Origin of the sequence: Streptomyces sp. WMMC500, from assembly GCF_027497195.1 — a bacterium.
In the GTDB taxonomy this organism is placed as follows: Bacteria; Actinomycetota; Actinomycetes; order Streptomycetales; family Streptomycetaceae; genus Streptomyces.
The window spans coordinates 1958833-2071914 of sequence record NZ_CP114905.1; the positions used below are offsets into that span (position 1 = coordinate 1958833).

103 protein-coding genes and 1 pseudogene (2 of these 104 cut by a window edge) are annotated in these 113082 nt (G+C 73.8%); 39 read left to right on the forward strand and 65 right to left on the reverse strand.

Features of this window, described 5'->3' with window-relative positions; all coding sequences use genetic code 11:
- The 3 genes from O7599_RS07970 to O7599_RS07980 form a co-directional block, all read right to left on the reverse strand.
- Positions 1 to 786, reverse strand: partial view of an ATP-binding cassette domain-containing protein gene (locus O7599_RS07970; protein WP_281621414.1) — the 5' portion only. 222 nt of this gene lie to the left of the window's left edge; 786 of the gene's 1008 nt are visible here — the first part of the coding sequence; its start codon is at positions 784 to 786; its stop codon lies beyond the left edge, outside the window.
- A 200-nt stretch (positions 787 to 986) separates the two neighbouring features.
- Positions 987 to 1640 carry a response regulator transcription factor gene (locus tag O7599_RS07975; protein WP_281621415.1) on the reverse strand — a complete coding sequence of 218 codons (654 nt, stop codon included), beginning with the start codon at positions 1638 to 1640 and terminating at the stop codon, positions 987 to 989.
- Positions 1637 to 2758: a histidine kinase gene (locus tag O7599_RS07980; protein ID WP_281621416.1), complete on the reverse strand. Its 1122-nt coding sequence runs from the start codon at positions 2756 to 2758 to the stop codon at positions 1637 to 1639. Before O7599_RS07980 ends, O7599_RS07975 begins: the two co-directional genes overlap by 4 nt.
- Before the next feature lie 297 nt (positions 2759 to 3055).
- Between O7599_RS07980 and O7599_RS07985 the strand changes: the two genes are divergently transcribed.
- Positions 3056 to 4429, forward strand: coding sequence for a sulfatase-like hydrolase/transferase (locus O7599_RS07985; RefSeq protein WP_281621417.1), 1374 nt, complete (start codon positions 3056 to 3058; stop codon positions 4427 to 4429).
- Positions 4430 to 4519: 90 nt separating this feature from the next.
- Here the strand turns inward: O7599_RS07985 and O7599_RS07990 are convergent, their stop codons facing one another.
- The 5 genes from O7599_RS07990 to O7599_RS08010 all read right to left on the reverse strand — a co-directional run bounded on the left by O7599_RS07990 (position 4520) and on the right by O7599_RS08010 (position 7376).
- A complete protein-coding gene (locus O7599_RS07990; protein ID WP_281621418.1) occupies positions 4520 to 4996 on the reverse strand; it encodes a VOC family protein in 477 nt (158 codons plus the stop codon).
- Between the two features lie 14 nt (positions 4997 to 5010).
- On the reverse strand, positions 5011 to 5943 hold the full coding sequence (locus O7599_RS07995) for a DUF5996 family protein (RefSeq protein WP_281621419.1): 933 nt from the start codon (positions 5941 to 5943) through the stop codon (positions 5011 to 5013).
- A gap of 18 nt (positions 5944 to 5961) precedes the next feature.
- Positions 5962 to 6321, reverse strand: coding sequence for a UBP-type zinc finger domain-containing protein (locus O7599_RS08000; protein WP_281621420.1), 360 nt, complete (start codon positions 6319 to 6321; stop codon positions 5962 to 5964).
- A gap of 152 nt (positions 6322 to 6473) precedes the next feature.
- A complete protein-coding gene (locus O7599_RS08005; RefSeq protein WP_281621421.1) occupies positions 6474 to 6893 on the reverse strand; it encodes an SsgA family sporulation/cell division regulator in 420 nt (139 codons plus the stop codon).
- A gap of 27 nt (positions 6894 to 6920) precedes the next feature.
- The gene (locus O7599_RS08010) at positions 6921 to 7376 is read right to left on the reverse strand and encodes a cupin domain-containing protein (RefSeq protein WP_281621422.1); all 456 of its coding nucleotides are present in this window, start codon (positions 7374 to 7376) and stop codon (positions 6921 to 6923) included.
- Between the two features lie 291 nt (positions 7377 to 7667).
- On the opposite strand from O7599_RS08010, the gene O7599_RS08015 reads away from it, so the two are divergent.
- Both O7599_RS08015 and O7599_RS08020 read left to right on the forward strand, forming a co-directional pair.
- Entirely contained in the window at positions 7668 to 9368 is a 1701-nt protein-coding gene (locus O7599_RS08015; RefSeq protein WP_281623311.1) for an FAD-dependent oxidoreductase, read from the forward strand.
- Between the two features lie 146 nt (positions 9369 to 9514).
- Positions 9515 to 10264: an SDR family oxidoreductase gene (locus tag O7599_RS08020; RefSeq protein WP_281621423.1), complete on the forward strand. Its 750-nt coding sequence runs from the start codon at positions 9515 to 9517 to the stop codon at positions 10262 to 10264.
- A gap of 169 nt (positions 10265 to 10433) precedes the next feature.
- Here the strand turns inward: O7599_RS08020 and O7599_RS08025 are convergent, their stop codons facing one another.
- Complete coding sequence (locus O7599_RS08025) at positions 10434 to 13205, reverse strand: AAA family ATPase (protein ID WP_281621424.1); 2772 nt, start codon at positions 13203 to 13205, stop codon at positions 10434 to 10436.
- Between the two features lie 203 nt (positions 13206 to 13408).
- On the opposite strand from O7599_RS08025, the gene O7599_RS08030 reads away from it, so the two are divergent.
- A complete protein-coding gene (locus tag O7599_RS08030) occupies positions 13409 to 14077 on the forward strand; it encodes a sigma factor (RefSeq protein WP_281621425.1) in 669 nt (222 codons plus the stop codon).
- A 54-nt stretch (positions 14078 to 14131) separates the two neighbouring features.
- On the opposite strand, the gene O7599_RS08035 is transcribed toward O7599_RS08030, so the two are convergent.
- Both O7599_RS08035 and O7599_RS08040 read right to left on the reverse strand, forming a co-directional pair.
- Positions 14132 to 14836, reverse strand: a complete 705-nt coding sequence (locus tag O7599_RS08035; RefSeq protein ID WP_281621426.1) for an RraA family protein — start codon at positions 14834 to 14836, stop codon at positions 14132 to 14134.
- A gap of 3 nt (positions 14837 to 14839) precedes the next feature.
- The gene (locus O7599_RS08040) at positions 14840 to 15142 is read right to left on the reverse strand and encodes a WhiB family transcriptional regulator (RefSeq protein WP_281621427.1); all 303 of its coding nucleotides are present in this window, start codon (positions 15140 to 15142) and stop codon (positions 14840 to 14842) included.
- Between the two features lie 285 nt (positions 15143 to 15427).
- On the opposite strand from O7599_RS08040, the gene O7599_RS08045 reads away from it, so the two are divergent.
- A complete protein-coding gene (locus O7599_RS08045) occupies positions 15428 to 15913 on the forward strand; it encodes a hypothetical protein (protein ID WP_281621428.1) in 486 nt (161 codons plus the stop codon).
- 33 nt (positions 15914 to 15946) lie between these two features.
- On the opposite strand, the gene O7599_RS08050 is transcribed toward O7599_RS08045, so the two are convergent.
- The 8 genes from O7599_RS08050 to O7599_RS08085 all read right to left on the reverse strand — a co-directional run bounded on the left by O7599_RS08050 (position 15947) and on the right by O7599_RS08085 (position 25325).
- Entirely contained in the window at positions 15947 to 17290 is a 1344-nt protein-coding gene (locus tag O7599_RS08050; protein WP_281621429.1) for an NAD(P)/FAD-dependent oxidoreductase, read from the reverse strand.
- 120 nt (positions 17291 to 17410) lie between these two features.
- Positions 17411 to 18373, reverse strand: a complete 963-nt coding sequence (locus tag O7599_RS08055) for a hypothetical protein (protein WP_281621430.1) — start codon at positions 18371 to 18373, stop codon at positions 17411 to 17413.
- Positions 18370 to 18855, reverse strand: coding sequence for a hypothetical protein (locus O7599_RS08060; RefSeq protein WP_281621431.1), 486 nt, complete (start codon positions 18853 to 18855; stop codon positions 18370 to 18372). The genes O7599_RS08055 and O7599_RS08060 overlap by 4 nt, the downstream gene beginning before the upstream one ends.
- Before the next feature lie 3 nt (positions 18856 to 18858).
- Positions 18859 to 20079, reverse strand: coding sequence for a macrolide family glycosyltransferase (locus tag O7599_RS08065; RefSeq protein ID WP_281621432.1), 1221 nt, complete (start codon positions 20077 to 20079; stop codon positions 18859 to 18861).
- Positions 20076 to 21002, reverse strand: coding sequence for a patatin-like phospholipase family protein (locus O7599_RS08070; protein WP_281621433.1), 927 nt, complete (start codon positions 21000 to 21002; stop codon positions 20076 to 20078). Before O7599_RS08070 ends, O7599_RS08065 begins: the two co-directional genes overlap by 4 nt.
- Before the next feature lie 317 nt (positions 21003 to 21319).
- Entirely contained in the window at positions 21320 to 24004 is a 2685-nt protein-coding gene (gene aceE, locus O7599_RS08075) for a pyruvate dehydrogenase (acetyl-transferring), homodimeric type (RefSeq protein WP_281621434.1), read from the reverse strand.
- A 35-nt stretch (positions 24005 to 24039) separates the two neighbouring features.
- On the reverse strand, positions 24040 to 24795 hold the full coding sequence (locus tag O7599_RS08080; protein ID WP_281621435.1) for an NAD-dependent epimerase/dehydratase family protein: 756 nt from the start codon (positions 24793 to 24795) through the stop codon (positions 24040 to 24042).
- 344 nt (positions 24796 to 25139) lie between these two features.
- The gene (locus O7599_RS08085; protein ID WP_281621436.1) at positions 25140 to 25325 is read right to left on the reverse strand and encodes a hypothetical protein; all 186 of its coding nucleotides are present in this window, start codon (positions 25323 to 25325) and stop codon (positions 25140 to 25142) included.
- A 456-nt stretch (positions 25326 to 25781) separates the two neighbouring features.
- Here O7599_RS08085 and O7599_RS08090 point away from each other — a divergent pair, with 456 nt between their 5' ends.
- The 3 genes from O7599_RS08090 (at position 25782) to O7599_RS08100 (ending at position 29494) form a co-directional block, all read left to right on the forward strand.
- Positions 25782 to 26075, forward strand: coding sequence for a WhiB family transcriptional regulator (locus O7599_RS08090; RefSeq protein WP_281621437.1), 294 nt, complete (start codon positions 25782 to 25784; stop codon positions 26073 to 26075).
- Positions 26076 to 26236: 161 nt separating this feature from the next.
- On the forward strand, positions 26237 to 26650 hold the full coding sequence (locus O7599_RS08095; protein ID WP_281621438.1) for a cupin domain-containing protein: 414 nt from the start codon (positions 26237 to 26239) through the stop codon (positions 26648 to 26650).
- Between the two features lie 69 nt (positions 26651 to 26719).
- Positions 26720 to 29494, forward strand: a complete 2775-nt coding sequence (locus O7599_RS08100) for a LuxR family transcriptional regulator (RefSeq protein ID WP_281621439.1) — start codon at positions 26720 to 26722, stop codon at positions 29492 to 29494.
- A gap of 114 nt (positions 29495 to 29608) precedes the next feature.
- Here the strand turns inward: O7599_RS08100 and O7599_RS08105 are convergent.
- A pseudogene (locus O7599_RS08105) lies at positions 29609 to 29971 on the reverse strand (transposase); the annotation flags it as partial.
- A gap of 199 nt (positions 29972 to 30170) precedes the next feature.
- Positions 30171 to 31145 (reverse strand): alpha/beta hydrolase, encoded by a 975-nt coding sequence (locus tag O7599_RS08110; protein WP_281621440.1) that lies wholly within the window; start codon positions 31143 to 31145, stop codon positions 30171 to 30173.
- Positions 31146 to 31398: 253 nt separating this feature from the next.
- Between O7599_RS08110 and O7599_RS08115 the strand changes: the two genes are divergently transcribed.
- The 3 genes from O7599_RS08115 to O7599_RS08125 all read left to right on the forward strand — a co-directional run bounded on the left by O7599_RS08115 (position 31399) and on the right by O7599_RS08125 (position 36773).
- On the forward strand, positions 31399 to 32226 hold the full coding sequence (locus O7599_RS08115) for an alpha/beta hydrolase (RefSeq protein WP_281621441.1): 828 nt from the start codon (positions 31399 to 31401) through the stop codon (positions 32224 to 32226).
- Positions 32227 to 32514: 288 nt separating this feature from the next.
- Positions 32515 to 33384 (forward strand): DUF4394 domain-containing protein, encoded by an 870-nt coding sequence (locus O7599_RS08120; RefSeq protein WP_281621442.1) that lies wholly within the window; start codon positions 32515 to 32517, stop codon positions 33382 to 33384.
- 194 nt (positions 33385 to 33578) lie between these two features.
- Positions 33579 to 36773, forward strand: coding sequence for a tetratricopeptide repeat protein (locus tag O7599_RS08125; RefSeq protein ID WP_281621443.1), 3195 nt, complete (start codon positions 33579 to 33581; stop codon positions 36771 to 36773).
- A gap of 42 nt (positions 36774 to 36815) precedes the next feature.
- Here O7599_RS08125 and O7599_RS08130 read toward each other — a convergent pair whose 3' ends face one another.
- Complete coding sequence (locus O7599_RS08130) at positions 36816 to 39272, reverse strand: SpoIIE family protein phosphatase (RefSeq protein WP_281621444.1); 2457 nt, start codon at positions 39270 to 39272, stop codon at positions 36816 to 36818.
- Between the two features lie 134 nt (positions 39273 to 39406).
- Here O7599_RS08130 and O7599_RS08135 point away from each other — a divergent pair, with 134 nt between their 5' ends.
- Positions 39407 to 39985, forward strand: a complete 579-nt coding sequence (locus O7599_RS08135; RefSeq protein ID WP_281621445.1) for a M23 family metallopeptidase — start codon at positions 39407 to 39409, stop codon at positions 39983 to 39985.
- Between the two features lie 19 nt (positions 39986 to 40004).
- On the opposite strand, the gene O7599_RS08140 is transcribed toward O7599_RS08135, so the two are convergent.
- Positions 40005 to 42953 carry a BTAD domain-containing putative transcriptional regulator gene (locus O7599_RS08140; protein WP_281621446.1) on the reverse strand — a complete coding sequence of 983 codons (2949 nt, stop codon included), beginning with the start codon at positions 42951 to 42953 and terminating at the stop codon, positions 40005 to 40007.
- Between the two features lie 148 nt (positions 42954 to 43101).
- Positions 43102 to 43512, reverse strand: a complete 411-nt coding sequence (locus tag O7599_RS08145) for a VOC family protein (protein WP_281621447.1) — start codon at positions 43510 to 43512, stop codon at positions 43102 to 43104.
- 174 nt (positions 43513 to 43686) lie between these two features.
- Here O7599_RS08145 and O7599_RS08150 point away from each other — a divergent pair, with 174 nt between their 5' ends.
- Positions 43687 to 44529: an alpha/beta hydrolase gene (locus tag O7599_RS08150; protein ID WP_281621448.1), complete on the forward strand. Its 843-nt coding sequence runs from the start codon at positions 43687 to 43689 to the stop codon at positions 44527 to 44529.
- Between the two features lie 38 nt (positions 44530 to 44567).
- Here the strand turns inward: O7599_RS08150 and O7599_RS08155 are convergent, their stop codons facing one another.
- Entirely contained in the window at positions 44568 to 45851 is a 1284-nt protein-coding gene (locus O7599_RS08155; RefSeq protein WP_281621449.1) for an MFS transporter, read from the reverse strand.
- 211 nt (positions 45852 to 46062) lie between these two features.
- On the opposite strand from O7599_RS08155, the gene O7599_RS08160 reads away from it, so the two are divergent.
- The 4 genes from O7599_RS08160 to O7599_RS08175 all read left to right on the forward strand — a co-directional run bounded on the left by O7599_RS08160 (position 46063) and on the right by O7599_RS08175 (position 50066).
- Positions 46063 to 47076, forward strand: a complete 1014-nt coding sequence (locus O7599_RS08160) for an ABC transporter substrate-binding protein (protein WP_281621450.1) — start codon at positions 46063 to 46065, stop codon at positions 47074 to 47076.
- The gene (locus tag O7599_RS08165) at positions 47066 to 48205 is read left to right on the forward strand and encodes an iron chelate uptake ABC transporter family permease subunit (RefSeq protein ID WP_281621451.1); all 1140 of its coding nucleotides are present in this window, start codon (positions 47066 to 47068) and stop codon (positions 48203 to 48205) included. Before O7599_RS08160 ends, O7599_RS08165 begins: the two co-directional genes overlap by 11 nt.
- On the forward strand, positions 48202 to 49077 hold the full coding sequence (locus O7599_RS08170) for an ABC transporter ATP-binding protein (RefSeq protein ID WP_281621452.1): 876 nt from the start codon (positions 48202 to 48204) through the stop codon (positions 49075 to 49077). The genes O7599_RS08165 and O7599_RS08170 overlap by 4 nt, the downstream gene beginning before the upstream one ends.
- 113 nt (positions 49078 to 49190) lie before the next feature.
- Positions 49191 to 50066: a class I SAM-dependent methyltransferase gene (locus O7599_RS08175; protein ID WP_281621453.1), complete on the forward strand. Its 876-nt coding sequence runs from the start codon at positions 49191 to 49193 to the stop codon at positions 50064 to 50066.
- 93 nt (positions 50067 to 50159) lie between these two features.
- Here the strand turns inward: O7599_RS08175 and O7599_RS08180 are convergent, their stop codons facing one another.
- Positions 50160 to 50861: a hypothetical protein gene (locus tag O7599_RS08180; protein WP_281621454.1), complete on the reverse strand. Its 702-nt coding sequence runs from the start codon at positions 50859 to 50861 to the stop codon at positions 50160 to 50162.
- Positions 50862 to 51433: 572 nt separating this feature from the next.
- Here O7599_RS08180 and O7599_RS08185 point away from each other — a divergent pair.
- Entirely contained in the window at positions 51434 to 51715 is a 282-nt protein-coding gene (locus O7599_RS08185) for a hypothetical protein (protein WP_281623312.1), read from the forward strand.
- Positions 51716 to 51763: 48 nt separating this feature from the next.
- Positions 51764 to 52324, forward strand: coding sequence for a GNAT family N-acetyltransferase (locus O7599_RS08190; RefSeq protein ID WP_281621455.1), 561 nt, complete (start codon positions 51764 to 51766; stop codon positions 52322 to 52324).
- Positions 52325 to 52334: 10 nt separating this feature from the next.
- Here O7599_RS08190 and O7599_RS08195 read toward each other — a convergent pair whose 3' ends face one another.
- The 8 genes from O7599_RS08195 to aztB form a co-directional block, all read right to left on the reverse strand.
- The gene (locus O7599_RS08195; protein ID WP_281621456.1) at positions 52335 to 53135 is read right to left on the reverse strand and encodes a class I SAM-dependent methyltransferase; all 801 of its coding nucleotides are present in this window, start codon (positions 53133 to 53135) and stop codon (positions 52335 to 52337) included.
- 77 nt (positions 53136 to 53212) lie between these two features.
- Entirely contained in the window at positions 53213 to 54448 is a 1236-nt protein-coding gene (locus O7599_RS08200) for an aminotransferase class V-fold PLP-dependent enzyme (protein WP_281621457.1), read from the reverse strand.
- Positions 54445 to 55782 (reverse strand): pyridoxal-phosphate dependent enzyme, encoded by a 1338-nt coding sequence (locus O7599_RS08205; protein WP_281621458.1) that lies wholly within the window; start codon positions 55780 to 55782, stop codon positions 54445 to 54447. Before O7599_RS08205 ends, O7599_RS08200 begins: the two co-directional genes overlap by 4 nt.
- Before the next feature lie 13 nt (positions 55783 to 55795).
- Positions 55796 to 57274 carry a Y4yA family PLP-dependent enzyme gene (locus O7599_RS08210; protein ID WP_281621459.1) on the reverse strand — a complete coding sequence of 493 codons (1479 nt, stop codon included), beginning with the start codon at positions 57272 to 57274 and terminating at the stop codon, positions 55796 to 55798.
- Positions 57275 to 57451: 177 nt separating this feature from the next.
- Positions 57452 to 58651, reverse strand: coding sequence for a zinc metallochaperone AztD (gene aztD, locus O7599_RS08215; protein ID WP_281621460.1), 1200 nt, complete (start codon positions 58649 to 58651; stop codon positions 57452 to 57454).
- A 90-nt stretch (positions 58652 to 58741) separates the two neighbouring features.
- Positions 58742 to 59722 carry a zinc ABC transporter substrate-binding protein AztC gene (gene aztC / locus O7599_RS08220; protein ID WP_281621461.1) on the reverse strand — a complete coding sequence of 327 codons (981 nt, stop codon included), beginning with the start codon at positions 59720 to 59722 and terminating at the stop codon, positions 58742 to 58744.
- Positions 59719 to 60960 carry a hypothetical protein gene (locus tag O7599_RS08225; RefSeq protein ID WP_281621462.1) on the reverse strand — a complete coding sequence of 414 codons (1242 nt, stop codon included), beginning with the start codon at positions 60958 to 60960 and terminating at the stop codon, positions 59719 to 59721. Before O7599_RS08225 ends, aztC begins: the two co-directional genes overlap by 4 nt.
- A gap of 21 nt (positions 60961 to 60981) precedes the next feature.
- Positions 60982 to 61836 (reverse strand): zinc ABC transporter permease AztB, encoded by an 855-nt coding sequence (aztB, locus tag O7599_RS08230; protein ID WP_281621463.1) that lies wholly within the window; start codon positions 61834 to 61836, stop codon positions 60982 to 60984.
- 14 nt (positions 61837 to 61850) lie between these two features.
- Here aztB and aztA point away from each other — a divergent pair, with 14 nt between their 5' ends.
- Entirely contained in the window at positions 61851 to 62594 is a 744-nt protein-coding gene (aztA, locus tag O7599_RS08235; protein ID WP_281621464.1) for a zinc ABC transporter ATP-binding protein AztA, read from the forward strand.
- Between the two features lie 36 nt (positions 62595 to 62630).
- Here aztA and O7599_RS08240 read toward each other — a convergent pair whose 3' ends face one another.
- Positions 62631 to 64031, reverse strand: a complete 1401-nt coding sequence (locus tag O7599_RS08240; protein ID WP_281621465.1) for an FAD-binding oxidoreductase — start codon at positions 64029 to 64031, stop codon at positions 62631 to 62633.
- Positions 64032 to 64086: 55 nt separating this feature from the next.
- Between O7599_RS08240 and O7599_RS08245 the strand changes: the two genes are divergently transcribed.
- Both O7599_RS08245 and O7599_RS08250 read left to right on the forward strand, forming a co-directional pair.
- Complete coding sequence (locus O7599_RS08245) at positions 64087 to 65517, forward strand: PLP-dependent aminotransferase family protein (RefSeq protein WP_281621466.1); 1431 nt, start codon at positions 64087 to 64089, stop codon at positions 65515 to 65517.
- Positions 65518 to 65591: 74 nt separating this feature from the next.
- Entirely contained in the window at positions 65592 to 66503 is a 912-nt protein-coding gene (locus O7599_RS08250; protein ID WP_281621467.1) for a ThuA domain-containing protein, read from the forward strand.
- A 127-nt stretch (positions 66504 to 66630) separates the two neighbouring features.
- Here the strand turns inward: O7599_RS08250 and O7599_RS08255 are convergent, their stop codons facing one another.
- Positions 66631 to 66846 (reverse strand): hypothetical protein, encoded by a 216-nt coding sequence (locus O7599_RS08255; RefSeq protein WP_281621468.1) that lies wholly within the window; start codon positions 66844 to 66846, stop codon positions 66631 to 66633.
- 161 nt (positions 66847 to 67007) lie between these two features.
- Between O7599_RS08255 and gvpO the strand changes: the two genes are divergently transcribed.
- From gvpO to O7599_RS08310, 11 genes are all read left to right on the forward strand, one after another.
- Positions 67008 to 67343, forward strand: coding sequence for a gas vesicle protein GvpO (gene gvpO / locus O7599_RS08260; RefSeq protein ID WP_281621469.1), 336 nt, complete (start codon positions 67008 to 67010; stop codon positions 67341 to 67343).
- Between the two features lie 39 nt (positions 67344 to 67382).
- Entirely contained in the window at positions 67383 to 67877 is a 495-nt protein-coding gene (gene gvpJ, locus O7599_RS08265) for a gas vesicle protein GvpJ (RefSeq protein WP_281621470.1), read from the forward strand.
- Between the two features lie 3 nt (positions 67878 to 67880).
- Positions 67881 to 68654, forward strand: a complete 774-nt coding sequence (locus O7599_RS08270; RefSeq protein ID WP_281621471.1) for a GvpL/GvpF family gas vesicle protein — start codon at positions 67881 to 67883, stop codon at positions 68652 to 68654.
- A gap of 1 nt (position 68655) precedes the next feature.
- Positions 68656 to 68979: a gas vesicle protein GvpG gene (locus O7599_RS08275; protein ID WP_281621472.1), complete on the forward strand. Its 324-nt coding sequence runs from the start codon at positions 68656 to 68658 to the stop codon at positions 68977 to 68979.
- On the forward strand, positions 68976 to 69554 hold the full coding sequence (locus tag O7599_RS08280; RefSeq protein WP_281621473.1) for a hypothetical protein: 579 nt from the start codon (positions 68976 to 68978) through the stop codon (positions 69552 to 69554). Before O7599_RS08275 ends, O7599_RS08280 begins: the two co-directional genes overlap by 4 nt.
- Positions 69551 to 70531 carry an SRPBCC family protein gene (locus tag O7599_RS08285; protein ID WP_281621474.1) on the forward strand — a complete coding sequence of 327 codons (981 nt, stop codon included), beginning with the start codon at positions 69551 to 69553 and terminating at the stop codon, positions 70529 to 70531. Before O7599_RS08280 ends, O7599_RS08285 begins: the two co-directional genes overlap by 4 nt.
- Positions 70528 to 70911, forward strand: coding sequence for a gas vesicle protein (locus O7599_RS08290; protein WP_281621475.1), 384 nt, complete (start codon positions 70528 to 70530; stop codon positions 70909 to 70911). Before O7599_RS08285 ends, O7599_RS08290 begins: the two co-directional genes overlap by 4 nt.
- On the forward strand, positions 70908 to 71765 hold the full coding sequence (locus O7599_RS08295; RefSeq protein ID WP_281621476.1) for a GvpL/GvpF family gas vesicle protein: 858 nt from the start codon (positions 70908 to 70910) through the stop codon (positions 71763 to 71765). Before O7599_RS08290 ends, O7599_RS08295 begins: the two co-directional genes overlap by 4 nt.
- Complete coding sequence (locus O7599_RS08300; protein WP_281621477.1) at positions 71752 to 71991, forward strand: gas vesicle protein; 240 nt, start codon at positions 71752 to 71754, stop codon at positions 71989 to 71991. Before O7599_RS08295 ends, O7599_RS08300 begins: the two co-directional genes overlap by 14 nt.
- Positions 71988 to 72296 carry a gas vesicle protein K gene (locus O7599_RS08305; protein WP_281621478.1) on the forward strand — a complete coding sequence of 103 codons (309 nt, stop codon included), beginning with the start codon at positions 71988 to 71990 and terminating at the stop codon, positions 72294 to 72296. The genes O7599_RS08300 and O7599_RS08305 overlap by 4 nt, the downstream gene beginning before the upstream one ends.
- A gap of 116 nt (positions 72297 to 72412) precedes the next feature.
- The gene (locus O7599_RS08310) at positions 72413 to 72970 is read left to right on the forward strand and encodes a hemerythrin domain-containing protein (protein ID WP_281621479.1); all 558 of its coding nucleotides are present in this window, start codon (positions 72413 to 72415) and stop codon (positions 72968 to 72970) included.
- Here O7599_RS08310 and O7599_RS08315 read toward each other — a convergent pair.
- Positions 72951 to 73631, reverse strand: coding sequence for a DNA polymerase ligase N-terminal domain-containing protein (locus O7599_RS08315; RefSeq protein ID WP_281621480.1), 681 nt, complete (start codon positions 73629 to 73631; stop codon positions 72951 to 72953). The genes O7599_RS08310 and O7599_RS08315 overlap by 20 nt on opposite strands.
- A gap of 263 nt (positions 73632 to 73894) precedes the next feature.
- Here O7599_RS08315 and O7599_RS08320 point away from each other — a divergent pair, with 263 nt between their 5' ends.
- A complete protein-coding gene (locus O7599_RS08320) occupies positions 73895 to 75094 on the forward strand; it encodes a PP2C family protein-serine/threonine phosphatase (protein WP_281621481.1) in 1200 nt (399 codons plus the stop codon).
- A 696-nt stretch (positions 75095 to 75790) separates the two neighbouring features.
- Positions 75791 to 76138: a MerR family transcriptional regulator gene (locus O7599_RS08325; RefSeq protein WP_281621482.1), complete on the forward strand. Its 348-nt coding sequence runs from the start codon at positions 75791 to 75793 to the stop codon at positions 76136 to 76138.
- A gap of 538 nt (positions 76139 to 76676) precedes the next feature.
- Here O7599_RS08325 and O7599_RS08330 read toward each other — a convergent pair.
- The 25 genes from O7599_RS08330 to O7599_RS08450 all read right to left on the reverse strand — a co-directional run bounded on the left by O7599_RS08330 (position 76677) and on the right by O7599_RS08450 (position 104673).
- Positions 76677 to 77516, reverse strand: coding sequence for a DUF899 family protein (locus O7599_RS08330; RefSeq protein WP_281621483.1), 840 nt, complete (start codon positions 77514 to 77516; stop codon positions 76677 to 76679).
- Between the two features lie 171 nt (positions 77517 to 77687).
- The gene (locus O7599_RS08335) at positions 77688 to 78860 is read right to left on the reverse strand and encodes an FAD-dependent monooxygenase (RefSeq protein ID WP_281621484.1); all 1173 of its coding nucleotides are present in this window, start codon (positions 78858 to 78860) and stop codon (positions 77688 to 77690) included.
- Positions 78857 to 80254, reverse strand: a complete 1398-nt coding sequence (locus O7599_RS08340; protein ID WP_281621485.1) for an MFS transporter — start codon at positions 80252 to 80254, stop codon at positions 78857 to 78859. The genes O7599_RS08335 and O7599_RS08340 overlap by 4 nt, the downstream gene beginning before the upstream one ends.
- 31 nt (positions 80255 to 80285) lie before the next feature.
- Positions 80286 to 81023, reverse strand: a complete 738-nt coding sequence (locus O7599_RS08345; RefSeq protein ID WP_281621486.1) for a YoaK family protein — start codon at positions 81021 to 81023, stop codon at positions 80286 to 80288.
- Positions 81020 to 82831, reverse strand: a complete 1812-nt coding sequence (locus O7599_RS08350; protein WP_281621487.1) for a gamma-glutamyltransferase — start codon at positions 82829 to 82831, stop codon at positions 81020 to 81022. Before O7599_RS08350 ends, O7599_RS08345 begins: the two co-directional genes overlap by 4 nt.
- A 50-nt stretch (positions 82832 to 82881) precedes the next feature.
- On the reverse strand, positions 82882 to 83994 hold the full coding sequence (locus O7599_RS08355; RefSeq protein ID WP_281621488.1) for a DUF3500 domain-containing protein: 1113 nt from the start codon (positions 83992 to 83994) through the stop codon (positions 82882 to 82884).
- A complete protein-coding gene (locus O7599_RS08360; RefSeq protein ID WP_281621489.1) occupies positions 83987 to 84811 on the reverse strand; it encodes an alpha/beta hydrolase in 825 nt (274 codons plus the stop codon). The genes O7599_RS08355 and O7599_RS08360 overlap by 8 nt, the downstream gene beginning before the upstream one ends.
- 186 nt (positions 84812 to 84997) lie before the next feature.
- Positions 84998 to 85615: a TetR family transcriptional regulator gene (locus tag O7599_RS08365; RefSeq protein ID WP_281621490.1), complete on the reverse strand. Its 618-nt coding sequence runs from the start codon at positions 85613 to 85615 to the stop codon at positions 84998 to 85000.
- Positions 85616 to 85739: 124 nt separating this feature from the next.
- The gene (locus O7599_RS08370; RefSeq protein WP_281621491.1) at positions 85740 to 86924 is read right to left on the reverse strand and encodes an aminotransferase class I/II-fold pyridoxal phosphate-dependent enzyme; all 1185 of its coding nucleotides are present in this window, start codon (positions 86922 to 86924) and stop codon (positions 85740 to 85742) included.
- On the reverse strand, positions 86921 to 87580 hold the full coding sequence (locus O7599_RS08375) for an RraA family protein (protein ID WP_281621492.1): 660 nt from the start codon (positions 87578 to 87580) through the stop codon (positions 86921 to 86923). The genes O7599_RS08370 and O7599_RS08375 overlap by 4 nt, the downstream gene beginning before the upstream one ends.
- Before the next feature lie 146 nt (positions 87581 to 87726).
- Positions 87727 to 90225: an ABC transporter permease gene (locus tag O7599_RS08380; RefSeq protein WP_281621493.1), complete on the reverse strand. Its 2499-nt coding sequence runs from the start codon at positions 90223 to 90225 to the stop codon at positions 87727 to 87729.
- The gene (locus tag O7599_RS08385) at positions 90222 to 91145 is read right to left on the reverse strand and encodes an ABC transporter ATP-binding protein (RefSeq protein ID WP_281621494.1); all 924 of its coding nucleotides are present in this window, start codon (positions 91143 to 91145) and stop codon (positions 90222 to 90224) included. The genes O7599_RS08380 and O7599_RS08385 overlap by 4 nt, the downstream gene beginning before the upstream one ends.
- Positions 91146 to 91309: 164 nt before the next feature.
- Positions 91310 to 92017, reverse strand: a complete 708-nt coding sequence (locus tag O7599_RS08390) for a response regulator transcription factor (protein ID WP_281621495.1) — start codon at positions 92015 to 92017, stop codon at positions 91310 to 91312.
- Entirely contained in the window at positions 92014 to 93234 is a 1221-nt protein-coding gene (locus tag O7599_RS08395) for a sensor histidine kinase (protein WP_281621496.1), read from the reverse strand. The genes O7599_RS08390 and O7599_RS08395 overlap by 4 nt, the downstream gene beginning before the upstream one ends.
- Positions 93235 to 93473: 239 nt before the next feature.
- Positions 93474 to 94250: an enoyl-CoA hydratase-related protein gene (locus O7599_RS08400; protein WP_281621497.1), complete on the reverse strand. Its 777-nt coding sequence runs from the start codon at positions 94248 to 94250 to the stop codon at positions 93474 to 93476.
- A 26-nt stretch (positions 94251 to 94276) separates the two neighbouring features.
- A complete protein-coding gene (locus tag O7599_RS08405; protein WP_281621498.1) occupies positions 94277 to 95578 on the reverse strand; it encodes a hypothetical protein in 1302 nt (433 codons plus the stop codon).
- Positions 95575 to 97191: an amino acid adenylation domain-containing protein gene (locus O7599_RS08410; RefSeq protein WP_281623313.1), complete on the reverse strand. Its 1617-nt coding sequence runs from the start codon at positions 97189 to 97191 to the stop codon at positions 95575 to 95577. Before O7599_RS08410 ends, O7599_RS08405 begins: the two co-directional genes overlap by 4 nt.
- A 192-nt stretch (positions 97192 to 97383) precedes the next feature.
- Positions 97384 to 98610: an ABC transporter permease gene (locus O7599_RS08415; RefSeq protein ID WP_281621499.1), complete on the reverse strand. Its 1227-nt coding sequence runs from the start codon at positions 98608 to 98610 to the stop codon at positions 97384 to 97386.
- A complete protein-coding gene (locus O7599_RS08420) occupies positions 98607 to 99395 on the reverse strand; it encodes an ABC transporter ATP-binding protein (RefSeq protein WP_281621500.1) in 789 nt (262 codons plus the stop codon). The genes O7599_RS08415 and O7599_RS08420 overlap by 4 nt, the downstream gene beginning before the upstream one ends.
- Positions 99392 to 100663 (reverse strand): peptidoglycan-binding domain-containing protein, encoded by a 1272-nt coding sequence (locus tag O7599_RS08425; RefSeq protein WP_281621501.1) that lies wholly within the window; start codon positions 100661 to 100663, stop codon positions 99392 to 99394. The genes O7599_RS08420 and O7599_RS08425 overlap by 4 nt, the downstream gene beginning before the upstream one ends.
- Positions 100660 to 101220 carry a hypothetical protein gene (locus O7599_RS08430; protein ID WP_281621502.1) on the reverse strand — a complete coding sequence of 187 codons (561 nt, stop codon included), beginning with the start codon at positions 101218 to 101220 and terminating at the stop codon, positions 100660 to 100662. The genes O7599_RS08425 and O7599_RS08430 overlap by 4 nt, the downstream gene beginning before the upstream one ends.
- Before the next feature lie 139 nt (positions 101221 to 101359).
- Complete coding sequence (locus tag O7599_RS08435; RefSeq protein WP_281621503.1) at positions 101360 to 102973, reverse strand: HAMP domain-containing sensor histidine kinase; 1614 nt, start codon at positions 102971 to 102973, stop codon at positions 101360 to 101362.
- A complete protein-coding gene (locus tag O7599_RS08440) occupies positions 102970 to 103707 on the reverse strand; it encodes a response regulator transcription factor (RefSeq protein ID WP_281621504.1) in 738 nt (245 codons plus the stop codon). Before O7599_RS08440 ends, O7599_RS08435 begins: the two co-directional genes overlap by 4 nt.
- Before the next feature lie 129 nt (positions 103708 to 103836).
- Positions 103837 to 104097: a hypothetical protein gene (locus O7599_RS08445; protein ID WP_281621505.1), complete on the reverse strand. Its 261-nt coding sequence runs from the start codon at positions 104095 to 104097 to the stop codon at positions 103837 to 103839.
- A gap of 138 nt (positions 104098 to 104235) precedes the next feature.
- A complete protein-coding gene (locus O7599_RS08450; RefSeq protein ID WP_281621506.1) occupies positions 104236 to 104673 on the reverse strand; it encodes a glutaredoxin domain-containing protein in 438 nt (145 codons plus the stop codon).
- Positions 104674 to 104866: 193 nt separating this feature from the next.
- Between O7599_RS08450 and O7599_RS08455 the strand changes: the two genes are divergently transcribed.
- The 4 genes from O7599_RS08455 to O7599_RS08470 all read left to right on the forward strand — a co-directional run bounded on the left by O7599_RS08455 (position 104867) and on the right by O7599_RS08470 (position 109937).
- A complete protein-coding gene (locus tag O7599_RS08455) occupies positions 104867 to 106873 on the forward strand; it encodes a glycoside hydrolase family 9 protein (RefSeq protein WP_281621507.1) in 2007 nt (668 codons plus the stop codon).
- Positions 106874 to 107143: 270 nt separating this feature from the next.
- On the forward strand, positions 107144 to 107317 hold the full coding sequence (locus tag O7599_RS08460) for a hypothetical protein (protein WP_281621508.1): 174 nt from the start codon (positions 107144 to 107146) through the stop codon (positions 107315 to 107317).
- Positions 107318 to 107606: 289 nt separating this feature from the next.
- Positions 107607 to 109007, forward strand: a complete 1401-nt coding sequence (locus tag O7599_RS08465; protein ID WP_281621509.1) for a sulfatase — start codon at positions 107607 to 107609, stop codon at positions 109005 to 109007.
- Positions 109008 to 109463: 456 nt separating this feature from the next.
- The gene (locus tag O7599_RS08470) at positions 109464 to 109937 is read left to right on the forward strand and encodes a carbonic anhydrase family protein (RefSeq protein WP_281623314.1); all 474 of its coding nucleotides are present in this window, start codon (positions 109464 to 109466) and stop codon (positions 109935 to 109937) included.
- Positions 109938 to 110197: 260 nt separating this feature from the next.
- Here the strand turns inward: O7599_RS08470 and O7599_RS08475 are convergent, their stop codons facing one another.
- The 3 genes from O7599_RS08475 to O7599_RS08485 form a co-directional block, all read right to left on the reverse strand.
- On the reverse strand, positions 110198 to 111205 hold the full coding sequence (locus O7599_RS08475; RefSeq protein WP_281621510.1) for an ADP-ribosylglycohydrolase family protein: 1008 nt from the start codon (positions 111203 to 111205) through the stop codon (positions 110198 to 110200).
- 777 nt (positions 111206 to 111982) lie between these two features.
- A complete protein-coding gene (locus O7599_RS08480; RefSeq protein WP_281621511.1) occupies positions 111983 to 112870 on the reverse strand; it encodes an MIP/aquaporin family protein in 888 nt (295 codons plus the stop codon).
- Positions 112863 to 113082, reverse strand: the 3' portion of a protein-coding gene (locus O7599_RS08485; protein WP_281621512.1) for a hypothetical protein. Its footprint extends 53 nt past the window's final position; 220 of the gene's 273 nt are visible here — the last part of the coding sequence; the start codon falls outside the window, past its right edge — the gene reads right to left on this strand; its stop codon occupies positions 112863 to 112865. Before O7599_RS08485 ends, O7599_RS08480 begins: the two co-directional genes overlap by 8 nt.

The window sequence follows — 113082 nt, forward strand, 5'->3', positions numbered from 1 at the left end:
GCCGCCGTCGGCGGCGGCGCTGTGGTCGATGCCCGCCGCGGTCAGCGCGGCGGCCAGCGCGCGGTCGTCGGAGGCGCGTACGAAGGTGCCGGCGGAGGCCAGCAGGTCCTTCTTGGCGCCCTGCGCGACGATCTTCCCCAGTCCGATCACGACGAGTTCGTCGGCGATCACCTCGACCTCGCGCAGCAGGTGCGAGGAGAGCAGGATGCTGCCGCCGTGGTCGGCGAAGTCGCGCAGCAGGCCGCGCATCCAGTGGATGCCCGCCGGGTCGAGCCCGTTGGCCGGCTCGTCGAGGATGAGCACCTGTGGCTCGCCGAGCAGCGCGTGGCCGACGCCGAGGCGCTGGCGCATGCCCAGCGAGTAGTCGCCGGTGCGCCGGCGGGCCTCGGCGGGGGTCAGCCCGACGAGGTCGAGGACCTCGTCCACGCGCCGGGTGTCGAGGCCCATCATCATCGTGCCCAGCGTGAGGATCTCGCGTCCGGTACGCCCCGGGTGCTGGGCGGAGGCGTCCAGCAGGACGCCGACGCGCCGGCCGGGATCCGGCAGGTGCCGGTACGGGCGGCCGAGGACCGTGCAGCGGCCCGCCGTCGGCGGGGTCAGGCCGACCATCATGCGCATGGTGGTCGACTTGCCGGCGCCGTTGGGGCCGAGGAAGCCGGTGACGGTGCCGGGGCCGACGCCGAAGCTGATGTGGTCGACGGCCGTGTGGTCGCCGTAGCTCTTCGTCAGCCCGTCGACGTCGATCGCGTACGCGCCGGGGTGTTCGCCGGTGCCGCCGGTGCTCATGCCCGCCCCGCCTTCCGTACGGGGGCCGCGGCCGTCCCGGCGACGGCCGCCGTCGGCGCCGTTCCCGGCCCGTGCGGCGCTGGCTGGTTGTGTGGAGTGACCATGCGCTCATCGTCGGCGCGGACGGGCCGCCGGGCGTCGGCCGCGGAGCGGCAGCGGCCGTACGCAGTTCCGCGTACGGGACCACGCCGCCCGCGCGGTCAGTCCGTCAGCCCGGAGCGGAAGGCGAAGACGACGAGCTGCGCCCGGTCCCGGGCACCGAGCTTGACCATCGTCCGGCTCACGTGCGTACGGGCCGTGGCCGGGCTGATGACCAGCCGGCCGGCGATCTCGTCGTTGCTCAGGCCCTCCCCCACCAGCGAGAGGATCTGCCGCTCCCGCCCGGTGAGGGCCCCCAGCCGCGGATGCGGCTTCAGCGTCCGCGGCCCCTTCGCCACGAACTCGCGGACGACCTTGCGGGTCACCGACGGCGACATCAGGGCGCCGCCGTCGACGGCGGCGCGGATCGCCCGCAGCAGGTCGGCGGGGGCGGTGTCCTTCAGCAGGAAGCCGCTGGCGCCGCGGTGCAGGGCGTCGAAGACGTACTCGTCATGCTCGAAGGTGGTGAGCATCACGACCCTGGTGCCGGCCAGGGCCGGGTCCTCGGTGATCCGCCGCAGCGCCGTGATGCCGTCGATCCCCGGCATGCGGATGTCCAGGAGGACGACGTCCGGCACGAGCCGCCGCGCCAGGTCGACGCCGGCGAGCCCGTCGGCGGCCTCGCCGGCCAGGGTCATGCCGTCCTCGTTCTCGATGAGGGCGCGGAGCCCGAGGCGTACCAGGTCCTGGTCGTCGACGATCAGCACGGTGATCACGGGGAACCTCCGGTCGGGAGACGGGCGCGCACTTCGAACGTGTCCGGGGCGACGGGGCCCGCGGTGAACTCGCCGCCCAGGGCGCGGACCCGGGCGCGCATCCCGGCGATCCCGGATCCGCCCTCCCCGGCGGGCTCCCCGGCGAACGGGTTGGAGACGGCGATCAGGACGCTCCCGCGCTCGTGGCGGATGCGCACCGCGGCCTGCCGGGCGCCGCTGTGCCGCAGCACGTTGGTGAGCGACTCCTGCACGATCCGGTAGCCGGTCAGCTCGATCGCGGCGGGCAGCGGGACCCGGGCGCGGCCGGAGACGTCGAGGCGTACGTACACGCCCGCCTCGGCCATCCGCTGCCGCAGCTCGTCCAGCCGGGTCAGGCCGGGCCCGGGGGTGCGCCCGGCGGCGTCGCCGGTGCGGCGGACCACCGCCAGCGTGGCCCGCAGTTCCTCCAGCGCCGCGCTGCTGGTGCGGCTGATCGCCTCCAGCGCCACCTCTGCCTGGGCGGGCTTCTTCGCGAGCACGTGCAGGGCGACGTCGGCCTGCATCTTGATGGCGGCCAGCCCGTGGCCCACGATGTCGTGCACCTCCTGCGCCACGCGGAGCCGCTCGTCGTCCACGCTCCGCCGGACCACCTCGGCCCGCGCCCTGACCGCCGCCTCCCACCGCAGCCGCAGCGCGTACCCGAGGGCGAACGGCACGACGACCCACGCGGAGACGGGCACCGCCCCGGACCACCCGAGCCCGTGGTCGCGGACGAGCAGGTGGGGCAGCAGCGCGAGCAGCGCGGCCAGCGCGCCCGGCGCGGCCACCGGCAGGGGGGTGTGCCGGGCGAGGGTGTAGACGGCGATCATGCAGACCGCGAGGATCGGCCCGTAGGCGTAGCCGAGCAGCAGGTACGCCGCCGTGCAGCCGGCCGCCACCGCGAACACGGCCGCCGGCCACCTGCGGCGCACCGCCAGCGCCAGCGCCGGGGCCGCGAACAGCACCAGCCCGCCGGCGTCGACGGCACCCGCCTGGCCGGCGCGCTCCGCGCTGCCGGCCAGCCGGGTGCCGGCGGCCCCGGCCGCCGTGGCCGCGGCCGCCAGGGCGGCGTCGCCGAGCCGCGCCCCGCTGATCCTCACAGGTCTGCGCTCACGAGCCACCCGCCCCGCTCTCCGCCGGTCCCGACCGGCCCAGCCTGGCGGCACGGGCGGCGCTCGCGCGTCGTACGCGGGGAGACAGCTCCCCTACTCGGATCCGCGTACGCGAGCGCGGCCCGCGGCCATTGCGCGGCCGCCGGTGACGACGAAGGCGTACGCCGCCCCGCGCGGGTACGCCGCGGGGCGTAGCCGCGGCGCCGCTCACGGGGTGACGATCACGGCAGGGGCGCCGCCGTAGCTTTCCGGAGATCCGTCGCCTATCCGTAAGGATCCGAACTCGTGACTGGAACGCACCGGCCGAGCCGACGCGCAGTCCTCGGTGCCGGCACCGGGCTGGCCGTGGCCGCCGCAGCCGGGAGCCGGGCCGGCGCCACGGCCCGCCCGCGGGATGCCGGCGGGGGCAGACCCCCCAACATCGTGCTGATCATGCTCGACGACGTGGGCTACGGCGACGTGAGCCGGCTGGGCTCACGGAGGATCCGGACGCCGCACATCGACGGCGTGGGCGCCGGAGGCGTCACGTTCTCGCAGATGTACTCCCCCGGGCCGGTCTGCACTCCGGCGCGCGCCGGACTGCTCACCGGCCGGTACGCGCAACGCGTCGGCCTGCCCTGGGTTCCCGGGCCCGGCGCCCCCGACGGCATGCCCGCGTACGAACGCACCCTGGGCGAGATCCTCCGGGAGCGGGGATACCGCACCGGCATCTTCGGCAAATGGCACCTGGGCGACCCGGCGGAACGTCCGGAACTCAACCCGCTGCACCACGGCTTCGACTCCTTCTACGGCATACCGGGCTTCAACACGGACGTACCGTTCCCGGTCTACGACGGCACGGAGATCGTCGACCGGCTCGAAGGGGCCGAGCAGACCGGCCTGCCCCGGCGGCACACCGACCGCGCCCTCGGCTTCGTCCGCCGGAACCGGCACCGCCCCTTCTTCCTCTACCTGCCGTACACCCTGGCGCACAAGCCGTACTACGCGGAGCGGCGGTTTCAGGGATCGTCGCAGGCCGGCCCCTATGGCGACCTGGTCCAGCAAGCCGACTTCCACATCGGCCGGGTACTGCGAGAACTCCGGGCCTGCGGGCTCGAAGAGAACACCCTCGTCCTGATCACCAGCGACAACGGGCCGGACGAACACGGCACCGGCGGCCTCCGGGCGGGCAAGGGGTACACCTTCGAGGGCGGCATCCGCATGCCGTTCCTCGCCCGGTGGCCGCAGCGCATCGCGCCGGGGACGACCTACGACGACCCCGCCTGCCTCACCGACGTCCTGCCGACCGTCGCGGCGGTCACGGGGTGCGAACTCCCCGACGACCGGCCGATGGACGGTGTCGACCTGTCGGCCGCCCTCCGGGGAGGACGGCCGGCCGCGGAGCGGGTGCTGTACCACTACCACGACTGGACCCTCAACGCCGTCCGCCGCGGCCGGTGGAAGCTCCACCTGCCCGGCCGCCGGAACGGCCTGCCGCCCGGGCCGGGCGGGCCGCGGCCACCGCTGCTGTACGACATCGACGGGGACCCCGGCGAGCGGCACGACCTCGCGGCGGCCCACGGCCGCACCGTCCGTGAACTCACGGAACTCGGCGCCCGCTTCGACGAGGAGATCCAGGCGGGGAAGGACCGGGCACTCGCCCGCGCCCGGCACGGCTAGCGCGCACCGGCACACCTGACGGCCGGGGGCGGCCGGGCTGCCCCGCCGCGCCCGGCCGCCCCGGCACGGGCCGCGGCTTCGCCGCGGCGCTCAGCCGGGCAGGTCCTCCGGGCGTTTCTCGGCGAGCTTGCCTTCGAGCATGCCGGTGGCCTGGCCCACCTCGATCAGATAGCCGTCGGGGTCGCGCACGTAGCAGCGCTTCTCCGCCCCGCGGTCGAGGGGCGGGGTGAGGAACTCGGCGCCCTTGGCGCTCCACTCCCGGTAGAGGGCGTCGATGTCGGCCACGCGGAGGTTCATGAAGCTGGAGACGGTGTCGCCGGGCTCGTAGTCCACCACCGAGACATCCGGCTTGTCGGGGGTCGGGCCGCCCCCCGGATTCATGATCACCCATGAGTTGGCGAGCTTGACGATGCACGGGTTCTCTTCGAGGACGACCTGTCCGCCCAGGACCTCGCTGTAGAAGGCCCGGGAGCGGGCGACCTTCCTGACGGTCAGGAAGAGCGTCACGAGTATCCCGCTGTCGGGGGCGGGGAGGTTCGGCAGGTCGATGGCCGGCTGTTCTGGCACGGGGTTCTCCTGTTTCAGCGTGGTGCGGCTCGGCGGTCGGGGTCGTCTTCCAGGGCGGCGCGGTCCCAGTCGCCGTGGACCGCGGCCGCCTCGTAGGTGGACTGCAGGAAATCAAGCAGCAGGGCGTCGGGGTCCGGGGCGGTGCGGACCGTCTCGTACGGCAGGAGGAACTGGCTCCACTCCCGCGAGTAGGCACCCACCGGCACCGGGTGCTCCCGGAAGCCCGGCGGCTCCGGGTAGGCGTAGGCGTAGAACATGCCCTCGCCGTCGCCGCCCGGCCAGAAGCCGGCGCTGCTCAGCTCGTGGGAGTAGCCCTCGGTCATCACCCAGTCCGCGCAGTTGGGCGCGCCGCCGGCGTGGGTGGGCGCGGTGCGTCCGGAGAACCGGGTGACGGCCAGATCCATGCCGCCCCAGAAGAAGTGCACCGGGCTGACCTTGCCGATGAAGTGGGACCGGAACTCGCTCAGCACCCGGTCGGCCTGCACCAACTGGCCCCAGAAGGCGCGGGCCTGAGCGGGGTCGTACGAGGCGTGGGTGCGGTCCTCGGCGAACGGGATCGCCTCCTCCACCTCGACCGGGCGGCCGAGAATGGTGACGTCGATCCCGGCCCGCTCAAGGGCGGCCATCGTCTCGCGGTAGAAGTCGGCCACCGGCTTCGCCTCCAGCGCGACCGTCTCCACGGCACCGGCCGTGGTCCGCAGCCGCAGTTGGTGGTCGACGAAGTCGAACTCCATGTCGAAGGTGCGCCGGCCCGGGATCGCCGAAGTCGTCAGGCCGCGGGCGGAGACGTAGAGCGGCACCTGCCACCAGTGGTTGACCATGGGCGCCAGCGCGAGGCGGACCTTGCCGACGATCTGGGTCCACATGTGCAGGGTCGCGCGGGTGTCGGGCCAGTCCGGGACACGCAGGGCCGGCCACGGGTCGGCGGTGGGAAGCGTACTCGTCATCGACAGCTCCCAGGGGCTTCAGTGGAGGCGCTGCTGCCAGTCCGGCGGGACCTTCCCCGCGGGACCCGGCACCGGCTGGGCGGCGGGACGCTCCGTCGGCGCACTCATCGCCGGGCCTTCCATGAACTCGTTCGTCTCGGCGTTCCAGAACCAGTCCTCCCCCGGCTCGAAGCTGGTCAGCACCGGATGCCCGCTCTCGCGCGCATGCCGGGTCGCATGCTGCGACGGCGAGGAGTCACAGCACCCGATGTGCCCGCAGGTGGCACAGCGCCGCAGATGAAACCACCAGCCGGGCGCCGCACCGGCCAGACACTCGGCGCAGCCCTCCCCACTGGGGGCGGAGGCGGGGTCGATACCGGGTATTCCGTCGGTTTCCATGCCTCCATGCTCGGCGGAACCGGCCTGACGGGCCTGCCGGCGCGGCCGTTCGGGTGCTGTCCGCCGGTCGGGTTCGCGAGGGTGTGGTGGCAGGGGCATGAAGTCTCCGTGGTCGGTCGGGGGAAGGGGGCGGTGCGGGGTGCTCTTCCGGGTCAACTGTTCATGAGGGCGGCGAGCGCACGGTCGATGTCGAGGTAGCGGCTCTCCGTCCCGGCGGGCACCAGCGCGTGCGACCGCCGCAGGAACTCCCTGACGTCCACGGCCGGCACGGTGATCTGCGGCGCGGTGGAGGCGGACTTCACCGTGATCGCCACGGCGTGGGGGTGGCACTGGTGCGGCGGAATCACCTGCACGTTTCCCACCCCCGCCGGCCGGTGCATACCCTGATCCAGCAGCGAGCGGGCGAACACCCAGTCGATGGGCCGGTCCAGCGGCGCCCCGAGGGACAGCCGCACGGCATACGGGTCCGCCGCGTCGTAGCAGAGTTCCGCGGACAGCGCCCCTGCCGGTTCTCCGGGAACGCGCACGATCACGGTCACGACGCGCACCACGGTGGCGGTGGGCTCACTCATGTCTCCCCCTGTCCTCTGTTCTCTTCCTCAGCGACCGGCGGCCGGCCGCGGGGCGCGCCGGTGCGCGCGCTGCGCGAGTTCCTCCTCGTCGACCAGTTCGAGCATGGGCTTGCCGGGGGCGCACATCATGACCACGACGAACCGGGTCCGCTGGTCCGCCAGCGCGTTGCCGTCCTGGTAGTGGATGACGTCCCCGCCCGGCTCCCAGAAGGTCCCGCCGGCCTCGACGACACGCTCGGGCTCGCCCTCCAGCTCGAACCGGACCGCGCCCTCCAGGACGTATCCGAAGGCCGGACCGGAGTGGCGGTGCGGCGGTGTGCCCGGGTCGCCGGGCTCCCACTCGATGAGAACGGTCATGGCCGAGGCGCCCTCGGGGACGGCGACCGGGTCGGAGTGTGCCAGCAGCTTCGCGGCCTCCATCCAGCTCGCCGCCGCCGCGTGCCCGTCGGTCCCGTGGTCGTGCGCTGAGTCGTTGTGCGCCATGGTGTTACGTCCTCCCGTAGGTTCACGTCGTCACGGGACGTGCGCTCCGACGAGGGGATCGGGGCGCGTCCCACGGCCTTCGCCAGGGAAGACCGGACACACCCTGATTGTGTGACAGCGTGCCGACCGCCGCCGCCGGGACGGATCCCACCCCGCGCGTGTCGGCCGGCGTGTCCGCCCGCACATCGGATACCAACGGTGTCACATACCGGTCGGCGACTCGGTCCTACTGGATGACGACCCAGGCAAACGGAGCGGACTGTGACCCCCACCGAACGACGTCTTTCCACCATGGTGCTGGTGATCGGCACCGGCGGAGCCGGGCTGCGGGCGGCGATCGAGCTGGCTGAAGCCGGTGTCGACGTCCTCGCGGTCGGCAAGCGCGCCAGGGACGACGCGCACACCGTCCTCGCCGCCGGCGGCATCAACGCCGCCCTGGGCACCATGGATCCCGAGGACTCCTGGCAGCAGCACGCGGCCGACACGCTCAAGGAGAGCTATCTGCTCGCCGATCCGCGCACCGTCGAGATCGTCACCCGGGGCGCCGCCCGCGGCATCGACGACCTGGAGCGCTACGGGATGGGCTTCGCCAAGGAGCCGGACGGCCGCATCTCCCAGCGCTACTTCGGGGCCCACACGTTCCGGCGGACCGCCTTCGCCGGCGACTACACCGGCCTGGAGATCCAGCGGACCCTCGTCCGGCGCGCGGAGCAGATCGGCGTCCCGATCCTGGACGGCGTCTACATCACCCGGCTGCTCGTGCACGACGGCGCGGTCTTCGGCGCGTACGGCTTCGACCTCACGGACGGCACCCGCCACCTGATCCACGCCGACGCCGTCATCCTGGCCGCGGGCGGCCACACCCGGATCTGGCGCCGCACCTCCTCCCGGCGCGACGAGAACACCGGGGACTCCTTCCGCCTCGCCGTGGAGGCCGGCGCGCGGCTGCGCGACCCGGAGCTGGTGCAGTTCCACCCGTCCGGCCTCATCGCGCCGGAGAACGCCGCCGGCACGCTGGTCAGCGAGGCGGCGCGCGGCGAGGGCGGCATCCTCCGCAACGCGTTCGGGGAGCGGTTCATGACCCGCTACGACCCCGACCGCATGGAGCTGTCCACCCGTGACCGCGTCGCCCTGGCCTCCTACACGGAGATCAAGGAGGGGCGGGGGACGCCCATAGGGGGCGTGCTGCTCGACGTCACCCATCTGCCGCGGCAGACCATCATGACGCGGCTGCCCCGGGTGTACCAGCTCCTCATGGAGCTGCAGATGCTGGACATCACCCGGGAGCCGATCGAGATCGCGCCCACCGCGCACTACTCGATGGGCGGGGTCCTGGTGCACCCGGAGGACCACGGCACCGACGTACGGGGCCTGTACGCCATCGGCGAGGCCTCAAGCGGGCTGCACGGCGCCAACCGGCTCGGCGGGAACAGCCTCATCGAGCTGCTGGTACTCGGGCGGATCACCGGCCAGGCCGCCGCCGAGTACTCGCTGTCGCTGACCGCCCAGACCCGTTCCCCCGACGCCGTCGCCGGGGCCCGCCAGGAGATCGACGGCCTCCTGACGGCGGACGGACCGGAGAACGTACGAGCCCTCCAGCGCGCCGTCCGCGACACCATGACCGAGCACGCCGGAGTCGTACGGGACGAAGAGGGGCTGCGCACGGGACTCGCCGAGCTCGACGGGATCGAGGAGAGGATGCGGTCCGTCGGCGTCCACCCCGACATCGCCGGCTACCAGGACCTCGCGCACGCCTTCGACCTCAAGTCCGCCGCTCTCGCGGCCCGGGCCACGCTCGAAGCGGCCCTGGAGCGACGCGAGACCCGCGGCTGCCACAACCGCAGCGACTACCCCGACCTCGATCCGTCCCTCGAGGTGAGCCTCGTGTGGTCCCCGGCGGACGGCATCACCCGGGAGAGCATCCCGGACATTCCCGAGGAGGTCTCGTCCCTCATGCGAGAGGTCTCCACCAAGGGAAAACTCGTCGAGTAGACATCCGCACCGGTCTCCGCGGCCACCTGTCACGAAACAGACCCGCTGCCCGGTCACCCGTACCGCAGACCACATCTGCCGCCTACCGCGAGCACGCCCTCACCGGCACCCCGCGGCATCGACAACACATCCGAGAGGAACAGCACATGAAGGTCGTAGTGATCGGTGGAACCGGGCTCATCGGCTCGAAGCTCGTCGCCAAGCTCCGTGAGCACGGGCACGAGGCGGTCCCCGCCTCCCCGGACACCGGTGTCAACACCCTCACGGGTGAAGGACTGGCCGAGGTCCTCCAGGGCGCGTCGGTCGTGGTCGACGTGTCCAACTCCCCCTCGTTCGCGGACGACGCCGTCATGGACTTCTTCCGTACGTCGACGACGAACCTGCTGAAGGCGGAGGCCGAGGCCGGCGTCACGCACCATGTCGCGCTGTCCGTGGTCGGCACCGACCGGCTCCAGCAGAGCGGCTACTTCCGCGCCAAGAAGGTCCAGGAAGACCTGATCAGGGCGTCCGGCATCCCCTTCTCCCTGGTCCACGCCACGCAGTTCTTCGAGTTCATGAAGGGCATCGCCGACGGCTCGACGGACGGCGACACCGTGCGCCTGGCCCCCGTCAAGATCCAGCCGATGGCCTCCGACGACGTCGCGGCCGCGGTCGGCCGCGCCGCCGCCGGCGCGCCGACGGGCGGTGTGGTGGAGGTCGCGGGCCCGGAGGAGTTCCGGCTGGACGAGATCATCGGCAAGGGGCTCGCCGCCAAGAACGACCCCCGCACCGTCGTTGCGGACAAGGACGCCCGCTACTTCGACGCCGAGCTGGAGACGACCACCCTGCTGCCCGGTCCCGGCGCGCAGCTCGGCGAGATCCGGTTCGGCGACTGGCTGGCCGCGCAGGCCAAGTGAACGCCGCCGGTGGCCCCCCCTCGGCCAGGCAGGGGCCACCGGCGGTTCCCGGCTTCCCCGGCGGCGCAGCCGGCTCCGCGCCGCCGCCGTCTGCGCGTCGGCTTCCCGTCCCCGCGGGATGAACTGCCCGCCGGCCCACGAGGGCGCCGGCGGGCAGTGCCGTGTTCGCTCAGGCCGTGATCGCCGTGTGCTCCAGCAGCGAAGCGCTGATCTGCCTGCGGGAGGTGATGCCGAGTTTGGTGAAGACCTTGCGCAGGTGCCATTCGACGGTGTGCGCGCTGATGAAGAGCTGCGCGCCGATCTCGGGGTTCGTCATCCCCTCGCCGGCGAGGCGGGCGATGTGCATCTCCTGGGCCGTCAGCGTGACCGCCGCCGCGGCGGGGGTGCGCTTGCGCACCGTCTCGCCGGTGGCCTGCAGCTCGCGCCGGGCTCGTTCGGCGAACGCCCGGGCCCCCATCTGACCGAACATCTCGTACGCGGCGCCCAACTGCTCGCGCGCGTCGACCCGCCGGTTCCTGCGGCGCAGCCACTCGCCGTAGAGCAGCCGGCTGCGGGCGAGCGCCGTGCGCACCTCGGTACGGTCCAGCCGCTCGACGGCCTCGCGGTACAGGTTCTCGGCCTCGTCCGCGCCGGCGACCTGGGCACCGGCCATGGCCGCGGTGCCCAGCGCCCAGTCCGAGCCGGCGGCGTCCGCCATCTCGCGCAGCGTCCGGGCGGCCTCGGCGGCGCGGGCGGGTCTGTCGCTCCGGACGGCGGCCTCGACGAGCTCGACCGTCGACTGGAGGGCGAGTCCCATCTCCTGCGGGTGCTCACACCCCCGCCTGGCCGCCGCGTACGCCTCCTCGTAGCGGCCGTGTCCGTTGCCGAGCACCGCCTTCGCCCAGTGCGTCGCGGTGGCGACCTTTCCCTCCCCGTCCAGGGACGCGTCCCGCACGACCGCCTCGACGGCCTGCCGCGTCGTGGCCTCCCCGCCCTTCCAGGGCGCCGGCACGAGGGCGGCGTACCGGGCGATGAAGTGGCTGCCCGTCACGTCCGCGATCGTCCGCGCCTCGGTGACGAGCCCCTCGGCGACGGCGAGGTCACCGGCGTAGACGCGGTTCGACAGCAGGAGCAGCAGAGCCGACGGCATCACCGACAGCACGCCCGTCTCGCGGGCCAGTCCGACCAGCCGCGCCGCGAGCACGGACCAGCTCTCGAAGTCCCAGACGTCATGCGCCGCGCGGCACGCGAACGGCAACCAGCCGAGCGCCTCCGCGGGCGGCAGGTCGTCTGCGCGGAAGGAGCGCAGTGCCTGCAGCACCATGGGCAGACCCGCGGCGTAGCCTTCGGTCGTCATCGCGGCCAGCCCGCCCAGCAGCAGGTCGTTGCGTCCCGGGTGCGGCCCAGGGGGCGCGGACAGGGTCGCCTCGGCGACATCGCGCAGATGGGCCCCACGCGTCACCTGCCCCGTGGTGAGCGCCGCGTAGAGCGCGTCGCGGTAGGTCTCGCGGGCGAGCCGGGGATCCAGCGGCTCCAGGCGCTTGGCGGCCTTCATCAGCAGCGGCAGTGCGGCGTGGGCGCTGGTGGACGCGAAGGCGATCCGGCCGCGCAGCAGGTCGGCCTGGGCGATCTGGTACGGGTCCAGGGGACCGAGGTCGGCGGCCTGGAGGAGTTCGCGGGCGTCGTCGTAGCCCCCGGCCTGGTATCTGGCCTGCGCGGACGCCAGTGTCCTGGCGCCCCTGCGCGCCGGGTCCGGCGTCAGCTCCGCGGCCCGTTCGAGGAAAGCGGCCTCGGCCGCCACGCCACCCCGCGCCTGCGCCCGGCCGGCCGAACGCTCCAGCTCCGCGGCCACGGCCTCGTCCGGGCCCGCCGCCGCGTTGGCCAGATGCCAGACACGGCGGTCCGGGTCGGTGGCCGGATCGGTCGCCTCCGCCAGCGCGGCATGGACCTTCTGGCGATCCCCGGTGGTGGCGACGCGGTAGGCGGCGGAGCGTACGAGCGGATGGCGGAACCGCACCCGGGTGCCGAGGCTGACCAGACCCGCGGCCTCGGCCGGCGCCGCCGCGGACGCCTCGATGCCCAGCGACTCCGCCGCCCGCGCCAGCAGCGCCACGTCCCCCACCGGGTCCGCCGCCGCGATCAGCAGCAACCGCCGCGTCTCGGCCGGCAACTCCGCCACCCGCCGCAGAAAGCTCTCCTCGATCCGGTCCACCAGCCGCCGCGCGTCCGGCCGCCCGAACCCGCCCGCCAGCTCCGCCGGCGTCAAGCCGCGCGGCAGCTCCGACAGCGCCAGCGGATTGCCCTGCGTCTCCGCCACGAAGCGGTCCCTGACCGCCCTGTCCAGCCGCCCCGGAACCACCGAAGCCAGCAACGCCCGCGCGTCGGCGTCACCCAGCCCGCGCACCACCGCTTCGGGCAGCCCCGCCAGCTCCCGCACCAGGAACGGCTCACGCACCGCCAGCACCAGGCCGACGCGCTCGGCCAGCAGCCGCCGCGCCACGAACGCCAGCGTCTGCACCGACACCCGGTCCAGCCACTGCGCGTCATCGATCACACAGATCAGCGGCTCCCCCTCGGCGACGTCCGCGAGCAGGCTGAGCACCGCGAGCCCGACCAGGAACCGTTCCGGCACCTCGCCCGCGCTCAGACCGAAGGCCGTGCCGAGCGCCGCACGCTGCGGCTCCGGCAGGTGGTCCAGATGATCCAGAAACGGCGCGCAGAGCTGATGCAGCCCTCCGAACGCCAGCTCCATCTCCGACTCGACACCCGCCACCCGCACCAGCCGGCAGTCCGCCGCGGCACCGGCCACATGGTCCAGCAGCACCGTCTTGCCGATACCCGGGTCACCCCGCAGCACCAGTACCGAGCTGTGACCGCCCCGCACCGCCGCCACCAGCCGGTCCAACGCCTCGCACTCCGCGCCCCGCCCGAAAAGCCGGGGCCCCGGTCTCCGCTTCGTCATCAGCACCCCCGTCGTGCACTCTCAGGGACGTCGACCGCCATCCGCCCAGGCCGAAGGCTACCCGCGCGCGGCGCGACCAGGGACCCGAGTGTCCGGGCCGGGAGGTCCGCCACGCACTCACCGGGGCGCGAAGACACGGTCCCCGGGGCGACCGTGGGCACGGCGGCACCGCCCGGGTGCCGTCGCGCGAAGGGAGCGGGATCGTGACCGTCAATCTGCCGGTGCGGCGTGCCCGGCACCCTCGGCGTACCGGGGACCGGCCCGCGGTCCACGGCGGGGACGCGGCGGCGGAGACCTTCGCCGGCTCCGCCCCCAGGCTCTACGCGATCGGGCTGCGCGTCCTGCGCGACGCCGGCGAGGCCGAGGACGTCGTTCAGGAGACGTGGCTGAGGTGGGCCGGCACCGACCGGTCCGCCGTCCGCAACCCACCCGCGTTCCTCGCGCTCACCACCACGAGGCTCGCTCTCAACGTCGTGCAGTCCGCGCGCAGGCGGCACGAGACGCCCGCCGGGCCCTGGCTGCCCGATCCCGCGGACGACTCCGCGGATCCCGCGGCCGCGGCCGAGGGGCAGGAGGCGGTCGAGGCCGGAATCCGGATGCTGCTGGAGCGGCTGACGCCCGCCGAGCTGGCGGTCTACGTGCTGCGTACGGCCTTCGACTACCCGTACCCACAGGTCTCCCGGCTCCTCGTGACGAGTCAGGACAACGCCCGGCAGATCTTCAGCCGCGCCCGCAAGCACCTGGCCGGCGGTCCCCGCCACCCGGTGAGCGCCGCCACCCACCGGCGCCTGGTGAGGACCTTTCTCGCCGCCGCGCGCACGGGCGACCTCACCGAGCTCGAAGCGCTGCTCGCCGGTGCTCTCGGCCGGTGAGGAGCCGCAAAGAGCAGGGTGGGGCGGGCCCTCGCACCGCCCCACCCCGTGGGATCAGCGCGCCGCCCCCGGGGGTCCGGACCGGCGTCGCCGGGCTCCGGTGCCTCCCCGCTCCGGCGGGGCCTCCGTGGCGCGGATCTCCCGCAGGAATCCGGCGTCCTCCTCGTTGACCTGCCGGGCCGTCTCCAGAACCCGGTGCAGGCTCGCGGCGGGAATGACGACCCCGCCCGAGGCGTCGGCGAAGACGAAGTCCCCGGGGGTGATGCAGACACCGGCGAACTCGACCGCGACGCCGGCCGCGTAGGGCATGACGGTGTCACCGCCCGCGCGGGTGGCCTCGCCCCGGCACCAGGTCGCGAAGTCGTACGTCCGCAGTTCGCCGAAGTCCCGCAGCCGGCCGTCGGCCAGGACGCCGGACAGGCCGTGCAGGGCGACGCGCGACAGCTTGGTCCCCCCGCCGTGGGATGCCTCGGGGTAGCCGCCGCTGGAGAGCACGAGGACACGCCGGCCGGGGAACTGCCCCACCGCGCGGTGGAAGAAGTCCCCGAAGCTCTGCGAGGACTGCGGCACGTCGTCGCGACGGGGCATGTAGGAGAGGGTGACCGCGGGTCCGAACAGGGGACGGTCCGGGTCCGGGCTCACCAGGGGCAGGAAGTTCGCGCGGTGCTCGTGCAGCCTTCCCATGGCGTCCACGAGGGCGGCGCAGCCCAGTTCGGAGACCCGCGCGCGCAGCGCCGGGGTGTCGATCGGCTCGGCCATCGTCTACACCGCCTCTGCGGTGCGCTTCAGGGACCGGAGGGCGGCGCGCCTTCTGAGTGCGCGGCGTTCGTCCTCGGTCAGCCCGCCCCAGATCCCTTCCACCTGACCCACCCGCAGCGCCCAGCCGAGGCACGGCTCCTGGACCGGGCACCGGCCGCACACCGCCTTCGCGACGTCGGTCTGGTTCAGCATCGGGCCCTTGTGCCCGATCGGGAAGAACAGCTCGGGGTCGACGTCCAGGCACGCCGCCTGCTCCCGCCAGTACGCGAACTGCTCTCTGTGTTCCGCAGCGTTGTCTGCAGCCATGGGCGTACAACCTCCACAGTGTCGGCCGGTGGCCTCATCGGGCGGAAAAGCCCGGATTCCGCTGTCCTTGCTCGCGGCCGTGCGATGAACTGCCGGACTCGTTCCCTAAGACCGGGCGGCCGGCTCCGGTGTGACACGTTACCGTGGCGTAGCACCTGACACGTTGTGTGTCCGTGTCAGCGGTCGGTTGGTCCCCACGAAGAGTGCGGCACCGTCCGATACGGCGGCGGGCCCCACGGACTCGTGCCTATGATGTCGTCCCCGGGGTGGAGTGGGAGGGTACACATGGTCTCGACATCCCAGCCGGCGCACAACGTCGAGGGCACTGCCGAGAGCCTGCAGGAGCAACTGGCCCGGCTGCAGATCCAGAAGCAGGCGCTGGAGCGGGAGCTGGCCGCGGTCGTCGCACATCTCGACTCGGTGCAGCGCGCCCTCGGCGCCCTGCAGACCCTGCTGCCCGCGCCCACCGCCCCGGCCGACCCGGAGGGCCCCGGGCCCGCCGGCCGGCGCCGGACCCACCCGCAACGTCGCGACCGCGGCGATGCCGAGGCGGCGGAAGCGACGAAGTACGGCAGGCTCACCGAACAGATCATGGAGTTCTTCGCCACCGCCGGCGACGTCGACGTGCGCGCCCGGGACGTGGCCGCCGCCCTCGGCCGGGACTCCGACAGCGGCAGCATCAACGCGGTGCGCAGCACCCTCGACCGCCTCGTCGGCATGTCCCGCATCCAGCGGGCGGGGCGCGGCCTGTACCGGGCCCCGCGCGCCTGAGCAGCTCCGCACGCCCGGCGAGCGGACCCGGGCTCAGGGAGACGTGCGGTTCCCCGGGGAGCGCTGGGCCCTGCTCTCCTCGACGAACGCCTCCCGCGGACGCTGCACCGAGGCGAGCGAGACGAGGTCCCTGCCGAACAGCGCGGCGGTGAGCCAGACCGCGAGCACGCGGACCTTCCGCTCCCAGGTGGGCACGGCCAGCACGTGGTACCCGCGGTGCATGAGCCAGGCCGGGGGCCCCTTGATGACGATCCGCCGGTACTGGAAGATGCCCCGCCAGAGCCCCAGCGTCGCCACCACTCCCAGGCTGCTGTGGCGGTAGTCCCGCGGCGTCTTCCCGTGCAGGACGGCGGCGATGTTCTTCGCCAGGCGCTTGCCCTGCCGCACGGCGTGCTGGGCGTTCGGCGTCGTCAGGGCCCCCGGGGTGGGCGACGCCAGGTCCGGCACCGCCGCGTCGTCTCCCGCCGCCCACACGTCCGGCACCGGCTCGTCGTCCGTGCCCGCGCGGAGGTCCGGGCGTACCAGGATCAGGCCGCGTTCGTCCACGGGCAGGTCCGTGTGACGGCGCACGACCGGGTTCGAGGCGTTGCCGGCCGTCCACACGATCAGCGCCGAGTCGAACTCCTCGCCGTTGGTCAGGACGACGTGGCCGTCCACCGCGGATGCGAGCTGGGTGTCGAGGTGGACGCGGGCACCGCGGCGTTCGAGTGAGCGCACCACCCATCTGCCGGGCTCGTCGCTCACCTCGGGGAGGATGCGACCGGTGGCTTCGACGAGGTGGAAGGAGAGGTCGTCGGGGCTCAGCTCGCGATACGGCTTCAGCATCGCGGTGGCCAGCGACAGCAGCTCGCCGAAGCCTTCGACACCGGAGAAGCCGCCGCCCACGAACGTCACGGTCAGCAGCCGGCGGCGTTCCGGTCCCGGCGGCAGCGAGGCGGCCTCGTCGAACGCCGTCATGAGCCGGTCGCGGATGGCCACCGCCTCCTCCACGTGCTTGAGGCCGATCGCCTGCTGCGCCAGCCCCGGCACGGGGAAGGTACGGGTCACGGCGCCCGCCGTGACCACGAGCACGTCGTAGGCGAGGTCGTACTCGGCGCCGTGCGCGGGCCTGACCCTGATCTTCCGGTCGGCGCTGACGACCTCCGTGACCGTCCCGGCGATCAGCCTGGTGCGGTGCAGGTGCCGCCGCAGCGACACGGCGGCGTGCCGCGCCTCGATCGATCCGGCCGTCACCTCGGGCAGGAACGGCTGATAGGTCATGTACGGGCGCGGGTCGACCACGGTGACCCGCGCCTCGCCCTTGCGCAGCTTCTTCTCCAGACCCCATGCGGTATAGAAGCCCGCGTAGCCGCCGCCGACGATCACGATCTCGCGCATTCCACATCCCTTCGTAGCCGGGCACCGGTCGGACGGGGAGACACGGGACGGTGTGACGGGGCGCCGCACGCATGGCGGGCCGCACAGGGGGTTCGGCAGGTACGTGCGGGCACTGCACGGCTACACGACGCCGTCAAGGTCTTCCCGGGGGGTCGGGTCGTCCATCGACGCGGTCGCGCCGTGGCGGGTGCGGATGAGTGTAATGACGGTATCGGTCGTGCGGTCGAGGTACGTGCGGCCATCCGGCAGATGTTCCTCCGGGCTGATGTAACTGCGCGGCCCCAGGTGGGTGGCCGGGTCGAGCCGGTGGACGGTGATCTTGCCGGCCCGGCGCGCGCGGTTCCATCCGCTGCGCCGGAAAAGCCGCCAGCGCTGCGGGAAGATCCACGTGCCGACCCGCTCGATCCGGTCACCCGCACTGGTGAGCCGGTGCACGTGCTCCGCGTGGGTGAGGTCGTTGGCGCCGTTGTGGAACCCGCCGAGCATGATCAGCACGACGGGGGCGCGCAACCGGGCGTGCAGCTCTCCGACGGCGCCGGTGGCTAGCTGGGCGCCGCCGCTGTAGCTGAGCAGCACCACGGGGATGCCGCTGCCGGGGCGGTAGCCGGCGAGCCGGAGCTGCGTGGCGATCTGCGAGCCGACGGCCCGGTTGTACAGCGGCCGGTACCGGTGGTCGGCGGCCACGAAGACCTGCATGGCGTTGTGCAGGAACAGCACCAGCCCGACGTGCCGGCGCAGCCACGCCCACAGCGGCCGGTCGGCGAGGGGGTCGGCCAGGGGCGAGTAGGGCTGCACCTGGCCGAGCACCCGCAGCTCCGGCGCCCCCGCCGTCACGGCCTGGACGAGCCGGCCGCCGTCGCGGGTGTCCCGTACGCGGCGCTTCCCGATGCCGTCCAGGTAGACCAGGTAGGCGGCCGGAGGTGCGTCGGCCGCCGCACCGCGGGCGTAGGGCGTGCCCTCCGGCAGCGCGGTGACGGGGGCCCGCCAGCCGGCGCCGTAGGTGAGCACCTCGTGGCGGGCCAACAGCCCTTCGGCGAGCAGCGCGGGACCGAGCAGGAGGGCCCAGAGGAGGACATCGTTCATACCGGCGACTCCGCCACCCGGGGTGCGGTGAGCCGCACGACCAGTCGCCGTACGGCCTCCACGGCGACCCCGAGACCGAGGCCGGCGACGGCCACGTAGCCGGCGGCGCCCCACCAGCCCAGCCCGGTCGCCGCCGCGAGCGGGCCGGCCAGACCGGCCCCGACCCCCACGAAGAGCAGCAGGTGCAGCAGGGGGCCCAGCAGCGGGAACGCGAGGACGGCGGCGAGCAGCAGCGGGGCGACGCGGCCCGGCGTCCACTCCAGGCCGGTGCCGGGCAGGGGTGCCGTCAGCACCGTCTCGGCCAGGGTCCACGCGGTCAGCGGCCACAGCGCGAACACCGCACCCTCGACGATGCCGAGGGGCAGCAGCAGGCCGAGGACGACGGTCCGCGGCATGCCGGGGCGGCGCACGAGGAGCGGCAGGATGCGTCCGACGGCCTCCGAGAGCCCGGCGATCAGCAGCAGGACGAGCACGAGTGACATCGCTCAGCCTCCCTGTGGCGGATCGGCGGGAGCCGGCGTACGGGCCGGGCCGGCCTCGTGCACGTACCCCTCCAGTTCGTCGGCGGCCCGCCGGAATCCCCCCGCGTCCTGCTGGGCGGACTTCAGGTCGGCGGCGGCCTTCCGGAATCCGGGCTCGCCGAGCACGTGCCGGGCGAGGGCCCGCACGGAGTCCTCGGCGACCTGGTCGGGCCGGATCGTCACACCGGCACCGAGTTCGGCGACGCGGCCGGCGACCATCGGCTGGTCGGCTCCCTGCGGGACCAGCAGCATCGGGACGCCCGCGTACAGGGCCTCGTTGACACTGTTCATGCCACCGTGGGTGACGAACAGCGCCGCGCGGGCGAGCACTTCCGGTTGCGGGACGGAACGGTGGACCTGCACGTTGGCCGGCAGGGCGCCCAGGTCGTCGGGGTCGGCCTGCCCGCTGGAGACGACGACCGTGCCGCCCAGCGGGGCGAGCGCGGTGGCCAGGGTGCGCAGCACTCCCCCGGCGCCGAACACCGTGCCCAGCGAGACGTAGAGCACCGGGTCCTGGAGCCGGTCGGCGCGGAACGACGGGTCGGGAGAGCGGGCGCCGATGCTCGGGCCGACGAAGCGGTAGGACCGGTCGAAGTCGTCGGCGCCCGGCTGGAACGCGCGCGAGGTGAAGACCAGATTGAGCGGCTGGCGGATGTTCAGCAGGTCGACCGGCGGCAGCCCGCGCGTGTCGTAACGCCGCCGCAGTTCCCGGCGCGCCCGCACGTACCCCCGGGCGCTGCGGGGCTGTGCCCGGGCCGTGGCCAGCAGGTCCCACGAGCCGCTGGTGGGGCTGCGGACGCGCCGGCTGAACGCGAAAGTGGTGAACGACGACGCCGCCGGCACCACCAGCTCGCGGGCGGCGACCGCGCCCCAGAGGCAGGAGGTGTCGTGGACGATCAGGTCGGGCCGGACGCCGCGCAGGTCGGCGAGCACGCCCGGCAGCACGTCGACCGCGGTACGGGCGAGCCCCTCCAGCAGCGTCACCGTCGTCGGCGGGTCCGGGAGCGGCTGGTCGCCGCCGGGGTAGAGGTACGTCGCCGCCCCGGCCGCCGCGATCTCCTGCCGGTACGCGGGGGTGGTGTGGTACGTGACCTCGTGCCCGCGCCGGACCAGCTCGGCCACGATCGGCAGCGTCGGGTTGATATGCCCGTGCATGGCGATGTTGAGGAACGCGATGGTGCTCACAGACCGGCCCCCCTCGGGGAAGTGGTGGACACCGGGTCCGGGCCGGCCGGGCCCGCCGGCGGGTCGTCCCCCCGGTACAGACCCGGCCCGCTGATCCGCAGCCCGTCGAGAAAGCGCCCCGCCGTGCGGGTCGCGGTGGTGATCAGCCGCGGGGACTTGCCGAAGTCCCAGGGGGCGGGCCAGGTCTCGATGCCGGTCGGCAGCACGACGGTCGGGACCTGCCGGGCCACGTCCTGGAGATCGCGCTCGATCTGGTGGCGCAGCAGCAGCAGGCCGGCCCTGGTGGCGACCGCCCCGGCGCGCCGGGGCGGCTCGACGGGGCGCAGCGGCGAGCTCTCCGGTCCGGCGGCCACCACCACGATGCTCGCCGCCCCCGCCTTCAGAGCCGCAAGCACCGGGACGTAGGCGACCACGCCGCCGTCGACGAACCTCCTGCCGCCGCGCTCCACCGGTGGCAGCATCCCGGGTATCGCGGCGCTGGCCAGCAGCGCCGACTCGAGGTCCCCGTGGTCGAGCGGCACCGGAGCGCCGGTGGCGAGGTCCGTGGCCACCGCCGTGAACGGGATCGCCAGCTCCTCGATCCGCGACGGCAGCCCGGCCTGCGCGATCAGCCGGCGCAGACCGCGATCGGCGAACACGGCGGCCCGGGCGGACCTGGAGCGGAGCGGGAACACCTCGCGGCGGTTCAGCCGGGTCCACACCTGGTCCAGCCACGGCGCGGCCGTGCCGGGGTGGGCGGCCACGATGGATCCGTTGAGGGCGCCCACCGAGGTGCCGACGACCATGTCCGGCAGGAAGCCGCGCTGCTCCAGGGCGTGTCCCAGACCGACGTGCGCCGCCCCGAGCGCGCCGCCCGCGCTCATCACGGCGGCGACGGGCCGCGGGAGTGCACCAAGGCCCGCCGACGGACCAGTGACCATCATCAACCACCTCGTTCCTCGCGAATCGGGCGGCACTCGACCAGACCCGGCAACGGACCGGTGGATGACGCGGTCTGCCGGTGTGCTGGTGGACGACCGGTCACCCCTGCCCGGGGCTCACGGCCACCGGCACGGGGAGTGGGCTGGGCTCGTGCGGCTGGGCACTAGGTAGGACCGGGTAGCCCCGCGGTCTGTGACACCCGGGGACGCACCGAGGGCATGCCTCGCGTCACCGGGTGCCCGGCGCACCCGGTGCGCCCGCTGTGCCCGGTATCCGGGCGCGCCCGCCGGCGCCGTGTTCCCGTGCCGTGCGGCCGGGGCTAGGACCATCCGAGGTGGTCCCGCGCCTCGGCGACCGTGTCCGGATCGACGACGCCGGCCTGCGCCAGCCGGTCCAGGGCGGCGACGGTGATCGACTCGGCGTCCACCCGGAAGTAGCGCCGTACGGCGTCGCGGGTGTCCGACAGGCCGAAGCCGTCGGTGCCCAGGGACGAGTAGTCCCGTCCGACCCACTGGCTGATCTGGTCGGGCACCTGCCGCATCCAGTCGCTGACCGCGAGGACGGGACCCGTCGCGTCCCGCAGGGCGGCCGTCACGTACGGGGTCCGCGGCTCACCCCGCAGCCTGGCCCGGTCGGCGTCCAGCGCGTCGCGGCGCAGTTCGGTCCAGGAGGTCACCGACCAGACGTCCGCCAGGACGCCCCACCGCGCGGCCAGGAGTTCCTGGGCCTCCAGCGCCCAGTGGACGGCCGTGCCCGACGCCAGCAACTGGATCCGCGGGCCCCCGTCGTGCGGCCGGGCCCGCCGGAACCGGTACATGCCCCGCACGACGCCCTCCTCGACGCCGGGTTCCGCGGGGACGGCCGGCTGCCGCTTGGGCTCGTTGTAGACGGTGAGGTAGTAGAAGACGTCCTCGGGCCGGTCGCCGTACATGCGGCGCAGTCCCTCGCGGACGATCACCGCGATCTCGAAGGCGAAGGCCGGGTCGTAGCACACCGCCGCCGGGTTCGTGGACGCCAGCAGATGGGAGTGCCCGTCGGCGTGCTGCAGTCCCTCCCCGGTCATGGTGGTGCGGCCGGCCGTCGCCCCGATGACGAACCCGCGGCCCAGTTGGTCGGCCAGGGCCCAGAACTGGTCGCCGGTGCGCTGGAAGCCGAACATGGAGTAGAAGACGTACAGAGGGATCATCGGCTCGCCGTGGGTGGCGTACGAGGTCGCCGCGGCGGTGAACTCGGCCACCGAGCCCGCTTCCGTGATGCCCTCGTCGATCAACTGGCCGTCCGTGGCCTCCCGGTAGCTCAGGAGCTGGTCCGCGTCCACCGGCTCGTAGGTCTGCCCGTACGGCGAGTAGATCCCGGCCGTCGGGAAGAGCGACTCCATGCCGAAGGTGCGCGCCTCGTCGGGGATGATGGGCACCCAGCGCCGCCCCGTCTCCTCGACCCGCATCAGGTCCTTCACCAGCCGGACGAGCGCCATGGTGGTGGCGACCTCCTGCCGGCCGAAGCCCTTGCGGAGCGCGTCGAACGGCCCCTCCGGCGGCTCCTTCAGCGGCCTGGCCACCACCCTGCGGACGGGGACGACACCCTCCAGGGCGGCGCGCCGGTCGCGGAGGTAGCGCACCTCCTCGGAGTCCTCACCCGGGTGCCAGTACGGCACCGAGTCCCCGCTCAGCGCGCTGTCGGGGATGGGCAGGTCCAGCACGTCGCGCATCTCGCGGAACTGCGCCATGGTGAGCTTCTTCATCTGGTGGTTGGCGTTGCGCGACGCGAAGTCCCGGCCCAGGGTGTGCCCCTTGACCGTCTGGGCCAGGACGACCGTCGGCGCCCCCCGGTGCTCGACCGCCGCCCGGTAGGCGGCGTACACCTTCAGCGGCTCGTGCCCGCCGCGCGAGTCGCGGAACAGGTCGGTGATCTGCGCGTCGCCCAGCCCGGCGGCCACGCGCGCGAGCGCGTCGCCGGCGAAGAAGTGCGCGCGGACGTAGTCGGCGTCGCGCGCGGCGTACGTCTGGAACTGGGCGTCGGGCACCGTGCCGAGCCGCCGGACGAGGGATCCGTCGGCGTCCTGCCGTGGCAGGGGGTCCCAGGACTCGCCCCAGAGGGTCTTCACCACGTGCCAGCCGGCGCCGCGGAAGCGGGCCTCCAGTTCCTGCACGATCTTGGAGTTCGACCGGACCGGGCCGTCCAGCCGCTGCAGGTTGCAGTTGACGACGAAGGTGAGGTTGTCCAGGCCCTCACGGCCGGCGAGTTCCAGCGCCGCCGTCGACTCGGGCTCGTCCACCTCGCCGTCGCCGAGGAACGCCCACACGTGCGACCCCGACGTGTCCTTGATCCCCCGATGGTGCAGGTACCGGTTGAACCTCGCCTGGTAGATGGCGTCCAGCGGGCCCAGCCCCATGGACACCGTCGGGAACTCCCACAGCCACGGCAGCCGCCGGGGGTGCGGATAGGAGGGCAGCCCGTGGCCGTCGGTCTCGCGCCTGAAGCTGTCCAGTTGGTCCTCGTGCAGCCGGCCCTCCAGGAACACCCGGGCGTAGATGCCGGGCGAGGCGTGGCCCTGGAGGTAGAGCTGGTCGCCGGAGCCGTCCCGGTCCTTGCCCCGGAAGAAGTGGTGGAACCCGGTCTCGTACAGCCACGCGGCGGACGCGTAGGTGGCGATGTGGCCGCCGAGGCCGAGGCGGGAGCCCCGGGTCACCATCGCGGCGGCGTTCCACCGGTTGAGCGCGGTGATGCGCGTCTCCAGTGCGAGGTCGCCGGGGTAGGCGGGCTGGGAGGTCGCCGGGACGGTGTTGATGTAGTCCGTGGAGAGCAGCCCGGGCAGCGTCACACCGGCGCGGGCCGCGTACTCGTGCACCCGGCGCAGCAGGTACGCGGCCCGTTCGGGCCCCGCGTGCCGGATGACGGCGTCGAGCGACGCCTGCCATTCGCGCGTCTCCTCGGCGTCGGCGTCGGGTAGCTGGTCGAGTTCACTGGCCGTCGCGGACGTCGTGGGCCGGTTCGGGTCGCTCATGGCTGCCTTTCTGCGGGGTGCCGGGGCGAGGCGGGTCAGATCCGGGCGAGCCATTCGCCGAACGTCGTCCGGCCGACGTGGGCCGCGGCCTCCGGAAGCAGCGAGCTCTCCTTCAGCCGCGCGCCAAGGAGCGCGGCCTTCTCGTCGGCCACGACGTCGCGGGTGTCCCCCCGCGCGGCCAGGAGCTTGGCGACGAACTCGTCGAGGCGGTACTCCTCGGGCCCGGCCACCTCCCGGATGCCGAACAGCGGCGGGCCGACGGCGACATGGGCGACCGCGGCGGCGATGTCGTCGGCGGCCACGGGCCGTGTCGGCACGGGCGGGACGCGTACCTCGTCCCGGTGGGGGCCGTCCATGCGAGGGTCGGCGAGCACCATGGCCTCGATCGATTCGAAGGACAGCGTGGCGCGCACGATCGAGTGCGGGATCACCGAGCGCCGGGCCTGGTCCTCCTGCGACTCCTTCACGCCGAAGTAGCCCGCGTGCAGCGGGCCGGCTCCCACCATGGACAGCACGACGTGGTGCTCGACGCCCGCCGCGGCGGCTGCCGCCAGGAGATGGGCGGTGGCGACACGGAAGAAGCGCACCCCCGCCACCATGGACCTGACCGGCGCGTCGGTGACGTCGACCACCACGTCGGCGCCCCGCAGCGCGGCGTCGAGTCCGCGCCCGGTGCGGACGTTCACACCGTGACCGCGTGACAGGGGCCTGACCTCCACACCCCGCTCACGCAGTCTCGACTCGGTCCTGGCACCGATCAGCCCGGTGGCCCCTGCGACGACGACCCGCATACCGGTCCCTTTCCTGACACCGAAATCAGCCCTGTGCACCGACTAGGACAAGACACCGGTGAATGTTGTGACACATAGGGCCCGACATCCGCGGAGCGGTTCCGGAATGCGGGACGCCGCACGGTCGGCGTCGTGGGCGTTTTCGCAGTTCGGGTCGATTTCCGGGGCGACTTGAGCCCGGATTCCCCGGTGGGTACTCTGCACACAGTGTTTCCGGCACCGGTTGACACTGTCCTGCTGCAGGTGTCCCGAACGCTCCGCCCGTGCAGTCCCGCGGGTTGCGGTTCCGGGCGCCGCGCCATGCGCGGCGCGGCGCCCGGGGCCGACGGCGGGGCCCGCGGCCCCTACTCGGTCGCGGACGTACGGCGCAGCCTGCTCAACGCGAGGGAGAGTGCCTCGATGCGGGCGTCGACGGCGTCGATCGCCTCCGCGAGCAGACCGGCGCGGGCCTCCAGCAGGGCCGCTTCGGCGGCGAGGCGGACACCCGTGGCGGCGTGGTCGAAGGGCTCGTCAGTGTCTCGCGGCATCATGCGACCTTCTGCGCTGGAGCGGACAGTCATGCGAGCCCGGCCGAGCGGGGACGGGCCGCCGGACGAGCGGTACGCCCGCGCGACCGCACCGGCCGCGGCGACGGCGGCCGGTCGTCGCGCGGAGGCATCTGCGGTTCCAGCCTCGTGGGCGCATGGCTGCTCCTCTCCCCGGTCCGGCCCGCACGAGCGGAGTGCGGGCCGTCCCGCAGGGGAGACCGGGCAGCCCATCGGGGTGTGACATCCGCGGGTCCGTGGAGCCGGTGCCGCTCGGGGAGACCGCCGCTCGGACGACGCGGACTCGCCCCGCCCCCGGTCGCGTGTCACACGGACGCGGGGTGTCCGGTCTTACGTGAGAGCCCGAAAGCCCGTCGTCCGGCCGGAGATGACCGCGATCGGGTGCAGAGGGGCTCTCCCTCGATTCAGGCCAGCGGTCGGGACCCTGGAGGCTGATCTGCCATGCCCGCTTACCGGAGAGATTATCTCGCCTACTGGCGGGAACGGGCCGCGTGCCTGCACGCCGATCCCGAACTGTTCTTCCCCGCCGGGAACTCCACGCCGACGCTGAACCAGATCGCCGAGGCGAAGACGGTGTGCCGCACCTGCCCCGTCGCGGCGCCGTGTCTCGAATGGGCCCTGCGCCTCGGGCAGGTGCACGGCATCTGGGGCGGGACGACCGAGCGCGAACGGCGCGAGATGAGGAGGGCCGAGGCGCCGGAGCAGGAAACTCCCACGCCCAGCGAGGCGGCGTAGCGGACGGCCTGACAGCGCGAACGTCCCTTTGCCTACCGCCGGCTCCGCCACGCCGGACTGACGCACGGGTCCGTCCGGGACGTACGGCGACGGGGTGCCGTCACAAACGGGACGGCTGTCCGGTCTCCTCCGTGACGATCACACCGTGTGGAAGGAAAGACATGACTGCCGAGCACGCACACCTGCCCCCGGGCGTCGAGATCATCGCCACCCTGGCTGAGGCGACGGACGGGATCCCGGCCGGCGCCGAGGCGAGGACGGTGCGGGTCACCCTGGCGCCCGGCGACACCGGCGCCCCGCCCCACCGGCACCCGGGACCGCTCTTCGGCTACGTGACCCAGGGAGAGATCCTCTTCGAACTGGAGGGGGAGGCACCCCGGGTGCTCAAGGCCGGGGACGCCGTCTTCGAACCCGGCGGCGACGTGATCCACTACCAGGGCGCCAACAACCTCCAGGACGCGCAGTCGCAGTTGGTGGTGACCATGTTCGCGCCCCCGGGCACTCCCGTGCTGACTGTGGTGGGCGCGGAGGAACTGGCCGAACGACGGCACCTGCGCGTCCCCCCGCCCGCCTGACCGGCGGGGCACGGCCGTCCGCCAACCGGCCCCCACCACGTAGGACACGCAGTTCGCTAGCATCTTCGCGTGGTCATCTCCAGCGAAGACGGCAGAGTGCCCGAAAGCGCGCCCCTGCGGGGACGCGTCCGCGAGTCGGCCGAGCTGCACGCGATGGTCGAGCGCGCCCGCGCCGGAAAGAGCGGTGCGCTGGTCGTCTCCGGTGAGGCGGGTATCGGCAAGAGCGCGCTCCTGGAGCGGATGGCGGAGGGTGCCGCGGGCCATGCCCGGATCGAGCGCATGATCGCGCCGGAGTCCGAGATGGAGCTGGCCTACGCGGGGCTGCATCAGTTGTGCGGACCCCTGATGGGCTCGGCCGGACGCCTGCCGGGCCCGCAGCGCGAGGCGATCGAGACGGCGCTCGGGCTGCGCCAGGGCTCCGCACCCAGCCCCTTCCTCGTCGGGATCGCCCTGCTCGGGCTGCTCACCGAGGCCGCGGACGAACGGGCGCTCCTCTGCCTCGTCGACGACGCCCAGTGGCTCGACGAGGCGTCGGCACGCGCGGTCGCGTTCGCCGCCCGGCGCCTCGACGCCGAGGGAGTCGCCCTCGTCCTGGCCATGCGCACGGTGGACGACGCGTTCGCCGGGCTGCCCCGGATGGAGATCACCGGGGTGGGCCACGAGGACGCGCGCGAGCTCCTGCGGCTCGCCGCCCCGGGCGGCCTGGACCGGCGCATCCGCGACCAGTTGCTCGCGGAGGCACGCGGCAACCCGCTCGCGCTGCGGGAGCTGCCGCGGGCGCTGAGCCCGGCCGAGATCGCCGGCGGGTTCGCTCTCGCCGGCTCGGTGGCGCTGGAAGGCCGTATCGAGCAGAGCCTGGTCGCCCAGTTCGAGCCGCTGCCCGCGTCGACGCGCCTGCTGATGCTGCTGGCAGCCGCCGAGCCGACGGGCGACCCCGGGCTGCTGTGGCGCGCGAGCGCGATACTCGGGCTGGGACCGACGGACTTCGACGCCGCCGCGCAGGCCGACGCGCTGGTCGTCGGCACCCGCGCCGGGTTCCGCCATCCGCTCGTACGGTCGGCGGTCTACCGCTCGGCGGCGCCGGAGGACCGCCGCCGCGTCCACGCCGCGCTGGCCGACGTCACCAGCGCCGAGCACGACCCCGACCGCCGGGCCTGGCACCGGGCCAGCGCGACCCTGCACCCGGACGAAGAGGTCGCCGCCGAGCTGGAGCGGTCCGCGGTACGGGCACGGACCCGGGGCGGCGCCGCCGCCGCGGCCGCCTTCCTGGAACGGGCGACGGAACTGACTCCCCAGCCGTTCCCCCGCGCGCAGCGGTTGATCGCCGCGGCCGAGGCCAAGCACGAGGCGGGCGCGCCGACGGCCGCGCTGCACCTGCTCGAATCCGCCGGCGACCTCCCCCTCAGCGAGTTGCAGGAAGCGCTCGTCGCCCGGCTGCGGGCCCGCGCCGGGTACGCGCTACGGCGTGATCGCAGCGGCACGCAGCGCCTGCTCGCCGCCGCGCAGGGCCTGGAGGGACTCGACCCCGTCCTGGCCCGCGACACCTACATCGAGGCGCTGGCAGCCGCGATCTACGGCGGCCGGCTCGGCGACGCCGAGCAGGCCGCCGCCGTGGCGAACGCGATCCTGGAGGCGACCCCCGCCGCGGAGGAGTCCGACCGGGCACGGGACCTGATCCTGCGCGGCCAGGCACTGCTCGCCGCCAGGGGGCAGCAGGCGGCCCTGCAGACCCTGCGCCGCGCCCAGCGCGCCTTCATGGAGCAGGCCCCGGCGCTGGAGCTGCACTGGATGTGGTTCGCCTCGCGCTCCGCGCAGGACCTCTGGGACGCCCCCGCCCTCCGCGCGCTCGCGAACCGCGCGGTCGAACTCGCCCGCGCCGAAGGAGTCCTGACGGTGCTGCCGATCGCCCTGAGCCTGCTGATGCTGGCGCAGACGGTCGACGGCGACCTGGACGCCGCGGAAGCGTCCTGCGACGAGATAGAAGCCATCAAGGAGGTCACCGGCAACCCGCTGCCGCAGTACGGCCGGCTCTTCCTCGCCGCGTACCGGGGGGAGGCCGAGGAGACGAAGCGGTGGACGGAGCGGATCCGCGCCGACGCGCAGGCACGCGGCGAGGGCTACGGCGTGAGCGCGGTCAACTTCTCCGAGGCCATCCTCTACAACGGCCTCGGCCGCTTCGCCGAGGCGGTGGCCTCAGGACGCCGCGAGCTGCCGTACACACACGAGCTGAACCACGCGATGCGCACCCTGCTGGAGCTCGTCGAGGCGGCCACGCACACGGGCGAACGGGCCCTCGCCGAGCAGGCGTTCGAGCAGTTGGCCGCCGTCACGCGACCGGTCGGGACGACCTGGGCGCGCGCCGTCCTGGCGATGTCCGAGGCGCAGTTGCGGGAGGGCGACGAGGCGGAGAGCCGGTACGTGGAAGCGCTCGCGCGCTTCGAGCGGGAGCGCATCCCGATCATGATCGGCCGCTGCAAGCTGCTGTACGGGGAGGAACTCGTGCGCCAGGGCCGGCACGCGGACGCCCGCGAGCAGCTCACGTCCGCGTACGACGTCCTGTCGCGCTGCGGCATGAAGGGCTTCGCCGACCGCGCCGCACGCGAACTGGGCACGATCGGCGAGGCACCGCACGCGCGCGCGCAGCGGCCGACGGCGCAGCTCACCGAGCAGGAGCTGAACGTGGCGCGCCTCGCCCGCGAAGGGCTCACGAACCGGGACATCGGGGCGCGGTTGTTCATCAGCGCGCGCACCGCCGAGTACCACCTGCACAAGGTCTTCCTGAAACTCGGCATCAAGGGGCGGGCCGAGCTGAAGACCGCGCTCGGCGACTCGACCGCGCACTGATCCGGACTCCGGCTAGCGCGAGGGGCACGCGGGGCGGTTCTGCCCTGCCCGGCAGGCGGCGCACCGCATGACCGGGTCAGCGCCCTCCCACGGAACCCGTGCCCGCAGGTTCGCCCCTTCCTCCGCCCGCTCCCGGGCGGAGACCAGGACCGTACGGGACAGGTCGGCCATCCCCGCCGCGGCCGGGGTGTCGAGCACCGCCCGGTGCAACCGGTCCCACACCCCGGCACGGGACCAGAGCAGGAAGCGGCGGTGGGCGGTGGACTTCGACAGGGCGAAGCAGGGCGGCAGGGCACGCCAGGCGCAGCCGGACACCAGGACGTAGACGACGGCGGCGAACACCGTCTGATCGGGCGTGTTCCGTGTTCCGCCGCCCTGCGGCCGGGCATGCTCCGGTGGCAGCAGGGGGCGGGCGATCTCCCACAGACCGCCGGGGACGATCCACCGCCACTCCTGCTTCTCGTCGCTCGTCGGCACCTGCTGCAGCACGTGGGTCACTCCCCTGGGACGTTCGGCTGGTCGCCATCTGGAACCGGGCGGGCGGCCTGCCTGTGACACCGCGGACGGTCACGAAGGGTGCACGGCTTCCCTCGTGTCCGGCGGAGTGGTCACCCCTCTGACCGGACAGCCGCGCACCCTGTGACATTCCCACCGTGGGCACACCGTGGCGGGCCGCTCAGGAGGAGCCCGCACCACTGCCCAGGGCGTCGCGCAGCGCCGTGACGGACTGGGCGACGGCCGCCCGGGCGGCCCGGGTGTCGCTGAGCGGGTTGAGCATCATGAAGTCGTGGATCACGCCGTCGTAACGGACGGTGGTGACGTCGACGCCGGCCGAGCGGAGCTTGGCCGCGTAGGCCTCGCCCTCGTCGCGGAGCACGTCCGCCTCGTCGACGAGGAGGAGGGCCGGCGGGAGACCGGAGAGCTGGTCGAGTCCGGCCCGCAGGGGGGACGCGGTGATCTCGCCGCGCTGCGAGCGGTCGGGCGCGTAGGCGTTCCAGAACCACTCCATGGCCTTGGCGGTGAGGTAGTAGCCGGAGGCGAGGTCGGCGTAGGACTCGGTGTCCATGCCGGCGTCGGTGACCGGGTAGTACATCGACTGGTGCACGAAGCGGACGTCGCCGCGCTCCTTGGCCATGAGCGTGAGGGCGGCCGTCATGTTCCCGCCGACCGAGTCGCCCGCAACCGCCATGCGGTCCGGATCGAGGCCGTGGGCGGCGCCTTCCCTGACGATCCACTGCGCGGTGGCGTAGCCCTGCTCGATCGCGACCGGGTAGTGGGCTTCGGGAGAGCGGGCGTACTCGACGAACACGACCGCGGCCCGCGCCCCGTCCGCGAGTTCGCGCACCAGCCGGTCGTGGGTGCCGGCGTTGCCCAGAATCCATCCGCCGCCGTGCATGTAGAGCACCACGGGGAGAGGCCCGGCGACCCCGCGCGGCCGGACGATGCGGACCTGGACGTCGCCGACGTCGGCGGGAACGGTGATCCACTCCGAGTCGGCGTCGGGCTTCCCGATCGGTTCGGCCTGAATGTCGTCCAGGAGCTTGCGGGCCTTCTCGGGCCCCATCTCGTACAGGAACGGCGGCTGGGACGTGTCCTGGGCGAACTGCTGGGCGGCGGGCTCCAGAACGATGGAGCCGGAGGGAGCGGTCATGACGTACTCCGTGAGGTGGGGGGTGGGGAGGTACCGAGGACCGCTGCACGGCGGCACGGCGGGGCGTCGTCACGCCAGGCCGGCGGGCAGGCTGCGCAGCATGGCCACGCACACCAGCGTCGCCCCTGCGCGTCATGATCGCATCCGTGCACCGGCACACTCCGGCCCGTCCCGCCACTTCGTCGCTGCGTTTGTGGGACCCGTCCTCGGGGCCGACGATGGTGAGAGCCCCGAGCGAGAGGAGCTGCGGCACATGAGCGAGCCGACGACCGATGCCCCGCCGATCGTGCTGATCCACGGGCTCTGGATGACCGCGAGAAGCTGGGACCGCTGGGCGCAGCACTACCGGGCGAAGGGGTACGAGGTGGTCGTGCCGTCGTACCCGGGGTTCGAGATCGAGGTGGAGGCGCTGCGCGCGAAGCCCGAGATCATCGCCGCGGCGTCCGTCTCCGAAACCCTCGACCATCTCGGCAACGTGATCGAGAGCCTGGACCGTCCGCCGATCATCATGGGCCATTCCTTCGGCGGGACCTTCACCCAGCTCCTGGTCAACCGGGGCCTGGGCGTGGCCGCCGTGACCATCGACTCGGCGCCGCCCGAGGGTGTGCGGGTGAACCCGCCGTCCCAGATCAAGTCCCTGTTCCCGGTGCTCTCCAACCCGGCCAACCGGCACCGCGCGGTGGGCTTCACCAAGGAGCAGTTCCACTACGCGTTCGCCAACACCTGCACCCGGGAGGAGTCCGACGCGGCGTACGACCGCCTCCACATCCCGGCGCCCGGCAGTTGGGTGTGGAACTACGGCCTGCTCGCCAACTGGAAGCCGGGACACCAGGAGACCTGGGTCGACTACGACCGGGACGAGCGGGCGCCGCTGCTGTTCATCATCGGCGGCAAGGATCACCTGATGCCGCCCGCGGTGATCCGCTCGAACGCGAAGAAGTACCGCAACTCCGCGGCCCTGACCGAGACGTACGAGTTCCCGGACCGCTCGCACTTCACGGGCGTGGAGCCCGGCTGGGAGCAGGTGGCCGACTACGCGCTCGCATGGGCGACCAGCAACGCCCGTACCCCGCAGACCTGACGGCGAGCCTGCCGCCCGGGAGTCCGGCCTCGAATCCGGCCCCGACGAGCCGTCCTGACGCCTGCATCACACGGTTGGTGACGCGCTCCTTCACCGCTGTCGGCGACAGGCCGGACGGCCACGGCGGCTGAGCCGCCGCGGTGGGCGAGGTGCGCGGGGCCGTACGTCCGGCCCCGTGCCCCGTACCGCCGGTACGGCCAGCCGTCGTCCAATCGGCGTCCAGTCCCCCCGCATAGCTTGTGGCCCGCTCGCCACACAGTGGCTCGCCACACAGGAGGGGGAAGACCAGTGACAGGATTCAGGAAGAGAGCCGTCGCGGCGGTCGCCGCGCTGTCCGCCGTCGCGGCGCTCGCCGTGGCCGCACCGGCGTCCGGCAGCTCCAACTCGCAGAGCGCCGCGAGCCTGCGCGCCTACGGCATCTCCAGCGACGGCACGCTCATGTCCACCTTCACCACCGACCGGCCCACCGTGCTGGACTGGGTCCGGGTCGTCACCGGGCTGAAGGGCGACACGGCCCTTCGCGGCATCGACTTCCGCCCCCAGGACGGCAAGTTGTACGGCCTCGGCGACCAGGGTGGGATCTACACGATCACCATGCCGCCGCAGACCCCGGACGTGGTCGTCACCAAGGTCTCGCAGCTCCAGGTCCCGCTGTACGGGACCAACTTCGGCTTCGACCACAACCCCGCCGCCGACCGGCTGCGGGTGGTCAGCGACAACGGCCAGAACCTGCGGCACAACCTGAACGACCACACCACCGTCGAGGACCTCGTCCTCACCACGCCGCCGGGCGGCACGACGCGGGGCGTGACCGCGTCCGGCTACACGAACAACGATCTCAACAACCAGACCGCCACCACCCTGTTCGGCATCAACACCACCACCGACCAGGTGGTCATCCAGTCCCCGGCCAACAACGGCACGCTCGCCCCGACCGGCTCGCTCGGCTTCGACGCCGGCCCGAACGCGGGCCTGGACGTCTACGCCGACCTCGTCAACGGCAAGACGAAGACGAACACCGCGTTCGCCAGCCTGCAGCCGGCCGCCGGCGGCGCGTACGCGCTGTACGACGTGAACCTGCTGACCGGCGAGACGACCGGCCTGGGTCAGTTCCCGCTGCCCATCAGCGACATCGCCGTCCAGCTCGACTCCAACTGAGCGACGCCCGCGGCCACCGCGCCGGCCGCGTTCGCCCCCCGAGCCCGCCCCGGTCCTCATCCGGGGCGGGCTCCGCGCCGTGCCCCGGCGGCCGTCCCGCGCGTCCCGGGCCTCGAACTGCTGGACGGCTCGCGGTGTCTGCAGAATCCTGTGCCGCGGGGAGCCGCGCAGTGGGGCGAGCGAGGGGGAACGACATGCGGGTGCAGGTGTTGGGTCCGCTGGAGGTGTGGCGGGACGCGGTGCGCGTCCCCCTCGGCACCCCGCAGCAGCGGGCGCTGCTCGGGCTGCTGGTGCTGGCGGACGGCCGGCCGCTCACGCGCGGCGAGCTGGCCGAGGCGCTGTGGGGCGAGGCGCAGCCGCGCAGCGCCGCGAACCTGATCCAGACGTACGTGAAGCGATTACGCCGACTGCTGGAGCCGGACCGGCCGGCGCGCACCGCGAGCGCGCTGCTGCCGCGGGTGGGCGAGGGGTACGCGCTGCACGTGCCGGAGGCCGACGCGGACGGCGCAGGCGAGGCGGACGGCGGGGGCGACGCGGCCGGCGCGGTCGACGGTGTCGACCTCACGCGCTTCCGGCGGCTCGCCGCGCGGGCCGAGACGGCGCGGCGCGAGCACGGGCCGCGGCGCTCGGCCGCGCTGCTCGGCCAGGCGCTCGCGCTCTGGCACGGGCCCCCGCTCGCGGACCTCCCGCTGCTCGCGGGGCATCCGGCGCTGGTCGCGCTGGCGGGCGAGCGGCGGGCGGCGGTCGCCCGGTACGGGGCGGCGATGGTCGCGTCGGGCGGGGCGGCGGAGGCGCTGCCGCTGCTGGTGGAGTACGCGGGCCGGCATCCGCTGGACGAGGGCGCGCAGGCGTGCCTGGTGCGCGCGTACGAGGCGGTGGGGCAGCGCGATCTGGCGTTCGCCGCGTACCTCGACACCCGCCGCCGGCTCGCCGACGAGCTGGGCGTCGACCCCGGGCCGGAGCTGACCGCCGCGTACGCGGGGCTGCTGCGGGAGCCGGACGGCCCGGGCGGCGGGGGCCGGCGGGGGCGGCCGCGGGCGACGCCGCACGGCGCAGGCGAAGGCCCGCAGGGCGGGGCGCCGCCCTCGGCGCCCCTGCCGCCGCGGACGCGGAACCCGCAGCCCCCGGCGCCGCGGCCGGCGGAGCGGCCGGCAGCCGTGGCGCAGCCCGTGCCCCTCTGGCCGGCGCCGCCGGCCCCCCGCCCCGTACCGTCCCAACTCCCCGCCGACGTCTACGGCTTCTCCGGCCGCGGCGGCGAACTGCGCGCGCTCGACGAGCCGCTGTCCGCCGGCCCCGGCCCGCTGCCGGTCCTGGTGGTCTCCGGCACCGCCGGCGCCGGCAAGACGGCGCTCGCCGTGCACTGGGCGCACCGCGTGCGCGGCCGCTTCCCGGACGGCCAGCTCTACGTCGACCTCCGCGGCTACGACCCGCGGAGCCCGCTGCCCTGGGCCGACGCCCTCACCGGCTTCCTGCGCGCCCTCGGCCTCGGCGGGGCGCACATCCCGCTCGACCCGGAGGAGCGCGCCGCCCGCTTCCGCACCGAGGTCACCGGCCGGCGGCTGCTCCTCGTGCTGGACAACGCGCTGTCGGTGGAGCAGGTACGCCCTCTGCTGCCCGGCTCACCGTCGTGCGCCGTGCTCGTCACGAGCCGGGACAGCATGGCGGGACTGGTGGCGCTGCACGGCGCCCGCCGCCTCTCCCTGGGGCCGCTGCCGCGGCACGAGGCGGTCGCGCTGCTCCGGCTGCTCGTCGGCCGGCGGGCGCCGGCGGACCCCGCTTCGTACGCCGCGCTCGCCGAACAGTGCGCGCGGCTGCCGCTGGCGCTGCGGGTGGCGGCCGAGCTGGCGGCCACGCGCCCGGGGGTGCCGCTGGCGGAGCTGGTGACGGAGCTGGCCGACCACCGGCGGCGGCTGGACCTGCTGGACGCGGGCGGCGACCCGCGGGCGGCCGTGCGGTCGGTGCTCTCCTGGTCGTACCGGCACCTGCCGCCCGCCGCCGCGCGCGCGTTCCGGCTGGTGCACCTGCACCCCGGCCCCGACTTCGGCGTACGGGCCACCGCGGCGCTGCTCGACGTGCCGGAGGACGACGCCGCGCGGCTGCTCGACGCGCTGCGTGGCGCGCACCTCGTGCAGTCCCCGCGGCCCGGCCGCTTCGCGATGCACGACCTGCTGCGCGCGTACGCGGCGGACCTGGCGCGCCGGCACGACGCCGAGGAGAGCGGCGGTGCGGCGCGCGTCCGCCTGTACGACCACTACCTGGCCGGCGCGACGGCCGCGATGGACCAGCTCTACCCGGCCGAGCGGCACCACCGCCCGCCCGCCGGCCGCCCGCTGCCGCCCGCGCCCGTGCACGGGCCCGCCGAGGCCCGCGACTGGCTCGACGCGGAGCTGCCGGTGCTGGGCGCGGTGTGCGCCGCGGCTGCGGCCGGGCCCGGGCCGGAGTACGCCGTCGGCCTCGCGGCCGTGCTCTTCCGCCACCTCGACGGCGGCCATCACGCGGAGGGGCTCTCCTTCCACACCCACGCGCTGCACGCCGCGGAGCGCACCGGCGACGTCTCCGGCGAGGCGCACGCCCTGACCAGCCTGGGCGCCGTCCACTGGCGGCTCGGCGAGCACCTGCCCGCCGAGGAGTTCCTGGAACGGGCCCTCGTGCTGCACGAGCGCTCCGGCGACCTCGCCGGCCTGGCCCGCGCCCTGTCGAACCTCGGGAACGTCCACTGGCGGCTCGGCCGGCTCGACCGCGCCGCCGACTGCCACGGGCGCGCGCTCGCGCTCTACGCGGAGGTCGGCGACCGGGTCGGCCGGGCCCGTACGCTGACGAACCTCGGCAACGTCTGCCTCCGCCGCGGCGACCTGGCAGGGGCCGCCGCGCACCAGCGCCGGGCGCTGGCGCTGCACGCCGTCACCGGCGACCGGCCCGGCCGCGCCCGCACGCTGATGTTCCTCGGCCGCGTCCAACTGCGGCAGGGGCACGTCACGGCCGCCGCCGGGCACCTGCGCCAGGCGCTCGACCTCTACCGCGCGCTGGGACACGAGGGCCGCGAGGCGTACGCGCTGACGGCGCTGGGCGACGTGTACCTGGCGCAGGAGCGGTACGAGGACGCGGCCGACCACCACCGGCGGGCGCTGCGGCTGTTCGCCACCACCGGCGAGCGCTACGGCGAGGCGGCGGCGCTCAACGGCCTCGGCGAGGCGCTGCTCGGCGCCGGCCGCCCGGCGGAGGCGCTGATCCACCACGTACGCGCCGGGGAGGTCGCCGCCGCCACCGGCGAGCGCCCCGAGCAGGTCCGCGCCCACAGCGGCGCGGTCCGCGCCCGCCACCGCGCCGAGGGCACCCCGCACACCCCCGCCTCCGCCCCCGCCGCGGAGGCCGCCTCCGACCGGTCCTGACCGCTCTCCGCCCCCGCCGGCGGACTGCGGTCCGCAGCTTCTCTACGCTCCCGCCCGCACCCCCGGAGGGAGATGCTGTTCGGCCCAGATGGTCTTGCCGTCCGTCGTGTAGCGGGTTCCCCAGGACTGGGCGAACTGGGCCACCAGGAAGAGCCCGCGCCCGCCCTCGTCGTCGATGGCCGCCTGGCGCAGGTGGGGGGAGGTGTGGCTGCCGTCGGAGACTTCGAGGATCAGGTTCACGTCGCGGATGAGGCGCAGGTCGACGGGGCCGGAGGCGTGGCGGATGGCGTTGGTCACCAGCTCGCTGACGATCAGTTCGGCGGTGGAGGCGAGATCGTCCAGGTGCCAGGCGTCGAGTTGCTCGGTGGTCAGGGACCGGGCCTGGCCGACCGCGGTGAGTTCGCGGGGCAGGTGCCAGGTCGCGACGTTCTCCTCGTCGATGGAGCGCGGGCGTGCGACGAGGAAGGCGACGTCGTCACGGGGATGGTCCGGGAGCAGGAGGCGCTCCATGACGTCGCAGATCTCCTCCAGCGGGCGGTCGGGGTAGGCCAGCGCGAAGGCCAGCCGGGTGAAGCCGAGATCGATGTCGCGGTCGGGGGAGGCGGTGATGAGGCCGTCGGTGTAGAAGGCGAGGACGCTTCCGTCCGGGATCGTGAGGTGCGTGGATTCGAAGGGCAGGCCGCCGAGTCCGAGCGGGGGTCCCGCCGGGATGTCCAGGAATTCGACGGCTTTGTCGGGATGGGCGATGGCGGGCGGGGGATGGCCCGCTCGGGTGATGTCCGCGGTGCGGGAGATGGGGTCGTACACGCAGTACACGCAGGTGGCCCCGATCACGCCGGGGATGCGGCGGTCTCCTGCCTCCGCTTCGTCGAGATGGGAGACCAGGTCGTCGAGGTGGGCGACGAGCTCGTCGGGCGGCAGGTCGAGGTCGGCGAGGGTCTGGACGGCGGTGCGCAGGCGTCCCATGGTGGCCGCCGCCTTCATGCCGTGGCCGACGACGTCGCCGACGACCAGTCCGATGCGCCCACCGGAGAGGGGCAGCACGTCGAACCAGTCTCCGCCGACGCCGGCGTGGGTGTCGGCCGGCAGATAGCGGTAGGCGACTTCCACGCCGGTGGGGGTCGGCAGGTCCTTGGGGAGGAGGTGGCGCTGGAGGGACAGGGCGGCGCGGTGTTCGCGGCCGAAGCGCCGGGCGTTGTCGACGCAGACGGCCGCGTGGGCGGCGAGTTCCTCGACGAGGAGGAGATCGTCGGCGTCGAAGGCTTCGGGGTTCTTCCAGCGCACCAGGGTGGCCACCCCCATGGTGATGCCGCGGGCGCGCAGGGGGACCACCAGGAGGGAGTGGATGCCGACTTCCTTCAGCTTGTCCGAGTGCACCGCGTCCTGGGACAGCCAGGAGGTCGACAGATCCACGGTGGGCTCCAGCACGGAACGGCCCGAGGTGACGCAACGCTGCTGAGGCGACGATCTGGAATAGGTGACCGGTGTCCCCGCCGGCGTCACGGATTCCGGGATGTCCTCCCGGATGGACTGCTGAGCGCGCCGGATCAGCTCGGCGGAGTCGGCGATCAGGACCGGATCGGGCTCGTGGCCGTGGACGACGGCGGCGGAGAGGTCGACGGCGACGAAGTCCGCGACCTGCGGCACCAGCACCTCGGCGAACTCCTGGGCGGTACGGTCGAGATCCAGCGTGCTGCCGATGCGGATACCGGCCTCGCTGATCAGGGTGAGGTGTCGTCGCGCCTGGTAGTAGCCGGTGACGTCGAGAACCGCCTGGCCCATCCCCAGGGTGCGGCCGGCCGGGTCCTGAAGCCTGAAGGAGGAGCGGGAGCGGACGTGCGGCAGATGGGAGGAGGAAGCGACCGGGGGATCGACATGGGAGACGGCGACCCGTGGCTCACCCGTCTCCAGTACCTCCCGGGCGTGGGCCTCGGCTATCGGACCGACCTCCTCGGGAACGGTGTCGCCCAGCGCGCGGCCCAGACGCAGCCGCGCGGGGACGCCCTCCATGCGTTCCAGGGCCGGGTTGACCATGACGACCCTCAGTTGCGGATCCACGACGGTCAGCCCGAACGGTGACTGGGAGAACAGTCCGCGCAGAATCGCCTGCTCGCGCTCCCGCTCGTGTGCGGTGGCGAGGCTGGTGGCCACGATGAGCCAGCTCGCCCGGTGATCGCCCCCCAGCGGACAGACCTGCGCCCTGACCCGAAGGCGGCTCCCGTCGCGGTGCCGCGCCGTGAAGGAGCCCGTCCATCCTCTTCCGGCCGGGTTCCGTTCGGCTGTCTCCCAGCGCTTCTCCCACGGAATCGACAGAATATCCGTCACAGGGTGTGCAACCGCGTCCGCCGCAGCGTAACCGAACAGCGCTTCGGCGCCCTCGTTCCAGTGCTGGACCAGACCCTGCGAGTCCACCACGACGGCGGCATCGGTGATGTCGAACCGATAGCCCTCTGCCTCGCCGCCAGACGCTTCCGGCCTGCGGTCTTTCCGTGATCCCACACCTCAATGGTGCATCCCATCGGCGGAGCACACCACCGCCGGCGGTCGGGCGCGCGGACCGTCCCCGCCTTGTGTATCCGCTTTGTATCGACGCCCCCTTCAATCGCCGGGTCACCGACGACAAGGGGAGAACCATGCGCAGACGTTTCCGCCGCCTGCTCGCCGCGGTGAGCGTGGCCGCCGCCGCGGCCGTCGCGACGCCGGTCGCCGCCGCGGCCCCCGCGGCCGGCGCGTCGTCAGAGACGGCGACGCCGCTGGCCCGGCCCGGCTTCAGGATGCCGTTCCTCTGCGGCCAGGTCTGGCGCGGCAACAACTGGGCCGGGCACAGCCCGGCGCACTCCATCGACTGGAACCACTACAACGCCCAGGGCACCCCCGACGACCTCGGCCGCCGCGTGCTCGCCAGCGCGGGCGGCACCGTCGTCGCGTCGTACTACTCCACCGGCGACGGCTACGGCAACACCGTCGTCATCGCCCACGGAGACGGCTGGCGGACCCGCTACGCGCATCTGAAGGAGCGCACCGTCGCGCGCGGCGCGCAGGTCACGCGCGGCCAGGTGATCGGGAAGGTCGGCGCCACGTCCGCGATCCACGAGTTCACACCGCACCTGCACTACGAGCAGATCCACAACGGCTCGGTCGTCGTCGCGGTCGTCCAGGGCGTCAGGTGGTACGACCACCTCGACCGCCGGCTGACGAGCACGAACTGCTGACGCACGCGCTCCACGCGCGTCAACCCGGGCCGGAGTGGAGCGCCCGCAGCTTCGCGTGCACCGACGCGGCCCGGTCGTGCGCCTCCAGCCGCCGCCAGGTGGACAGGGACCGGTGGAAGTAGTGCCGCGCGGTCTGTACCCGGCCCGTCGCGCGGTGCAGCTCACCGAGCAGGCAGGCGAGACTCGCCTCCGCGCGCCGGTCGCCCAACTGCCGCTGCACGGCGAGCGCGTCGGCGAGCAGCGCCGACGCCTCGCCCGCGTTGCCCCGGCGCAGACACAGTTCGCCGATGCTCTCCTGCACGTAGGCGGCGCAGTGCGTGTCGGCGAGGTCGCCGAAGATGTCCAGGGCCCGCTCCAGCTCCGCCCGCGCCAGGTCCGCATCGCCGCGCAGGTCGTGCAGCACGGCGACGCGGCGGCGCACCTGCGCCTCGCGGTGCCGGTCGCCGAGGTCCCGGGCCAGCTCCAGCGCGCCGTCGAGCCAGGACGCCGCCGCCCGCGGGTCCTTGCGCTCCAGCCAGACGGAGGCGATGGCGTTGCGGGCGACCGCCTCACCGTGCCGGTCGCCGGCCTGCCGGAACCCGCCGAGCGCGTCGGTGAACGTCGCCAGCGCGGCGTCGAGGTCGCCGAGGATCCGGTGGACGGACCCTTCCCCGGCCGCCGCCACCGCCTCGCCCGACGGGTGGCCGACGGCACCGAAGAGCGCGCGGGCCCAGGCGAAGGAGTCGAGTGCGTCGGCGTACCGGTCGCGGTAGAGGTGCAGTTGCCCGATGTTGCGGAGCAGCGCGGCGGCCCGCGCGTCCGCGGGGGCCGGGATCGCGTCGAGCACCAGTTGGTGCGTGCGCAGCCAGTCGCCGTAGTAGCCGCGGAGGTCGAAGAAGCTCGCCAGCTCCAGCGCGAGGTCGGCGGCCTGCGCGACGCGGCCGAGCCGCAGCGCGGACTCCACCGTGGCGACGAGGATCCGGCGCTCGGTCTCGAACCACGCGACGGGCCGGGCCCGCACGGCCCGGGTGATCTCCGCGTCCGGCCCGTCCGGCCCGTCCGGTCCGGCGGGATGCGCCGCCGCGCCGAACACGCCGAGGAATCGCGTGGGCATCGCCGCGTTCGCGGTGCGCGCGAGTGCGGTCAGGGCGTCGACGATACGGAGCTGCTGCCGCCGGCGCACCGTGAAGGTGTCCGCGTCGGCCAGCTCGCGCGCGTAGCAGCGCAGGAGGTCGTGCATGCGGTAGCGCGGCAGCCCGAGCGCGTCGGTCCCCACGGCCTCGATCAGGTGCCTGTCGGCGAGAGTGGCCAGCGCTTCGGCGGCGCCACCGGCGGAAACGCCGTCGGAAGCGCCGTCGGAAGCGCAGCCCATGGCGACCGCGACGAGCCAGCCGCCGACCGGCTCGGCCGGCAGCCGGCCGAAGGCGCGGAAGGCCGTGGCCGCCGCCTCCGGCAGGTGCCGGTAGCTCAGCTCCGCGCTCGCCCGCACCTCCAGCTCGCCCGCCTGCAACTGGTCGAGCCGGCCGCGCTCGTCCTGCAACAGGTCGGCCAGCGTGGCCGCGGTCCAGGACCGCCGGTTCGCCAGCCGCGACCCCGCGATCCGTACCGCCAGCGGCAGCGATCCGCAGCCGGCGAGCACCCGGTCCGCGCCGGCCGCGTCGGTGTCCGGCCGGCCGGGTCCGGCGACCGCGGCGAGCAGGGCGCGGGCCTCGTCCCGCGTCAGCTCGCCGAGCGAGAAGTGGTGCGCCGGCAGGTCGGGCATGCGGTGGCGGGAGCTGACGAGCACGGCGGAGCCCCCGGTGCCGGGCAGCAGGGGGCGCACCTGCGCGCCGTCGGCCGCGTCGTCGAGCACGATGAGGAAGCGCCGCTGCGCCAGGCGCGAGCGGAGCAGCGCGGCCCGTTCGCTCCGCTCGGCGGGGACGGTGCTGTCCACGACGCCGAGCCCGCGCAGCATCTCGGCCAGGACGTCGGCGGGGTCGCGCGGCCGGTCGCTCAGCCCGCCGAGGTCGACGAAGAGCTGGCCGTCGGGGAACGCCGCCCGGGCCCGGTGCGCCACGTGCACCGTCAGCGCGGACTTCCCCGACCCCGGCGGGCCCGACATCGCCACGACGACCGGCCGCCGGTCGGCCGCCGCCAGCAGCTTCTCCAGCGCGGCGATCTCCGCCGTCCGGCCGGTGAAGTCCGGTACGTCCATGGGTAACTGGCACACGGGCGTGACTGCCGCCGCGCGGCGCCGCGCGGCGTACCCGTTGACCTCCTCGCCGACGGCCCGCAGCGGCCTGCTCGGCTCCGTGCCGAGTTCGGCGGCCAGGATGCGCTCGGCCTCGGCGTAGGCGGAACGTGCCTCGGTCGTACGGCCGGAGTCGTGCAGCGCGCGTACGAGCATCCGCCACAGGTCCTCCCGCAGCGGATCCTCGGTGAGCCGGGCGCGCAGCTCGGCGAGGAGGAGCGCGTAGTCCCGCAGCCGGAGCCGGACACCGAGGCACTCGTCGACCGCGGTCGCGCGCAGCTCCTCCAGCCTGGTGACGCCGGGGTCCCAGACCACGCTGGCCGGTACGTCCTGGAGGACGCCGCCGCGCCAGAGGCCGAGCGCCGCCTCGTAGCCGTGCAGCGCGGCGACGTCGTCGCCCCGGTCGCGGGCGGCGCGAGCCCGGTCCAGGCGCCGCTCGAAGAGCAGCATGTCGACGTCGTCCGGCGCGACGTCGAACGCGTAGCCGGACGGCTCCGTCCGCAGCCCGGCGGCGGAGATCCCCGCGGACGCCAGCGCCCGGCGCAGGTTGCGGACGTACGTGCGGACGTTGGCGACGGCCGACGGGGGTGCGCCGCCCGGCCACAGCACCTCCGTCAGCACGTCCACGGAGACGAAGCGACCGGGTTGCAGCAGCAGTGTGGCGAGCGCCGCCCGCGGCTTTGGCCCGCCGATCCGGACCGGGACGCCTCCCGCCCACACGCGCAGCGGCCCCAGGAGTCCGAACGTCGGCTCCCCCATCCACGTACCTCCGTGTCGGCGGCGTGTCGGCGGCGACGCTCCCCGGGATCGGAGACGCGTCGCCGACGGCCTCGACAGTCATGGACATGACCCCCGGTGTCAACCCCGCCCCCGGCCCGCCGGACGTGGCCGGGGAGCGGGGCGGGGGCTACGAGTTGCTCCAGGTCCGGGTGGACAGCACGAGCAGATAGCCGTCCGGGTCCTGGAAGGTGACGCCCCAGGTGTCCCAGTACGGGTTGTGAGCCGGTACGCGCTTCCCCCCGTGCCGTGCGAGCCGTTCCTTCAGGGAGTCGGGCACCGGTTCGCCGAGGTAGATCACCAGGAGGTCCTCGGGGGTCGGCCGCGGATCCACGGGGGCGGCCGGATCGCGGACGAGTTCGAGGTGCCAGGGCGCGTCGGGCCAGCCGACCATGAGAAGGGCGTGCCCGCCGGGAGCGTCGCCCGCCTCATGCCGGTACAGGACATCGAGCCCGACGCCCGAGACCCAGAACTCCTCGGCGGCCCGGAGGTCACGGGACGGGCGGGCGATGCGCACATGGGCCGCGGCGTCAGCCGGCAACGTACTGCCTCCCGGTCGGTGCGGGCCCCTGGCGACCCGGCGGATGACCCGGAGCCTAGTCAGCGCGTGATCGCGTGCCCATCGGGCGCTGGTCCTAGGCCCGGCAACCTCCCCCTCCCGGGCGACGCTGCTTCCACGGGCTCCCCGCGTACCTCTCACGCCTACAGTGAACGGATGGCTGACTGGCACCTGTCCCACACCTTCGCAAGCGCCTCCGGCGCCGTCCGGTGGGACCGCCTCGGCGACCCGGACGCCGAGCCGCTCGTCCTGCTGCACGGCACACCCTTCTCGTCGTACGTCTGGCGGCCGGTCGCCCGGGCGCTGGCCGACCGCTACCGGGTCCACGTCTGGGACATGCCCGGCTACGGCGCCTCGGAGGCGGCCGCGGGCCAGGACCTCTCCCTGGATGCGATGAGCGGCGTCTTCACCGCCCTCCTCGACCTCTGGGGGCTGGATCGGCCCCTGGTGGCCGCACACGACTCGGGCGGAGCCGTCGCCCTCGGGGCCCATCTGCTGCGCGGCGCCTCCTACCGCGCCCTGGCTCTGGTCGACGCCGTCTGCCTGCCGCCCTGGGGCAGCCCGTTCTCCGCCCTGGTCGGGGAACACGCCGAGGTCTTCGCCCGCCTCCCGCTCCCGGTGCACGAAGCCCTCGTGCGCGAGTACGTCCAGTCCGCCAGCAGCCCCGGCCTCCACCCCGCCGAGCTCGACCGGCTGGTCGCCCCCTGGCTCGGCGAAGCCGGCCGCGCGGCCTTCTTCCGCCAGCTCACCCAGCGCCTGGACGACCAGCGCTACACGGACGCCATGCAACCCCGCTACTCCGCGATCGACCTGCCCGTGCTCATCTGCTGGGGCGAGGACGACACGAGCTGGGTCCCGCTCCCCCGCGGCCGTGAACTCGCCGCACTCATCCCGGACGCCCGTCTGCACACCCTCCCCGACGCCGGCCACCTGGCCCCGCTCGACGCCCCGGCCGAACTCGCCACCACCCTCCTCACCTTCCTCACGTCCCTACCCTGACGAACACCCGCAGCCGCGCACGCGGCGGCAGCGACGGGTCAGGAGGCGGGCTTGGGTTCGGGGACCGGTTCTGCGGCCGGGTGTGACCGGCGGGTGAAGTTCCGCGCGGTGGGGGTCAGGGCCGCGGCGGCGGGGGCCAGGAAGCAGATCAGCGCGCAGGCGCCGAGGACCGGTCGCAGCCCGAAGGCGTCGATGGCCGGCGCGATGAGCGCCAGGCCGACGGGTGCCAGGCCGTAGGAGACGAGGAAGTCCAGCGACGAGACGCGGGCCAGCTTGTCCGGGGCGACCTCGCGCTGGGTGGCGGTGAACCAGGGCACGTTGAACAGCTCGATGCCCAGCCCCGCGATCACGTAGGCGGCGATCACGACGACGACGTGGACCGGGAACATCAGACTCAGCGGGGCGAATCCGTACGCGGCGAGCGCGGCCAGAGCCGTCCAGCCCTGCGCGCGCGGGCGCCAGCGCGCGATGACCACCGCACCGGCGAGCGCCCCGGCGGTGTACGCGGTCATGGCGGCGGCGAGCACCGCCCCGGTGTCGTAGCGGTCCCGGCTGACCAGCGGCAGGGCGACGCCGGTGGCGGAGTAACCGGTGAAGATCACGGCGGTCAGCGCGCCGAGGCCGGCGACGAACCAGGGATGGCGGCGGGCCTCCCGTATCCCCTCGGCGAACTCGGCGAAGAAGGAACCGCCCGAAGCCCCCGTGGCCGCTGCCCCGCCCGCCGCCCGCCCGGGCACCAGCGCGGCGACCAGCCACAGCAGGCCTATGCCCAGCAGCAGCGCCCAGGTGTCGAGGAACACCGCCAGCAGCGCGGCAAGTGTCGGACCGACCAGCGTCGTGACGCGAACCGCCAACGTCATCGCGGCATTTGCCTGCTGCCTCCGCCCCGCGTCGACGACCTCCGCGGTCAGCGCCTGAAACGCCGGCCGGCACGCGCCCTGCCCGGCACCCGCCACCGCGGCCGCCACGGCCATCAACGCCACGGAGCGGTCCAGACCCGCGGCGAGCAACGGCGCGGACGCCGCGGCGGCCAGGCCGGACCACAACACCACGCCCCGGCGGGAATGCCTGTCGGCGAGCACGCCGGCCACCGGCACCGCCGCGAGGAAGCCGACGGTACGGGCGGCGAGCAGCAACCCCAACTCCGCCGCCGTCAGCACCCGTTCCAGCACCGCCAGCCCCAGCACGAACGGCAACGCCCACGTGGCCAGGCCGGAGGCGGTCGTCCCGCACCACAGCCGCAGGAACCCCACGTCGAGCAGCACGGAACGCTTGTCCGGCGCGTTGGCCGGAGCGGGAGAGGGCGTCGGCGAGGTCGGCACGGCGTGATGCTCCTGTCGTTCGGTCGTGGCAGTCGTCACCCGTCGTGCGGGAGGACCCTCCGGCAGCTTACTGAAAATTGTTATCGTTATACTTCCGGCTCGTCACTCTCTTGCACGCCATTCCCTGTTGCCACATCATGGCAACGCTCCAGCGTGTCCGCGTCAACCCGCGGCCCGCGCGAGAACCGCGAGAACCCTGACCGGAGGATTGATGCGCCACGCAGTTCGCCTCGGCAGCGCCCTGACCCTGGCCCTCACTGTCGCGGCGGCGGGGTGTTCCTCACCGGACGCCTCCGGCGACTCCGACGCGGCGGGCGCGGAAGCGACCACGGTGACCAGTTGCGGTCGGAAGCTGGCCTTCGGCGGGGCGCCGGAGCGGGCGGTCACCCTGGACCAGTCCTCCACCGAGACGCTGCTGGAGCTCGGGCTGGCCGATCGCATCGCGGGCACGTCCAACCTCAAGACGAAGGTCGCCGACGAGTACGCCGACGCCTACGAGGACGTACCGGTCATCAGCCCGAAGATCCTCACCGGCGAGCGGCTGCGGGAGGCCACCCCGGACGTGGTGGTGTCCTCCTTCACCGACTTGTTCACCAAGGACCAGGTCGGCACCCGCCGGGAGTTGGCGGACCTGGACCTGCCCTCGTACGTGAGCGCGGTGGACTGCCCGCAGCACAACGATCCCGGCAAGACGCCCTTCGACCTCCTCTTCGACGACTACGCGAACCTCGGCAGGATCTTCGGCGTCGAGGACCGGGCCGGCAAGCTCGTCGCCGAACAGCGCGACGCGGTGAAGACGGCCGCCCGTACCGGCGAGAACGTCGCGGGGAAGCCGACCGTCGTCTGGCTCTACTCCGTCTACAAAGGGCTCCCCTACGTGGCGGGCGGGACCGGGATGCCCAGCGAGATGAGCCGGCTGCTGGGAGCCGGGAACGCCTTCGACGACGTCAACGAGGACTGGCCGGAGGTCTCGTGGGAGGCCATCGCCGAGAGGGATCCCGACGTCATCGTCGTCGGCGACCTGTCGGAGCGCGGCGCACCGGGCGACAGCGCCGACGAGAAGCTGGACATGATGCGCAAGGACCCGCTGGTGTCCGAGCTGACCGCCGTCACCGAGAACCGCATCATCGAGGTACCCGGCATCGAGATGGACCCGTCGGTGCGTACGGTGAACACCCTTCGCCTGGTGGCCGACGGCTTGCAGAAGCTGGGATATGTCCGCTGATCCGGCCGCCACGGCGGGCGGGGCGGATCTGCTCCATCCCTCGGCCCGCAGATCCCCGCACCCCGTCAAGGCGACCGCGGCCGGTGCGCCCGTTCCGGCACCACCGGCCTTCGGCCGGTCGGCCCTGTCCTTCACCTCGCTGCTCCTGCTCGGCGTGGCGGTCCTGGTCGCCTCCCTGGCGGCGTCGGTACGCATCGGGGTGGCCGACGTGGGCTACACCGATCTGTGGCGGGTGGTGGCCCCCCGGCTGGGGCTGGACGTCGAGCCGCTGCCGCGCCTGACCGACTCGCTGATCTGGGACCTGCGCGTACCCCGGGTGCTGCTGGCGGCCCTGGTCGGCGCGGGGCTGGCGGCGTGCGGTGCCGCGCTGCAGGCCATCACGCGCAACCCGCTGGCCGACCCCTATCTGCTCGGCATCTCCTCCGGGGCGTCGACGGGGGCGGTCGTGGTGGTCGTCCTCGGCTTCGGCGCGGGGTCGCTCGGCGTGACCGGCGGCGCCTTCGCCGGCGCCACGTTGTCGTTCGCCCTGCTGATGCTGCTGCTGCGGCGCAGCGGGCTCGACTCCATGCGGGTCGTGCTCACCGGCGTGGTGGTGGCGAAGCTGTTCGAGGCGCTGACCTACCTCATCATGATGGCCGCGGGCGAGGCCGACGCCATCCGGGCGATTCTCCAGTGGCTGCTGGGGTCGATGGCCTCTGCCCGCTGGGATTCGGTGGGGATCTGCGCGGCCGTCACCCTGGTCGGCCTCGTGGTGGTCTGGTCGTACGCCACCGCGCTCGACGGGCTCGCCTTCGGCGCCGACACCGCCGCTTCCCTGGGTATCGCCGTTCGCAGAGCCCGCCTCGTCCTGCTGGTGGTGACCTCGCTGATGACGGCGGTGGCCGTCGCCGCGGTCGGCGCGATCGGGTTCGTCGGGCTGATCGTGCCGCACGGCGTCCGGTTCCTGGCCGGCCCGCTGCACCGCAGGCTGCTGCCGCTCTCGGCGCTCGTCGGCGCGGTCTTCCTGGTCTGGACCGACGCGCTCGCCCGGGTCGCCTTCGACCCCCGGGAGGTCCCCGTCGGCGTCTTCACGGCCGTGCTCGGCGTCCCGCTGTTCCTCCTCATCATGCGCAAGCGGGGCGAGCTGTGAGAATCACCGCCGAGAAGCTGAGCTGGTCCGCCGCCGGCAAGACGATCGTCGACGGGGTCAGCCTGGACGTCGCTCCGCAGGAGACGGTCGGCCTGATCGGCCCCAACGGCTCCGGCAAGTCGTCCCTCCTGCGCTGCCTGGCCGGCCTGCGCCCGCCGAGCGCGGGCACCGTCCGCTACGACGGCGAGAGCATCGCCGGCTGGGACGCACGGAAGACGGCCCGGCACCTCGCCTTCGTCGAGCAGACCGCGGGCACCGACAGCGACCTGCGCGTCGCAGACGTCGTCGGCCTCGGCCGCACCCCGTTCCGCGACCGGTGGCGCGGCCCGGACGCCGTCGACCGCGCCGTCGTCGCCGCCGCCCTGGACCGTCTCGACCTGACCGACCTCGCCGACCGGGCCTGGAAGACCCTCTCGGGCGGCGAACAGCAGCGCACCCACCTCGCCCGGGCCCTCGCCCAGCAGCCGTACGCCCTGCTCCTCGACGAGCCCACCAACCACCTGGACGTCAAACACCAACTCCAGCTCATGGAGCTGATCGAGGGCACCGATCAGACGGTGCTCGTCGCCCTGCACGACCTCTCCCTGGCCGCCCGCTCCTGCGACCGGCTGCTGCTCATGAACCACGGCCGCCTGGTCGCCGACGGCCCGCCCGAGGCCGTCCTCACGCCGGACCGGCTCAGGGAGGTCTTCGGGGTCGAGGCCGAGATCGGCCGCGACAGCCTCGGCAACCTCGCGGTCGCCTACCGCGGCCCCGCCCCGCATCCGGCCGGGCCCGGCCGGACCCGGCACCCGCGCATCCCCGTCGTCGACGACGGGCCCGCCGACCGGAACCCGGTCCGCGTACGGGCAGAGGCCGACGGCCCCGGCTGAGCGCGGCCGGGCGCGCGATGGCCGGTGGCGAGCACATCCTCGTGATCGACGAGGCGGTGCACCGGCCTCGACCGGGAAAGATGGAAACGATTGTCAGCTTGTACAGTGACCGGATGGCTGGTGACAGTGCGGGTGCGACGGGGACGTCGGCCCCGAAGTGGAGCGACGAGCTCAGCGAGTTGGAGCGTGCGGGAGAGATCTCCGTACCGTGGGTCCGGCAAGCCGCCGAGTGGCTCGCCGGGCGCGGGAGGGCCGCGCGGATCCTGGACGTCGGGTCGGGGCCGGGCTGGGCGGCATCGGTCCTGGCCGCGTCCTTCCCGGCCGGCGAGGTGGTCGCGGTCGACGCCACACCGGAGTTCGTCGCCCGGGCCGCCGAGCGCTTCGCCGGCCTCGGCCTCGGCGGCCGGGCCCGGGCCGAGCGGGGCGAGCTGGACTCGGCCGCACTGGACCGGCTCGGGCCGGCGGATCTGGTGTGGAGTTCGCACGTCGTCCACCATCTTCCCGATCCGGTCGACGGGCTGCGCCGTCTCGGGCGGCTGCTCGCCCCGGGCGGCGTCCTGGCGCTGGCCGAGGGCGGACTGCCGGCGCGTTACCTGCCCGGCGGGTACGGCGTGGCGGCGCCGGGCTTCGTCTCCCGTCTGGAGGCGGCCTTGAGCGACTACTTCGTCCACCACTGGTCGCTCACCGCACCGGCGGTCGGCGGTGGGCGCGACTGGCCCCTGCTCCTGGCCGACGCGGGACTGCACCACCTCGACTCGCGCACCTTCCTGCTCGACGTCCCGGCACCGGTCGACGACCAGGTGCGGGCGTACGTGGTCGACCGGTTCACGCAGATCGCCGACCGTGTCGGGGACCGCCTGGACGCTCAGGACGCGGCCGCGCTCGGCCGCCTGCTCGACCCGGACGACGAGGCCGCGCTGGTGAACCGGCCGGATCTGTTCCTCCTGAGCGCGTTCACGGTCCACCTGGCCGGTCCCGGCGCGGCGTAGGCGACCACGAGCCGGCCGCTCCGCGCGCCGACGTCGGCGCTCACCGTGCCCCCGGGTGGACCGGGTGCCGCAAGGCGCTGCGCACCGGGGACGTCACAGCCGGATGCCGTCGGGCAGCCGGAGCGCGGCGATGCGCCCGTCGCGGGTGGCGGCGACCAGCAGCCCGGGGCCACACCAGGCCAACGCGGTGACGCGGGCGCCGAGTTCGTACCGGCGCACCGGTCCCAGGCGTTCCCCGGGGCGGCCGGCCGCCGCGTGCCAGAGGGCGAGCGTGCCGTCGTCGCCCCCGGTGGCCAGATGGGCGCGGGTGCCGGGACGCCAGGCCAGCGCGGTGACGGCCTCGTGGGCCCGGAGCGTGCGCGGGCCGGTGCCGGCCGGGCCCGTGCCGGAGAGGTCCCGGACGGTGACGTCCGAGGCGCCGTCGGCGGCGAGCCACCGGCCGGTGTCGTCGAAGGCCGGCCGGGAGACCTTCGCCGGGTCGCCGGGCATGGTGACCTCGTCGCCGTCGTGGGTGCGCCAGACATGAAGGGCGGCGTCGTGGCCGCCGCAGCAGATCCAGCGGCCGGTCGGGGCGATGGCCAGCGCCGGGTGGGAGCCGGCGTGGGGGTAGGTGGACACGGGTGCGGGCCGGTGGTGTTCGTGGCAACGCACCGCCCCGTACGCGGCGACGGCCAGTCGTCGTCCGCCACGCAACCAGCCGATGCCGGTGACGGTGCCGGGCGCGGGCTCGGTGGCCCACACCTCGGTGCCGTCCGGGCGGAGGACGACGGCCCGCCGGCCCGTCGCGACAGCCACCCGGTCGGCTCCGGACCAGGCGGCGTACCGGAAGCGGTGCTCATACGCCGGTCACCTCCGCGGCCGGGTCGGGGGCGGCCGGAGCCGGGGTCCCGTGAGGGGGCGGTCGAACCTGTCGCGGCGGCGCGGCGGAGCGCAGAGGCCGCGGATCCGGTCACGGACGGGCCGCCTCCACTCGACGACGTGCGTGATCCCGCGCGGCTGGAGTGCGCCGGGCAGCACGGGAGCGTGCTCACGCGGGGCCCGCAGGCAGCGTGCGCAGACGCCGCTGAGTTCGCCGGTGTCAGGCCGACGGCGACGCCGGCCGCGGCCAGCCCGGCGTGCAGTTGCCGGGCAGAGACGAAACCGCTCCGCGGCCGCGTTCGGCGAAATCCACGAAATGCATTCCTGGATTCACGGTGAAAATCGTTATCGAGTTCACTCGTAAAATTACCCGTTTGTCAATGTGTGTCCTATGTGACAGTTTTACCTGCAAGGATAGAAATAAGGTGACAGATCACACTTTGCCGCCTCTCGCAGGCGGTGTTCCGAAACCGTGGAGATGAAAGAGCGTGGCAACATCTGTGCAGCACATGCCGCATCCCGGACACGATCACGTGCACGGCGAAGGCTGCGGACACGTAGCGGTCCCTCACGACGGTCACATCGATTACGTGCACGACGGTCATCTGCACCGCGTGCACGAGGGTCACGCGGACGAGTGCGAGGTGGGCGAGCACCGGGAGCACGCCGGTCACACCCACGTACACGGCGAAGACTGCGGGCACGTGGCGGTCCCTCACGGCGACCACATGGACTATGTGCACGACGGCCACCGCCACGCGGCCCACCAGGGGCACTGGGACGAACACTGACGGCTCTTCCCGCGGTGCCCGAACCACGCGGGCTGGCAGGCTACGGGGGTGACAGCGAACGAGACCGTGCCCACTGCCGTGACCGCACAGATCAGCCGGGCCGAGGACGTGACGGCGGCCCTCCGCCGGGAACTCACCGCCTGCTGGGCGGCGGTCGTCAACGCCGGCGGAGCCGTCGTACCCATGGACTGCGGACTCCCGCCGGTGACCGAGGCCGCGCTGCGGCCGGCGGCCGAGAGGATCACGCGCGGCCTCTCCCCGGACCGGAGCAGACTGCTCCTGGCGACCGTGGACGACGCGCTCGCGGGCTGGTTGCTGCTGCGCCGCCAGCGGCACCCCATGGTGGCGCACTGCGGCGTGGTGAACCACGTCCAGACGCACGTCCGCTTCCGGGGCCTGGGCGTGGGCGCCGCCCTCATGCGGCGCGCGCGGGTCGTCGCGCGCGACGACATGGGTCTGGAACGGCTCCAGCTCACCGTACGGTCCGGTCTGGGGCTGGAGGAGTTCTACCGCAAGGCGGGCTGGACCGAGGTCGGCAGGTGGCCGGGCGCCCTGCGGGTGGCGCCCGGTGACGACCGGGACGAGATCCTGATGAGCCTGGCGTTGTGAACCTGCGGGCTCAGGTCCCCGCGGGAGCGGGGACTCCGCGCGCGTCGTCCCTGACCGCCACCAGCACGGCGCTGTCGCCGAACTGCCAGACCGGCACGGTGTGGGCGAAGCCCGCCCGGCGCAGGAGTTCGGCGTGGCGCCGTACCGTGACCCGCTCGTCGCCCCCGCCGCCGGCGTGGGCCGCCCGGCGCCGCCCGCGCTCGTCGAGGAGGTCGGCCAGTTCGGGGTCCCGGGCCGCGGCGTCCCACCAGGACCGCCAGTCCTCGGGTGCGTGGCCGCCGGTGCGCTCGGACCGGCGACGGCCCACGTGGGCGGTGAGGCGGGAGCAGGGTGCGGCGTCCGGCGGGAAGTGGTCGCCGTTGACGAGGACGCCGCCGGGGCGCAGGAGGGACGCGAGGGAGCGGTACGTGCGCAGCAGCGCCCGCTCGGGCAGGTAGTGCAGCGCGGTGGTCGACAGGGCGGCGTCCAAGGGGCGTTCGAGCCGGAGGGCGTCGGTCCAGCCCTCCTCGCCGATGACGGTGTCGACGTAGCGGGCGGCGTCGCCGTGGTGGGTGCGCCCCAGTTCCAGCAGCAGGGGGTCCATGTCGGCGGCGACGATCTCGGCGTGCGGGAAGCGGGCGGCGAGCCTGGCGGCCAGGGAGCCGGGACCGCAGCCGAGGTCGAGCAGGAGGGGGCGGGGGCGGCCGGCCGTGACGTGCTCGACGACGTCGGCCATCACGGTGAACCGCTCCTCGCGGTCCACCGCGTACCTCTCCTGCTGCCGTTCCCAGCGCTCCACCCACGTCTTGGCCGTCGCCATGCTCACGCCCACGTCCGCCCCGCCTCTTCTGTCTCTTCCGTCGCGGCCACGGGACAACCCTACAGATGGAAACGGTTATCAGTAGCGTTTTACGTCAGCGACACGAGGACGGCCAGCAGACGGTCGATCTCCGCCACCGTGTTGTAGACGTGCAGACTCACCCGTACCGCACCGTCCCGCTCGTCGGCGCCGGCCTGGCAGAGACTGTCGGCGCGCACCATGAAGCCGTGGCTGTAGAGGATGAACCCGAGGTCGTCGGAGGGGATCTCGCGGTGCCGGAAGGTGACGATGCCGTGGCGGCGCTGCGCCGCGGGGAGCGCGGAGTCGGCGGCGAGGCTCGCCGGGCAGCCGAGGACCTCGTACGGGCCGAGGCGCCCGAGCCGGTCCGTCAGCCGGCCGGCGAGCGCGGTCGTCCAGCGGGCGACCCGCTCGACCCCGGCGGCGTCGAGCCAGTCGAGCGCGGCCCGCAGGGAGACGACGCCCGCCGTGTTGGGCGTGCCCTGCCAGCCGCCCGGCCGGAACGCGGGTCCCCGCGCGTTGCGCGCCCACACCGCCCCCGAGCCCGGCAGGGCCATCGCCTTGTGCCCGGAGAAGACCACGAAGTCCACGTCGAGCGCCGGATCGTCGAGGCGGACGGGCAGATGGCCCACGCTCTGCGCCGCGTCCAGGCAGATCGGCACGTCCGGGCCGACGGCCGCGCGGATGCGGTGCACGTTCATGTCGCCGCCGTAGACGTGGTGGACGTGGGTGGCGGCCACGAACCGGGTCCGCGGGCCGACGGCCTCGCCCAGGGCCCGGTGGTCGTAGTCGCCGGAGACCGCCTGGCTCGGCAGACCCCGTACGCGGACCTCCGCACCCCGCGCGGCGAGCAGCTCCCGGGCCTCCAGCCAGGGATCCAGGTTGGCCCGGTGGTCGGCGAACGGCACGAGGATCTCGTCGCCGTCGGCGAGGTACGGGACGAGCCAGTCACGGGCGACGGTGCGCAGGCCGTCGGTGGTGCCGGCGGTGAAGTGGACGGCCGAGCGGGCCGGTTCGGGGTCGTGGAGGAACTCCTTGACCCGCTCCCGGGTCGACTCCACCAGTTCCGTGGTCCGGTTGGCCCAGGGGTAGGTGCCGCGGCCGGCGTTGGCGTTGGACGTCGTGAGGTAGGTCTGGACGGCGTCGAGTACCGCGCGCGGCTTCTGCGACGTCGCCGCGCTGTCGAGATACGCCAGCTCCGGGTGGGCCCCGATGATCGGGAACTGCTCCCGTAACTCCCACTGCCAGACCGCGTCCTCCCCGTCTGCCTCACCGTGCGCGCCGGGCGGCGGCAGGGCCGTGCTCATTCGCGCACCAGAGGGGCGCCCGCGTCCCGCCAGGCGACGATCCCGCCGGCCAGACTGCGGACGTCCGGATGGCCCATCCGGGTCAGCGCGGCGGCGTAGCGGAGCGACTTCTCCCCGACGGGGCAGGCGAGCAGCACGGGGGTGCGTTTACTGAAGGGGAGCCCGCCGCGGAGCAGGTCGTCGAAGAGTTCGTCGACGATGTTCATCGAGCCGGCGATGTGCAGGGCGGCGTACGCGTGCGGGCTGCGCAGATCGACGACGAGCGGCCGGGGGTCGCCCGCGGTGGACCAGCGCAGGGCGTCGTCCACGCCGATGGCGCGGGCCTCCGCCCGGGCTTCGGCGTCGGTGACGGCCGTCGCGGAGCGCCCGCGGTCCGTCCGGCCCAGCAGCTCCGGGCGTCGCTGACGCACGTAGCTCAGGTAGCTCTCGGCCCGGTCGCACACGATGAAGACCGCAGTCCGGCGCTGCCCGGTCCCGTCCAGCTCGGCGTCGGCGAGCCGCAGATGCCGCACCGCTCCCTGGTAGGCGGCGCCTCCGGTCGGGCCGGACAGCAGCCCGCAGCGGCGGATGAGGGTGAGCATCCCGTCGATGGCCTCGTCGGAGGTGACGGACTCGATGGTGTCGTAGGTGGCGGGGTCGAAGAGACCGACCTGGTGGACCTCGTCGATGGTGCGGATGCCGGGGATGAAGTCCGACTTGTGGGCGACGAGGCCGAGGACCCGCACCCGCGGGTCGTGCTCGCGCAGGACTCCGGCGACACCGGTCGACGAACCGGCCGTGCCGACGCAGGCGACGAACCAGTCCGGCACCCGGCCGTCGAGGTCCTTCACGATCTCCGGTCCGGTGCCCGCGGCGTGGGCCTCGACGTTGCGCGGGTTGAAGTACTGGTCGGTGTGCAGATAGGTGCTCTCGGGGTCGGAGAGCGCACGGTGGAAGTGCGTCAGCGGGTCGTCCGTGTCGGCCGGGTCGAGGCACTCGCTGCGGCCGGGAAGTTCCTCGATCTCGGCGCCGAGGAGCAGGAGGAGGTCCTTGATCTCGGGAACGCGCATGCGGTTGGTGACGCTCCTGAGCTTCAGCCCGTGCATGCCGGCCAGCAGGGCCAGGGCCTTGGCGGTGTTGCCGCTGGACAACTCCACCACCGTCCCGCCGCCTTCGGCGGCGGCCTCCAGGTGGGGCCGGACCATGTGCCAGGCGGGCCGGTCCTTCACGGAGCCGAACGGGTTGAGCATCTCCAGCTTGGCGTAGAGGTCGATGTTGCGCAGCGCGTGCACGGCGGGGTCGATCCGTACCAGAGGTGTGTTGCCGATCGCCTCCGTGATGCTGTCGTACCTCATCCGGGTGTCCCCCCTAGGGTGTGATCGGCCAGTAGTCCTCGTCCGGGCACCAGCGCCACGAGTCGCCCCGCGGCTCGACCGCGACGGTCCGTGCGAGGGGCTGCCGCTGCGCGTGGTGGGCGTGGAAGTCCATGGCGTATCCCGCGGTGTTGGCGAAGGCCAGCAGGTCGCCCGCGCGCGGCAGCCGGGGCAGGAAGACCAGACGGCGGGTGATGAGGTCCCCCTCCAGGCACAGGTTGCCGGTGAGGTAGACACCGGCCGGTTCCCCGCCGGCCGCCTCCGCGTCCCCGCGCGGGAGCAGGACGGGGTCCATGAGGACGCCGTGTTCCTCCAGGCTCACGTCTCCGGCGTTCATGCCGAGGCGCACGATCGGGTGGCCGGAGTCCGGGCCCGCGGGCCGCACCTCCCGTACGCGCGCGAGCGAAAGACCGCACTGGTCGACCAGGGAACGGCCGGGTTCGATGTACAGGTCGTGGAGGTGTTCCAGGAGGAGGGTGGCCGGCGGGCGGCCCAGCGCAGGGGCGGGCAGCGAGAGCAGTTCGTCGAGGTAACCGGGGCCGACGGCGGCACGGTGCGCCGGGTACAGCGCGGCCGTCCCGCGTACCGTGCCGCCCTCGTTGCGCAGCCCGTAACCGTGGCCGCGCCAGGTCAGCGGCGGGCGGACACCGAGGACCGCCTCGCTCAGCGCCGTGGTCCACCGCTCCCACTCCCCCGCCTCCGCGACGTACCCGACGCCGAAGCCGCCGCCGATGTCGAGGACGCGCGGCGCGAGTCCGCGGGCCCGGCACTCGTCCAGGAAGAGCACGCACCGCTCCAGCGCGCGTGCCTTCTCCTCCACGCCGGTGGTGTCCAGGTGGAAGGCGGCGCCGGCGAACTCCACCGCGTCCCCGTGGCGTTCGAGGGCCGACAGCAGCGCCTCCGTGTCCCGTACGGGGGTTCCGAAGCGGCTGGGCCGGGAGAGCAACCGGGTGCCCGCGCCCCCGCTCCCGGCCGCGGACTCGAATCCGGACAGGCGCACCAGTACGGTGACGCGGCCGAGGCCGTGGGTGCGCACCAGGCCGGCGAGCCGTTCCAGCTCCTCCGTCGAGTCGAGGTTCACCGTCGCTCCGACGCGCGCCGCCAGCCACAGGAACCCGGTGTCCTTGGGGCCCGTGGCCATGATGCGGTCTCCGGTGAACCCGCAGCCCAGTGCGTGCCTCAGCTCCTCCAGGGACGCGACGTCGAGGCCGACGGCCGCCGGGTCCTCGGCCGCGAGTCTGCGTACCAGGGCGCTGGAGCGGTTCGCCTTGTGCGCGAAGTACACCCGTCCGGTCAGGTGGTGGCGGCGGTAGACGGCACGGAAGCCGGCGGCGTTCTCGGCGACGGCCCCGGGGAGCAGCACGTTGAGGGGCGACCCCAGCGCGTCGACGAGCGAGTGCAGGAAGGGCCCGTCGGCCAGCAGCGCGGCGAGCGGCGGATCCACCCTGGGCCTCAGGTACAAGGGCGCATCCACGTGAGACACCTCCCGGTGTCGGCCGACCGTCCTTGCGACGTTCGTTCGGAAGTAGTCGTTTCCAGGCGCATGCTCCCTTAAGCCTCCTCGCCCGGGGCCGGGCCGCCCCGGCCCCGGGCGAACCGCAGGACATGGCCCCGTGCCCTCGCCTCGGGGGCGAGGACACGGGGTGCGGCGTCAGTGTCCGGCGACGACGCCCGACAGCTCGTTGGTGCTCTTCGGCAGGGTGACGGAGGTCTTCTCGCCCGTCTCCAGGTCGACGGCGTGCAGGGCCTTCTTGCCGGGCTCGGTGACGTACGCGGTGTGGTCGCGGACGAACAGGGTGGGCCGCGCCTCCTGCCAGTCCAGCGGCTCCTGCCACGCGCCCACGACGGGGATCTTCTTCTCGATCTCGCCGGTGCCCGGGTCGATGACGTGGAGGGCGCCGTCCGTGCCGAGGACCAGGGCCTCGTCGTGCGGACCGCGGGCCAGGGAGCGGAAGGAGTAGCTGGTGCCCAGGTCGACCAGGCGCATCTTCTTCTTCTCGGTGTCGATGAGGGAGATGCGGGTGGGACGCTCCAACTCGGCCTCGGGGTCGGTCTTGTAGTCGCCCAGGAGGACCGGCGAGGTGTCGCTGCCGACCTGGGTGCCGATGCGGCCGTGCGCGTCGGGGGAGTCGATCTTGCTGAACTCGCCGTCCCGGTAGAGCAGGACGCCGTCCTCGCAGCCGACGGCGACGGCCTCGTTCTTCGCCGCCGCCTCGCCGTGGACGCCGGGGCACTCCTCGCTGCGCGCGATCTCCTTGTTCTTCTCGTCCAGCACCAGCGCGCCCGTGCGCTTCTCCTCGGTGCCCAGAGTGCTCAGGAGTTGCCCGTCGGCAAGTTCGATGGCCACGCCGTGGTGCGGCTCGGCGGATGTGTACGTGCGGCCCTCGGGCTTCGTGCCACCGGCCAGGTCGGCGGGGTCGAAGACGTTGACCTCTCCGGTGCCGTCCGTGAACAGCACGGTCCTGCCGGCGTGGCGGACGACGTGGCCGGGCTCGGCGCCCTTGTACTCGATGCCGGTGAACGACTGGTCGGTGGCGTTCAGGACCCGGAAGCCGCTGTCGGTGGAGACGACGACGTGGTCCTCGTCCCCCGCCGGGTTGACCCGGTTGAAGCCGGGCAGCTCGATGGTCTTCGCCGGTTCGAGGGTCTTGCTGTCCAGGATGTACAGACCGCCGTCGAAGGTGGCGACCAGCGGGTCCGCCACCGCCGCGGCGGGCTTGGCGTCCGCGGCGGCGTCGGTCTCGGCGTCCGCGGCGGGGGAATCCTCCCCGCCGCAGGCCGTCAGGACCGTGGAGACCGCCAGGGCGAGTGCCGTACCGGCGAGGATCTTGTTGCGTATCGACGTGTGCACCGGAGTGTTCCTTTCCACGCCGCTCGGTGGCGGCGGTGAGGGGGTGGGATCGAGGGCGCCTCAGCCGGCCGTGCCGGGAGGCCGGGGAGGTCACCCGCCGGTCAGGCCGTCGGCCATCGCGGTGGTGTTGGCGCGCATCATGCGCAGGTACGTGTCGGCGCCCTCGCCCTCGGCGGTGAGCGACTCCGAGTAGAGCTCGACGACCCGGACCCCGCCGCCCATCTCCGTGCGCAGCACCTCGGCGAGCCGTCGGGGCTGGGAGGAGTCGGCGAAGACGGTGCCGACGTCCGCGCTCCGCATCGCCTCGGTGAGTGAGCGGAGGTCGGAGGAGCTGGGTGAGGCGAGCGTGGTGCCGCTGGGGATGACCGCGCCGATCACGCGGAAGCCGAAGCGGTCGGCGAGGTAGCCGAAGACGTGGTGGTTGGTGACCAGAGCCCGCTTGTCCTCGGGGATGCGGTCGAAGGACTTCTCCATCCAGGCGGTGAGGTCCGTGAGTTCTCCCGCGTAGCGGTCGGCGTTGGCGCGTATCGTGCGGGCGTCCACGCCGTCGACGTGCTCGATGACCTGGTCGGCTATCAGGTCCGTGACCTTGCGCACCCGGTCGGGGTCGGTCCAGAAGTGCGGGTCGGGCTGCCCCGCCTCGTCCTCCGGACCGCCGTCGTCCGCGGTGTGGAAGGTGAGCGGGTCGGCCGCCTCGCCGGCCGCGAAGGTGGCGACGCCGGACTCGCGGGCGGCGTCCACGTGTCGCAGGACGTTCTCCTCAAGCCCCAGGCCGTTGTAGACGACCAGGTCGGCCTGTTCCAGCTCGGCGGCCTGCACCGCCGAGAGACCGAAGGAGTGCGGGTCGGCGTTCGGCTTCATCAGGACGGTGACGTCGGCTTCGGCGCCGACGATCTCCCGGGTGACGTCGCCGAGGATGTTGGTCGTGACGACGATGCCGGGCCGGTCGTCGCCGGTGGCGCCGCAGGCGGTGGCGGTGGCGGCCGTGACGAGGGCGAGCAGGCCCAGGACGAGGTTGCGCAGGCGTGCGGCGCCGATCCTCGCGCGCCGCTTCGCGCCGGTCCGGCTCATCGGCCGGTCTCCGCCATGAGGACCGGCTCGATGTCCAGGTCGAACGAGCGCGCCAGGCGCAGGTTGTCGTTGTAGTCGATCTCGTGCACTCTCCTGCCTTCCGGGTCGTTGACGTACGCGCGGCTGCGGTCGACCTCGATGACGGGGGCGGCGCCGTCGGTGCCGGCCCGCTCGCCCCCGGTCAGGAGCGGCTCGGTGCGCGCGGTCTGCTTCCCGGTCGCGATGTCGTAGCCGTGCAGTGAGCCGTCGGTCTCCAGGACGAGCAGCGGGGAACCCTCTCCGGCCGTGTTGGCCGCGACGACCGGTCCGGTGTCCACCCGGGTCCAGGACCGCTCGGCGGCGTCGAGGACCCACACGGCGCCCTCTCCGGCCGCGGCGGTGAGGGTGTCGCTGCCGGGCCGGTGGCGGAAGGCGGTGGCCCGTTCCCCCGCCGGGACGTGCTTTCCGTACGGGATCTCCTCGACGGTGAAGTCGCCGCCCTCGGCGTCGACGAGCAGGGCCCCGCCGGCGCACCCGAGGATCACGCCGCGCCGGGTGACGGCGTCTTCGCGCGGCTCCTCGCACGTCACGTCCGGGGCGGCGACGCGCTCGCCCTCGCGGTCGAGGACGACGAGCCCGGTCGTACCGCCCTCGTTCGCGAACGCGAGCAGGTGCTCCTCGTACGGCACGACTGCGCCGGTGTAGGTGCCGGGCAGCGTCCGCGGGGACGCGAGCCTGCCCTTCTCCAGCTCGTTCCGGTCGTAGAGCGCGGTGCGGCCGCCCTCGTCGGTCACCGCGGTCACGGCGGCATCGCTGCGCACCTGCGCCCGGCCGCCCGCGGGAAGCTCGCCCACGTCCCGTATCGCCGCGCGGTAGTAGTGGACGTGGTCCCCGTGGTCCACCATCCAGGCGCCGCCGTCGAGCACATGGGTGCCTCCGGGCGCGTGGAGGAAGCCGAACCTGCCGTCCGTCCCCAGCCGTACGGCGCCCTTCACCGGGTCCGTCTCGTGCACCTTGCCGCTGAGGAGGTCGAGGACCCTGCTGCTGCCGCCGGCGGGGTCGTTCAGCAGGAGCCGGGACTGCTGTTCGGCGGTCTCCCGGGCGCCCTCGACGTAACCGTGCGGGGTGGCGGAGGAGGTGCTCGCCGCGGGCCGGCCGTCGTTGTTCTCGTCTCCCGCCCCCGCGCAGCCGGCGGCGAGGAGCGTGGTGAGGGCCAGTGCGGCCGAGGCCCACGGGGTGACGTTTCTGTGGACGAGCATGGCGATCGCCTCGAACCTCTTTCAGTCGGCTTCGGGTACGGGGGCGGGGGCGCGGCGCGTACGGCGGTGGCGCAGCCCGGAGAGCACGTGGGAGAGGAAGAACAGGGCCACCGCGAGGGCCGCCACGGTCGCGCCGGCGGCGGTGCTCAGATGCCACGACAGCAGCAGCCCGCCGAACGTGGCCGCGGCGCCGAGCAGGGCGGCCAGCGCCATGACCCCGCGCACGCCGCGGGCCCAGGGCAGCGCGGCAGCCGGCGGTGCGATGAGCAGTCCGAGGACGAGCAGCGTCCCCACGATGTGGAACGAGGCGACGATCGCCAGCCCGAGCAGCCCCAGCAGCACCGCGTGCGCCAGGCGCGGCCGCAGCCCCAGGGTCTCGGCCTTGCGCGGGTCGAACGTCAGGGCCAGGAAGGCGCGGTGGCCGAGAACCGACACGGTCAGCGCCGCGAGCAGCGCCGTGGCGAGCACGAGGAGGTCCTGCTGCCTGACGGCGAGGACGTCACCGAAGAGGATTCCGGTCAGGTCGACCGCGAAGGACTGCGAGCGCGACACGATGATCACTCCGAGCGAGAGCATGCCGACGAACAGCAGCCCTATGCCGGTGTCCTGGGACAGCCGCGGGGTACGGCCGAGGGCGGTGACGCCGGCCGTCATGACGGCGGCGCTGATCACCGCGCCCGCCATCAGGTTCACGCCGAGGAGCGCGGCCAGCGCGACGCCCGGGAGCAGTCCGTGGGACATGGCGTCGCCGAGGAACGCCATGCCCCGCAGCACCACCCAGGTGCCCGCCAGCGCGCAGATCGCGGACACGAGGATCCCGCCCCACAGAGCCCGCTGCACGAAGGTCACCTCGAACGGGGCCGTCAGCCATTCCATACGAGGAAACTACAATGAAAACCATGTTCAGCAAACCGTCCCCCTCGCCCGCTGCCCCGCCCGCCCGGACAGCCCGCCTCCAGGTGTCCGGGCTGTGCGCCGGCTATCCGGGGCGTACCGTGCTGCACGAAATCAGCACAGACATACCCGAGTTGGCCACGACGGCCCTCGTCGGGCCGAACGGCAGCGGCAAGTCGACCCTGCTCGGCGTCCTCGCCGGTGTGATCCATCCGACATCCGGCGAGCTCCGCCGCGCCGGGGACCGGCCGCCCGCGTTCGTACCGCAGCGCGGAGCCGTCGGGGACACGCTGCCGCTCACCGTCCGGCAGACCGTGGAGATGGGGCGCTGGGGCGAGCGCGGGCCGTGGCGCCGGCTGACCCGCCGGGACCACGCGGCCGTGGACACGGCGCTCGATCGCCTCGGGATCCGGGACCTCGCCTCACGCCAACTGGGCGAGCTGTCGGGTGGACAGCGGCAGCGCACCCTCATCGCGCAAGGGCTGTCGCAGGAGTCGGACCTGCTGCTCCTCGACGAGCCCACCACCGGACTCGACCCGGAGGCGAGGGAGCGGATCGGGGCGCTGCTGGCGGCGCTCGTCGCCGACGGGGTGACGGTCGTCCAGGCCACGCACGACCTGGAGTCCGCCCGCGCGGCGGACGCCTGCCTCCTCCTCCGGGACGGCCGCCTCGTCGGTCAGGGCCCTCCGGACGAGGTCCTCACCACGTCGGCGCTGGCCCGCATCTGGCAGTCGCTCTAGGAGCGGCGGCCCGTTTCGCCGCCTGGCCCGGGCCGCTCAGGAGGCGGCCGGGGGGATGTTCTGGTTGAGGTGGAAGACGTTGTGCGGATCCCAGACGCCCTTCAGCGCGGTCAGCCGGGCGAGCTTGGCCGCCGGGTAGGCGCGGCGGATGCCCCGGTGGCCGTCGTGGGCCGTGAGCGAGTTGACGTAGACGCCGTTCGCGTACGGGGCGAGCGCCGAGCCCGCGGCGCGGGCGGCGGTCATCCGGGCGTCGTCCTCGGCCGGGTCGGTCCAGCGCGACCCGGCGCCGAACTCGAACGTCGTACCGCGGTGGGCGAACGCCGCGTCGGCGTCGGGGACGTCGGCGATGGCGCCGCCGTGGGCCTGCAGCCCGACCCCGGGCAGACCGGCGCCGTTGCCCGCGCCCCGCAGGTCCGTCGCGCCACGCAGCAGGAACTGCTCGACGGCCGCGGCCGGGAAGCCGCGCAGATAGTGGCCGGCGGAGTAGCGGCGGTAGGCGTGGCCGCCGCTGGAGTCCTCGCTGCACTGCAGTTCCAGGTACGACGGCGTGGTGATCCGCGTGGCGACCGGCCGGCCGAGCGCGCGCAGCGCGGGCAGCAGCCGCCGCCCCCGCTCCGGGTCGCCGACCCACACGAACCCGACGGTGGCCACCGGACCGCCGCCCGCGGGACCGTCGGCGACGGCGGCCGTGAACGTCGCCTCCCGCGGCGCGACGGCGTTCAGGTCCCGCCAGCCCTCCAGCACCGGCACGGCGTCCTCGGCGCGGAAGTCGAACTCGGCGACGAGCGTCCGCGTGCCCGTCCGGTGCAGCCGGAACGCGAACTCGGTGACGACGCCGAAGTTGCCGCCGCCCCCGCGCAGCCCCCAGAACAGCTCCGGGTGCTCGGTCCTGCTCGCCGTCACGATCTCGCCGTCCGCGGTGACCATCGTGTACGACTCGACGTTGTCGCACGCGAGCCCGTACTGCCGGGCCAGCCACCCCATGCCGCCGCCGAGGGTGAGCCCGCCGACGCCGGTGTGCGAGACGTTCCCCGCGGTGGTGGCCAGGCCGTACGGCTGCGTCGCGCGGTCCAGCGCGCCGAGCAGCGCGCCGCCCTGGACGCGGGCCAGCCGCCGCACCGGGTCGACGCGCACGCCGCCCATGGGGGTCAGGTCGATCATCAGGCCGCCGTCGGGGACGGCGAAGCCGGCCACGTTGTGCCCGCCGCAGCGGACGCCCGTCTCCAGGTCGTGCTCGCGGGCGAAGCGCACCGCGGCCTGCACGTCGGCGGCGCTCGCGGCCCGGACGATCATCCGGGGGCGGCGGTCGACCATGGCGTTCCAGACGGTACGGGCGGAGTCGTACCCGGCGTCGCCGGGGAGGAGGAGCCGGCCGTCGAGGCGGGCGGCGAGGCGGGCTGCGGGCGTGCCGGTGCGGGTGTGCGTCGCTGTCGTCATGCTCCGAGACTGCCGCGGATCGGTACCCGCGATAAGGTCCGATTCCATGCCCCGTATGCGGACCAATTCCAGCACCGCCGAGGACCTGCTCATCGAGCTGGACCGGAACCGCACCCGCGCGGAACCGCTGCACCGGCAGGTCGCGGCGTCGATCCGGGAGAGCGTACGGGCCGGCCGGCTGCGGCACGGCGCGTCGCTGCCGCCCACCCGCACGCTGGCCGCCGGCCTGGGGGTGTCGCGCGGGGTGGTGGTCGAGGCGTACCAGCAACTCGTCGCCGAGGGCTACCTGACCAGCCGCGCCGGCGGCTACACCCAGGTCGCGCTGGAGCCGGGCGGCGCTCGCGTCGCTGCCGCCGCCCCGGCCGCCGGCCCGGGGACGCAAGGGGTGGCGCCCGCGGTCGACTTCGGCTACGGCCACACCGACGTCTCCACGTTCCCCCGCGCCGCGTGGCTGCGTTCGGTGCGTACCGTCTTCGCCGCCACCCCCGACGACCGGTTCGCCTACCTCGACGGCCGGGGCGTCCCCGAGCTGCACCAGGCCCTCGCCGACTACCTCAACCGCGTCCGCGGCACCTCGGCCGACCCCCGGCACACCGTGATCTGCAGCGGGTTCGGCCAGGGCGTCTCGCTGCTCATCCAGGTCCTCGCCGCGCGGGGCGCCCGCCGGCTGGCCGTCGAGGACCCGTCGCCCGACGACGACGCCCGCCCGCTGGCCGCCGCGGCCGGGATGGACGTCGTCGGTATCCCGGTCGGTCCCGACGGCATCCTCGTCGGGGAGCTGGAGAAGGCCGACGCCGACGCCGTCGTGCTGACGCCCTCGCACCAGTGGCCCACCGGCGGGGTGCTGTCCGCCGCGGCCCGGGCCCGAGTGATCCGCTGGGCGAAGCGGCGCGGGGCGCTGGTGATCGAGGACGACTACGACGCGGAGTACCGCTACGACCGCGCCCCCGTCGGCGCGATCCAGGGCCTGGCGCCCGGGCACGTCGTCTACTGCGGTACGGCCAGCAAGACCCTCGTACCCGGGCTGCGCCTCGGCTGGATGCTGGTGCCGCCGCACCTCGTGGACGACGTCGCGCAGGCCAAGCTGCTCGCCGACCGCGGCTCGGCGGTCATCGACCAGTTGACGTTCGCCGACTTCCTCGCACGCGGCGAGTTCGACCGCCATCTGCGCCGCATGCGGCCCGTCTACCGCCGCCGCCGCGACGCCCTGCTGGCGGCGCTCGACGCCCGTCTGCCGGAGCTGACCCCCACCGGGGTCGCGGCCGGCCAGCACGTCGTCGCCTGGCTGCCGCCGGACCTCGACGAGGCGGCGGTCGTCGCCGCGGCCGCCCGCCGCGGCGTCGCGCTGCGCGGCGTCGCCCGCTACCGCCTCGACCCGGCCGGCCCCGGCGGCCTGATCTTCGGGTACGCGACCCTGTCCGAACGCGCCATCACCGGCGGAATCGCCAGGCTGTCCCGCGCGATCGGGGACGTACGGGCCTCGTAGGCCGGCCTGGGCCGTCTTGACATGCCCGCGAAAAGAGGCGGTAGTGGTGGGGACACAGAGGCGAGGGGAGTGTTATGGGTGACCCACGACCGACCGTTCACCGCCGCACGCTGTTGGGGGTGGCGGCGCTCGGGCTCGTCGCGGCATCGGGCGCACCCGCCGAGGCCAGGGGCAAGCCGAAGGTCCTGATCTACACCGGGACGACCGGATACCGCCACGCCGACGCGATCGACGGCGGCGTCGGCCCGATCCAGAACGCGCTGGACGAGGCCGGCATCTCATGGGTGCGGGAGGACTGCGACGGGCTCGGCGGGGCCGTCGGCAACTGCGACCACCCGGACCAGAACCCGCGCATCTTCACCCCGGAGAACCTGGCCCAGTATGACGCGATCTTCCTCTTCAACGCCTCGTCGCAGTGGCTCGGCGGCGGCCGCCCGGGCCCCCTGTGGGACGAGGAGCAGCGCGCCGCGATCCGCGGATTCGTCAACGCCGGGGGCGGCATCGCCGCCAACCACAACGCCGTCGACATGGGCGCCGGCGTCACCACCTGGGACTGGTGGGACGGCGGGGCCGACAGCGCGGTCGGCACGCTGATGACCGGCCACGCCGCCACCGACCTGAACAACGTCGCCACGGTGCGGGTCGAAGACCGCCGCCACCCCTCGACGCGCGATCTTCCCAAGGAGTTCGGATTCGGCGACGAGCACTACAACTTCGCCCGCAGCGTCCGCGGCGACGCGCATGTGCTGGCGACGCTCGACGAGGAGTCGTACGACCCCGGCCCGAACGCGATGGGCGAGGACCACCCGATCTCCTGGTGCAAGCCCTACGACGGCGGCCGCATCTGGGTGACCGGGATGGGCCACTTCGCCGAGTCCTACACGGCGAACGGCGGGGACAACCACCTCGTCAAGCACCTCGCCGGAGGCATCCGCTGGGCCGCCGGCAAGGGCGCCGGGGGAACGTGCGCACCGAAGCAGGGGTGATCGGAAGGAGCCGCACGACCGGCTGCGGGCCGCCGCGACGAGGGTGCCCTCAGCCGGTCCCGGCGACGGGAGCCAGGGGCGGAGCGCCAACCGTGCGGTGAGCCGGCGACGAACCACTCGGTGCGGGTCACCAGATCGACGTCTCGGTGGCGAGCGCCGCCTCCTCCCAGATCTCCCGCGCCGTCTCCTCGTCGATCTCGATGAGCGGCACGCGTCCGCTCTCCTGAGCAGCCATCTCGGCGCCCGCGCGTCGGACGCAGTCCATCGCGAGGGCCAGGGCGTCGTCGGGGTCCATGTCGAAGGTGTGGGCGATCTCGCCGGCAATGGAGGCAAGGGTGGTCATCGAGGCCCTCTTCCCGGAGTAGTTCCAGCAGACTCCCACGAGAACCCGGAGAGCGGGCCGCAACCAACCCCGTAGCGTGCGTTGACAGCCCGTAGGGCCTGCGGCTCCCGGATGGACCATCGCCGCGTGCGAGGTCACCACCGCGCCCACAGACTGTGCATGTGTCCGAGCAACGTGACCGGCGGTCCGCTTCCGCCGCAAAGTCCACCTCGAAGCGCACTTCCGGGGCCAAGGCCGCCCGCGTCGACGGGCCCGAGGAGGCCGCCCGCCACGCGTGCCGCAGCCTGGCGCGGCTCATCGACCATCAGACCGAAGGCGTGTCGGCCGTGCGCCGGGCCGAGGACGGCTGGCTGGTGAACGTGGACGTGCTCGAAGTGCCGCGGATCCCGGACACGACCAGCCTGCTGGCGACCTACGCGGTGGAGATCGACACCGGGGGACGCCTCCTTGAGTACGAGCGCATCAGGCGCTACCGGCGCGGCGCACGGGACGAATGACGGCGGTAACGGCGCACCCTGGAAAGAGGAAGAGCCCCTATGGCGACGACGAACACGACGTACAACGAGGCCGCAGTCTGCGTCCCGCGCGCCGGAACCCTCTACGACGTCCTCGAACTGATCCTCGACCGCGGCATGGTCATCGACGTCTTCGTCCGCGTCTCGCTCGTCGGCATCGAGATTCTCAAGATCGACGCCCGCATCGTCGTCGCCAGCGTCGACACCTACCTCCGCTTCGCCGAGATCTGCAACCGCCTCGACCTCAACGAGGACCTCTCCAGCAGGACGGTCCCCGACCTCTTCGCCGGCATGTCCCGCGGTGTGGTCACGAGCGGCGCCCGGAGGACCGCCAGGTCCCTCGGCGGCCACGTCAAGGAGGCGATCGGTATCGACGAGGACGAGGAAGAGGAGGACGAGGAGGAGAGGGAGAAACCGCCGCCCCGCAAACGCGCCACGGCCACTCGCTCCAAGCCGGCCAGGAAGACCGCCCCGAAAACCCGCGGCCGTTCGAGCCGGCACTCCAAGGCGGCGTGAGCGGTGGCGTCTTCCTCCCTCTACGTGTACGCCGTCGTCAACGCCGGCCTCGCCCTGCCGCCGGGCCTCCGCGGCGTGGGCAGGCCGCCGGCCCCGGTCCGGCTGCTGCCCGCGGGCGAGCTGGCGGCGGTCGTCAGCGACGTGCCGCCGGATCTGCGGGCACGCAGGCGCGACCTGACCGGCCACCAGGATCTGCTGCTGACGCTGTGCGCGGTGGCCCCGGTGCTGCCGATGCGGTTCGGGATGGTCGCCGAAGGCGCCGGGGCGGTCCGACGCGCCCTCGACGCCGCGGCCTCGGTGCACCTCGCCACTCTGCGACGGCTCGACGGCCGCACCGAGATGAACCTCAAGGCGATGCCCGCGCAGGGCGGCGTCGATGCCCTCGTAAGGGACGACGCGGCCGTGCGCCGGCTGGCGGTGGACGTCCGCGGGCAGCCCTCCTACGAGGGCAACGTCCGGCTCGGCTCGGCGATTGCCGAGGCCCTGAGCCGGCGGGCCGCGCACGCCGCCGAACACGTCGCGCAGGAACTGGTCGGGCTCGCGGACGAGTGTGTACGGGGCACCGACGTGCCCGGGTGCGTGCTCAACACCTCCTTCCTCCTCCCGCATACCGACGCCGACCGCTGCCGGGAGCTGGTCGACCGCAGGGCCGCCGAGCTGCGGGACCGGGTGGAGTTCCGGCTGACGGGCCCGCTGCCCTGCTACAGCTTCGTTCCCCGCGAGGGCGGCCGTGCCGCCGGCGGCGCGGCCCGGCGGCCCGCGGCGGTGAGGAGCTGACATGGGCCTGCTGAGCGGGGTACTGCTGCTGCCGCTGACCCCTGTGCGGGGCGTGGAGTGGGTGGCGGACCGGCTGCTGGACGTCGCGGAGCGCGAGCTGTACGACCCCGGCACGCTGCGGGTTCAGCTCGGCGAGCTGAACCGGGCGTACGAGGCGGGGGAACTCGACGAGGAGGAGTTCGAGCGCGAGGAGGAGCGCCTCCTCGACCTGCTGGAGGGGCCCGGCATGGCCCTCCCGACCACGCCGGGCGACTCCGGCGACTACGAAGACCCCGGTGATTCCGGCAACCCCGACAACCCTCCAAGCACAGGAAGTGGGTCATGACGGACAGTTCCAAGACGACCATGCTGGCCGGAGTCGCCGGAGGCTACCTCCTCGGCAGGACGAAGAAGGCCAGGCTCGCCCTCACTCTCGCCGCCATCGTCGCGGGGCGCCGGCTCGCACCCCGGGACCTGCTGGAGAAGGGCGCCGCGAAGATCACCGACAAGACGCCGGCGGCAGGGCAGCCCGACCAGGTCAAGGACCAGTTGATGACGGCGGCGCGGACGGCGGTCAGCTCGCTCTTCGACCGGCGCGTCGAGTTCTTCACCGACTCCCTGCGCGAGCGTACGGACCGCCTGAGCGAGCTGAGGGAACAGCGCGACGCCCGCGACGCCGGTGACGCCGATGAGGAGGAGGGCGAGGAGGACGAGGAGGACGACGAGGGCGACGAGGGCGGCCGGCACACCGCCACGGCGAAGCGGAGGCCGGCGGGCCGCAAGAAGACCGGCGGCGCCGCCTCCGGGCCGCGGAAGAAGGTGCCCTCCGGGGGAGGCGGCAGCCGCGCCACGGCGAGAGCCACGGGCAAGGGCACCGGCACGAAGTCGGCCGACCGGCCCCGTGGGAGGGAGCGGTCATGACACCACAGCGCAGAAGCGCCGACACCGACGACAGCCCCGGCCCCAAGCCGCTGGAGCTGTTGCGCGAAGAACTCGTGTCGTACCTGGGCGCCGTGGGGAAGCACGCACTCGGCAAAGCCACCGACAAACTCACCGACATCGCCGACCCGGGCAAACTCGCGCAGGGCGACGGAGGTGCCCTCGCCAAGACCGTCGCGCGCGCCACCAGGGGCGAGAACCCCGTGAAGGCCCTGACCACGGAGAAGGCGAAGGACGCCGCGGACAAGGTCACCGGAAAGGTCACGGGCAAGGTCACGGGCAAGGCGAAGGAAGCCCTCGGCATGGAAGGCGACGGGGTCGAGCCCGGCGACCTCAAAGCCATCAACATCATCGAGCACGTCGACATCGGGCGCCCGCTGCGCGTGGTCTACGACCACTTCACGCAGTTCGAGGAGTTCGGCGGCTTCATGAACGGCGTCAGCAGCGTCACCCGGGACGAGGACGACGAGACCAAGTCCACCTGGAAAGTGCGCGTCTGGCCCTCCACCCGCAGCTATGAGGCGACCGTCTGGGAGCAGGTCCCGGACCAGCGGATCGTGTGGACCTCCGAGGGTTCGATGGCCACCACCAGCGGCGCCGTGAGCTTTCACCGCCTGGACGACGAGCTGACGCGCGTCACGGTGGTCGTCGAGTACTACCCCTCCGGATTCCTCGAGAAGACCGCGAACGTCTGGCGCGCCCAGGGCCGCCGCCTCCGTCTGGACCTCAAGCACTTCCAGCGCTTCGTCACGCTGCAGCCGGAGGACGCGGAGGGCTGGCGGGGCGAGATCCGCGACGGCGAGGTCGTGCGCAGCCACGACGAGGCCGTCGAGGAGGAAGGCGAGGAGGAGTACGACGAGGAGGACGAGGACGAGGAAGAGGCGGCTGAGGAGGAGGAAGAAGAAGAAGAAGACGAGGACGGTGGCGGCCGGCGGCGGCGAGGGGGCCGGCGGAAGTGACGGACCGCACCGTTGAACGACCCCTCTCCCACGCTCCCTCCACCCCCTCGGGACCGGCCAACCTCGCCGACATCCTCGAACGGGTCCTCGACAAGGGCATCGTCATCGCCGGGGACATCAAGATCGACCTGCTCGACATCGAGCTGCTGACCATCCGCCTGCGCCTGTTCGTCGCGTCCGTCGAGACGGCCAAGAAGGCGGGCATCAACTGGTGGGAGACCGACCCGGCGCTTTCCACCCGCGCGCATCGTGAGGCCGTCGAGGAGGAGAACGTGCGGCTGCGCGAGCGGGTAGCCGAGCTGGAGGCGACTGCACAGGACCACCGGCACGAGCACGAACCGGCGATCCCGAAGTCCGTACAGAAGTGGCGCTACCGATGACCGGGACGGTACGCGGGACGGAGCCACCCGAGGCACCCGCGGCCACGGCCACGGCCACCTACGTCTATGCGGTCTGCCGCGGTGGTGACCGGTCCGCCCTGTCCGGACTGCCGGGCCAGGCCCCCGGCGCACCTGTGCGGCTCCTGCCGTTCGGCGGCCTTGCGGCCGTGGTCCAGGACGTACCGGCCGCGGAGTTCGGCGAGGACGCCCTGCGCGAACGGCTGACAGACCGTACGGATCTGGAGCGCTGCGCCCGCGCCCACCACACCGTGATCGCCGCCGCGGCCGCCACCGCACCGGTACTCCCCCTGCCGCTGGCGACGATCTATCGCGGCGACGCACGCGCCCGGGCCGCGCTCATCGCCGACCGCGACCGCTTCACCGCCGCGCTGAGGCGGATCACCGGTCGCGCGGAGTGGGGCGTGAAGGTCTACGCCCGGCCGACGGGGCGGCGCTCCGCGGCTGCCGCGCACGCACCGGACTCCTCGGACCGCGAGCGCGAGGCGACCCGCCCCGGCCACGCGTACCTGGACCGGCTGCGCGGCGTACGGCACGAGCGTGAACGCCGGCAGGAGGCAGGGGTCCAGGCCGTCGAGGCGGTGGAGCGGGCCTTCGCGGGACTGGCCGTCGCCGGCCGCCAGCTGCGTCCGCACGACACCTCCCTGACCGAGGGCCGGGGCGCCCACCTCCTGAACGCCGCCTACCTGGTCGGCGAGGCCCGCGCCGGTGAGGTCGCCGACGCCGTACGGAGGCTGCGGCGGAGCCCGCGGTGCCGGGACGTCGAGATCGAACTGACCGGCCCCTGGGTGCCCTACTCGTTCGTGGACGAAGGAGTGACCGGTGCCGGTGGGTGAGCAGGTGGGCGACGTCGTCGCCTGGGAAGGGCCCGACAGCGGGGCACCCATCGGAGTGCCGCTGGTGGACCTGCTCGACCGCGTCCTCAACACCGGCGTCGTGGTCAGCGGCGACGTCGTACTGGCGATCGCCGAGGTGCCACTGGTACGCGTCTCCCTGCACGCGCTGCTGTCGTCCGTCAACGAGCGCGTGGCCGCCCCCTGGGGAGACGGCGGTCCGCTGTGACGGTGACCCCGCGTGAACCGGTCCGCGGCCCGGCGGCGGGCAGGCTGGACCTCGACCCCGACCGGGTCGGCCGCGACCTGGTCTCCCTCGTGCTGACCGTCGTGGAACTGCTCCGCCAGCTCATGGAGCGCCAGGCACTCCGCCGCTGCGACCAGGACGACCTCACCGACGAGCAGGTGGAGCGGATCGGTACGACGCTGATGCTGCTCGACGAGCGCATGGACCAACTCTGCGCGGAGCACGGGCTGACCCGTGACGACCTCAACCTGGACCTCGGCCCGCTGGGCACCCTCCTGGACCGCTGAACCGGACCGCTCGCCGCCGCGCCCGCCCGCATCGGCTCCGCAGGGCGGGGTACTCGCCACGTCCTGTCATCCCCGGCTTCCCCGGGGGTTCGCGGATCACGCGGAAGGAGATCACGATGGGACACGGCGGAGACGTCGTCGACGAACTGACCACCGACCACCGCGAGGTGGAGGAGTTCTTCGAGCGGTTCCACCAGGCTCCGCACGGCAGCCACGACCGCAAGAGGCTGCTGGACCAGGTGACCGTCGAGCTGGTGCGGCACTCGGTGGCCGAGGAACAGCACCTCTACCCCGCGGTGCGCGAGCATCTGCCGTTGGGCGGGAAGACCGCCGACAAGGAACTCGCGGAGCACGCGCAAGTCGAGCAGATGCTCAAGGATCTGGAGGGCATGGAGCCCGCTGACCCCGCCTTCGACTCCTCGGTCCGCGCGCTTCAGCGCGAGGTGACCGCCCACATCCACGACGAGGAAAGCACGCTGTTCGTGCTGCTGCGCCGGACCTTCAGCGAGGACATGCTGGGGGAACTGGGCGAGAAGGTCCGTACGGCGAAGAAGGTGGCGCCCACGCGTCCCCACCCCTCGACGCCCTCGACGCCGCCTGCCAACAAGCTGATCGACCCCGGTGTCGGGCTGGTCGACCGGGCCCGGGACCTCCTCACCGGCCGGGGCCGGTAGGCCCGCTGCCGTCCGGTTGCCACCGGGGCGCGTCCGGCGACGTGGCCATCTGGCGCAGCGTACGGCCGCTGCGCACGGAGCGGGCCCGCTGCGGGTCGGGGGTGCCGCCGGTGCCGGACCCGGAACCGGTCCGTACGAGCAGCCACATCGGCTTCTCGCCGGACGGGCTGTCCCGGTCGCCGCCGCGGAAGCGGGTGAGCGCGTACCGGCCGTGCAGCTTCCGGCCGTGCAGTTCGAAGACGGCGTGGCCGTCGTCGAGGGCCCGGCCGAACGGCACCGGCCGCCTGCGCCTGTCGTGGCCGGCCGGTCGATAGGTGCCGTGGTCCCAGACGATGACGGTGCCACCGCCGTACTCCCCCTCGGGGATCACGCCCTCGAACTCCGCGTACGCGAGGGGGTGGTCCTCGGTGGGGATGGCGAGCCTCTTGTCGCGGGGATCGGTGGAGGGCCCCTTCGGGACCGACCAGGACTTCAGGACGCCGTCGACCTCGAGGCGGAAGTCGAAGTGCACCGTGCTCGCGTCGTGGATCTGCACCACGAACGCCGGCTCGTCACCCGGTGCGGTCTCGCCGCGGGTGGCGGCCGGCTCGCCGCCCGGCTCGCCCGTCCTGTCGAAGTGCCGCTTCTCGCGGTAGGTCCGCAGCCCGTCCTTCTTCCCCACGGCAGCCCCTTGTGTCGGCTCGCCCGTCCGCTCCGGTCGGGTACCCCGCTGATCGTCCCGGCACGGGCCGTTCGGGCCATCGTCTCCCGCCGGGTCGCGTCGCGCAGGCGGGGCTGCTTCCTACACGGTCGGTCGCCGCGGTCGGCCGGGTGGGCGGACACCGACCCTGCCGTCTCGGCGAGGGGCCGACGACCGCGACGCCGCCCGGCGTACGGTGCGGGTGACCCGACGGACCGTACGAGGGAAGACCCCGGGAGGCGACGATGGCGCGTGAGCGCATGGGGCTGGCCGGGGTGCTGGCCGCGGCGGAGGACGCCGCGCCGGTGGCCTCCCTCGACGTCGTGGCCCGCAACCTGCGCGACCGGCTCGGCGCGCGGTACGCGTCCTTCCTGTCCCTGGACATCGCCGGCCGCGGGTGGGTGCGCGTCAGCGAGGACGCCGGCGCCCAGGGGGCCGTGCTGGCGGAGCAGATCCCGCCGGCCGGCAACGTCTACGACGAGGTACTGCGCGCCCAGAGGCTCATCCGGGCGCCCGGGACCGGTCCGTGGCATCGCGTGGTGGCCCCGGTCACCAACCGCGGCGACACCATCGGCGTGCTGGAGCTGTTCCTCCCCGACGACAACCCGGAGGCGCTGCAACGGGTGGAGGAAGCCGCGCACGCGCTGGCGTACATGATCGTCACCGACCGCCGTTTCACCGATCTGTACCAGTGGGGCCGACGCACCACGCCGGTGAGCCTGGCCGCCGAGATCCAGCGCGGGCTCCTGCCCTCCGCCTCCTCCTTCGAGGCCGCCGAGTTCACCCTGGCGGCCGCCCTGATCCCCGCCGACAGCGTCGCCGGCGACACCTACGACTACACCCTCGACCGCGACAGCCTGCACCTCTCGATCACCGACGCCATGGGCCACGACACCGACGCCGCCCTGCTGGCGACCCTCCTGGTCAACGCCTCCCGCCGCGCCCGCCGCGCCGGCACCGACCTGTCCGGGCAGGCCCACCAGACCCACCGGGCCCTCCTCGACCACGGCCACGACGCCTTCGCCACCGGCCAGATGCTGCGCGTCGCCCTGGACGGCAGGGGCGCCCGGCTGGTCAACGCCGGCCACCCGTGGCCCCTGCGGCTACGCGACGGACGGGTCACCGAAACGCACCTGATCGTCGACATGCCCTTCGGTATCACCTACCAGGGCACCTACCGCGTGCAGGACCTCGATCTGCGCCCCGGCGACCGCCTGGTCCTCTACACGGACGGCATGCAGGAAGGCCGCGCCGAGGGCGCGCCTCTCCCCGGCCTTATCCGGGACACCGCCGACGAACACCCCCGCGAAGTCGTGCGCGCCCTGACCACCGCGGTCACCGACGCCTGCGACGGCCACCTGGGCGACGACGCCACCGTCGTCTGCCTGGACTGGCGCGGTCCCCTCTCCGATGGACGCCACGCCCCCACCGGCGCCGAGACCTGACCGCCTCCGTGCGCGAGGGCGGCGGAGCGGCCTGGTCGGCCGGAGTGGGCCCTGGCGCCGGCGTCGAGACCGTGGACAGCGGGTGCGCGATCGATTCCGCCGGCGGGGCTGTCGTCCTGAAGAACGACAGGTGCCGCGCCGGTCGCCCCGGGGTCCTGCCTGAGAATCGTCTCTGCCTCGCTCATGTGTCTGCCACCCCTCTCTGAGTCGGTGGGTCGTGCCGCCTGGCTCGGTGTGTGCCCGCTGAGCCGGTCCTCAACCCGGGAGACCACCCTTCCGGATGCAACTGCAGCAGAAGTCCGCACACTCGCCACAGAGGAAATCTGTTGTGGCCGCTGTAGACATCGATGCGTCGCAGTGCTAACGTTTATCTCGTACCCAGGAAGTCAAAGAGGGCACGGAGACACGAACTGCCGTGCACAGCAGGACCAGCAGTGCAACCGAGTAGCCGAAGGAAGAAGGAGCAGACGCCATCAGGATCGCCCGGGCGAGGACGACGTCCGCCCGGGTACCGCAGACCCCGGATTGGAAGGTGGTCCCCGGTCACGCATCCGCGATCCCCGCAGCACGCCAGTTCTGGGCACCTGCGGACATACAAGGCCGGCGCAGTCAGCCGGTAGATGGTGTTGAACGCTCGGGGCCCGGGTGCCAGGACGGCATCCGGGCCCCCCGACGTGTCGTTGAAAGAAGAGGTTTATGCCCCCTGCCGATGCCCGACCCGTCATCCCCCTCGATGACGACGATTACCCCGCCTACACCATGGGCCGAGCCGCCGAGATGCTCGGCACCACTCCCGCGTTTCTTCGCGCCCTCGGCGAACAACGGCTGATCACCCCCCTACGCTCCGAAGGCGGCCACCGCCGCTACTCCCGCTACCAGCTCCGTATCGCCGCCCGCGCCCGAGAACTCGTCGACGACGGCACCGCCATCGAAGCCGCCTGCCGCATCATCATCCTCGAAGACCAGCTCGAAGAAGCCCAGCGCATCAACGACCAACTACGCGCCCAAGACGGCGACGAGCCCCAGCCGAAGACCCCCACCTGACCAGGGCCCCCAAGCCGATCAAGCCACTGAACCGGACCTTGGCCCGCCGGCTCGTCCCGTACGCCGCGGGGAACTGCACGTCGCCCGCGTGAAGCTGACCGCCGCGCCCGTCCACAAGAGAGTCGGCGGCATCGACTTCGACCGTCACTGCAAGGAGGCCGGGCATCGCAGCGTGGTACTGGACGGCGGCATGGCCGCCGACTGGACGTGCGAGGACGCCAGCCGGCGAGCGCGTGGCGCTGGACACCGACGAGGCGTGCACGTACGCATACCCGCACCACGCGGCGGTCTTCGCCCGCAACGAGGGCTACGACCCGCACGGCTGGTCCTGCCACGTGAGCTGAGCGGCGCCGGCGAGAGCACCGGCGGGCCCGTGCGGCGGGCAGCCGCACGGGCCCGCGGTCGTCGCCGACCGGTGGGGGCCACGACACCGGAAGTGACATGATGCACCACCGGCGAGAGTGCAATATTATCGTTCAACACGCCCGGGCACTCCCCGCACGGTACGCGGCACCGGTACCGCCTCCCGTGGGGAAGCTCAGTGGCAGTGACCGGGCTCCGTCGCCGGGCCGGGGCCGGGGGCGCCCAGGTCGTCGGAGCGGCCGGCGTCGACGCGCGGCCAGTGTGACGTGGGCCGTCCGCCCTGCCCCTCCCGCAGCGGCGGCCAGTCGGGAGCGCCGCCCAGGGTCCGCGTGGCCTGCCCGAGGCGCGGCCAGCCTGCCGGTGAGTCCTCCCAGTCCTCCTGACGCCCGAACGCCGTGAGGTCCATCAGCGCGTAGCTGTAGTCCACCGCCTCGGCCCCGCGGCGCTTGGTCCAGTACGTCTCGAAGACGCGGTCGCCGTCGCGCAGATAGCACACCAGGTGGAACAGGCCGAGCTCCCGGCCGGCAAGAAGCGACTCCAGGGAGGGCTGGGCGGAGTACCACGGCATCGTCCAGCCCATGAAGGACCGGTAGCGCAGGCTCTCCTCGTACGACGTCTGCGCGTCCCCGAAGCCGTAGGCCATGTTCCGCCCCTGACTGAACACGGCGAAGGTGATGTCGCGGGAGTGCAGATAGGCCAGCTCGCCCACGTGGCTCATCACCCAGGTGCAGCCCTCGCACTGCTCGGCCGCCGGCCGGCCGGGCCACCACATGAAGTAGTAGGCGATCATCTGACGCCGGCCCTCGAACGCGTCCAGGAGCGTCACGGGGCCGTCCGGCCCCAGCAACCGGCTGTCCGCGGCCACCTCGACCATCGGGAGCCTGCGGCGTGCGGCGGCGATCGCGTCGCCCTCGCGGGTGTGGGCCTTCTCCCTCTCCCGCAGCCCCGCCAACTGCCGCTCGAAGGCCGCGCGGTCGGCCACCGGCGGTTGCGCCTCACTCGGGTTCTCCACCATCACCGGCTCCTGGGATCACTTCGTCGTGACTGCGGTCGCTTCTCAGCACCGTAGTCGTCGGGATCCCCGGCACACCCGATCCGACCCACCGATCCGCGTACGCCCCGGTCGCCCACGGAGGGCGACCGGGGCTTTTCCGCCCGGGCAACGGCGCGTGAACCGAGCGGAGTCTCAGGGGAGGGTGATTGCCGTGTGGGCCGGGCGGGGGTGGGGGGCGGGGAGGGTGGTGAGGGTGCGGAGTCGGGCGTTGCGGGCGTCCAGGGCCTCCGGGGTGGCCGGGAAGAGGGTCGCGCCGCCTTCGCCGACCAGGTTCTGGTTCTGGGTGACGAAGTCGCGGGTGCCGTGTTCGTACGCGGCGAAGCCGCCGGTGTGGTCCCGGCCGGCCAGCGAGGCGGCGAGCATGTACGCGCCGACGAGCGCGAGACTGGTGCCCTGGCCGGTGAGGAACGAGGGGGCGTACGCGGCGTCGCCGAGCAGGGCCGCTCTGCCGCTCGACCAGCGGGGCATGCGGATCTGGGCGACCGCGTCGAAGAACACGTCGTCCGCCTTCTCCATCGCGGTCAGCATCCCCGGGACCTCCCAGCCCGCGTCGGCGAAGACCTCGGCGACCAGGTGCCGCTGGGCCCGCGGGTCCGGGAAGGCGGCGAACGGCGGTGTGGGACGGGCGAAGTTCAGGAAGGCGTGTACCTCGTCGCCGGGGCCGGTGGCGTAGAGCGCCGCGGCTCTGCCGGGGGTGTTCCACATCACCGTCTCGTGGGCGAGCCCGAAGGTGTTGGGCACGGTGAAGACGGCGAAGCAGTAGCCGAGGTAGCGGTGGAACTGCTCCTCGGGGCCGAAGAGCAGCTCCCGGGTGCGCGAGTGCATCCCGTCCGCGCCGAACACCATGTCGTACGTGCGCCTGTCGCCCCCGCGGAAGGCGACGTCGACACCGCCGCCGCTCTGCTCCAGGGTGTCGACCGAGTCGTCGAAGACGAACTCCACGTCGTCGCGGACCGCCGCGTACAGGGCGTCGGTCAGGTCACCGCGCCGTACCTCCAGGTCGTGACCCGCGACGCCGCCGGTGACCGCGTGCGGGTGGACCGCGGCCACCTCGCTGCCGTCGCCGGCGAGGAACGTCAGCCGGCGCAGGTCGATGTGGGCGTCCCGCAGGCGCGGGAGTACGCCCATCCTGCGGACGACCTCCAGGGCGGTGCCGCGGATGTCGATGGGGTAGCCGCCGGCGCGCAGGGTGCCCGCCTTCTCCACCACCGTGACCGCGTGTCCGCGGCGGTTCAGCCAGTACGCGAGGACGGGGCCCGCGATGCTGGCCCCGGAGATCAGGACGCGGGTGGGGGTCGGGCTCATTCCTTGGCTCCTTTGCTCATGGTGCGCGTGACCAGCAGGGACAGCGCGGTGACGGCGCCGGCTATGACGAAGCCGGTGACGAAGGAGGACTCGGCCGGGATCTGCCCGCCCTCGGGGGTCCCGGCGGTGAGGAGGGCGCCGCCGAGCTGGGCGCCCACGGCGAAGCCGACCACGCGCGTGACCAGGATCAGGCTGCTGGCTATGCCGGTGTCGCGCTGCTCGACGGACGTGGCGGTGCTGGTCATCATCGCCGTGACGCACAGGCCGTTGGCGAGCGCGATCAGCGCCTTGCCGACGACGACGTGCCAGAGCTCGCCGTGCACGGCGGCCAGGGCGAACAGCGAGACGGCCATCATGACGGCCCCGGCGGTGACCACCGCGCGCGAGCCGAACCGCCGCGTCCCGAGCCCGCCGAGCGGCCCGGCCAGCGACGCGGCCACGGCGCCCGGCAGCAGGAGGAAGCCGATCGCGGTGGCGCCGGCCCCGAACCCGTACGCCTCCTCCGGCAGGGCGAGCAACTGCGGTACGAGGAAGACGGGCACCGAGGTGCCGACGCAGATCACGAACGTCAGCGCGCACGCCTTCCAGATCTCCGGGCGCGCCAGCATCCGCAGGTCGATCATCGGCGCGGACGCGCGGCGCTCGACGGCGGTCCAGCCGATCGTGAAGGCGGCGAGTGCCACGAGGAGGGCGGTGAGCAACAGTGGCCGCGAACGGAGTTCGGGGGCCTTGGCGAGGATGGCCATGAGCGTGCCCAGCGCGCCGCTCAGCAGCAGCAGGCCCGGCCAGTCGATCCCGCCCCCGTCGGAGCGGCCGGGCTCGTCGGACGGCATCAGCCTGTGCACCAGCAGGGTCGACCCGATGACCGCGAAGGTCGGCAGCGCGAACATCCAGTGTCGGGACAGCTCTTCGGCCACCGGCCCGGCCGCCAGCGTGCCCGCCATCCCGCCCCCGACGAACAGTCCGCTGACGGTCCCGATGGCCACCTTCGACTCGCCGGCGGGCAGGTGGGCGCGTACGACGATGAACGACAGCGGCAGCGCGCCGACCATCGCGCCCTGGAGCACCTGGCCGAGCAGCAGCACCGGCAGGTTCGGCGCCACGGCGGAGACCAGGCCGCCCACCGAGACCACCGCCATCAGCCGGATCAGGACCCGCTTCCCGCCGTAGCGGTCGCCGAACTTGCCGGCGATCGGGGTGGTGAGCGCGCCGGTGATGAGGAGGGCGACGCTAAGCAGCGCGCCTTCCGCCGGGCTCAGGTGCAGCTCGCGTTGGAGGAGCGGGAGCGTCGGCGCCACCACCGACTCCAGGGCGCCGGTGGCGACGGCCAGCATGCCGAGGGCCCCGACGGCGGCCTTTCCGACGGGGACAGGAGGAGCCAGGGTTGAGGTCATGAGGGTCCTTTCCGAGCCGAGGGTTCGGGGGTTACGGAGCCGGTGAGGCCGCGGCCGTACGGGGTCGCGCCGCCGCCCCGCGCGGGGGCGTCCCGGCGGAGCGCGCGGCGGCGTGGCCGAGGCCGGCCACCGCCAGCGCGAGGCACGCCGCCGCCGCCACGGCGAGAGACGGGTGCACCCGGCACAGCGCCGCGCCCGCGACCGCGCCGGCGGCCAGGAGCGCGACGGCCGCGCTCCGCCGCCGCGCCCCCTGCCCGCGGGCCGCGCCCAGCCGGGAGTCCGCCGCGAGGCCGGTCAGCGTGGAGGTGACGACCACGGTGGTGACGTCCTTGACCGCCAGGTGCCGGGCGGTGGCCGCCTGCGCCCCCATGGCCAGCGCGAGCCCCGACGCGGTCAGCGCCCGGGCGCCGGACGTGCCCGCCCCGCCCGCGGTCAGGCCGAACGCCGCGGCGGCCAGGGCCAGTCCGACACCCGCCAGCAGCACCGTGCACCGGCGGCTCCAGCCCGCGGCGGCGGTACGCAGCAGCCGGCCGGCGACGGCGGCGCCGGCGAGGAAGAAGGCGAGCGCCAGGGCGGGACCGAGGACCGGCAGGCCCGCTCCGCCCGTGGCCGCCATCCCGAGGATGGCGACGTTGCCGGTCATGTTGCCCGCGAACACCTGGTCCAGGTGCAGGTAGCCGACGGCGTCGACCACGCCCGTCGCGAAGGTGAGGGCGAGCATCAGCGCCGGCAGACCGGCCGGCCGGCCGCGGGCCGCGGTGCCGCTCATCGCCCGGTCGCGTAACCCTGGGCGCCGCGCGGGTTCGCCGCCGCCTGGAGGAGGCCGCTGTCCGGGTCGCGCGTGACGACGGAGAGGCGGCCCTGGCTCCACGGCCCCGAGACCGTCACGTCGTGACCGCGGGCGCGCAGTTCGCCGGCGATCGCCTCCCCCGCCCGCTCCTCGATCACCAGCCCGGCGGGCGTCCAGGTACGGGGCCAGAACGAACTCGGCACCGCGGTGGTGTGGAACGCGGGCGCGTCGATCGCCTCCTGCGGCATGAGACCGAGGGCCAGGGTGCGTACCAGATAGAGCAGTTGCCACTGGTCCTGCTGGTCGCCCCCCGGCGTGCCCAGCGCGGCCACCGGCCGGCCGCCGCGCAGCAGCAGGGTGGGGCTCAGGGTGGTACGGGGCCGCCGCCCCGGCGCCAGGCGGGCGGGGGCCGCGGGGTCCAGCCAGGTCATCTGCAGCCGGGTGCCCAGGGCGAAGCCGAGTTCCTTCACGGCGGGCGAGGACTGGAGCCAACCGCCGGACGGGGTGGCGGAGATGATGTTCCCCCAGCGGTCCACGACGTCGATGTGGCAGGTGTCGCCGCGGGTGTCCCCGGTCTGCTGCACGGTGGGTTCGCCCACGCCGTCGGCCCGCACGGCGTGCTCCCCGGTGACCAGCGGCGGCGTGTACGGCGCGACGCCGATGTCGCCGGGCCGCAGCGCGGTGGAGGCGGCGGCGCCGATCTGCGCGGCGCGCTCGCGGGCGTACTCGGGCGAGAGCAGCCGGGCGAGGACGGCCTCGGCGTCCGCCGGGTCGAGGTGCCCGTAGTACGCCTCGCGGTCGGCCATCGCCAGCTTCAGTGCCTCGGCGAGGGTGTGGACTCCCCCGGCGGTCGACGGGTCGATCCGGTCGTCGTCGACGTGGCCGAGCATGGCGAGGACCTGCAGCAGCACGGGGCCCTGGGACCACAGCCCGGCCTTCGCCACGGTGACGCCGCGGAACTCGGCGGTGACCGCGGGTTCCAGCGACGGCCGGAAGTCGGCGAGGTCGGCGGCGGTGAGCACCCCGGCGTGGTCGCGGCCCGAAGAGTGCCGGTGGGGCACGGCCGCGGACCGGGCCAGCGCGTCGGCGACGAACCCGGTGCGCCAGGCGTCCCGCGCGGCGCCGATGCGCGCGGCCCTGCTCGCGCCGGCGCCCTCGTCCCGGAGTCGGCGCAGGGTGCGGGCGTAGGCGGGGTTGACGAGCGTCTCGTACGGGCCGGGGGCGCGGCCCCGCGGCATCCACTGCGCGTACGAGGTCGGCCAGTGCGTACGGAAGAGGTCCTCGACCGTCGCCAGGACGCGGGCCAACTGGGGGACGACCGGGACTCCGCGCTCCGCGTAGTCGACGGCGTACGCCAGGACGTCCGCAAGCTCCCAGGTGCCGAACTCGGCGAGCAGCCACAGCCAGGAGTCGACGGCGCCCGGGACGGCCGCGGCGAGCGCGCCGGCGCCGGGCACGTGGTCGAGACCCTCGGCGCGGAAGTGCGCGATCGTGGCTCCCCGCGGGGCGTGCCCCTGGCCCGCGAGCACCCGCGGCGCGGGATCCGCCGCGGTGGCGAGTACGGCGACGAGGTCGCCGCCCGGGCCGTTGAGGTGCGGTTCGGCGACGTGCAGGACGAAGGCGCCGGCCGTGGCCGCGTCGAAGGCGTTGCCGCCGCGCTCCAGCACGGACTGGGCCGTCGCGGAGGCCAGCCAGTGCGTCGAGGCGCACATGCCGAAGGAGCCGCGCAGCGTGGGGCGCGTGGTGTGCGGGGGTGCGTCGGTCGGTGAGGGTTGCTGACCGGCCATGTCTGTCACATTCCGTTCGTCTCGTACGCGGCGGGCCGACGGCGCGTGGCCTACGGCGCGTGGTGTGCGGCGTGGTGGGCGGCGAGCACGTCGCCGCCGAAGTCGGCCACGGGGTCCCGCCACACGGCGTGGGCGTGGTTGACGCCGCGGTGGATGTTGGTCCACTCGATGAGCAGCCGCGGCCCCTGCAGCCGGTAGTAGTGCGGTTCGCCCGCCGCGGTGGAGCCGGCCCAGGCGAGGTGGACGGCGTCGAGGGCCGCCGGGTCGTCGTAGCGGGCCAGCGGGGACACCCCGGCGGGCACGCGGTCGAGGTACGTGCCGAGCAGGGCGCGCAGCAACTCCCGCTGCGCGGCGTCGAGTTCCGCGCCCGGTACGCCCTTGGGCGCCGGCGTAAGAGCGAGCGCCCGCTGGTCGGTGCCGGCCAGCCCGGTGACCGGGTGCCCGGCGCGGTCCGGGACGTGCCGCCCCGGGCGCCAGAGTTCGCTGCGCCGCAGCTCGCGGCCGTCGACCCGGGTGCTGTTGCCCGCCACCACGTCGTGCGGGGCGCGCCGCAGCAGGACGGCGCGGGCGGCGGCGCCGGGGCGCAGGGAACGTACCAGCTCACGGGCCAGGTCCTCGGCCGTCCCCAGCGGGCGCAGTACCGCGCCGCCCATAAGCGGCGACACGGCGGGGTCGGCGCCCAGGAAGCACGGCGTGGCCGCGGCGACGCGCCCGTCCACGACGAGGTTGTTGAGCGAGACGTGGTGGCCGCCGAACCGCCAGCCCCACGGCTGCGCCCCGCCGGGCTCGCCGAAGACCCGCAGGTAGTACATGGCGGGGTCGCGGGTGCGCTCCCGGCCCCAGTCGGTCGCGAAGCCCTCCACGCGGTCGAGCACGTTCTCCAGACCCAGCACGGTGGCGACGGTGGTGTACCCGGCCTCCGACAGTCCGCTGGCGACCAGCCGCATCACCAGCCGGTGCTGGGCGGGGCGCTGCTGGTGGAACGTCAGGCCGCCGTGGTCGGTGGGGGTGTAGAACCAGCGGGTCCGGTCGGCGTCGGCGCCGCCGCCGGCCGCAGGCGGCGGGCCGACCGCGGCCCGGCGCTGGTCCGCGTCGAGGGAGTCGAGCCACGCCAGGGCCGCCTCGGCCATCCGGGCCGCGACCTCGCGGCTGCCGTCAGCCACGGCCGCCGCCGGCCACGCCGAGGAAGTCGCGTACCCGAAGGGCGATCGTGTCCGCGAACTCCACCGCGATGCCGTGCCGCCCGTCCTCGATCGGGTACAGCTCGGCGTGCGGCATCCGCTGCGCCATCAGCTCGGCGCCGGCGTACGGCGCCAGCCGGTCCGCCGTGCCGTGCACGATCAGCGTGGGCGCGGTGATCTCGCCGAGCCGGTCGCGGACTTCGTGCTGACGGGCCACGTCGTGGCGGCGGGCGCGCTGGCCGGGCGTACGGACGGTGAGCGTCCGGCCCGCCGCGGCCGGCAGCCCGGCCCGGCCCGCGGGGGTGAAGAAGAAGCCGGCGGCGGCGTGCTGCCGGTCGTCGGGCGACATCCGCAGCAGCTCGTCGATCGCCTCGCCGCCCATCGCGAAGCTCGGCGTGGTGGCCACCAGGACGAGGGACGCGACGCGGCCGGGGTGCCGGAGCGCGGCGTGCTGCGCGACCGCGCCGCCGAAGGAGGTGCCCAGCAGGTGCGCCCGCGGCAGCTCCAGCGCGTCGAGCAGGGCGGCGAGGTCGTCGGCGAGGTCTTCGAGCGCGTACGGGACCGGCGGGTTCACGGTGATCCCCGAGTCCCGCTGGTCGTACGAGATCGCCCGGATCCCCGCGCCGAGCCGGCCGCGGAGCGCGGCGAACTGCGTGCGGTCGCTCTCGCCGCCGTGCACGAGGACGAGGGGTACGCCGCTGCCGCCGTCGAGGACCCCGACGTCGAGTCCGCCCGCTCGCACGGTCGCACTGGCCGGTTCCGCGGGTTCCCGTTCCTGCTCTGCCTGGTGCCCTGCCACGCTGACCTCCCTGTCGATGCATTCGTAAGATATACCTACGATTTGAGATACGTCTATCACTTAGAGCGGAGGATTTCCGCCCGACGCAGGGGAGTGTGCGGGCACGGCTGTGCGCCGGGCGTCATACCCGGGGGGTGAGTGGGAGGTGCTACCGCGGTAGGGGGAGGAGGAGGGGGCGGCGGCCGGTCAGCCGGCCCGCGCCCACCCGCGCAGCGCGCCGCGGTACGCCTCGGTCAGCCGCGTGATGACCTCGCGGCGGGAGAGCCCCGTCTCCCGCAGCAGGTCCTGGACCTCCCGCGGGTCGAAGATCACGTTGCTGAGGAAGAGGGCGTACTCGAGCATGTCGTCCGGGACGCCGATGTCGTCCATCAGCCCGCGCACGGGGCCGCTCCAGGCGTCGCGGGTGGCGACGATGATCTCGTTCCCGGCGTGCAGCCGCTCCAGGAAACCCCGCCGGGAGCGGAGCTGCACCAGCGCCGGGCCGTGCTCGGCGAGCAGGTCCACCCACTTGTCCACGACGGCGTCGAACAGCGGCCGGCCCTGCGCGGCCGACGTCGCGCTGAAGTCGCGCAGTTCCTCGATGACGCTGAGCACGTAGGCCGCGAGCACGTCGTCCATCGAGGAGTAGTAGCGGTACGCGGTGGCCGGGCCGATCTCCGCGCGCGACGCGACCGCCTGCATCGTGAGCCGGTCGGGCGCCTCCCGGGCGAGCTCGCCGACGGCCTCCAGGAGGCGCCTGCGGTTGCGGCGGGTGTCGCTGCGCAGTTTGCGCCCCCCGTCCGGGGCGGCCTGCTGGTCGGCCACAGGGCTCCTCCGCCTCATCGACGTGCAGGCAAAGGGTAGCGCCCCGGGGTACGGGCCGGCCGGGCGCCCGCACGCGGCGGGCGCACCCCCGCCGGCACCCGCACCGGCCCCCGGACCGGCACCGTCACGGGCCCGCGGCGCCGAAGTAGCGCACGATGCGTTCCAGCCCGGTCCACAGGTCGTCCTCGGCGGTCGCGAACGAGATCCGGATGTGCCCCTCGCCCGACGGCCCGTACTCGGCGCCCGCCCGCACCAGCACCCCCTGCCCGGCCAGCTCGCGGACGACGTCCTCGGAGGGCACGCCGGTGTCGTAGCGGAGGAACCCGTAGAACGCGCCCTCCGGCGGCACCAGGTGCAGGCCGGGCACGCCGGACAGACGCGCGACCGCCAGCTCGCGCCGCCGCCGGTACCCGTCGGCCATGGCCGCCACGACGTCGTCCGGCAGCTCCAAAGCGGCCAGGGCCGCGTGCTGGACGGCGGTGTTGAGCGAGCCGTTCAGGCTCCGGTGCACGTGGGCCGCCGCGTCCACCACCGCGCGCGGCCCGGTCACGTACCCCACCCGCCAGCCGGTCATCGCGTACGTCTTGGAGAAGGTCTGCACGTACACGGTCCGGTCCCGCAGCGAGTCGATCTCCAGCGCCGACGTCGGCTCGTGCCCCGGGTAGGTCAGCCGGTGGTACGCCTCGTCGCTGACGACGAGGGTGTCGGAGCCGTCCAGCAGCTCGCCGAGGGCCGCCAGTTCCTGCCTTCGGTGGACGATGCCCGTGGGGTTCGCCGGGTTCGAGAAGATCAGCATGGCCGCGCCCGGGAGCGCGGCGGCCAGCGCGTCGAGGTCCCAGTGCAGGTCGGGGGCGAGCGGGACGTGGTCCACGGTGCCCCCTGCGAGGACGACCAGGTCGGCGTAGAGCGAGTAGGCGGGCTCCGGGATCACCACGCGGTCGCCGGGGTCGATGGTCGCCAGCACCACCGCCGCCAGCGCGGCGGTCGCGCCGTGGGTGACCGCGATGTCGTCCGCGGTCCAGGCCCGGCCGGGGTGGGCCGGCAGGCGGGCCGCGAGCGCGGCGCGCAGCTCCCGGATGCCGCGCTGGTCGGCGTAGTGGGTGTGCCCGCCGCGCAGGGCGGTCACGGCGGCGGCGATCACCGGCGGCGGGGTCGGGTGGTCCGGCTCGCCCATGGCCAGCGAGACGGTCCCGGGCGGGGCCGGGGCGAGGGCCGGGCGCCGCGAGAGGCGGCGCAGTTCCGCGATCCGGAAGGCGGGCGCCACGTCGGGCGGCACGGCGGGTGGCACGGCGGGCGGCACGGCGGTCACCGGGCCGCCGCCTCGTGGCCGGGCCGTGCGGCGAGGATGCGGCTGCGCAGCGCCTCCTCCTTCGCCACGATCCCGTCGACCGCCCCCGCGACCTCCCGCGCGCGGCGCCGCGGTACGACGACGACGCCGTCGGCGTCACCGACGAGCACGTCGCCCGCCGCCACCACCACGCCGCCGACCGCCACCGGGGCGCCGACCGTGCCCGGCCCCTCCTTGAAGGGACCCGCGGGGGTGACGGCCCGCGCGTAGACCGTCAGCCCCATGTCGGACAGCGCCTGGACGTCGCGCACCGCGCCGTCGACCACCGCGCCGGCGAGCCCGGCGTTGACCATGATCTCGCCGATGAGGTCGCCGATCAGCGCGCGGGTCGTGTCCCCGTGCCCGTTGACGACCAGGACGTCGCCCGGCCGGGCCTCGTCGAGCGCCCGGTGGACCGCGAGGTTGTCGCCCGACCGCACGTCGACGGTGAGCGCGTTGCCCAGCAGCGCGGCCCGCTCGGTGACGAGCCGGATGCCGCCGTCCACGACGGTCATCCGCTCCAGCGCGTCGCCGACGTTGGCGGCTGGCACCTCCCCCAGCCGGCGGGTCTCCCCCGCCGCCACGCGGTCCCAGCCCGGAGTGACGAACACGCTGTCCGCCGCCGCGGCAATGAACACGATGGTCTCCGTTCTTAAATGAGGCACTCATATCAGATAAGAGGACCATAGCCGCTCGGCCGGCCGGCGACAACGGGCGGTCGGGCCGGACGTACGGCACAGGGCGGCAGCCGGCGCACCGCCGGCTGCCGCCCTCGACCCGGCCCCTACGACCGGCGGCGCAGTACCGCCCGCGCCGGGAGGGTGACCGCGAGCAGCGCCAGGCCGCCCGCGCCGGCCACGAAGGACCCGTACACGAGCGGCGGCACGTAGGGCGCCGTGCCGGTCAGGCCGCTCATCATCGGGAACAGCGTGGCGGCGGCGATCGCCGAGCCGACGACCACGCCCACCGCCGAGACCAGCGCGCCCTCCCAGCGGAGCATCGCCAGCACCTGGCGCCGGGTGGAGCCGACGAGGCGCAGCGTGCCCAGCTCACGGCGGCGGTCGAGGACCGTCATCACCAGCGTGTTGACGGCGGCGACGGCGGCGAAGCCGCCGAGAACCGCGGCCATGGTCTTGTTGGACCAGGAGCCCAGCTTCGCGTCGAGGCTCTTCTCGGCGGCGTAGCCCGCCGCGTCGGTGACCTCGCCCAGCTCGCCGAGCGCCCGCGCGTCCCCGCCCCGGACCAGCAGCGTCGTGTCGAAGCCCGAGGTGACGTGCCCGTCCAGGGCCGCCCGGTCCATCGTCACGGTGCCGAGGCCCAGGCCGCGGCCGTAGACCGAGACGACCTCCGGGTCGGCCTTCGTGCCGTCCGGCAGGTAGAGCGGCAGCCGCTCGCCGACGGAGACGCCCGCCGAGGACGCCAGGGTCCTGTCGATGGCGATCCGGTCCTTGCCGAGCCGGTCCAGGCTGCCTTCGCGTACGTCCAGGTCCTGCACCTTCGCCAGCTTCTCGGCGGAGGTGACCCCCTGGGTGGCCGCACCCAGCAGCGACTTGAACTCGCCGGAGCCGACCGGCACCAGCACCCGGGTGTTGAGCACCCCGACCGCCGTGTCCACGCCCGGTGCGCGGGCGGCGTCGGCCGCCGCGTCCGCCGGCAGCCCCGCCGGGTCCGTCACCACGTGGTCCGCGGTGACGCCCGCGCGCAGTTGCTCGTCGGCGGCGTGGTTCTCGCTCGTGTTCATGAAGACGAGCGTCGAGGCGAAGGCCATCGCGAGCGCGATCGGGGTGATGGCGGACGCGAGCCGGCGGGCGTGGGTACGGGAGTTGGCGGCGGCCAGGTGCGCGGACGCACCAGCGGCCCGCAGCGGCAGGCCGAAGAGGCGTGCGCACAGCCGCGCCAGCAGCGGGCCGAGCAGCCCGACGGCGAGCATGAAGCTCATCACGACGCCGAGGGAGGCGCCGGCCGCGTCGTCGCCGGAGGAGTTGGCCGCGACGCCCGTGAGCATCGCGCCGCCGGCGAGGGCGACGACGCCGAGTGCGGTACGGACCACGCCCGGCCGCGTCCGTTCCATCGACGCCTCGGTGAGCGCCTGGCCCGGCTTCATCTTCGCCGGCCGCCGCCCCGCCGCCCAGCCGGCGCCGAGCGCGGTGAGCAGCCCGGCCCCGACCGCGGCGAGCAGCGGCAGCCCCGAGACGTGCAGGTCGACCGCCTCCGGGACCGCGCCGCGGTCCTGGAGCTGCCCGAACCACCAGTGCGCGAGCCCGATGCCGGGCAGGGTGCCGAGGATCCCGGCGAGCGGCGCGACGACCAGCGCCTCGGCCGAGACCGCGCGGCGGATCTGCCGCGGGGTGGCGCCGACGGCGCGCAGGAGCGCGAACTCGCGGGCCCGCTGGGAGACGGACAGCGCCACGGTCCCGGCCGCGGTGAAGACCGCGACGATGGCGGCGACCCCGCCGAAGGGGCCGCCGATGCCGAAGAGCGTGTCCTTGCCGTAGGCCAGGCCCGGGTCCTCGACGGCGCCGCGGTCGTCGCCGACGTGCACCTGGGCGGCGGAGCCGGCCAGGGCCTTCTTCACAGAACCGGCGAGGGTGTCGGCGTCGGTGCCGTCCTTCGCCAGTACGGCGACGGCGTCCGCCTTGCCGGGGTGGCCGGCGAGCTCGGGTGCCTGGCTGTCGGCGAACCAGGCCAGGGAGCCCGGCTCGCCGCTGTCCCGTGCGGTGTCCCCGGCGCCGGCCTCGGCGAGGCCCGCGACGCGGAAGTCCTGCTTCCCGGCGGCGGTCTCCAGCGCGACGGTGTCGCCGACGCCGGCGTCCGCGGCGCGGGCCGCGGCGGCGTCGAGCACCACTTCGCCGGTACCGGGTGCGCCGCCGGCCGTGAGTTCCGTGCCGGTGAAGGCGTGCGAGCCCCAGCCGTGCGCGGTCAGCGGGCCGTCCCCGGTCCGTACCGGGAAGGTGAAGTCCGCCACCGCCTCCTGCACGCCCGGCGCCCCGGCGGCCTTCGCCGCCAGCCCGGCGTCGAGGCGTGCCGTGTCCGGCAGCGGGACGGCCTCCTTCTCCAGGTCCTCGCCGCTGCCCGTGACCACGTACTCGTACTGGTCGGCCGCCGCGACGACCGGTGCCTTCTCGTACCGCTCGGCGGGCACCGAGGCGCGCAGGCCGGTTTCGAGCAGGATGCCGCAGGCCGTGACGATCAGCGCCGACATCATCAGCACGACGAAGGTCCCGGCGAACGAGGCGGGCTTGAAGCGGACGGCGGCGCGGGCGAGTCCGTTGGGGCGCATCATGCCGGCACCCCCGCCATGGTCTCGTCGCGCGGGGCGGGTCCGGCGGGGCGGGCGCCGGTACGGGCGCCGAGCCCCGCCATCCGCGCCGCGATCTGCGCGGCGGAGCCGCCGGCGAGCCGGTCGGCGAAGGCGCCGTCCGCGAGGAAGAGCACCTGGTCCGCCCAGGCGGCGGCGGCCGGGTCGTGGGTGACCATCACGACGGTGGCGCCATGGGGGTACCCCCTGTTCGAGCGAAGCCGAGAGCTCGGGGGACTGTCGACGGCGTGCCGCAGCAGGCCGAGTACGTCGGCGGCCGTGGCGGTGTCGAGGGCGCCGGTGGGCTCGTCGGCGAAGATCACGTCGGGGCTGGTGACCAGGGCGCGGGCGATGGCCACGCGCTGCTGCTGCCCGCCGGACAGCTCGTCCGGCCGGCGCCGCGCCTTGTCGGCGAGCCCGACCTGCGCCAGCACCGCGTCCGCCCGGCCCCGGTTCCGGTGCTTCCCGGCGAGGCGCAGGGGCAGCAGCACGTTCTGCTCCACGGTCAGGGAGGGCAGCAGGTTGAACGCCTGGAAGACGAAGCCGAGGCGGCTGCGCCGCAGCTCGGTGAGCTCGTTCTCCTTCATGCCGGTGATCTCCGTGCCGCCGAGGCGCACGGATCCGGCCGTCGGCCGGTCGAGGCCGGCGGCGCACTGCAGGAACGTCGACTTGCCGGACCCGGAGGGGCCCATCACCGCGGTGAACGTGCCGCGCGGGAGGGCGAGGTCGACGCCCGCCAGTGCGTGCACGGCGCCGCTGCCGCGGCCGTACTGCCGCCGCACGCCGCGCAGCTCCACGGCGAGTCCCGGGGTGGCGGCCGGGGCCTCGGCGGCCGGGGCCTCCGGCCCGCCGCCGGCCGCCGGCCGGTGGTCCGCCGTGTGCCTCTTGCTGCCACGCAGTCTCATGATCCGCCCTTTCGTCATCTCTTCGTGCTGACGGCTGAAGAGTGCGCGGACGGCTGCCCGCCGGGCGTCATACCCGGGAGCCGATGTGGAGGTGGTACGGCGGTAGGGGGTGGCGGTGGGGCAGGCCCCACCCCGCCGTGGCGGTCAGCCCTACTCGCCGGGCCCTACTCGCCGGGGGCGACCAGCCCCGATTCGTACGCGATGACGACCGCCTGGGCGCGGTCGCGCAGGTCGAGCTTGGTCAGGACCCGGCTGACGTGCGTCTTCACCGTCTGCTCCGCCAGCACCAGGGTCTCCGCGATCTCCGCGTTGGACCGGCCGCGGGCGACCAGGGTCAGCACCTCGGTCTCGCGCTCCGTCAGGGCCTTCAGCCGCAGCGCGGGCTTGCCCCGGCCGGCGGGCCGCTGCCGGGCGAAGTCGGCGATGAGCCGCCGGGTGACCGACGGGGCGAGCAGCGCGTCGCCCGAGGCCACGACCCGTACCGCCGCGATGAGGTCCGCCGGCGGCGCGTCCTTCAGCAGGAAGCCGCTCGCCCCCGCCCGCAGCGCCTCGTAGACGTAGTCGTCCACGTCGAACGTGGTGAGCATCAGCACCCGCGGCCGGTGATCCCCCACAGCCTGAACGGCGTGGGCGGTGCCCCCATCCCCCGCGGGCGGGGTGAGGATGCGGCGGGCGGCCTCCAGGCCGTCCATCTCGGGCATGCGGACGTCCATCAGCACGACGTCGGGATGGGTACGCCGGCTCAGCTCCACGCCCGCGGCACCGTCGGGGGCCTCCCCCACGACGTCGATGTCGCTCTGGGCGGCCAGCAGTGCGGCGAAGCCGGCCCGCACCATGGCCTGGTCGTCGACGATGATGACGCGCGTCGTCACCCGGTGTCCTTTCCGTTCAGGGGGAGGTGGGCCGCGACCCGAAAGCCGCCGTCCGGCAGCGGGCCCGCCTCGAAGGTGCCGTCGACGAGCCGGACCCGCTCGCGCATGCCGACGAGGCCGTGCCCGGTGCCGCTCTGCTCCAGCGGCGCGGCGCGCAGTTCGGGCGGCGGCCCGTTGACGACGAGGACGGTGAGCCCGTCGCCGCCGTCCGACAGCGACACCCGCGTCGCGGCGCCCGGCGCGTGCCGTACGACGTTCGCCAGCGCCTCCTGGACGATGCGGTACGCGGACAGCCCCACCGCCTCCGGCACGTCGGCGTCGCAGGGGGTGAACTCCACGGGCCCGCCGGCCCGCTCCGTGGCCGCCACCAACTGCCCGATCTGCGCCAGGTCCGGCTGCGGCGCGACCTCGCCGTGCGTCTCCTCGTTGCGCAGCACCCCGAGGAGCCGGCGCATCTCGCCCAGCGACTCGCGCGCGGTCGCCGCGATGGACGTGAACTCCCCGCGCACCTCCGGCGGCAGTTCGGCGAGCCGGTACTCCGCGGTGTCCGCCTGCACCGTGATGACGGACATGTGGTGCGCCACCACGTCGTGCAGCTCGCGTGCGATACGGGCGCGCTCCTCCAGCAGCGTCCGCCGGCCGCGCTCGGCCTCGCTGATCGTCTCCTGCTCGGTCAGCCTGCGCTGCACCTCGTGCCGCTCCCGCAGGACGCCGGTGATCAGGAGGGTCACCCCGCCGAGGATCATCAGCAGGACGCTTCTGTCGTTCACCCGGTCGGGCGCGACGTACAGCAGCCCGACGTTCGCACCCGCCGTCGCCAGCCACACCAGCACCAGCGTCCGGCGGGACTCGCGCATGCCGAGGGCGAGGCAGAGGCCGATGTACCCGACGATCTGCATCGGCGGGAACGGCCACTCCTGCCGCTCGCCGTACTCGGCGCTGAGCAGGGCCAGCGCCCCGGCCACGTCCGCGGCGAAGACCACGTACCAGGCGAGCAGCGGCCGGGTGACGGCGAGCAGCAGCGGCGCCGCCTGCGCGACGGCCAGCAGGCTCGCGACGCCGGCGTTCAGCCCGTAGTCGACGGTGAGCACCCGGATGGTGGTGGGCAGGAGGGAGACGCACAGCACGAACGCCAGGCCCCACGGCAGCAGTCGCACCCACCGGCGCGACGAGGCCGCGAGCAGCGGGCGCGGGCGCTCCGGCTCCACGGACGTCATGGGCCCAGCCTATGCGCGGCCGTACGGGCCCCGGGGCGGCGGCCCGTGGCACGGACGGGCGGGGTGAGGTGCGGGGGGGCGGGCGGGTGCCAGGTTCCGCACCGGACGGGAACCGGAGTTCACGCGGCCTTCTCGGTCCTCGGGGACCCACGTCCCCGAACGTGGGCCCCTTGTTACTGCCCGCGGACGGGTGCGGGGCGCACCGCGGCGGGCAGAGGCCCGCCGCGGTGCGCCGGCGGCTACCGGCCGGAGAAGCGCGGCTCGCGCTTCTCCAGGAAGGCGCGCATACCCTCCTTCTGGTCGCTGGTGGCGAACAGGGCGTGGAACAGCCGCCGTTCGAACAGCAGCCCTTCCCGCAGCGGCAGCTCCTGCGCCCGGCCGACGGCCTCGCGGGCCGCCCGTACCGCCGTGGTGCTGCGGGCCGCGATGGCGGACGCCACCTCGTGCGCCTCGTCGGCGAGCCGGTCCGCCGGGACGACGCGGGCGACCAGGCCGGCACGCTCGGCCTCCGCGGCGTCCATGGTCCGGCCGGTGAGGATCAGGTCCATGGCCTTCGCCTTGCCCACGGCCCGGATCAGGCGCTGGGTGCCGCCGATGCCGGGGATCACCCCGAGGGAGAGCTCCGGCTGGCCGAACACCGCGGAGTCGGCGGCGACGATGAGGTCGCACATCATCGCCAGCTCGCAGCCGCCGCCCAGCGCGTAGCCGCTGACCGCCGCCACGGTCGGGGTGCGCAGGGCGCAGAAGGCGTCCCAGCCGGCGAAGTAGTCCTCCTCCGCCATCTCGACCGCCGACTTCGTCGCCATCTCCCGGATGTCGGCGCCGGCGGCGAAGGCGCGTTCGGAGCCGGTGACGACGAAGCAGCCGACGTCCGGGTCGGCGTCGAGTTCGCCGAGTGCCCCGGTCAGTTCCTCCATCAGCGCGCCGCTGAGCGCGTTGAGTACCGCGGGCCGGTGCAGCCGGGCCGTCACCACGGCTCCGTCCTTCCCGTCCCTCTCGATCTTCACGTGTTCCACTGCTGCCTCCCGGTGTCCGTGTGCGGTCACGAGTCCCAGATCGCGCCGTAGGCGGGGATGCCGCGGCTTTCGAGGGCGTGCACGACGCGCCACGTGAGCTTCTTGTTGGAGATGCAGATCACCGCCTCGGCGCCGGACCTCTCGTAGGCCCAGTACGCGAGGCGCACCATGTCGGGCTTGCCCCGCTCGTCGGTGTCCCAGATGAGGGCGTCGGACTGGACGGCGAGGATTTCGTCGACGAGCGCGTCCCCGTAGGTGTGGCGGGGGCTGCGGGTGGACCACACCAGGGTGGCCGGCACCTGCTGCGCCAGCAGGTGGGGCAGGCACGGGCCGATGCCGCTGCCGGTGGCGACGTAGACCACCTTGGTGAAGAGCCGTTCGATGTTGGCGACGCCCGCCGTGGTGATGCCCTTGACCCACACCTTCTCCGGGGCGTCGTCGATCAGCCTGCCCGTCCAGTCCCCGGCGCGGGAGACCGTCAGGCGGAATCCCTCCTCGCCGGGGGCGGGGACGTTGGCGAAGGAGTGCCACTCCAGCAGCGGGCTGCGGCTGACCGCTGTGGAGGACCCGGCGAACGGCGTCTCCCCGTGGTTGAAGCGGAGCAGTGCCACGTGCGCCGACGGGCGGGTGATCCCGACCGGCACCCTGCGCAGCCGCAGCCACGGCAGCGCGACACTCGCGGTGATGCCCGCCAGCACCCACAGCGCCACCGCCGAGCCGGTCAGCGCCGCCTGCGCCCACAGGAGGGCCAGAGTCGCCCAGCCGGCGAAACGGTGGGTGCGCTCGAACAGGTCGTGGCGCGGGGTACGGATCCGCGGCAGCGTGGTCACCAGCATGGTGGCGAGCAGCAGCAGCGGGGCGTAGCTCACCGACAGCACCACGGCGTCGGCGCCCTCGGCGGTCAGTGCCGCCACCGATGCGCAGAACCAGAGCGAGCCGGCCAGAGCGCCGCCGACGTGCAGGCCGCCGAAGTGGTAGACCTTGCCGAGAGTCCAGCGGATCCTCAGGGGCCAGTGGGTCGGGGCGGAGGTGGCGACGCGGAAGAAGAGGTTGATGACGTACTGGTTGCGCACGATCACGGCCAGCGCAACGTTCGCGAGCGCCATGTACGACAGTGTCCGCGCGTCCCACCATCCCCCGGTGGTGCCGGCGGTGGCCGCCGCGAGGTTCCCGGCGAGCACCCCGGCGGCGAGCCGGTTGTAGTGCATCAGGCGGGGGTGCTTGAACGCGCGGCGCAGCGCTCCGGTGCACGGCGGCAGCCGCACCTCCCCGGGCGCGGACGGCACCCGGACGCGGGTGGTGGCGTCCTGGGCGACCGGGGCCGTCATGACACGGCTCCCTGCGTGACGGCGGGGGTGAGGGCCGCCACCGGGGCCGCGGTGGCCAGGCGCCGCAGGAGCGCCTTGTCCGTCTTGCCGCGCGCGGTGACGGGCAGCGCGTCGAGCGCGTGCACCTCCGCCGGTGTGCAGTAGTACGGCAGCGCCGCGGCAACGGCACGCCGCGCCGCGTCCGTGTCCACGTCCGCCGGGGTCACGAAGGACACCAGGCTGTGCCCGTCTCGCTGCAGCGTGACCGCCTGCCGGCAGCCGGGGACGGACTCCAGCACGGCGGAGACGGAGTCGAGCTCGACACGGAAGCCGCGCACCTTGACCTGGTCGTCGGTGCGCCCGAGGTGCTCCAGCTCGCCTTCCGGGGTCCAGCGGCCCAGGTCGCGGGTGCGGAACATCATCCGCCCGCCGCCGATGAAGGGGTCGGGCGCGTACCGCTCCGCGTTCAGGGACGGGTAGTCGAGGTAGCCGGCCGAGACGCAGTCGCCGCCGGCCCACATCTCGCCTATCTCGCCGATGGGCAGCGGGCGCAGCCGGTCGTCGAGGACGTAGACGGTGTTGTTGGGAGTGGGGCGGCCGATCGTGAGCCCGGTGCCCGGCGTGTGCCGGTGCATCGTGTTGACGATGGTGGTCTCGGTCGGACCGCAGCAGTTGTAGAAGGTGGCCGTCCCCGCCCAGGCGTCGGCGAGGGGCACGGGGCAGGGTTCGCCCGCGACGGCGACGGTGCGCACGCGGGCACAGCGGGCCGGGTCGATCCGGCTCAGCACGGTCGGGGTCGCGATCAGCACGTCGGCGCGCTCCGCGGTGGCGGCGATGTCGCGGCCCCGGACGAGCAGCGTGGCGCCGTGTGCGAGGCAGCCGAGGATCTCCCAGGACGCCATGTCGAAGGCGATGTTGAGGAGCTGAGCCACGCGCAGGCCGGGGCGGATGCCCAGGCTGCCGGGCTCGGTGAGCACGATGTTGCAGACGTTGCGGTGGGTGACGACGACGCCGTTGGGGGTCCCGGTGGTGCCGGAGGTGAACAGCACGTAGCAGGGGTCGTCCGGGACCGCGGGCCGCCGCCCGCCCGGTGAGTTCCGGAGCGGGTACGCCGGGCTCGGAGGGAGTGCCCCGGACATCACCTCGTCGACGTTGACGAGGATGGTTCCCTCCGGCACCGGTACGAGGCCGGCGAAGTCCGAGACGGTCAGGACGACCTTGGTCCGGGCGGTGCGCATCACGTGGCGAAGCTGCGCCGCCGGGGCCACGCCGACGTCCTGCGGCACGTAGGCGGCGCCCGCCTTCAGCGTCCCCAGCAAGCCGACCAGCATGGGTAACGAGCGGCGTAGGAACACCCCCACGGTGTCGCCCGCGCCGACGCCGCAGCCGGTCAGCACGGCGGCCAGCCGCTCGGCGTGCCGGTCGAGTTCGCCGTAGGTGAGGGTCTCGCCCAGGTGCTCGGCGGCGACGGCATCGGGCCGGGCGGCGGCGTGCTCCTCGATGGGCCGGTGGATGAGCCGGTACGGCGGTGTGCTCGCGGGGCCCCGGCCGAACTGCCGGAAGAGCCGGCGGTCGGCGTCGGGCAGGTGGTTCGTGGCTGTCGCGAGAGCGTGGGAGTCGGGCGTATGCGTCACACGCACAGAAGCCTCCTGGCAGTCCAGGCTCCGCGCGCCCGCCGGCGGCGAGCGCGCGGAGTCGGATGGGCAGTGGTCGAGAGCCGTGCGGAGGTGGCCGTGTGCGCACACGCCACCGGCGTTCGAGACAGGGGACGTACGGGCCGCACACCGGGCCGCACACCGGGGCCTTCGGGCCCTCCCGTGCCCGGCTCACGTGGCCGCGAGGGCCTCCGTCGGCGGCAGGCGGGCGGCGCGGACGGCGGGGTAGAAGCCCGCGAGCGCGCCGATGGCGAGGGTGGCGCCGACCCCGCCGGCAATCGCCCAGAGGGGTACGACGGCGGGCCAGCCCTGGTACGTGGCGTAGCCGGCGGTGACGCCGATGCCCAGCAGCACACCGCCGACCCCGCCGAGGGCGGACAACAGCAGCGACTCGCACAGGAACTGGGTGCGGATCTGCCCCCGGGTGGCGCCCAGGGAGCGGCGCAGGCCGATCTCCGCGCGCCGCTCCAGCACCGAGATGACCATGGTGTTGGCCACCCCGACGCCGCCGACCAGCAGCGCCACCGCCCCGAGTCCGAGCAGGAGCCCGTTCAGCGCGTCGTCGGTGGCGTCCTTCGCCGCAAGCGCGTCGGAAGGACGGGAGACCTCGACGGAGGTCGGCTCCCGCGGGTTCGCCGTGGCGCCGAGTACGGCCTGGACCTCTGCCACCGCCGATTCGTCGGTGCGGGTGTAGAGGGTGGTGGCGTAGCCGTCGAAGCCGGCCTCCTGCTCCGCGGCCGGCCAGCCGATGAGGGCGGCGGCGTCGAGTTCGGGTGCCAGCTCCGTGGGGGCGAGCAGGCCGACGACGGTGAACCACTGCTCGCCCAGCCAGACCTGCACGTCGGGGCCGGCGGCGTGCACGGCGAGCTGGGCCGCCGCGTCGGGGCCGAGCACGACGGCCGGGTAACCGGTGTCGGCGGTGTTCAGCCAGCGGCCGGCGGTGACCCGGGCGCCGACGGTCGCGGGCAGGCCGGTGTGCGCCGCGTAGACGCCGATGCCGCCGGTCTCCTCGGCCGGTATGTGGTCGTTGCGGTAGACCCGGGCCTCGGTCAGGCCGACGGCTGAGACGGACTGGACGGGGGCGATGTCTCCGATCATCTCGACGGCCTCCGGAGGCAGATGGGCGTTGCCGCCGCCGAAGCTCTCACCGGGCGCGACGGTGAGCAGGTTGGTGCCCAGCGCGTCGAGCTTGCGGTCCAGCTCCTCGGTCGAGGACGTGGAGATGCCGACGACACCGGTCATGGCCGCGATGCCGATGGCGATGCCGAGCGCGGAGAGGAACACCCGCAGGGGTCGCGAGCGCAGCCCGGAACTGCCGGCGCGCAGCACGTCGAGCGGGGCGAGCCGGGCGGGGCGGGGGCGCCCGCCGGGGGCGGCCGGTGGTGCGGCGGGGGTCATGGCCGCGCCTCCCGGGTGACGGGGAGGCCGTGGGCCCCGGAGCGGTCGCCAGGGGGAAGGCGGTCGTGTGGAAGGCGCGCCTGCCGGGGCTCCTCGGCGGTGTCGCTCTCGATCCGGCCGTCCCTGAGCCGTACTTCGCGGGGCAGCGAGGCGGCGATCTCACGGTCGTGGGTGATGACGACGACGGTCGTGCCGGCCCGGTGCAGGTCGTGGAGCAGGTGCATCACCGCCGCCCCGGAGCGGGAGTCCAGCGCTCCGGTGGGTTCGTCGGCGAGCAGCAGCGCCGGCGCACCGGCCACCGCGCGGGCGATGGCGACGCGCTGCTTCTCTCCGCCAGAGAGCCGGTGCGGCTCGTGGGCGAGCCGGTGCCCGAGGCCGACACGGCGCAGCGTCCGCTCGGCCAGCCGGCGCCGGCGGCGCAGCGGCCGGCCGCTGTAGAGGAGCCCGTCGGCTACGGCGTCCAGCGCCCGTACCCCCGGGGCCAGGTGGAACTGCTGGAACACGAAGCCGATGGTGCGGGCCCGCAGGGCCGACAGCTCCCGGTCGGTCAACTCGTCGACGTCGTGGCCGTCGACGCGGACGGCGCCGGTGGTGGGGCGGGTGAGGGTGCCCATGATGTGGAGCAGGGTGGACTTGCCGGAGCCGGACGGGCCTACGACGGCCAGCAGTTCACCGCGGCGCACGGTCAGGTGGGCTCCGGTCAGGGCGTGCACGTCCGCGTACGCCTTGGACACGCCGTGCAGCTCCAGGACCGGGGTGCCGGGGAGGTCGTTCGCGTCGGTCACTTCGGGACTCCCACGACCATGCCGGCGGTGACGCCGTCGCCGGCGACCTCGACCATGCCGCCGGCGAAGATGCCCAGCTCGACCGGTGTGTAGGCGATGCCCTTGGCGCCGACCGTCTCCAGCGCGTAACCGCCCTCCCGCAGCGCCACCAGGGCGTTGATCGGCACGGCGAGCACGTCCTCGCGGGTCTCGGCGGTGACGGTGACGTCGACGGGCGCGGCCTCGTAGCGGCCCAGCTTCTTCTGCTTGCCGACCGCCAGGGTGACCGGCAGGGTGGCCTCCTCCTCGGCACCGGACGCCGGGTCGCCTCCCCCGCCGTCGGAGGGTTCGGCGGTGGCCGCGGTGCCCACCTCGGTGACCTCGGCGTTCACGACGGTGCCGTCGGGCAGCTCGACGTCCGCCCCGGTGCCCTCGTCGACCAGGTCCTCGTACTGCACCTCCAGGGCGACGGTGACGATCCGCTCGGTGCCGGTCCAGGTCAGGACGTCCCCCTCCGGCGCGCTGCCGCGCACGGCCTGGACGTCGGCGATCCGCCTGGCCCCGCCGGCGACGACGGCTTCTCCGGGTCCGACGGTGCCGGTCTGCTCGCGGCCGAGGTCTTCCTGCCAGCTCACGACGGCACTCGCGGTGCCGTCCGTGTACGTGTCGTCGGCGGTGAAGCCGGAGTGGCCGAGCGCGGCGAGGTTGGCCTCGAGTACCTCCACGTCCTTGCCCTCGGCTCCCACGTCGAGGGCGCGGTAGAAGGGTGTCGAGCCGTACAGCAGCGGCACCTTGGCCTCGTCGATGGTGTAGACGGCCGCGCCCCGCTCGATGACGTCGCCGGCTTCGGGGAGCCAGGTCACGACGCCGCCCCCGGCCGCGGGAGCCCCCTCGTTCTGCGCGTCTCCGCCGGAGACCGGGGGACCGGAGGGGGCCCGTACGGCGGTGGCGGGCCCGTAGCCGAGGTTGCCGTCGACGGTCTCGGTGCGGGTGAGCGTGGTGCGTTCGACCTTCGCCGTCTTCGGCGGGGCGGTCGGCGCGGTGGCGTCAGGACCGCCGCCGTCGCCGCCGAAGGCACCGGTGGCGGCAATGGCGACCACGCAGGCGACCGCGACGACGGCGGTGCCCGCCGCGACCGTACGCACCGAACCGGCCCCGGCGCGGCGGGCCCGCGGCGGATCCCCGGGTGCGGGGGCGCAGGTCCCGGTGTCGTCCTCGAAGCGGCCGTCCTCGAAGCCGCCGTCCTCGCGTCCGGCGTGCTCCCCGCCGATGTCGTCCCCGGGGGTCATCGGCCGCCTCCGGAGCCTTCGGTGAGCTGGTCGCGGCAGGTGTCCAGCGCTCTCTGGTAGTCGGCGTCCTCCGTCGGCATGGCCTGGGGGTCGAGGCCCTCGGGGCCCGGGTCCTCCATCGCCACCCCGTTGTCGCGCATGCAGGCGGTGAACTTCTGCAGCGCCTCCGGGTTCTGCCCGGCCTCCCCGGCGTCCTGCAACGACTGCGGGGCCACGTCCCGGCAGGCGTCGAGACCCTCGTTCAGCTCCTCCCGGTCGGCGCCGCCCCCGACGATCTCCTGGAGGTTCAGCTTCCCGGTCTTCGGGTCGGGGTCCTCCATCTCGATGCCGTTGGCGCGCATGCAGTCGACGAACTCCTGCGCCTGCGCCACGTCGTCCCCGCCCGAGCCGTCCTCGTCGCCGCCGGACCGCTGGTCGTCGACGGAGGCCACCTGCGCGCCGTCGCCGCCGCCCGATCCGCACCCGGCGAGCAGCCCCGTGGCCGATACGGTCAACGCCGCGAGCAACGCGGCGGCGGGCACCGCCCGCATCCGCATCCCCGTCCTCGTGCGCGTCATCGCTCCTCCTCGTCTCGCTGTTCGCTACGAGCGGCGATGCTGGCAGGCAGGGCTGGCTGTGCTCTGCGCTGCGCCTCGACAGCACCTGAGAGAAACCTGGAAGTCACGCGGGAGCCCCGACCACGAGGGGGTACGCGTCTCACTCCACCGGGAGCAGCAGCCGGAAGACCGCCCCTTCGCCGGGAGGCCGGTCGGCGAGTTCGATACGCCCGCCGTGCGACTGCGCCAGACCCGCGGCGATGGCCAGGCCGAGGCCGCTGCCGCCCCGCGGACGCGCGGGGCCGGCCCGGTAGAGGCGCTCGAAGACGTACGGTGCGTCCCCGGCCGGCACGCCCGCGCCGGTGTCGGCCACCTCCACCACCGCCGCCGTCCCCGCCGCGGGCCCGCTGCCCGCCACCGCGACGACGCCCTCCCCCACGCGCCGGGACCAGCCGGCGGCCGCCTCCGTGTCCCCGCCCGCCGGGTGCCGGGCCGGGGCCGCGGTCCGGCCCACGCGCACCGTGATCTCGGCGTCCGGCGGGGTATGCCGGTCGGCGTTGGCCAGCAGGTTGCCCACCACCTGCCGCAGGCGCAGCGGGTCCCCGGACACCACCGCCGGCTCGGGCAGCGCGGTGTCGTCCAGTCCGGCCAGGTACACCCGCCGCCCCGGTGACCTGGCGTGCAGATCACGCAACAGGTCCGCGCACAGTTCCAGCAGGTCGACCGGGCGCCGCTCCAGCCCGCGCTGCTCGTCCAGCCGCGCGAGCAGCAGCAGGTCCTCGACCAGCACCCCCATCCGCTGCGCCTCGGCCTCGATCCGCCGCATGGCGTCGGCCGGGTCCCCGCCGCGCCGGTACAGCTCGGCGAAGCCGCGCATCGACGTCAGCGGCGTACGCAACTCATGGGAGGCGTCCGCGAGGAACCGGCGCAGCCGCTGTTCGGACGTCATCCGGGCCGCGATCTCCGACTCCACCCGGGCGAGCATCGCGTTCATCGCCCGGCCGAGCCGGCCCGGCTCGGTGTGCGCGTCCGCGTCGTCCACCCGGCGGGAGAAGTCGCCCGCGGCGATGGCCCCGGCCGTCACCGCCATCCGCGTCAACGGCCGCAGGCCCACGCGGACCACCAGCGCCGCGGCGACGGCCAGCAGCGCCAGCACGCCCGCGGTGACCCCCAGGTCGATCAGCAGCAGTCGCTCGTACGTGGCCTGCACCGTCGCCAGCGAGGCGGCCGTGACGATCAACTCGTCGTCCGCGTCGGCCTCGCCGTTCGCATCGGTCCCCTCGGGCCCCACGGCGACCCGCCAGTCGGCGTCCCCCTCCTGGGCGGGCACCGTGAACGGCGCGCCGCCGGCGCGCGCGGCCAGCTCGGCGCGCCCCGGCAGCCGCGGCCCCGGCGACGCGGCCTCGTCGGGAAACTGCTCGACGCTGCCGTCCGCGGCGACCGCGTAGATCCGGGTCGTGGCGCCGGCGCGCTGCGACAGGATGCTCTCCACCGAGCCGTCGTCGCCCAGCGGCCCTTCCTTCAGCTCCGCGATGCGCGCCCGGTCGAGGGCCGGCGAGTTGCCCGTGTTGGCGAGCTGCTGGTCCACCCTGTCGACGAGGTATGCCTCCAGCAGGAGCAGTCCCGCGCCGTTGACGGCCAGGAGGGCGAGTGCGGCCAGAGCCGCCGTCACCACCGCCAGCCGCGCCCGCAGCGTCCAGCGACGCCACCCCCGTACGCGCCATCGCCGCCTGCCGCTCGGCTGCGCCGGAGAGGCGGATGCCGCGTGCGTCAACCCGGGTCCCGCGGCAGGCGCAGCGCGTAGCCGACTCCGCGCACGGTGTGGATGAGCCGCGGCCCGTGCGCGTCGAGCTTCTTGCGCAGGTGGTAGACGTACGACTCGATGATCCGGCCGTCACCGCCGAAGTCGTAGGACCACACCCGGTCGAGCACCTGCGCCTTGCTCACCACGCGCCCGGCGTTGGTCATGAGAAACCTGAGCAGCCTGAACTCGGTCGGCGTCAGCTCCACCAGGCGCCCGCCGCGGCGCACCTCGTACGCACCCTCGTCGAGTTCCAGATCCGCGTAACGCAGCACCCCGGCATCCGCCGCCACCGCCGGGTCCGCCGGCTCTCCCGGGAGGGCCCGCGTGCGGCGCAGGATGGCCCGAATCCGCAGCACCACCTCCTCCAGGCTGAACGGCTTGGCCACGTAGTCGTCACCGCCCGCGGTCAGGCCGGCGACCCGGTCCGCCACCGTGTCCCGCGCGGTCAGGAACAGCACCGGCACCTTCTCCCCGCCGGCGCGCAGCCGCCGGGCAACCTCGAACCCGTCGATGTCCGGCAGCATCACGTCGAGCACCACGAGCGCGGTGGCCCCCGCCCCCGCCGCCGTCAGCGCCTCGAACCCGCTCGCCGCCGTCCGCACCTCGAACCCGACGAGCCGCAGGGTCTGCGACAGCAGGTCGCGGATGTTCTCCTCGTCGTCGACGACAAGGACGGTGGTGAGGGCATCCGTACTCCGGGTCACCTCTCCCGGTTTAACAAGGAAACCTCACAGAACCCTGAGAGCAACCTGAAGACAGGCACAAGAAGTTCACGCGGACGCTCAGGGGTGAGGCGGTGTGCGCGCGGCCGAGGCCTCCGGCGCGAGCACCGCCTAGTCGTACTCCTCCTCGATGACCTCGTCGACGATGCCCCGGACGGTCTCGGTGTCGAGGCCCTCGCAGGCCGGCGGCAGCACCGTCTGGTCGACGAGCTTGCGGGCGGCCTCGGCGTTCCCGGCGACGCCGAGGTTCTCGGCGGTGGCCTTCTTGCAGGCGGCCTGCGCCTCGTCGGAGCCCTCACCCCCGCTGTCGTCGGAGCAGGCGCCGAGAGTCAGTAGCAGAACGGCGGCCGCGGCCACGGTACGCATGCGCATGGTCCCCCCTGGACGTGTCGTGTCAGGTGCATGGTGCAGCATGTGCGCCCGCTCGTCCGCCGGATCACCCAAGTGAGGACACCGGTCGGCGCGTTCGAGACATCTTCCGTGAGGTCGGGTGAGGCTGCCGGCACCCGATCAGGCGGAAGGGGCGAGCCGTTCGCGGACCCAGGCGGGGTCGGGGTTGGTGTGCGGGCGGCCGTCGACGACGACGGTCGGCACCGTCTCGTCGCCGTCGTTGGCCGCCCTGACGGTCGCCGCGCCAGAGGGGTCGCGCCGGATGTCGACCCAGTACGCCCGCCGGGCGCGACGGCCCAACCGGATGCGCAGCCGCAGACAGTACACGCACCCCGGCCGCCAGAAGACGACCGGCCGGCCGTCGGCCGCGGCGCGGCGCACGGCCTCGCCCGCGTCGGTCGACCGCGGGAAGAGCAGAGGCGAGTTCACGACCGCGAGCAGCGCGAAGACCCCGAGGAGTGCCGCGGCCGAGCCGGGGCTCCCGGTCAGGGCGAGCCCGGTCGCCGCGGCTGCGCCGCCGAGCGCGTACAGCATCGGCGGGATCCACGCGGGCACCATGGGGCAAAGGCTAACGGGAAGTGGAAACGGGCCACACGCCGGAGCCGCCTGCGGGTCGCCCTCGGCGCCGGACATCTCATCCGCGGCTCACATCATTGACGTGGGCACGGCACAGGAGGAGCATGGGAGTCACATGGGAGCGCTCCCACACATGCTGGGATCCCGCCGCGCACGGAACCAGAAGGGCCGCCGCATGCCGACTTCCGCATCCGCCCGTCCCGCCCGCGGCGCCGGCCGCGGGAGCCTCCGCCGATGGAGTCGCGGCCGGCCCGGGATCGTCGCCGGGCTGATCGCCGGCGTGGTGTTCGGCGGCGGACTGCTCGCCCCGCCCGCGGCGGACGCCGGCGAGTCGCCGGAGGCGGGGTTCAACTACGCCGAGGCACTGCAGAAGTCGATGTTCTTCTACGAGGCGCAGCGCTCCGGCGACCTCCCGGCCGGCAACCGGGTCGGCTGGCGCGGCGACTCCGCGCTCGACGACGGCTCCGACGCCGGCATCGACCTCACCGGCGGCTGGTACGACGCCGGCGACCACGTGAAGTTCGGCTTCCCGATGGCGTTCACGACCACACTGCTGGCCTGGGGCGGGCTGGCCGCGGAGGACGGCTACCGGCAGTCGGGCCAGCTCGCGTACCTCAAGGACAACCTGCGCTGGGTCAACGACTACTTCATCCGCGCGCACCCCGAGCCCGACGTCCTCTACGCCCAGGTCGGCGACGGCGAGGCCGACCACCGGTGGTGGGGACCGGCCGAGGTCATGCCGATGGAGCGGCCGTCCTACCGGGTGCACCCCGGCTGCCCGGGATCGGACGTCGCCGGCGAGACCGCCGCCGCCATGGCGTCGTCCTCGCTGCTCTTCGCCGACGACGACCCGTCGTACGCCGCGACCCTCGTCCGGCACGCCGAGGAACTGTACGACTTCGCCGACACCCACCGGGGCGTCTACTCGGACTGCGTGCCCGCCGGCAACTTCTACCGCTCCTGGTCCGGCTACCAGGACGAGCTCGTCTGGGGCGCGTACTGGCTCTACAAGGCGACCGGCGACGCCTCCTACCTCGCCAAGGCCGAGACCGAGTACGACCGCCTCGGCACCGAGCCGCAGACCGACACCCGCAGCTACCGCTGGACCATGGCGTGGGACAACAAGGCGTACGGCGCCTACGCACTGCTGGCCATGGAGACCGGCGACGACCGGTACGTCCAGGACGCCAACCGCTGGCTCGACTACTGGACCACCGGCGTGGGCGGCCAGCGCGTGCCGTACTCGCCCGGAGGCCAGGCCGTCCTCGACACCTGGGGCTCGCTGCGCTACGCCGCCAACACGGCCTTCGTCGCCCTGGTCTACTCCGACTGGCTCGCCGCCACCGACCCGGACCGGGCGACGCGCTACCGCACGTTCGGCGAGCGCCAGATCGACTACATGCTCGGCGACAACCCGCGCGACTCCAGCTACGTCGTCGGCTTCGGCGCCAACCCGCCGCGCAACCCGCACCACCGCACCGCCCACGGCTCCTGGACCGACCAGCTCACCGCACCCGAGACCAATCGCCACGTGCTCTACGGCGCCCTGGTCGGCGGCCCCTCCGGCCCCGACGACGAGTACACCGACGACCGCCAGGACTACGTCGCCAACGAGGTCGCCACCGACTACAACGCCGGCCTGTCCGGCGCGCTCGCCGCCCTCGTCGAACGGCACGGCGGCACCCCGCTGCCCGACTTCCCGCAGTCCGAGGAGCCCGACGGCCCGGAAATGTACGTCGAGGCGTCCCTGAACGCCGCCGGCGCGGGATTCACCGAGGTCAAGGCCACCGTCCGCAACCGCAGCGGCTTCCCCGCACGGACGCTGGACCAAGGCGCCTTCCGCTACTGGTTCACCCTCGACGAGGGCGTGGACCCGGCGGACCTCACCCTGTTCTCCGGCTACAGCGAGTGCCCCTCGCCACTGCGCGGGCCCTTCCAGGCGGAGGGCGACCTGTACTACGTGGAGTTGGACTGCACCGGGAAGGCGATCTTCCCCGGCGGCCAGTCCCAGCACCGCGCCGAGGTGCAGTTCCGCATCACCGGGGGCGCCGGCTGGGACCCCACCGACGACTGGTCGTACCAGGGCCTGACCAACCAGCCGACCCTCGTCGAGAACATCTCGCTCCACGACTCGGGAGAGCTGGTCTGGGGCGAGGAGCCGAGTCCGGCGCCCGGAGGTTAGAGCGTTCGTGCCGGCGTCGACAAAGGTCTCGCCGGAGGGCCGAGGGAGGGCCGTGGGCACGCCCCGGACAGGGAGGGGTCCCGGGCAACGTGCGATAGACACCTGACTCAGGCGGCCACCGGCGGTCGGTCCCGATGTCCGAGGAGTCCTCATGCGCAAGCACGCCCCGCTGCTCGCCGGCGGCCTCCTTGCGGCCATCCTGCTGACCGCCTGCGGGAGCGAAACCGGAGCCGGTGGAGTCCCCGCGCCGAGTGCGCGGACCCGGAAGCCGTGCTGCGGCTGGAACAGATCATCAACGGTGCCGACCACACCGCCTGCGACCGGTTCACGCGGCCCGGCGACCCGAACGCGACGGCGCTCTACTACGGCGCGGTGCCCGACTTCGACGCCACACCCGAAGCCGTTCACGACCTAACCTTCTGCCTGGGCTCACCCCCTGCATGAAGCTGGACGAGAGGCGCCGGCCGGCCTCACCCAGGCCACTGGTCGGCATCATGTTTCCTCAGACCGGTTGAGGGCACGCTGGGACTGGTCATGTTCACGCAATAGAGGTGAGGTGCGGCTCGCGGCTCCCGCGGTGACGTGCGGTGGGGAGCCGTGCCGGCGACGGATGAGGAGCGTTCGTGCGAGGTGACGGTACGAGTTCGCCGCGGTCGGTGACGCATGACGACCTGAGCGGAGGCCCGCGTTGAGCGGCCGGCACCCTGTCGGCCATGACGTGCGCAGGCGCACGATGCTGATCACAGGGATCACCGGCGCGCTGGCGCTGGGCACGCCCGCCCGGGCGGCGAGGACCGAACCGGACCGACCGGTCAACATCCTGTTCGCCATCGCGGACGACTGGGGCTACCCGGACGCCGGCGCGTACGGCTCCCCGGCCGCGAGGACGCCGACGTTCGACCGGCTCGCCCACGAAGGCGCGCTGTTCACGCGCGCCTTCTGCGCGGCCCCCTCGTGCACTCCGTCACGGAACGCGATCCTCACCGGCCAGGCGCCGCACCGCCTCGGGGCGGGAGCGAATCTGTGGTCCGAGCTCCCGGCCACGTTCGAGGTCTACCCGGAGCTCCTCGAAGAGGCGGGATACCGCATCGGCCGGATGCGCAAGGGCTACGGCCCCGGCGTGTTTCCGCAGTGGCCGCACGACCCGGCGGGCCCGGGCTTTCCGTCGTTCGCCGAGTTCCTCCAAGGGCAGCCGGAGCGGATGCCGTTCTGCTTCTGGCTCGGCTCCTCCGATCCGCACCGCCCGTACGACCCCGAGCTCGGCGAGCAGTCCGGCATCGACCCGGCCGCCGTGGACGTCCCGCCGTATCTCCCGGACACGCCGGAGGTCCGGGCCGACGCCGTCAACTACCTCGCCGAAGTGCAGCGCTTCGACCGCGAGGTCGGCGATGCCCTGCGGCTCCTGGACGAGCGAGGGCTCGCCGAGGACACGATCGTGGTGATGACCAGCGACCACGGCTGGCCCTGGCCACGGGCCAAGACCAACCTCTACGACGCCGGCACCCACGTGCCGCTCGCGATCCGCTGGCCGGGCCGGGCCACCCCCGGCACGGTCATCGACCGCCTGACCGTGCTGAGCGATCTCGCTCCCACCTTCCTCCACGCCGCCGGGCTGCCCATACCCACGGCGATGACCGGGCAGTCGCTGCTGCCGGCCCTCTCGGACACGGCCGCCCCGCGGAAGTTCGTCGTCCTCGAGCGCGAACGGCACACCCACGCCCGGGAGGGGAACCTCTCGTACCCCGTCCGCGCGCTGCGGACGGACAGGTGGCTGTACGTCCGCAACTTCTTCCCGGAGCGCTGGCCCGCCGGCGACCCGGACTTCGCCTCGCCCAACCAGGGGGTCTTCGGCGATATCGACGCGGGCCCCACCAAGACGCAGCTTCTCGAGAACCGGCACGAGCCGGGATTCGCCGGGGCATTCCGGTTGGCCACCGGCAAGCGGCCGAAGGAGGAGCTCTACGACCTCGCGTCCGACCCGCACAGCCTGAAGAACCTCGCAGACGATCCCGAACGTGCCGGGGTGAAGGCCCGGCTCCGGGAGCAGTTGCGGAACTGGATGCTGCGCACCGGCGACCCGCGTGCCACCGACCCACGGACCGACTTCTGGGACAAGGTCGAATACTTCGGGTAACACCCTCCGCGCGCAGCCGGGGCGGGAAGGAGTCAACCGGCGGCGCACCGGTGCACTCCTGAGGACGCACTCGGACGGCCGGGGAACGGTAAGGACCGGGCTGTACGCGACGAACGCCGTACGCGGCGACCGACGCCGACACCCGGTCCACCGTCCGCACGTCGAAGGCGCCGCCATGACCGCCGTCCCCCAGCCGTCCACCGACGACCCCTCCCCCTCCTGCCAGAGTCCCGTCGACGTCCGTCCGCAGGCCGTCGACCACGAGCTGCTGCCCGCGCTGCGTTTCCAGCACCCGGCCCGCACCGACATGTCCGTGCGCTACAGCGAGCCCGACCGGCACGAGCCGGGCTGCACGCGGCCGGTGACCGAGGAGGGCACCGTGCGGGCCGAACCGCCGTCCACGCCGGCCTTCCTGCTGACCGTCGGGCCCGACACCTTCCGGCTGGCCGACGTCCACTGGCACACACCGTCCGAACACACCGTGGGCGGTGTGGCCTTCCCCCTCGAACAGCACATGAAGTACGAACGGGTGGACACCGTGACCCGGCCCCGCCGCAGACGGAGCCGGACGCCACACCGCGGGCGCCCGGCCACTACGCGGTCGTCGCCGTCTTCCTCCACCCCGGGGATCCCAACCCGGCGCTGGACCGGCTACTGCACGCCGCCTCCAGGGACACCCGCCCCCGCCCGGTGCCCGGCGTGGAGTTCGACGCGCTGCTTCCGACCTGCACCGAGTCGTACCGCTACACCGGCTCCACCACCACCTGCCCGTACCTGCCCGGTGTCCGCTGGCACCTGCTCACCCACCCCGTGCAGGCAACCCGGGCCGCCCTCGACCACTACCGAACCGTCCTCCCCGACGGCAACGCCCGCCCGGTCCAGCGCCTCGGCCGGCGCCGCATCCGCGGCGACCGCCACCGCTGGTGGTGACCGGCCCCGCCCAGGTCGGAGACGGCGAGGCCGACCACCGGTGGTGGGGACCGGCCGAGGTCATGCCGATGGAGCGGCCGTCCTACCGAGTGCACCGGAACCACCAGATCCTACTGAGAGGTCATCTGCACGACGGCGATCGTCGTCCTGTCCATTCTCGCCGTGTGGATCGTGCTCGTTCTCCTGACGGCCCGTGGCTACTCGAAGACACAGAAGCAAAAGCAACAGCGCGACTGATCCGCTACCACCGCGACGGGGAGCTACTGATCCCAGGCTGCACCGAGCGCCAGCAGGCGCTCGCGGTACTCGATGACCTCGACCCACTCCGACGGCCAGGCCGCCACCCCGTGGTACGCGCCGGCGAACGCCCCGGCCAGGGCGGCGATCGAGTCGGAGTCGCCGCAGGAGTAGGCGCCGCGGCGCACGGCGGCCGGCGGGTCGTCGGGGTGCTGGAGGAAGCAGAACAGAGCGGTGGCGAACGCCTCCTCGGCGATCCAGCCCTCACCGGTGGCCAGGCAGGGGTCGGCGTCCGGATCGGCGTCCGGCAGCGTGGCCTCGACCCGGTCCAGGACGGCCAGGCACTCCTCCCAGCCACGGGAGATGAAGGAGATCCGGTCCGAATCCCGGGTGTGCTCGGCCAGATCGCCCAGCCAGTCGGCCCGGTACACCGCCCGGTTCGCCTCCCCGTAGGCGCGCAGCAGCGGCAGCAGCTCCTGCGGGGCCGTGCCCTGGGCCAGCAGGTGGACGGTGTGCGCGGTCAGGTCGCTGGCTGCCAGTGCGGTGGGGTGCCCGTGGGTGAGGCCGGACTGCAACTGGGCCGCGCCAGAGCGCTGTTGGGCACTCAGCCCCGGGATCAGGCCGAGCGGTGCGACCCGCATGTTCGCCCCGCAGCCCTTGGACCCCACCACGCTGGCCCGCTGCCAGGCCCCGCCCCGCTCCAGCGCCTCGCACGCGCGCAGGCAGGTGCCCCCGGGGGCCCGGTTGTTCTCCGGCGAGTGGTACCAGCTCAGGAAGTGCGCCCGGACCGGCGGTTCCATGCGCTCGGCGGTAAGCGGGCCGCCGGCGAGTACCGTGTGGAGCGCCTCGCCGAGGGCGAGGGTCATCTGCGTGTCGTCGGTGACGTAGGCCGTACCCGAGGAGACCGGCAGCGGAAGCGAACGCCACGGCCCGAACTTCGCCTCGATCTGGGCGAGGGTGCTGAACTCGGTGGGGAAACCCATGGCATCCCCGACGGCCAGCCCCAGAAGTGCCCCCGTCGCACGCTTCATCCCGTCCCCACCCCATCGCTGTTCCGGTCCACCGATCCTAGGCCGCCCGGGCCGAGCGGTGGCGACGCCAGCGACGTCAGCCTGGCCGGCTTCTTTCACTCTGAGGGACAGCGTTGAGGTCGAGCTCGCTGAGGCCGCGGCCCTCGAAGTGCGCCGCGGGCGCGGGTCGGTGCCGGCGGCCCGCCGGGGCCGGAACAGGGTCCATCCGATGTGCGCCGGCGTCGGGTGTCGTAGGGACAGCGCGTCGCTTTCGAGAAAGGTGCGCGCAGCCACGAGGGCCATGCGGCCCCCGGCGCCGACGCCCCGACCAGCGCCTCACGCGGTCCAGGGCCGCGCGCCTGACCCGTCAACGAACGGCCCGCCGAGCCCGCCAGCCAGGCTATGCCCTGCTCAGACACTCCCGCGGCCCCGCGGGAGTGCTGAGCACCTACAGGGCCGGCCGTAGCCCGGACACTCCCACGGACCATGGGAACGCTCGGGAGCCCTGCCGGCCACCACCCAGGAAGGGGGCACTTGCCACCGTAGAACGCCCGGCCCGCGCCGAGCCGCTCCGCGAGATCACGGCGTGTCCTCACCGCGTGTGCAGCACCGGGACTCCGTCTGTCCGGGACACTGGCGAATACCGCGAAAGCCCTGGAGGACGCAGCAGGAGACCCGCGGGACCGACGCGGCTTCGTCATCGCCTCACTGGGCACGCTCACCGCCGCCCACTTTGCCGCTACCACCGAAGCCGCCGCCAGCGGTGCCGCCACTAGCCGGACGGAGCCTGCTCCAGTTCTACGGCTCCTCGGTGGCGGGACCTTCTTCGCGCTCTACACCCCTGGCCCTGATCAGCGGAGAGATGAGCAGGTCGTACACCGCGACACCGGCGAGTCCGCCGATGAGCGGGCCGACAATGGGGATCCACCAGTAGCCGTTGAACCACTCGAACGTACCGGGGAGAGCAATAGAACCCCAGCCTTCGAAATACGTCAACAATCGTGGGCCGAGGTCGCGTGCGGGATTGATTGCGTACCCTGCGTTTGTGCCGAAAGACAAACCGATCGCGACGACCACCAAACCGATGAGGAACGGATGGAGATTGGACATCGGAGCAGTATTGCGCTTGTCGATGAGTGCGCAGATCAGCAGAAGCAGGATGCCGGTCCCCACGATCTGGTCGAGCAAGGGACCCCACCAGGAGTCTCCAAAGTATTCGGCGGGGTACGTGGCGAAGATCGAGAATGTGGGCAGCGATTCATCTCGCGGGACACCCTCCTTTTTGATGGCCGCGTCGATGGCCCACCTGTAGGTCGCGTAGATGAGCGCGGCGGCGACGAAGGCGCCCACGACCTGCGCCAGCCAGTAGGGCAGGACCTTCCTCCAGGGGAAATCCCGTCGGGCGGCGAAGCCGAGGGTCACTGCGGGGTTGATGTGGGCTCCACTGATACCTCCTGCCACATACACGCCGAATACTACGGCGAGGCCCCATCCCCACGAGATGATGAGCCAGTTGGCGGGCCCGAAGTCCCCGGTTTGCCGACCTGATCCCGGCAGACCGGCGACTGCGACAGCCACCGACCCGACACCCAGCAGAATCAGGACGAACGTGCCTAGGAACTCGGCAGCCAGCTCACCGCCGAGCCCTTCTCGATACCCGCGTCGACGAACGGTGCGTTCAGCCATGGACACCCTCCTCGGTCAGAAAGCAGCGGAACCTTCTATTCCTCACCCGAAATGCAGAGTAATTCGGTGAGGACGCGCCGGTGAATCCGCATATTTCACCTGTGCGGAGCAATCCGCCCGCTATTCCCTGGCGGTCGCGCACGATCTCGCCAGACAGGCGGACGGCCACCAGCCCGTGCTGCTCGGGTGCGCCGCTGCAGAGGGCGATCTTG

Excerpts from the sequence above, each read along its gene's own strand:
- O7599_RS08015 (WP_281623311.1), top strand. The coding sequence starts at position 7,668 with ATGGTGCTGGTGATCGGCACCGGCGGAGCCGGGCTGCGGGCGGCGATC.
- O7599_RS08330 (WP_281621483.1), bottom strand. The coding sequence starts at position 77,516 with ATGGTGGAGAACCCGAGTGAGGCGCAACCGCCGGTGGCCGACCGCGCG.
- O7599_RS08450 (WP_281621506.1), bottom strand. The coding sequence starts at position 104,673 with ATGGTGCCCGCGTGGATCCCGCCGATGCTGTACGCGCTCGGCGGCGCA.
- O7599_RS08245 (WP_281621466.1), top strand. The coding sequence starts at position 64,087 with ATGCGGACCAATTCCAGCACCGCCGAGGACCTGCTCATCGAGCTGGAC.
- O7599_RS08035 (WP_281621426.1), bottom strand. The coding sequence starts at position 14,836 with ATGGCCGAGCCGATCGACACCCCGGCGCTGCGCGCGCGGGTCTCCGAA.
- O7599_RS08055 (WP_281621430.1), bottom strand. The coding sequence starts at position 18,373 with ATGAACGATGTCCTCCTCTGGGCCCTCCTGCTCGGTCCCGCGCTGCTC.
- O7599_RS08425 (WP_281621501.1), bottom strand. The coding sequence starts at position 100,663 with ATGACCCCCGGGGACGACATCGGCGGGGAGCACGCCGGACGCGAGGAC.
- O7599_RS08005 (WP_281621421.1), bottom strand. The coding sequence starts at position 6,893 with ATGAGTGAGCCCACCGCCACCGTGGTGCGCGTCGTGACCGTGATCGTG.
- O7599_RS08380 (WP_281621493.1), bottom strand. The coding sequence starts at position 90,225 with ATGATGCGCCCCAACGGACTCGCCCGCGCCGCCGTCCGCTTCAAGCCC.
- O7599_RS08395 (WP_281621496.1), bottom strand. The coding sequence starts at position 93,234 with ATGACGTCCGTGGAGCCGGAGCGCCCGCGCCCGCTGCTCGCGGCCTCG.
- O7599_RS08010 (WP_281621422.1), bottom strand. The coding sequence starts at position 7,376 with ATGGCGCACAACGACTCAGCGCACGACCACGGGACCGACGGGCACGCG.
- O7599_RS08335 (WP_281621484.1), bottom strand. The coding sequence starts at position 78,860 with ATGAGCCCGACCCCCACCCGCGTCCTGATCTCCGGGGCCAGCATCGCG.
- O7599_RS08045 (WP_281621428.1), top strand. The coding sequence starts at position 15,428 with ATGGTCTCGACATCCCAGCCGGCGCACAACGTCGAGGGCACTGCCGAG.
- O7599_RS08480 (WP_281621511.1), bottom strand. The coding sequence starts at position 112,870 with ATGGCTGAACGCACCGTTCGTCGACGCGGGTATCGAGAAGGGCTCGGC.
- O7599_RS08275 (WP_281621472.1), top strand. The coding sequence starts at position 68,656 with ATGGGCCTGCTGAGCGGGGTACTGCTGCTGCCGCTGACCCCTGTGCGG.
- O7599_RS08070 (WP_281621433.1), bottom strand. The coding sequence starts at position 21,002 with ATGATGGTCACTGGTCCGTCGGCGGGCCTTGGTGCACTCCCGCGGCCC.
- O7599_RS08150 (WP_281621448.1), top strand. The coding sequence starts at position 43,687 with ATGGCTGACTGGCACCTGTCCCACACCTTCGCAAGCGCCTCCGGCGCC.
- O7599_RS08000 (WP_281621420.1), bottom strand. The coding sequence starts at position 6,321 with ATGGAAACCGACGGAATACCCGGTATCGACCCCGCCTCCGCCCCCAGT.
- O7599_RS08255 (WP_281621468.1), bottom strand. The coding sequence starts at position 66,846 with ATGACCACCCTTGCCTCCATTGCCGGCGAGATCGCCCACACCTTCGAC.
- O7599_RS08080 (WP_281621435.1), bottom strand. The coding sequence starts at position 24,795 with ATGCGGGTCGTCGTCGCAGGGGCCACCGGGCTGATCGGTGCCAGGACC.
- O7599_RS08125 (WP_281621443.1), top strand. The coding sequence starts at position 33,579 with ATGCGGGTGCAGGTGTTGGGTCCGCTGGAGGTGTGGCGGGACGCGGTG.
- O7599_RS08025 (WP_281621424.1), bottom strand. The coding sequence starts at position 13,205 with ATGACGAAGCGGAGACCGGGGCCCCGGCTTTTCGGGCGGGGCGCGGAG.
- aztA (WP_281621464.1), top strand. The coding sequence starts at position 61,851 with ATGAAAACCATGTTCAGCAAACCGTCCCCCTCGCCCGCTGCCCCGCCC.
- O7599_RS08185 (WP_281623312.1), top strand. The coding sequence starts at position 51,434 with ATGCCGCATCCCGGACACGATCACGTGCACGGCGAAGGCTGCGGACAC.
- O7599_RS08165 (WP_281621451.1), top strand. The coding sequence starts at position 47,066 with ATGTCCGCTGATCCGGCCGCCACGGCGGGCGGGGCGGATCTGCTCCAT.
- O7599_RS08465 (WP_281621509.1), top strand. The coding sequence starts at position 107,607 with ATGCTGATCACAGGGATCACCGGCGCGCTGGCGCTGGGCACGCCCGCC.
- O7599_RS08200 (WP_281621457.1), bottom strand. The coding sequence starts at position 54,448 with ATGAGCACGGCCCTGCCGCCGCCCGGCGCGCACGGTGAGGCAGACGGG.
- O7599_RS08405 (WP_281621498.1), bottom strand. The coding sequence starts at position 95,578 with ATGACGGCCCCGGTCGCCCAGGACGCCACCACCCGCGTCCGGGTGCCG.
- O7599_RS08085 (WP_281621436.1), bottom strand. The coding sequence starts at position 25,325 with ATGATGCCGCGAGACACTGACGAGCCCTTCGACCACGCCGCCACGGGT.
- O7599_RS08060 (WP_281621431.1), bottom strand. The coding sequence starts at position 18,855 with ATGTCACTCGTGCTCGTCCTGCTGCTGATCGCCGGGCTCTCGGAGGCC.
- O7599_RS08095 (WP_281621438.1), top strand. The coding sequence starts at position 26,237 with ATGACTGCCGAGCACGCACACCTGCCCCCGGGCGTCGAGATCATCGCC.
- gvpJ (WP_281621470.1), top strand. The coding sequence starts at position 67,383 with ATGGCGACGACGAACACGACGTACAACGAGGCCGCAGTCTGCGTCCCG.
- O7599_RS08050 (WP_281621429.1), bottom strand. The coding sequence starts at position 17,290 with ATGCGCGAGATCGTGATCGTCGGCGGCGGCTACGCGGGCTTCTATACC.
- O7599_RS08115 (WP_281621441.1), top strand. The coding sequence starts at position 31,399 with ATGAGCGAGCCGACGACCGATGCCCCGCCGATCGTGCTGATCCACGGG.
- O7599_RS08345 (WP_281621486.1), bottom strand. The coding sequence starts at position 81,023 with ATGAGCGGCACCGCGGCCCGCGGCCGGCCGGCCGGTCTGCCGGCGCTG.
- O7599_RS08110 (WP_281621440.1), bottom strand. The coding sequence starts at position 31,145 with ATGACCGCTCCCTCCGGCTCCATCGTTCTGGAGCCCGCCGCCCAGCAG.
- O7599_RS08320 (WP_281621481.1), top strand. The coding sequence starts at position 73,895 with ATGGCGCGTGAGCGCATGGGGCTGGCCGGGGTGCTGGCCGCGGCGGAG.
- O7599_RS08445 (WP_281621505.1), bottom strand. The coding sequence starts at position 104,097 with ATGCGCATGCGTACCGTGGCCGCGGCCGCCGTTCTGCTACTGACTCTC.
- O7599_RS08175 (WP_281621453.1), top strand. The coding sequence starts at position 49,191 with ATGGCTGGTGACAGTGCGGGTGCGACGGGGACGTCGGCCCCGAAGTGG.
- aztB (WP_281621463.1), bottom strand. The coding sequence starts at position 61,836 with ATGGAATGGCTGACGGCCCCGTTCGAGGTGACCTTCGTGCAGCGGGCT.
- O7599_RS07995 (WP_281621419.1), bottom strand. The coding sequence starts at position 5,943 with ATGACGAGTACGCTTCCCACCGCCGACCCGTGGCCGGCCCTGCGTGTC.
- aceE (WP_281621434.1), bottom strand. The coding sequence starts at position 24,004 with ATGAGCGACCCGAACCGGCCCACGACGTCCGCGACGGCCAGTGAACTC.
- O7599_RS08090 (WP_281621437.1), top strand. The coding sequence starts at position 25,782 with ATGCCCGCTTACCGGAGAGATTATCTCGCCTACTGGCGGGAACGGGCC.
- O7599_RS08295 (WP_281621476.1), top strand. The coding sequence starts at position 70,908 with ATGACCGGGACGGTACGCGGGACGGAGCCACCCGAGGCACCCGCGGCC.
- O7599_RS08430 (WP_281621502.1), bottom strand. The coding sequence starts at position 101,220 with ATGACGCGCACGAGGACGGGGATGCGGATGCGGGCGGTGCCCGCCGCC.
- O7599_RS08240 (WP_281621465.1), bottom strand. The coding sequence starts at position 64,031 with ATGACGACAGCGACGCACACCCGCACCGGCACGCCCGCAGCCCGCCTC.
- O7599_RS08455 (WP_281621507.1), top strand. The coding sequence starts at position 104,867 with ATGCCGACTTCCGCATCCGCCCGTCCCGCCCGCGGCGCCGGCCGCGGG.
- O7599_RS08310 (WP_281621479.1), top strand. The coding sequence starts at position 72,413 with ATGGGACACGGCGGAGACGTCGTCGACGAACTGACCACCGACCACCGC.
- O7599_RS08415 (WP_281621499.1), bottom strand. The coding sequence starts at position 98,610 with ATGACCCCCGCCGCACCACCGGCCGCCCCCGGCGGGCGCCCCCGCCCC.
- O7599_RS08285 (WP_281621474.1), top strand. The coding sequence starts at position 69,551 with ATGACACCACAGCGCAGAAGCGCCGACACCGACGACAGCCCCGGCCCC.
- O7599_RS08475 (WP_281621510.1), bottom strand. The coding sequence starts at position 111,205 with ATGAAGCGTGCGACGGGGGCACTTCTGGGGCTGGCCGTCGGGGATGCC.
- O7599_RS08340 (WP_281621485.1), bottom strand. The coding sequence starts at position 80,254 with ATGACCTCAACCCTGGCTCCTCCTGTCCCCGTCGGAAAGGCCGCCGTC.
- O7599_RS08225 (WP_281621462.1), bottom strand. The coding sequence starts at position 60,960 with ATGCTCGTCCACAGAAACGTCACCCCGTGGGCCTCGGCCGCACTGGCC.
- O7599_RS08140 (WP_281621446.1), bottom strand. The coding sequence starts at position 42,953 with ATGGGGGAGCCGACGTTCGGACTCCTGGGGCCGCTGCGCGTGTGGGCG.
- O7599_RS08385 (WP_281621494.1), bottom strand. The coding sequence starts at position 91,145 with ATGAGACTGCGTGGCAGCAAGAGGCACACGGCGGACCACCGGCCGGCG.
- O7599_RS08160 (WP_281621450.1), top strand. The coding sequence starts at position 46,063 with ATGCGCCACGCAGTTCGCCTCGGCAGCGCCCTGACCCTGGCCCTCACT.
- O7599_RS08020 (WP_281621423.1), top strand. The coding sequence starts at position 9,515 with ATGAAGGTCGTAGTGATCGGTGGAACCGGGCTCATCGGCTCGAAGCTC.
- O7599_RS08250 (WP_281621467.1), top strand. The coding sequence starts at position 65,592 with ATGGGTGACCCACGACCGACCGTTCACCGCCGCACGCTGTTGGGGGTG.
- O7599_RS08280 (WP_281621473.1), top strand. The coding sequence starts at position 68,976 with ATGACGGACAGTTCCAAGACGACCATGCTGGCCGGAGTCGCCGGAGGC.
- O7599_RS08205 (WP_281621458.1), bottom strand. The coding sequence starts at position 55,782 with ATGAGGTACGACAGCATCACGGAGGCGATCGGCAACACACCTCTGGTA.
- O7599_RS08135 (WP_281621445.1), top strand. The coding sequence starts at position 39,407 with ATGCGCAGACGTTTCCGCCGCCTGCTCGCCGCGGTGAGCGTGGCCGCC.
- aztC (WP_281621461.1), bottom strand. The coding sequence starts at position 59,722 with ATGAGCCGGACCGGCGCGAAGCGGCGCGCGAGGATCGGCGCCGCACGC.
- O7599_RS08325 (WP_281621482.1), top strand. The coding sequence starts at position 75,791 with ATGCCCCCTGCCGATGCCCGACCCGTCATCCCCCTCGATGACGACGAT.
- O7599_RS08350 (WP_281621487.1), bottom strand. The coding sequence starts at position 82,831 with ATGGCCGGTCAGCAACCCTCACCGACCGACGCACCCCCGCACACCACG.
- O7599_RS08040 (WP_281621427.1), bottom strand. The coding sequence starts at position 15,142 with ATGGCTGCAGACAACGCTGCGGAACACAGAGAGCAGTTCGCGTACTGG.